Source organism: Isoptericola sp. NPDC056573 (genome assembly GCF_042793335.1).
Classification (GTDB): domain Bacteria; phylum Actinomycetota; class Actinomycetes; order Actinomycetales; family Cellulomonadaceae; genus Isoptericola.
In genome coordinates this window covers 1-111,273 of the sequence record NZ_JBHTUY010000001.1, presented here as the reverse complement: position 1 = coordinate 111,273, position 111,273 = coordinate 1, and the positions used below count along the sequence as shown (strand labels likewise).

Sequence of the window (111,273 nt, the reverse complement as noted above, 5' to 3'; positions counted from 1 at the left end):
TTCTCGTCCCACGCCCGCTCCAGCAGCTCCTCCGCGCTGACGACGCCGCCGTCGGCCGCGACCAGCACCTCCAGCACGGCGAACTGCTTGCGGGTGAGCGCGACGTAGCGCCCGTCGCGGTAGACCTCCCGGCGGAACGGGTCCACGCGCAGGCCCGCGAGCTCGCGCACCGGCGGCCGGCTGTGGGCCCGCCGCCGGTCGAGGGCGCGCAGCCGCAGCACGAGCTCCCGCATCGCGAACGGCTTGGTGAGGTAGTCGTCGGCCCCGAGCTCGAACCCGGTGGCCTTGTCGTCGAGACGGTCCGCGGCCGTGAGCATGAGGATCGGCAGCCCGCTCCCGGACGCGACGATGCTCGCGGCGACCTCGTCCCCCGACGGGCCGGGGATGTCACGGTCGAGCACGGCGACGTCGTAGGAGTTCACGCCCAGCAGCTCGAGGGCGGTGCCGCCGTCGCCGGCGACGTCCGCCGCGATGGCCTCCAGCCGCAGCCCGTCGCGGACGGCCTGGGCCAGGTACGGCTCGTCCTCGACGATCAGCACACGCATGCCTCGATGCTACGGAGCGGCACCTATCGTCCGCGTATCGAGCAGCGCATACGCCCGGGCAACACCGCCCCGGCTCGACTGGGGGCATGCTCCACCACCGACACGCCCTCGCGTCCCGCACCCCCGCCGCCCGGACGGCCCGCCGGACCCGCACCGCGCTCGCGCTCGCCGTCGTCGCCGCCGCGGCGGCCGGGCTCGCGGCCTGCCAGGCGTCGTCGCCCCCGCCCGCGACGACGTCGGTCGCGCCGGCGAAGGCTCCCGCCGACCGTCCGGACCGCGGGGCGCGGGACGGCGAGGCCGCCGGCCACGTCCCCGACGGCACCACCGTGTTCGACGACGCGCTCCCGGCCCTGGCGAACCTCGACCCCGCGCTGCTCGCCGCCCTGCAGGCGGCCGCGGCCGACGCCGAGCAGGACGGCGTCACGTTCTTCGTCAACAGCGCCTGGCGCTCGGCCGCCTACCAGGACCGGCTGCTGCGCGAGGCGGTCGCCCAGTACGGGTCCGCGGCCGAGGCGGCCCGCTGGGTGGCCTCGGCCGACACGTCGTCGCACGTCAGCGGCGACGCCGTCGACCTGCAGCAGTCGGGCGGCAGCCAGTGGGTGGCGGACCACGGCGCCGCCTACGGGCTGTGCCGGGTGTACGCGAACGAGCCGTGGCACGTCGAGCTGCGCCCGGACGCCGCCGCGCAGGGCTGCCCGGAGCCGTACGCCGACCCGTCGCAGGACCCGCGGCTGCAGCAGTGAGGCGGGGCCGGTGCCGACCGGCTCAGCCGGCGGCGACCACGAGCGCCGTGGCGATCGCCGCGACGCCCTCGCCCCGGCCGGTGAGCCCCAGGCCGTCGGTCGTGGTGGCGCTCAGGGAGACGGGCGCCCCGGCCGCGGCCGTGAGCGCCGCCTCGGCCTCGGCCCGGCGCGGGCCGACCTTGGGCCGGTTCCCGATCACCTGCACGGCGACGTTCCCGATCTCGAACCCCGCCGCCCGCACGCGCCGGGCCGCCTCGGCGAGCAGGGTGCTCCCCGCGGCCCCGGCCCACTCGGGCTCGCTGGTGCCGAAGTGGGTGCCGAGGTCGCCGATGCCCGCGGCGGAGAACAAGGCGTCGGCGGCGGCGTGCGCCGCCACGTCGGCGTCCGAGTGCCCGGCGAGCGGTCGCTCCCCCGGCCAGCGCAGGCCCCCCAGCCACAGCTCGCGGTCGGACCCCTCGGGGGCGTAGGCGTGCACGTCGACGCCGAGCCCGGTGCGCGGCAGCCCCGCGGGCGACGCGGTCACGACTCCTCCTCCAGCAGCAGCGCGGCCACCTGCAGGTCGCGCTCGGTGGTGATCTTCATGGCCGTCTCCTCGCCGGTGACGACGTAGGCGGTCTCGCCGAGCGCCTCGACCAGCCCCGCGTCGTCCGTCGCCGCCAGCCCCTCCGCCGTGGCCCGGGCCGCGCCCTGCGCGTGCGCGCGCGCCAGGAGCGCGCGGTCGAAGCCCTGCGGCGTCTGCACCGCGCGCAGCACCGCGCGGTCCGGGGTCTCGACGACCCGCTCGACGTCCGGCCCGCCCGCGGTCGACGCCGGGACGACGCGCTTCACCGTGTCGGTCACCGGCAGCCCCGGCACGACCGCGCCGTGGCCGGCACGCACCGCGTCGACGACCCGGCGCACCAGACGCGGCGGGGCGAGCGGGCGCGCGGCGTCGTGCACGAGGACCACGTCGTCGTCCGGGCCGGCGAGGGCGAGGCCCGCGGCGACGGACGCCTGCCGGGTGCCGCCGCCCTCGACCACGCGGACCGGCACGTCCACGTGCGGGTCCTGCGCGACGACGTCGCGCACCGCGGAGTCGAGGCCCGCGGGGCACGTGACGACCAGGGAGTCGACGACGCCCGAGGCGGCGAGGCGGCGGGCGGCGTGCACCACGAGGGGAAAGCCCGCCAGGTCGACCAGGGCCTTCGGCAGGTCCCGGCCGAGGCGGGTGCCGGACCCCGCGGCGGTGAGGATCGCGAGCGTCGTCACGGCGTCACGGTACCGGAACGACGACGGCGACCGGCGGCCGGAGCCGCAGGTCGCCGTCGTGCAGCGCTGGTGACGGGAGGCCTCAGGACGCGAGGACCTCGTCGATGATGGCGCCGGCCTTCTCCTCGTCGACGCCCTCCGCGAGCGCGACCTCGGACTCGAGGATCTGGCGAGCCTTCGCGAGCATGCGCTTCTCGCCCGCCGAGAGGCCACGGTCCGCGTCGCGGCGCGACAGGTCGCGCACGACCTCGCCGACCTTGATCACGTCGCCGGACGCGAGCTTCTCGAGGTTCGCCTTGTACCGGCGCGACCAGTTGGTCGGCTCCTCCGTGTAGGGCGCGCGCAGCACCTCGAAGACGCGGTCCAGCCCCTGCTGGTCGACCACGTCGCGCACGCCCACGAGGTCGACGTTCTCCGCCGGGACCTCGATCGTCAGGTCGCCCTGGGCAACCTTGAGCTTGAGGTACATCTTCTCCTCGCCACGGATCTTGCGCGTCTTGATCTCCTCGATCAGCGCGGCGCCGTGATGCGGGTAGACAACCGTCTCGCCTACTGTGAACGTCATCTGCAGATGTCCCCTTTCCCAGTCGACGAGTTTATCACGGGGAGGCTGACACTCCCCCGCCCCACGGCCTCTCCACAGCCCTGTGACGAACCCGTTTGCGCAGGTCAGAGGCCTGGAAGCGCAATCATGGACGCAGCGCGCGTCCGGCATCGTTAAGATGTCGGCGGGCCCCTGCAGGCCCGCCCCTCCCCGCCTGACGTGGGGGAACCCTGATGCCCCGCGCCCGCGCGGCCACCCGCGCCCGCGAGCCGACGCCTTCGAAGGAGAGCTCGTGTCCCGCTCCGCCCGCCCCGCACGCCTCGTCGCCGCCGCCAGCGTCATGGCGGGCGCCCTGCTGCTGGCCGCCTGCTCCCCCACGATCACCACCAAGCCGTACGCCCCGTCCGACGGCGTCCGCGTGAACCTCACCGACCAGGTGCGCGGCATCAACCTCATGGTCGTCTCCGAGGGCGAGGGTGAGCCCGGCGCCGTGCTCGGCGCGCTGGCGAACGGCTCGGCCGAGGACGTCGACTTCGTGCTCGCCGCCGAGGGCGCCGAGCCGATCTCGCTCACGGTGCCGGCCGGGCAGACCATCTACCTGAGCGCCGACCAGGTGAGCGACCAGGCCGTCGACGCCCAGCTCGGCACCGTGGCCACCCACCCGGGCGGCGACCTCGACGCGACGCTGTCCGGCGCCGGCACGGACGAGGACTTCTTCCTGCCGGTCATGGACGGCACGCTCCCCGAGTACGCGGCCTGGGTGCCGAACACCTCGGGCGTCTGACCCACCGCACAGGGCGGGCCGCGGCACGTGCTGCGGCCCGCCCTGCGTCGTCCCCGCCCACGGGCGAGGTCAGCGCGGGCCCGCCCCGTGCAGGAACTGGTCGACGGCGGCCTCGACGAGGCCGTCGCACCGCCGCGGGTCGACGACACCCCCGTTGACGAGCGCCGCGATCCCCTGGAGCGTCGCGAGCAGGACCGTCGACGTCAGGTCGAGGTCGCCCCCGGCGAGCAGCCCCTCGTCGCACCCCTGGGCGACGAGCGCGTGCAACCGCCCGAACGGTTCCGCCGCCGCGGCGAGGATCCGGTCGGCACCGGGGCCGTGCTTCCCCGCGTACATCACCTCGAGCAGCGAGGTGCTCTCGGTCGCGAACCGGGTGTAGGCCACGGCCGCGGCGCGCAGGCGCGGCTCGAACTCGTCGCCGGCGCCGTCCAGCGCCTCGCGCAGCACCCGGTCCAGGCGATCGAACCCGGACTCCGCGAGCGCGTCGAGGAGCGCCTGCCGGTCGGCGAAGTGCCGCCGGGGCGCCCCGTGGCTGACCCCGACCTCGCGCGCGAGGTCGCGCAGCGAGAGCCGGTCCGCCCCGTCCGCGCGCAGGCGGCGCTCCGCGGCGTCGAGCAGGGCGGCGCGGAGGCTGCCGTGGTGGTAGGGGCGTTCGGCGACGGGCTCGGGCACGCCCTGAGCCTAGCCGCGCCATGTTGCCGTTGACCACATGAGTAGCCACTGACTACTTTGTAGTCCATGCCTACTTTCACGCTCGCCCAGGTCCCCGCCCAGCCCGGCCGGACTGTCGTCGTCACGGGAGCCACCAGCGGCATCGGGCGCGTCACCGCGGAGGTGCTCGCCGCGCGCGGGGCGCGCGTGGTGCTCGCCGTCCGCGACGTCGACAGGGGCCGCGCCGCGGCCCGCGCGATGTCCGGCGAGGTCGTCGTCCGGCCGCTCGACCTCGCCGACCTCGCCTCCGTCCGGGCGTTCGCCGCGGACCTCGCCGAGCCCGTCGACGTGCTCGTCAACAACGCCGGGGTGATGGTGCCGCCGCTCTCGCGCACCGCCGACGGGTTCGAGCTGCAGCTCGGCACCAACCACCTGGGGCACTTCGCGCTCACGAACCTGCTGCTGCCCCGGGTGCGCGGGCGCGTCGTCACCGTCTCCTCGAACGCGCACCGGTTCGGCGCCATCGACTTCGACGACCTGAACTGGGATCGCCGCCGGTACCGCCCGATGGCGGCCTACGGGCAGTCGAAGCTCGCCAACCTGCTCTTCACGGCGGAGCTCCAACGACGCCTCACGGCGGCCGGGACCTCCGTGGTCGCCGTCGCCGCCCATCCCGGGATGGCCGCCACGCGGCTGCTGAGCGAGCGCCGCGGCGTCCGGCACCTGCTGCACCGCGTGTCGGTCCCCGTCGCGCAGAGCGCCGAGGACGGCGCCCTGCCCACCCTCTACGCGGCGGTCGCCGACGTGCCGGGCGACAGCTACGCGGGGCCGAGCGGCTTCCTCGAGGGGCGCGGTGCCCCGGCGCTCGTCGGCCGGTCGGCGCGAGCCAGGGACACCGCCGTCGCACACCGGCTGTGGGAGGTCTCGGAAGAGCTCACCGGCACGACGTTCCCCGCCGAGGTCGCCGCCCGGTGAGCGGGACGGTCACCCGAAGCGACCGGAGACGTAGTCCTCGGTGGCCTGCTCGGACGGGGTGGAGAAGATCGTCGACGTCTCGTTCATCTCGATGAGGCGGCCGGGCTTGCCCGTGCCGGCGATGTTGAAGAACGCCGTCCGGTCGCTGACCCGCGCCGCCTGCTGCATGTTGTGCGTCACGATGACGATCGTGTAGTCCTGCTTCAGCTCGCCGATGAGGTCCTCGATCGCGAGGGTCGAGATCGGGTCGAGCGCGGAGCACGGCTCGTCCATGAGCAGCACCTGCGGCTTCACCGCGATGGCGCGCGCGATGCACAGACGCTGCTGCTGCCCGCCGGACAGGCCGGAGCCCGGCCGGTCGAGGCGGTCCTTGACCTCGTTCCACAGGTTCGCGCCACGCAGCGAGCCCTCGACGAGCTCCTCCGCGGCCGCCTTGCCGATGCGGCGGTTGTTCAGCCGCACGCCCGCGAGCACGTTGTCGCGGATGGACATGGTCGGGAACGGGTTGGGGCGCTGGAAGACCATCCCCACGTTGCGACGCACGGCCACCGGGTCGATGTCGTCGCCGTACAGGTCGACGCCCTCCATCTCCACGGTGCCCTCCACGCGGGCGCCCGGGATCACCTCGTGCATCCGGTTGAGCGTGCGCAGGAACGTCGACTTGCCGCACCCGGAGGGGCCGATGAACGCCGTCACCGACTTCGGGTCGATCGTCATCGACACGTCCTGCACGGCGAGGAAGTCGCCGTAGTAGATGTTGAGGTCCTTCACGTCGATGCGCTGTGCCATCGTCTGTCTCTTTCTCTGGGCTGCGCGGTGGGCTGCGGCGGGCGGGGGCTGCGGGTCAGCGCAGCTTCGGGGAGAACCAGCGGTTCACCAGCCGGCCGATGAGGTTGAGGGCGAGCACCAGGACGATCAGCACGAGCGCCGCGCCCCACGCGTTCTGGATCGCGATGTCGGCCACGCAGGTCGCCGACTCCCCGCCCGGGCAGGTGGCCAGCCCCTGGCTGTACTGGCGGTAGGCGAACACCGGGAGCGTCATCATCCGGCCCTCGAAGGGGTCGAAGTTGATCGAGTCGGTGACGCCCACCGTGACGAGGAGCGGCGCCGTCTCGCCGATCACGCGGGCGACGGCGAGCAGGATGCCGGTGGTGAGGCCGGCCACCGAGGTGCGCAGCACGACCTTGACGATCGTCAGCCACTTGGGCACGCCCAGCGCGTACGACGCCTCGCGCAGCTCGTGCGGCACGAGCTTGAGCATCTCCTCGCAGGAGCGGACGACCACCGGGATCATCAGCACCGACAGCGCGACGGCGCCGATGATGCCCATCCGCACCCCCGGCCCGAGGATCAGGGTGAACAGCGAGACGGCGAAGAGGCCGGCCACGATCGACGGGATGCCCGTCATGACGTCGATGAAGAACGTCACCGCGCGGGCCAGCGCGCCCTTGCCGTACTCGACGAGGTAGATGGCGGTGAGCAGGCCGATCGGCACCGAGATCACCGTGGCGAGGGCCGTGATGATCAGCGTGCCGGCGATGGCGTGGTAGATGCCGCCGCTCGGGTCGCCGCCGAAGATGTTGCGCATCGACAGCGTCAGGAAGTCCATGCTGATGCGGCCGGCGCCGTTGCTCAGCACCGTCCAGATCAGCGACACGAGGGGTGCCATGGCCACGACGAACGCGCCCCAGATCAGCACCGTCATCGTGCGGTCCTTGCGGCGCCGGGCGCCGTCGGCGCCGGTCAGCGCGGCCCGCGTGCGCGCGGTGGCGTCGGCGGGGCCCGTGGGGCCGGCAGGGTCGATGGTGGCGGTGCTCATCCGTTGGCCCCCGAGAATTCCTTGCGGCGCGCCACGATCGCGCGCGCGGCCATGTTGACGGCCAGCGTGATGACGAACAGCACGAGGCCGGTGGCGATCAGCGTGTTCACCGCGAGCCCGCTCGCCTCCGGGAAGTCGAGCGCGATGTACGCGGCGATGGTCTGCTGCTGGGCGCTGTCGAGGATCTTGAACGAGTACAGGAACCCGGGCGACAGGATCATCAGGACCGCCATCGTCTCCCCGAGCGCGCGGCCCAGGCCGAGCATCGCGGCCGAGATCACGCCCGACCGGCCGAAGGGCAGCACCGCGGTGCGGACCATCTCCCAGCGGGTCGCGCCGAGCGCGAGCGCCGCCTCCTCGTGGAGCTTCGGCGTCTGCAGGAAGACCTCGCGGGCGACGGCGGTGATGATCGGCAGGATCATCACCGCGAGCACGACGGACACCGTCGCGAGCACCCGCGAGGTGGGCGAGACCGGGCCGGCGAAGAGCGGGAACCAGCCGAACCACGAGTTCAGCCACTCCCACACCGGCAGCGCGGCCGGGCCGAGCACGAAGATGCCCCAGAGGCCGTAGATCACCGAGGGGACGGCCGCCAGGAGGTCGACGAGGTAGCCGAGCAGCTGGGCCAGCCGCCGCGGCGCGTAGTGCGAGATGAACAGCGCGATCCCCATCGCGACCGGCGTCGCGATCGCGAGGGCGAGCGCCGCCGCGAGCAGCGTGCCGAACACGAGCGGTCCGACGTACTCGAGCAGCGACGTGTCCTCGGGGTAGCGCGGCACCGAGGCCGCCAGCTCGTCCGACCCGGCGGTCAGGGCCGGCCAGGCCTGCTGCAGCAGGAACACCGCGACGGCGGCCAGCACGGCCAGGATCAGGACGCCGGCGCCGACGGCGATCCAGCGGAAGACCCGGTTGAAGCCGCGGTCGGTGGTCCGCCCGCGTCGGCGCGGTCTGCCCGGCACCCGCTGCGGGGGCGGGCTGACGGTGGTGGTCACTCGTTCTCCTCGTTGCCTGTGCGGTGGTGACGGCCGCCGGCCGGGCTCGTCGAGGGACTGCTCGACGACCCGACCGGCGGCCTGCGGGCGGGGTCAGCCGGCCGTGATCGCCTCGATCGACGGCTGCACCGCGTCGCGGATGTCGGCCGACAGCGGCGCGGAGCCCGCGGCGTCGGCGGCCACCTGCTGGCCGTCCTCGCTCACGAGGTAGGACATGTAGCCCTTGACCAGGTCCGCCTGCGCCTGGTCGGCGTAGGTGCCGCAGGCCAGGAGGTAGGAGACCAGGACGACCGGGTAGGTGCCGGCGACGTCGCGCTTCAGCTCGATCGAGTACACGCCGTCCGCGGTGCCCTCGGCCCGCGGCGACTGCGCGACGACCTCGGCGGCCGCCTCGGCGCTGTACGGCACGAACTCGTCGCCCACGCCGACCGCCACGGTGCCCAGGTCGGAGATCTGGGAGGCGTCGGCGTAGGTGATGGTGCCCTCGCCGGACTGCGCGGCCGAGACCACGCCGGAGGTGCCCTGGGCCGACTCCTGGCCCTCGATCGGCCAGACGCCCTCGGGCTCGTGGTCCCAGGCGTCGGGGGCGGCCTCGTGCAGGTAGGCCTGGAAGTTCTCGGTGGTGCCCGAGTCGTCCGAGCGGTGCACCACGGTGATCGCGGTGTCCGGCAGCTCGGCGTCCGGGTTGTCGGCGGCGATCGCGTCGTCGTTCCAGGTCGCGATCTCACCCGAGAAGATCCCCGCGATGACCTCGGGCTTGAGGTTCAGCGAGTCGACGCCGTCGAGGTTGAACGCGATGGCGATCGGGCTGACGTAGCCGGGGAACTCGATGACGCCGCCCTCGCCGCACTGGGCCTCGGCCGCCTTCATCTCGTCCTCGTCCAGAGCGGCGTCGGAGCCCGCGAAGGCGTACGAGCCGTCGGTGAAGCCGGTGCGGCCGCCGCCGGAGCCGACGGGGTCGTAGTTGACGGTGACGTCAGGGTTGGCCGTCTGGAAGCCGGCGCGCCACGCCTCCTGGGCGGACTCCTGCGAGGAGGCACCGCCGCCGCTGAGCTCGCCCGAGAGGGACGAGCCGCCGTCCTGCGAACCACCGGTGGACTCCGCGCCGGGGGCGGCCGGGTCCGAGCCGCACGCGGCGAGGGTCAGGGCCAGCGCGCCGACCGCCACGGCGGATCCAGCACGGGAGAATCGGCTGAGCTTCACGTCTCGTTCCATCCTGTTCACACGGAGGGACACCGGCGAAGTACCGGCGTTCGTCGGGAACGCTAGGCACGCAAGGTGGCTCGGGACCCAGGAGCAGGTGAACGAGGGGTGAACAGTGCAGGGCGGCTGGTCACCAGCCGCCGAGATAGCACGAGTTCCGCCGAGGTAGCACGAGTTCCGCCGAGGTAGTTCGGGGCGGCCCGCAGAAGCGTGGGCCGCCCCGAACTACCTCGGCGATCTTCGTGCTACCTCGGCGATCTAGGCAGGCTCGTCCGCGAGCTTGTAGCCCAGGCCGCGGACGGTGAGCAGGAGCTGCGGGGCGCCCGGGTCGGCCTCGATCTTGGACCGGATCCGCTTCACGTGAACGTCGAGCGTCTTCGTGTCGCCCACGTAGTCCGCGCCCCAGACGCGGTCGATGAGCTGACCGCGGGTGAGCACCCGGCCGGCGTTGCGCAGCAGCAGCTCCAGCAGGTCGAACTCCTTGAGCGGCAGCGACACCGCGTCACCGCCCACGGTCACCGTGTGGCGCTCCACGTCCATCCGCACCGGGCCGACCTCGAGCACGGGCTCGCCGTCGTCGTCGTGCCCGTTCGACGACGCCTCGGGGGCCGCCGGGCCGCGCCGGCGCATCACCGCGCGCATGCGGGCCAGCAGCTCGCGGAAGGAGTACGGCTTGGTGACGTAGTCGTCGGCGCCGAGCTCGAGCCCCACGACCTTGTCGATCTCCGAGTCCTTGGCCGTGAGCATGATGACGGGCACGTCGCCGCGCTGCCGCAGCTCCCGGCACACCTCCGTGCCGGACAGGCCGGGCAGCATGAGGTCGAGCAGCACCAGGTCCGCGCCGCCGTCGTCGTAGGCGGCCAGCGCGTCGACCCCGTTCGAAGCCTCCACGACCTCGAACCCCTCGCGGGTGAGCTGATATGTCAGGGGGTCCCGATAGGACTCCTCGTCCTCGACCACCAGGATGCGCGTCACGCACCTACCTCCTCGTCCGTCGTGCCATGGGTGTGCTGGTTGTGCTGATGGGCGTGCTGATGGGCGTGCTGATGGAGGTGCTGCTCGGTCGCCTGACCGGCCTGACCGGGGACGTCCTCGGGGGCGTCCCGCGGGATCTCCTGGGGCACGTCGGCCGCGGGGATGCGCAGGGTGAACGTCGAGCCCTTGCCGGGCTCGGACCAGATCTGCACGTCGCCGCCGTGGTCGGCCGCCACGTGCTTGACGATGCTCAGGCCCAGCCCGGTGCCGCCCGTGTCGCGCGAGCGCGCCGGGTCGACGCGGTAGAAGCGCTCGAACACGCGGTCCTGCTCGTCGGCGGCGATCCCCACGCCCTGGTCGACGACGTCGATCTCGACCAGGCCGCGGCGCACGCGCACCCCCACGCCCACGCGGGTGTTCTCCGGGGAGTAGGCGACGGCGTTGTCGAGCAGGTTGCGCACCGCGGTGACGAGGAGGTTGTGGTCGCCGTACACGAGGACGTCGGACGAGCCGCCGACCGTGATCGCGATGTTCTTCGCCTGCGCGGTGGTGCGGGCGCGGTCCACCGCCTCGGCGACGACGTCGCGCACCGGGATCGTCGTGACCTCCTGCAGTGCGCCCGCGACCTGCAGGCGGGACAGCTCGATGATCTCGTGCACCAGGGCGGACAGGCGCTGCGCCTCCGCCTGCATCCGCTCGGCGAAGCGGCGCACCGCGACCGGGTCGTCCGCGGCGTCCTGCACCGTCTCGGCCAGCAGGGCGAGCGCCCCGACCGGCGTCTTGAGCTCGTGCGAGACGTTGACGACGAAGTCGCGGCGGATGGCCTCGACCCGGCGGGCCTCGGTGCGGTCCTCGGCGAGGACGAGCAGCTTGTCGGGGCCGACCGGCGCGACGCGGACCTGCAGCAGCACCGTGCCCGACCCGATCGGGCCGCGCGGCAGCTCCAGCTCCTTCTCGCGGATCACGCCGTCGCGGCGCACCTCGCGCACCAGGTCGACGATCGCCGGGTGCTGCAGGGCGTCGTTGCGCACCACGCCCAGCGCGTACGCCGGCGGCGACGCCCGCACGACGTCGTCCTCCTCGTCCAGGACCACCGCCGCCGAGCGCAGCACCGCGAGCACGCGGACGAGCCCCTCGTCGAGCTCGGCGGGGGCTGCCTCGGGCGACCGGCGCTGGGCATGCTCGGAGAACCGGAAGGCGAGGGTCGCGACCACGCCCACCACGACTCCGATGATGCCCGCGACGACCGCGGTCACACCCTGGATGATTCCGTCCACGTGGCAAGCGTAGGTCGCGGTGCCCCGGGAATCCGTCGCGGAGCGGAACTGCTCAGCGAGCCGTCGCCCACTGTTCACCTTCGACCCGCCCGGAGTTCACCTGGGCGCCCCCGGCGCGTCCACGGGGCGTGTCAGGCTCGCCGCAGACCTTTTACCCCGAGAGGACAGCGATGCGAGAGATCTTCGAGGCCGAGCTGCGCCAGGTCGGTGACGACCTCATCGAGATGAGCCGGCTCGTCGAGTCGGCCATCCGGCGCGCGGGCGACGCCCTGCTGGAGGCCGACCACCAGCTCGCGCAGGAGGTGATCGCCTCCGACCACGCGATCGACCGGCTCGAGAGCGAGCTCGACGAGCGCTGCGTGCACCTGCTGGCGCAGCAGCAGCCCGTCGCGACCGATCTCCGGGTCGTCATCTCGGCGCTACGCATCAGCGCCTCGCTCGAGCGCATGGGCGACCTCGCCCGGCACGTCGCCGAGATCGCCCGCGGACGGTACCCCGCCCAGGCCGTGCCCGAGCCCGCGCGCGAGACGTTCGTCAAGATGCACGGCGCGGCGGTGCACGTCGCCCAGCGCACGACGGCGCTGCTCGCCACGCGCGACGTCGCGCTCGCCGCCGAGGTGCAGCAGGACGACGACCTCCTCGACGCCCTGCACCAGGACACCTTCGCCGCGACGCTCGACCCCGAGTGGCCCGGCACCACGCAGCAGACGGTCGACGTCACGCTGCTCGGCCGCTACTACGAGCGGTTCGGCGACCACGGCGTCTCCGTCGCGCGTCGCATCACCTTCCTCGTCACCGGCAACTTCGACGACGAGCACGCGCGCGCCGACGCCTGAACCACCCGCGTGCCGCGAGGCAGTGCCGTTCCGGCCGGGGTACCGGACTACCTCGGCGGGATCGGTGCTACCTCGGCGAGGCCGCGGACCAGCGCGACGCGCCGTCGCGCATCCGTCAGGACGTCGACGGCGTCCACCCACTGCTCGACGGCGGCGGGCAGGCCGCGCACGGCATCCCCGGCGGCGCCTCCCAACAGCTCGGGGACGCCGCGCAGGCCGCGGGACGGGCGGTCGAAGAACGCCTCCGTCGCGGGGCCGTCGAGGGCCGGCAGCCCGACCTCGCGCTGGCGCTCGTGCAGCGCGTCGCACGCGGCGCCCAGCGCGGCGTCGCGCTCCTGCCACGTCGTGGCCGCGAGCGCCCGGTCCAGGTGCGGGCCCGCCGTCTGCGCCGACGGCGTGCCCGCGAACGCGGTGCCGAGCCACTTGGGATAGGGCGGCCACCGCCGCTCCAGCAGCAGGCCGAGCCGCAGGAGCGAGCCCGCCAGCCGGGCCGCGAGCACCCTCGAGCCGGCGTCGTCCCCCCGCACCCCGGTGCGTCCGACGAACGGCAGCTCCTGGCCGATCCGCGCCCACTCGGCGGCGAGCACGTGCAGCCACACGTCGTCGGGGTACCAGGCGAGCCGCGCCCGGATCGCGGTCAGCTCTCCGGGACCGTCGTGGAAGACGGCACCGGCGGTCACCTCCAGCACGCTCTGCCCGGTGAGCGCCAGCCAGCCCGCGGCGTCGAGGTCGGTCGTCGGGTCGAGGCCGAGCCGCGACGCCGCGAACCCGCGCGGGGTGGCGACCTCGACACGATGGCGCACCACCGGGTCCCAGGTCGTGGCGAACCGCACCGGCAGGCCCGCGTGCTCGGCCGGCAGCGCGGCCTCCAGGTGGGCGTCGACGGCCGCGACGTCCTCGTCGTCCGCGAGCAGCGTGAGCCGCAGCCCCCAGTCGTGGTCGCGCGACGTCTCGTCGTCGAGCCCGAGCACGTCGGACCCGCTGCCGAGCCGGCCCGCGGCGTACCGGAGGCCGGGCCGCCACGCCACCAGCAGGGGGCGGACGACGTCGTCGTGGAAGGCGCGGGCGAGGCCGGTGCCGGTGGTCGCGGTGGTCACCCGGCCATGCTGCCAGCGGGGACGACGAACCCCCGGGCCCTTGTCCGGGACCCGGGGGTTCGTCGTCAGCGGGCGAGCGTCACTTGCCCTGGTTCGCGACCGCCGCGATGGCGTCCTTCGCGGCTTCGGGGTCGAGGTACGTGCCGCCCGGGTTGGTCGGCTTCAGCGTCTCCTCGTCGAGCTCGTAGACCAGCGGGATGCCGGTGGGGATGTTGAGCCCGGCGATGGTCTGGTCGTCGACGCCGTCGAGGTGCTTGACGATCGCGCGCAGCGAGTTGCCGTGCGCGGCGACGAGGACGGTCTTGCCCGCCTTGAGGTCCGGCACGATCTCGCCGTCCCAGTACGGCAGGGCCCGGTCGAGCACCTGCTTGAGGGCCTCCGCGCGCGGGATGGGCTCGCCGGCGTAGCGCACGTCCGAGTCCTGGGAGAACTCCGAGCCGAGCTCGATCTCGGGCGGCGGCACGTCGTAGGAGCGGCGCCAGAGCATGAACTGCTCCTCGCCGTACTGGTCGCGCACCTGCTTCTTGTCCTTGCCCTGCAGGTCGCCGTAGTGGCGCTCGTTGAGGCGCCAGTTGCGCTTGACCGGGATCCAGTGGCGGTCGGCGGCGTCGAGGGCCAGGTTCGCCGTGTTGATGGCGCGGCGCAGCAGCGACGTGTGCACGACGTCGGGGGTGACGCCCGACTCCTTGAGCAGCTCGCCGCCGCGCGTCGCCTCCGCGGTGCCCTTCTCCGACAGCGGCACGTCCACCCAGCCGGTGAAGAGGTTCTTCGCGTTCCACTCGCTCTCGCCGTGGCGGAGCAGCACGAGGGTGTAGGTCATGGGGTCCATCCTGCCTGCTGGACGCCGGCGCCCGCACCGCGGGTCGGATCCCGGGACGCCGGCGTCCGCACCAGGCATGTCTCAGGAGTCGGCGCGCTCCAGCACGAAGACGGGGATCTGCCGGTCGGTCTTCGTCTGGTAGTCGGCGTAGTCGGGGTACGCGGCGACCGACCGCTCCCACCAGAGCTTCTTCTCGTCGCCGGTGACCTCGCGCGCGACGTACTCGTGCTTCTCCGGGCCGTCCTGCAGCTCGACCCGCGGGTTCGCCAGGACGTTGAAGTACCAGACCGGGTGCTTCGGGGCGCCGCCCAGCGACGCGACGACGGCGTACGCGCCCTCGTGCTCCACGCGCATCAGCGGCGCCTTGCGGAGCGCACCCGTCTTCGCGCCCACGGTCGTGAGGATGACGACGGGCATCCCGCGCATCGTCGTGCCCTTCGTGCCGCCCGAGCTCTCGTACTGCTCGACCTGGTTCGCGGCGCGCGCGGACGGGCTGGGGACGTACTCTCCGGTGATCGGCATGCCCCGTGCAATGCCGCGCCCGGGCGATCCATTCCCGGCCCGCCCGGGGCGGGCTACCGGGCCGCCCGTGCCCCGTGGACCTTCGCCGCCTGGGCGTACACGTCGAGCATCGCCGCGGCGGCGCGGTCCCAGCTGAACCGCTCGCTGGCGCGGCGGGCGCCGGCGGCCAGGCGGGCGCGGCGCTCGTCGTCGGCGAGGAGGTCGCCGAGCTCGCGCGCCCAGGTCCACGGGCTGTGGTCGGGCACGAGGACGCCGGACGACCCGTCCACCACGACCGTCTGGAGCCCGCCCACCGCTGCCGCGACGACGGGGGTGCCCGCCGCCTGCGCCTCGGCGGCGACCAGGCCGAACGACTCGTTGTGCGACGGCACCGCGACGACGTCCGCCGCGCGCAGGTAGTCGACCAGCTCCTCGCGCGGCACCGGCGGCCGCACGTCGAGGTGGTCGGAGACGCCGACCTGGTGGGCCAGCGCCTCGAGCTCGCGCACCGCCGTCGCCCGCCCGCTCGCCCCGCCCAGCACGACGAGCGTCGGCACCCTCGACCCGCCGCCGTCGCACCACGCCTCGGCGCGCGTCGCGTCGTCGGAGCTGGCGTGGTCGGCCAGCACGCCGAGCGCGCGGACCAGCACGTCCGGGCCCTTGAGGAGCTGGACGCGGCCGGCGAACAGCACGATCTTCCGGTCGGTCGGCAGGCCGAGCCGCTCGCGCAGGTCTCGTCGCACGTCGCAGGCGTCCTGGCCCGGGGCCGGGTCCAGCGGGCGGAAGACCTCGAGGTCGACGCCGGGCGCCACGACGTGCACGCGGTCCGGGTCGGCGCGGTACTCCTGCTCGAGGTCGCGGGCCTCCTCGCGGGTCGAGGCGACGAGCCCGTCGGCGGCCTCGACCACCTGCTCCTCCCCCACGATCCGGCCCACGGGCTCCGGCGTGTCCCCGGGGGCGAGCGCCGCGTTCTTCACGCGAGCCATGGTGTGCATGGTGTGCACGAGCGGGACGTCCCAGCGCTCGGCCGCCAGCCAGCCCACCTGCCCCGACAGCCAGTAGTGGCTGTGCACGACGTCGTACCAGTGCGGCGGGCGGTGCGCCTCGGCGCGCAGGACGCCGGCGGTGAAGGCGCAGAGCTGGCCGGGCAGGTCGTTCTTGTCCAGCCCCTCGTACGGGCCGGCGGCCACGTGCACGACGCGGATGCCCGGCTCCACGTCGACCCAGCGCGGCTGCGCGGACGCCGTCGCGCGCGTGAAGATCTCGATCTCCGCCCCCCGGCGGGCCAGGGCGCGGGCCAGCTCCATGACGTAGACGTTCATGCCGCCCGCGTCACCGGTGCCGGGCTGGTCGAGGGGCGAGGTGTGCACCGACAGCATCGCCACCCGCGGCCCGGGCCGCGCGCCGTCGCCGGGGGTGGTCATCAGGACTCCAGCACGCAGGCGGGAGGCGTCGGGAGCGCGTGCCGCGCCACCACCTCGCCCGCGCCCGTCGCAGGGTCGACCCGGACCGTCACGAGCTCGCTGCGGCCCTGCAGCGCGACGACGACCGTCTCGGCGGCCGACCCCGAGCCCTGGGGCGTGGACGACAGGACGGCGTGGTGGCGGGGCCAGGCCCCGTCGCCGAGCGGGACGTCGGCCAGGTGCTCCAGGACGGGCGTGCCGCCGTCCGTCCCCACCGCGAGGACGGCGAGCACGTCCGCGCCCCGGAGGCCGACGTGCAGGCGGGCGCCGTCGGCGCTCAGCGTGACGTGCGCGGGGAAGTCGCGGCCCGGCGCGGCGGCCGGGGAGACGGGGGTGGAGGTCGCGGGGGTCCACCCGTCGCCGTCGCGCACCAGCACGTGCGCGCGGGCGTCGAGCTCGCCGACGACGACGAGCGAGCTGTCCGGCAGCGGGACGAGGTGGCGCGGCCCGGTGCCGGGCGGCAGGACGGCGGCGACGTCGGCCGCGGCGGCCGCGTCCGCGCCCGCGGCCGGGTACCGCCGCACGACGTCGGCGCCGAGGTCGCACACCAGGACGTCCGCCCCGGCCTCCGCCACGAAGTGCGCGTGCGGGCCGGCCTGCCGCTCGACGACGGGCCCGCTGCCCACACCGGGGTGCGCGACGACGCCCTCGGCCGCGAGGTCGCCCGTCGCCGGGTCGACGTCCACCGAGGCGGCGACGCCGTCGCCGTAGTTGGCGACCCACACGGTGTCCCCGAGGGCGAGAACGTGGCACGGGTCGTCACCACCGGACGCGAGCGAGCCCGACGGCGCGAGCCGCGCGCCGTCGTCGCCGTCCTCCACGCGGAACGCCGTGACCGTGCCGGCCGGGGTCTCCCCCACCGCGTAGAGCGTGCGCCCGCTCGGGTGCAGCGCCAGGAACGAGGGCGACGTCGCGGCCACGGCCGGGACCGCCGACCGCACCGCGCCGTCCGTGTCCAGCGCGACCCGCCAGATGCTCTCCCCGCTGCCCGGCCCACCGCCCGGCTGCGGGTAGGTGCCGACCCAGAGCTGCGCCCGCGCGTCCCGTTCCGTCATGGCCTCAGCCTATGACCGCGCGCCGGCCGCCCCGGAACGCGGACGACCCCCGACCGGAGCCCGGTCGGGGGTCGTGCGTGTGCGGGGCGCGACCTTCAGTGCGCGTCCTCGTAGGCCGTGAGGACGGAGCTGGGGATGCGGCCGCGGTCGCTCACCTTGTGGCCGTTCTCGCGGGCCCACTCGCGGATCTTGGCGAGCTGCGCACGGTCGGTGCCGGTGCGACGGGCGGCGCTCCGCGTGCCGCCGCCCAGCCGCGTCGTGGTCTTGCGCCCGTGACCGATCCAGGTGGCGAACGCGTCCCGGAGCTCTGCCGCGTGCTTGGACGTGAGGTCGATCTCGTACGAGACCCCGTCGAGCGCGAAGGTGACGGTCTCGTCGGCGTCGCCCCCGTCGATATCGTCGATCAGGACGATCTGCTGCTTCTGAACCACGTGAATTCCCCTCGGTCACGATATGCGGTCAGAGTGAGAATGCCCCTCGCCTCACCGGATTGTCAATCCGAACGCGCCTCTTTGGAATCAGGAAACCGAAATCAGCGCGATTCCGTTTCCGCGGCAGCCGCGGCGGCGGCCTCTTCGGCATCCATCCTCTCGAGCGCAATCCGCTCGTTCCGGTCCGCGTGCAGGATCTTGCGCATCGCGAGCCAGAACAGCAGGCCCACGCCGACCGACGGGGCGAGCCCGCTCATGATCGCGAGAAAAGTGTCCACGAGTCGACTTTCGTTCAGGCCGTCGGCTTGACGAGCGGGAAAAGGATGGTCTCGCGGATTCCGAGACCGGTGAGCGCCATGAGGAGCCGGTCGACGCCCATGCCCATGCCGCCCGACGGCGGCATCGCGTGCTCCATGGCGGTGAGGAAGTCCTCGTCGAGCGCCATCGCCTCGTCGTCGCCCGCGGCGGCGAGGCGCGCCTGGTCCTCGAAGCGCTGCCGCTGCACGACCGGGTCCACGAGCTCGGAGTACCCCGTGGCCAGCTCGAAGCCGCGCACGTACAGGTCCCACTTCTCGACGACGCCGGGGATCGTGCGGTGCGCGCGCACCAGCGGCGACGTCTCGACCGGGAAGTCGCGCACGAACGTCGGCGCGTAGAGGTCGTCGCCCACGTGGTGCTCCCACAGCTCCTCGACGAGCTTGCCGTGGTTCGTCTTCTTCGGGTCCACCGAGATCTCGGCCTTCTCGGCGAGAGCCAGGAGATGGTCGACGGTCGTCCCGGGCGTGATCTCCTCGCCGATCGCCTCCGAGAGGGATCCGTACATCGTGATCTGCGCCCATTCGCCGCCGAGGTCGTACTCCTCGCCGTCCGGAAGGGTCACCGTCGTGGTGCCGAGAACGTCGAGAGCGGCCTTCTGCACGAGATCCTGGGTGAGTGCGCCGATCGTGTTGTAGTCGCCGTACGCCTCGTATGCCTCGAGCATCGCGAACTCCGGCGAGTGCGTCGAGTCCGCGCCCTCGTTACGGAAGTTACGGTTGATCTCGAAAACCTTCTCGATACCGCCGACGACCGCGCGCTTGAGGAAGAGCTCCGGCGCGATGCGCAGGAAGAGGTCGATGTCGTACGCGTTCATGTGCGTGCGGTACGGGCGGGCCGACGCGCCGGACGCGATGGTCTGGAGCATCGGCGTCTCGATCTCGAGGAACCCGCGGTCGTGGAAGTTGTCACGCATCGAGCGGACGACGCCGGCGCGGGTGCGGACCATCTCGCGGGCCGCCGGCCGCGCGATGAGGTCGACGTACCGCTGCCGGACCCGCGCCTCCTCCGACAGGTCCTTGTGCAGCACCGGCAGCGGCCGCAGTGCCTTGGCCGCCAGCGCCCAGGTGTCGGCGAACACGCTCAGCTCGCCGCGCCGGGAGGAGCCCACCCGGCCGTGCACGAACAGGTGGTCGCCCAGGTCGACGTCGGTCTTGAACGACGCCAGCGACTCCTCGCCGACCTCCTTGAGGCTGAGCATCGCCTGCAGGCGACGCCCCTCGCCGTCCTGCAGCGTGACGAAGCACAGCTTGCCCGTGTTGCGCAGGAACACGACGCGGCCGGCCACCCCCACGACGTCGTCGGTCTCCTGGCCCGCCTCCAGGTGCTCGTATCCGGCCCGCACCTCGGCGATCGAGTGGGTGACCGGCAGGCTCACCGGGTAGGGCTCCACGCCCTGCTCCAGCAGCCGGTCGCGCTTCTCCCGGCGCACGCGCATCTGCTCCGGGAGGTCGTCGGCGGGCACGGCGGGGTCAGGGTTCTGCGCGGAGGTCACCCGTCGATTCTACGGGCGACGCGCGTCACACCCGCCCGGCGGGGTCGGACGGGGTCAGGACGCCCCGGGCCGAGATCATGCGCGCAGGTCGAGCGCCAGGTCGAGGATCGGGGCGGAGTGCGTGAGCGCGCCGACGGACAGGTAGTCCACACCGGTGCCGGCGACCTCGCGGGCGCGGTCGAGGGTGAGGTTGCCTGTGGCCTCGAGCTCGACGTGCTCGGGCACCCCGTCGCGGCCCTGCCGCTCGCGCACCGCGACGACGGTCGCGGCGAGGACCGGCGTGGGCATGTTGTCGAGCAGCAGGAAGTCCGCGCCGGCGTCGAGCGCCTCCATCGCCTGGTCCGTGGTGTCGGCCTCGACCTGGACCAGCACGTCGGGGAAGGTGCGGCGGACGGCGTCGATCGCGCCGCGCACCGACCCCGCCGCGACGACGTGGTTGTCCTTGACCATCGCGACGTCGTGCAGGCCCATGCGCTTGTTGGTGCCGCCGCCCGCACGCACGGCGTACTTCTCCAGGGCGCGCAGGCCCGGCGTCGTCTTGCGCGTGTCGAGCACCTGGGCGCCGGTGCCGGCGAGCTCGCGCGACCAGGCCGCCGTGGCCGTCGCGACGCCCGACGCGCGGGACGCGAGGTTGAGCAGCGTCCGCTCCGCGACGAGCAGCACCTGCACGGGGCCCGCGAGCGACGCGAGCACCTGCCCCGGCGCGACGGCGTCGCCGTCCTGCGCGTGGAACGTCACGGCGGGGGCCGGGAGGCCGAGGCGGCCGGCGACCTGCCGCAGCACCTCCCCCACGACGACGAGCCCTGCGACCGTGCCCGCCGACCGGGCGACGAGGTCCGCGGTGCCCGTGGCCGACGTCGGCACCGTGGCCTGCGTCGTCACGTCGCGGCCCGGCGCGGCGCCGAGGTCCTCGTCCAGCGCGGCCCCGACGACACGGGCGACCCACGCGGCGTCCAGCCCCGGCTCGACGGCGGACGGCTGGTCGTGCACGGGCAGGTCAGGCTGGTTCGGGTCGGGGCGCACGTCGGTCACGCTGCGCAACGCTACCGCCCGCGAGGTCGCGCCCCACCCGCCGAGGTAGTTCGCGGACTACCTCGGCGGGACCCGAACTACCTCGGCAGGTTCCGGACTACCTCGCGGAGAAGGGGGCTACCTCGGCAGGTTCCGGACCACCTCGCGGAGGGTGCCGGCCTCGTCGAGGGCGAGCGTGACGCGCCGCCGCCAGGCCGGGTCGGGCGCGGGGAAGTCGGTCCGGAAGTGGCCGCCGCGCGACTCCTCGCGCACCCGGGCGGCGTGCACCAGCGCGCTGGCGACCTGGTGCACGGTGGTGGTCTCCCACTCGGCGACCTGCGGGTCGGCGACGACGTCGGCGGCCCGGTGGGCGTCGGTCCGGACCGCGGCCAGCACCTGTGCCGCGCGCTCCAGCGACTCCGCCGCCCGCACCGGCCCGGCGCCGTCCGACGTCGCCCGCTGCACGCGCGAGCGGGCCGCCGCCGCGACGAGCGCCGCCCCGCCGGGGCGTTCCTCCGGCTCGGGGGCCCGACGCGGCCCGCCGTCCTCGACCTGCCGCACGACGTCGCGCGCGGCGCGGTGCGCGAAGACCAGGCCCTCGAGCAGCGAGTTGGACGCGAGCCGGTTGGCGCCGTGCACGCCCGTGCACGCCACCTCCCCGACCGCGTACAGGCCGGGCACCGAGGAGCGGCCGCGCGGGTCGGTCACGACGCCGCCCGAGTGATAGTGCTGCGCGGGCGCCACCGGCACGGGCTCCTCGGTCCAGTCGATGCCCTGGTCCAGCAGGCGGGCCGTGATGGTCGGGAACCGGCGGCGCAGGAAGTCCGCCCCGAGGCGGCGGGCATCCAGCAGCACGTGGTCGGCGTTCGTCGCGGCCATCCGCCGCACGATGGCGTGCGCGACGACGTCCCGCGGCGCCAGCTCGGCCAGCTCGTGCTCGGCGGGCATGAAGCGGGACCCGTCGACGTCGAGCAGCAGCGCGCCCTCGCCGCGCACCGCCTCGCTGATGAGCGGCAGCTGCCCCTTGGCCCCCATGCCCTGCCACAGGACCGTCGGGTGGAACTGGACGAACTCCAGGTCGCCCACGGCGGCGCCCGCGCGCAGCGCCGCGGCGATGCCGTCCCCGGTCGCGCCGGGCGGGTTGGTCGACGAGCGGAACACCTGCCCGATGCCGCCCGTCGCGAGCACCACCACGGGCGCGAGCGCGGCCCCCACGCCGTCGCGGCTTCCGGCGCCGCGCACGTGCAGCGTGACCCCGGCGACGGACCGGCGCCCGTCCGGGCCCGGTGCGCCGGTGAGGACGTCGAGCACGAGCGCGTTCTCGAGCACCTCGATGCCCGGGTCGTCGCGCACCGCCTCGATCTGCGCGATCAGCGCGCGGGAGATCTCGGCGCCCGTCGCGTCGCCGCCGGCGTGCGCGATGCGGTCCGCGCGGTGCCCGCCCTCGCGGGTGAGGGCGATGCCGCCGTCCGGGCCGACGTCGAACGACGTGCCGCGCGCGACGAGCTCGCGCACCCGGTCCGGCCCCTCCGTGACGAGCACCCGGACGGCGTCCGGGTCGCTCAGGCCGCCCCCGGCGGCGAGCGTGTCCGTGAGGTGGGCGTCGGGGGTGTCGTCCGGGTGCAGCGCCGCGGCGATGCCGCCCTGCGCCCACACCGTGGAGCCGGACGACAGCGCGCCCTTGGTCACCAGCAGCACCCGCGGCACGCGCGAGCGCAGCTCCAGCGCCGCGGTCAGGCCGGCGATGCCGGTGCCGACGACGATCGCGTCGGCGGACGTGGTCCAGCCGGGGGCGGGGGCGGCGAGGGCGCGGGCGAGCCGCGGCCCGTTCACCGGGCGAGCGCCCTGGTCGGGATCCCGGCCGTGGCCCCGGCCCTCACCGGACGGCCGCGAACGGCACGCCGCTGGACTCCAGGCCGAAGCCGTCGGGCACCTGGCCCGGGTCGTCGTCGAGCTCGACGATCCGGTTCTCCGGGTCGACGAAGACGACCGCCGGCGAGTACGTGCGCGCGTCGGCGTCGGACAGCATCCCGTAGGCGATGACGATGACGGTGTCCCCGGGGTGCACCAGGTGCGCGGCCGCGCCGTTGATGCTCACCTGGCGTCCGCCGCGCTCGCCCGGGATGACGTAGGTCGTGAGGCGGGCGCCGTTGGTGACGTCCACCACGTCGACCTGCTGGCCCGGGTAGAGGTCGGCCGCGTCGAGGAGGTCGGCGTCGATGGTGATCGAGCCGACGTAGTGCAGGTCCGCCTGCGTCACCGTGGCGCGATGGATCTTGCCGATCATCATCGGCCGCTGCAGGGAGGCGGGGCGGTTCGCGTGCTCAGTCACTGGCGTTCTCCTGGGGGGTCCTCACCGGTAGCGGGGCCGCTGGCAGGGCTGCCGGCGAGGTCCACGGCCTGGTTGTCGATCAGTCGGGTGGCGCCCGTACGCGCCGCCACGAGGAGGAGGGCGGGGCCGCGGAAGTCCGCGGGCACCGGGTCCACGGTAGTCGGGTCGACGAGTGCGAGGTAATCCACCTCAACGCCCGCCGCCCCGTCCAGGATTCCCGAGGCCGCCTCGACGACCGCCTCCGGCCCGTCGCCGGCCGCGTCCGCGCCCGCCCGCAGCGCGCGCGACAGGGCCAGCGCCGAGGCGCGCTCGTCGTCCGACAGGTAGGCGTTGCGCGACGACAGCGCGAGCCCGTCGGCGTCGCGCACGATCGGCACGCCGAGCACCTCGACGTCCACGTCCAGGTCGCGCACCATGCGGCGCACGGCCAGCAGCTGCTGGGCGTCCTTCTCCCCGAACAGGGCGACGTCGGGGCGCGTCAGGTGCATGAGCTTGAGCACCACGGTGAGCACGCCGTCGAGGTGGCCGGGGCGCGACTCGCCCTCCAGCACCTCGCCGATCCGGCCCGCCGACACCCGCACGATGGGGTCGCCGTCGGGGTAGACGACGTCGGGCGTGGGCGCGAAGACGACGTCCGCGCCGACGCTCGCCAGCTTCGCGACGTCCCCGTCCAGGTCGCGCGGGTAGCGATCGAGGTCCTCCCCCGCCCCGAACTGGAGCGGGTTGACGAAGATCGTCACGATCACCTGGCCGGTGGGGCCGGCGGCCTCGCGGGCCTCGCGCACCAGCTGGAGGTGTCCCTCGTGCAGCGCCCCCATCGTCATGACGACGGCGCGGCGGTCCGTCGGTTCCGGCCCGGACAGCGTCCACGCCCCGAGCGTGTCGTGCAGGTCCGCCCGGGAGCTCACGACGGAGGGCGTGTGCGGGGTGGTGGTCATCGGGGCTCCTGCGGGTCGTCGGGATGGGACGCGGGCGGCGGCGCGAGGGCGTCGAGCAGCTCGCGGGCCGCACGGTCGTCGATGCGGTGGGCCGCGAGCGCGCGGCTCGTGGCACCGCGCGACAGCTCGGTGTACGACGCCGGCACGTCGGTGGCGCCGGTCCCGGCCGCCAGCGCCCGCAGGGCGTCGAGGTGCGTGCGCACCGTGCCGACGTCGCCGCGCGACACCGGACCGGTGAGGGCCGTGATCGCCCCCGGGCCGTCGGACACGTCCGCGGCGCGCGTCGCGCCGTCGAGCGCGGCGGACAGGAGCGGCGCGAGCGCCCGGCCCGGCTGCTCGACGCCGGCCGCCGCGAGCGCCTGGGCGGCCTGCGCCACCAGCACCACGAGGTGGTTCGCGCCGTGCGCGAGGGCCGCGTGGTAGAGCCCGCGGGCCTCCTCCGCGACGATCACCGGCTCCCCGCCGACCTCGACGACGAGCGCCTGCCCGATGGGTTGCACGGCCGCGGGCGCCGTGACGGCGAACGTGCAGCCCTCCAGCCGGTGCAGGTCGAGCGAGGTGCCCGTGAACGTCATCGCCGGGTGCAGCGCCACCGGGATGGCGCCGGCCTTCCGCGCCGGGTCGAGCACGGCCACGCCGTACCGGCCCGACGTGTGGACGACGAGCTGCCCGGGCTGCCACGCACCGAGCGCCGCCAGACCGCTCACGACCTCCGCGAGCGCGTCGTCGGGCACCGCGAGCAGCACCATCTCGGCGCGCTCCACGACGTCGGTCACCTCGAGGTGCGGCACGCCCGGCAGGAGCGTCGCGATCCGTTCCCGCGACTCCTCGCTGACGCCGCTCGCGCCGACCACCGTGTGGCCCGCCGCGCGCAGCGCGCTGCCCAGCACGGCGCCCACTCGGCCGGCACCGACGACGCCGACGCCGAGGCGGCCGGGCCGCGCGGACGGCGGTGACGGTGGTGCGGAGTCCGGGCGGTCGTCGTCGGGCGCGCTCACCTTTGTCCCTCCGTCTGCCCCTCCGTCTGCCCCTGCATCTGCCCCTGCATCTGCCCCTCCATCCAGCGCTCCGGCCCCGCGTGGGCGCGGGCGGCACGGGCGCGGGACGACTGCTCGCCGAGCAGCCGCGCCGCCTCGTCCTCGGCGAGGTGGTGGACGGCCGGGCTGATCGGGCCGGGCGTCGAGTGCAGCACGAACGACGCGAGACCGCGCCGCCGCTGCCAGGGTCCCTGCTCGATGCCGAGGGACTGGGTGCGCTCGTGCGGCACGACCTCGAGCGAGCGCACGAAGCGGCCCCCGCGCGCCAGCAGGGCGCGCCCCGTGACGGCGTAGCCGTTGCGGCGCCAGCTCCACGGGTCGAGCAGGCGGGCGCTCCGGGGGCTGGTGACGAACCAGCGGTCCGTGCGGGCGTCGCCGGTGAGGGCCTCGTCGAGCAGCGCCAGCGTGTCGTCGGGGTTCTCGACCTCGAGGTCGGGCAGCACGAGCCAGAGCGCCGTGAGCGCCTCCTCGCGGGGACCGACCGGCAGCAGCACGTGCTGCTGCTCGCCCTGCTGCTGCCCCTCGCCGCCGCCGTAGCCGGCCACGTTGACCTTGACGCGCCACCAGTCCGGCCCGCGCCACAGCGGGCCCTGCGTGAGCGACACCGCCTGCACGCGGCCCGGCGGGATCGTCTGCGCACGCGTCTCCAGCAGGCCGTGGCGCAGCCGGATGCCGTCCGGCGACAGCGCGGCCCGGAAGCCGAACTCGCCCGCGAACCGCTGGAAGATGTAGCCGCCGACGCCGAGGATCGCGGGCAGCGCGGAGAACAGGATGCTCACCTCGCGGGTGACGGCGACCGCCACCCCGACGCCGATCAGCACCAGGACGCCGATCCACACGCCCGGCATCCGCAGCAGCGACAGCAGCAGGCGCGTGGCCGGGACCTCGTACACCTGGCGCTCCGGCGCCTCGGGGGCGACGTCGTCCGGCCCGCCGCCCGACGGGTGGCCCGCCCCGGTGGGCCCGGCGTCGGCCAGGTCCGCGGGCGCCGCCGGGTCGCCGGACGCCGGGCCCGCCCCGGAGGGCTGCGCGCCCGGCACGTCGTCGCGGCGGGCGGCCTTCACCCCCGCCGCACGGGCGAGCAGGTCCGCGCGCAGACGCTGCGCGTCCGCCTCCTTGAGGAAGCCGATGGCCACGCCCGAGTCGGAGCCGCCCGCCACCTCCAGCCGCAGCTCCGCCAGCCCGAACAGCCGCGCGAGCAGCGGCTGGCGCACGTCGATCGCCTGGAGCCGGTCGAGGCGGGCGTGCCGCTGCTGGCGGAACAGGATGCCCTTGCGCAGCCGCACGGCGTCGTCGTCCACCGCGTACGCCGTCATGCGCCACGCCAGCGCCGCGTAGCCGAAGATGATCGCGACGAGCAGCACCAGCCCGAGGATCAGCGCCCACCAGAGGCTGCGGATCGAGTCGACCGCCTCGATCGCGTTCGAGACGTCGTCGAGCACCTGCTGGCCGCCGATGACGAGGATCGCCACCACCGCCGCCCAGCCCCGCACGAACGGCGTGACCGGGTGCACGCGGCGCCACTCCTGCTCCTGCCGGGCCGGCTCGGCGGTCGGCGCGCGGGTCGGCTCGCTCACAGGCCCGCCAGCCTGGCCTCGCCCCGCGCGGTGAGGCGGTCGCGCAGGCGCTCCGCCTCGTCGGGCACGAGGCCGGGGATGTCCGCGTCGGTGCTGGCCGACGCGGTGTGCAGCTGCACCTTCGCGATGCCGAGCTTGCGGTCCAGCGGGCCCGCCTCCACGTCCACGTACTGCATGCGCCCGTAGGGCACGACGACGAGGGTGCGGAACATGATGCCCTTGCGGATCAGCAGGTCGTCGTCGCGCTCCGCGTACCCGATCGCGCGGACCTGGCGCGGCACGAGCAGCACGGCCCACACCAGCAGCGCGGCCGGCACCCCGGCGAGCAGCCAGAACCACGGCGAGACGAGCAGGGCGAGCACCGCGCCCGCGACGATCGGCACGGCGAGGGTCACGGACGTCGAGATCAGGCGCGCCGGGACGAGCCGTGGCGACACGCGCTGCCACGTGACGCCCGGCGGGTCGAAGGGACCGGTCTGCCGCGTGGTCGACGGGTCCGCGCCCGCGGGGATGCTGGTCATGGGGTCCATCCTTCCATCCGCGCCACGGCCGGCCACATCGTCCGACCGGCCCTACCGCGCCGTCCCGCGTCCGACCTCCGGACGAGGCCCGGCCGTCACGGACGCCGACGGCGGGAGTCGGTCACGACGGCAGGGGGTCCGCGTGCTCCTCGGCGTCCCCGCCGTCGGAGTCGTCGGACGGCGGCAGCTGGCAGAACTTCTCCACGACCAGCCCCACCACGCACAGCACCACCGCGCACGCCGCGGCGATGCCGGCGGCGACAGCCTGGTCGCGGCGCGCCTCGATCTGCAGCTGCCCCAGCACGACGAGCACGCTCGCGACGTACCGCCCGGCGAGCAGCGCGCCGGTCAGCGCCCCCGCCTTGGCCAGCACGAACGTGCGGGCCGCGCGCAGCGGGTCGAGGTCCGGGCGGTCGCCCTTCTGGTACGCCCGCACCGCCCAGCCCATCCAGAAGATGACGCCCGCCAGCGCGAGCATCGCGACGTCCTCCACCCACGCGACCGTGGGCAGGTAGACGCCGCGCGACTCGAGCAGCCGGAGCAGCCCTGCGCCGCCGACCGCCACTGCGGCGGCGACGGCGGCGAGGAGGCGGACGGAGGTGCGGCGCATCTCAGCGGCCGTCCTCCCCGAACCGCTCCTGCGGGCCGTCGTGACCGGGCCGCTGGCCGGGGTACGCCTCCGGCAGCGGTGCGAACGGGTCCGGGAAGGCGGGCAGGTCGGTGGCGGGCGCGGGGGCCGGGGGCACCGGCTCGTGCCGCGGGACCGGCGGGGCGAACGACGACGCGGCGGGCGGCGCCGTCGGCCCGGACGGCCGCGCCGACGGGTCGGCGGGCGCAGGGAACGGGCTCGCCGGGGCCGGGGGCACCGGGGCGTGCGGAGGCTCCGGGGCATCGTCGCGGGGCTCCGCCGGGGTCGGCGCGGGCGACCCGACGGGCGCGAAGGGGCGCGGCACGATCGGCTGGTCGGGGTCGGGCCCGAACGGGTCGGGCACGACGGCGCGCGCGTCCGGCGCGGGCGGGTCCTCGCGGCGGGGCTCCGGCGCGGCCGGCGGCTCGACGACCGGGGGCTCGACGACGGGCGGCTCGGCCGCCGGGGGCACCGGCTGGTACGGCTCCGGGGCGTACTGCTCCGGGGCGTACTGCTCCGGGGCGTACTGCTCCGGCGCGTACGGCTCCGAGGTGTACTGCTCCGGCGCGTACTGCTCCACGACCGGGCTGCCGCCCGACGACGGCTCGACGGGCTGCGCGGGCGCGGCGTGCGGCGGCTCGGGCGCGTACGTCTCCGGGGTGTAGGCCTCCGGGGTGTAGGCCTCCGGGGTGTACGCCTCCGGGGTGTACGCCTCACCGGCGTAGGCCTCCGGCGCGTACGACGTCGGGGCGTCGTCGGCGGGCTGGTCGACGGGCTGGTCGACGGGCTGGTCGGCAGGCACCGCCGGTGCGGACTGCGGCACCGGGGTGGACGGCGCCGCGTCGGCGGCGACCGCCGAGACCTGGCCCGTGCTCTGGGTCGGCCCGGTCAGCCAGTCGAGCGCGAGCCAGCGGATGCCGGCCCGGTCGGGGGCGGTCACCGCGAGCTGGCCGACGGGGCCGCCGCCGGGCCCGCCGAGCAGCGCGTCCGGCGCGACCTCGGCCCACGGCACGAGCACGAAGGCCCGCTCCTTCGCGCGCGGGTGCGGCAGCTCGAGGTCGGGGGCGGTCACGACGAGCGAGCCGTACTGCACGATGTCGACATCGAGGGTGCGCGGCCCCCAGCGCTCCTCGCGGACGCGACCGTGCTGGGCCTCCACCTGCTGCGTGCTGCGCAGCAGGTCGCGCGGCGAGAGCGTGGTGCGCACGACGAGCACCGCGTTGAGGTAGTCCGGCTGCTCCGGCCCACCCACGGCGGCGGTGCGGGCGAGCGGCGAGACCTCCATCACCTGCACGCCGGGCAGGCGGTCCACGTCCGTCACGGCCTGGCGCAGCGTGACCTGCGCGTCCCCGAGGTTCGCCCCGAGCGCCAGCACGGCGTCGACCGGCTCGGCAGGGGTGGCGTCCAGTGGGTCCGCCGGCGGCGGCGCGGGCGCCTCGGCGGGCGCAGCGGGCTCGACCGGCAGCGCTGCGGCGACGGGGGCCGGCGGGACGGGCGCGTGCACCTCGGCGGGCTCGACCGGCGGCGCCGCGGCGACGGGCGGGACGGGCGCGCCGGCCGGCTCGGCCTCCAGGCCCGCGTCGACCACGGGCGGCCGCGCGCGGTCGCGGCGCACGACGATCGCGACGTCGTCGAACGGGACCGGGATCGGCGCCTGCGGCTTGTGCACGCGCACGTCGACGGCCTGCACGGCCTCGTGGTTCAGCACCACAGCGGCGATCCGCTCGGCGACGGTCTCCACGAGGTCGGCCGGGGAGCCCGCGAGGACGTCGTGCACGTCCTGGGCGACGTCCGCGTAGCTCACGGTCCGCCCGAGGTCGTCCGACGACGCGGCGGCGCGGGTGTCCAGGTGCAGCACGACGTCGGCGCTGAAGACCTGGCCGTCGGCGCGCTCGTGCGCGAGCACCCCGTGGTGCCCCGTCGCCGTGACGCCGGCGAGGCGGATCTGGTCGAGCGGCTGTCCGTCCGGTCCCGGTACGGCTGCGGCGAACGTCACGAGGTGCCCTCCTCATCAGCGGCGGTTCCTGCTCCGCCCACGGCGTGGGTGGGGTGTGCCGGTGCGGTCATCCCGGCATCTTTCACGTCGCGGGATGCCGACGTCCAGGCGTCCGCGACCCGGACGGCGTCGGCGCTGGCGCGCACGGCGTGCACGCGCACCGCCCACGCGCCGGCGGCGGCGGACAGCGCGGAGATCGCGGCGGTGGCGTCGTCGCGCTCGAGCGGCGGCGCGGGCTCGTCGTCGGGCAGGCCGCGCGTGCCCTCGAGCAGATGCCCCAGGAAGCGCTTGCGCGACGCGCCCACGAGCACCGGCCGGCCGAGGGAGCTCAGGGCGTCCAGGTGCGCGAGGATCGGCCAGTTCAGCACCCCGGCCTTCGAGAAACCGAGGCCCGGGTCGAGCACGAGCTGCTCCGGGTCCACGCCCACCGCGACCAGCCCGTCCATGCGGGCGGCGAGCTCGTCGCGCACCTCCGCGACGACGTCGTCGTACACCTCGAGGCTGTCCATGACGTCCGCGTGGCCGCGCCAGTGCATCGCGACGTACGCCACGCCCGTCTCCGCCACGACGTGCCCCATGCGCGGGTCCGCGTAGCTGCCCGAGACGTCGTTGACGATCCGGGCGCCCGCCGCGACCGCCGCCTCGGCCACGGACGCCCGCGTCGTGTCCACCGAGACGACGGCGCCCTGCGCCGCGAGCCGCTCGATGACGGGGACCACGCGGCGCAGCTCCTCCGCCTCGTCCACCCGGGCGGAGCCCGGCCGGGTGGACTCGCCGCCCACGTCCAGGATCTCCGCGCCCTCCGCCAGCAGGTCGAGGCCGTGCTGCACGCCGGCGTCGGCGTCGAACCACCGGCCACCGTCGGAGAACGAGTCGGGCGTGATGTTCACGACGCCCATGACCAGGCACCGGCCCACGCCGGACAGCTCCGGCAGCCCGGCGACCACCGCGTCGCGCGGGTGCGCCGTCATGCCCGGGTCACCGTCCCGTGATGAGGCTCATGGCCTCGGCCCGCGTGGTCGCGTTCTGCATGATGCCGCGCACCGCCGACGTGACGGTCCGCGAGCCCGGCTTGCGCACCCCCCGCATCGACATGCACAGGTGCTCGCACTCCACCACCACGAGCACGCCGCGCGGCTCGAGGATGCGCACCATCGCGTCCGCGACCTGCGTCGTCAGCCGCTCCTGCACCTGCGGGCGCCGGGCGAACACCTCGACGAGCCGCGCCAGCTTCGACAGGCCCGTGATCCGACCGTCCGTGTTCGGGATGTATCCGACGTGCGCGACGCCGTGGAAGGGCACCAGGTGGTGCTCGCAGGTCGAGTACACCTCGATGTCGCGCACCAGCACCATCTCCTCGTGCCCGAGGTCGAAGGTGGTGGTCAGCACGTCCTCGGGCTCCTGGCGCAGCCCCGCGAAGATCTCGCGGTAGGCGCGGGCCACGCGGGCCGGCGTGTCCCTGAGGCCCTCGCGGTCCGGGTCCTCGCCGACCGCGAGCAGCAGCTCGCGGACGGCGGCCTCGGCACGGTCGGAGTCGTACGGCGGCACGTCGACGGCAGCCCGCATGCCCAGGTCCGTCACCGGGTCGGTCACCGGTTGTCCCCCGCCGCCGGCGGCTCGCTGTCGGTGCCGACGCCCGGGCCGGCCTCCTGCAGGTCGCTCTCGTTGCCCACGATGGCGGCCTCGTCCTGCGGCACGACCTGCCCGTTGCCGTTGGACGTGGCGCGCTCGGCGTCCGTCATGATCGGGCCGCGCGTGTGCACGGTGCGCTGCTCGCTGGACAACCACACGTCGCGCGGCTCGCGCTTGACGACGGGGGCGAAGACCTCGGCGAGCTCCGCCTGGTTGAGCGTCTCCTTCTCCAGCAGGCGCAGCACGAGGTCGTCGAGCACGTCGCGGTACTGGGTGAGCACCTGCCACGCCTCGTCGTGCGCGGCCTCCACGAGCTTGCGCACCTCGTGGTCCACCGTGCCGGCGACGGCCTCGGAGTAGTCGCGCTGGTGGCCCATGTCACGGCCCAGGAACGGTTCCCCGGACCCGCTGCCGAGCTTGATGGCGCCGACCTTCTCGCTCATGCCGTACTCGGTGACCATCTTGCGCGCGGTCGCCGTCGCCTTCTCGATGTCGTTGCTCGCGCCCGTGGTCGGGTCGTGGAAGACGATCTCCTCGGCCACGCGGCCACCCATCGCGTACGCGAGCTGGTCGAGCAGCTCGTTGCGGGTGGTGGAGTACTTGTCCTCCATCGGCATCACCATCGTGTAGCCGAGGGCCCGACCGCGCGGCAGGATCGTCACCTTGGTGACGGGGTCCGTGTACCGCATCGCCGCCGCGACCAGGGCGTGACCGCCCTCGTGGTACGCGGTGATCTTCTGCTCCTTGACCTTCATCACGCGGGTGCGCTTCTGCGGGCCGGCGATGACGCGGTCGATCGCCTCGTCCAGCGCGCGGTCGTCGATGAGCTGCGCGCCGCTGCGGGCGGTGAGCAGCGCGGCCTCGTTGAGGACGTTCGCCAGGTCCGCACCCGTGAAGCCGGGCGTGCGGCGCGCGACGACGGCCAGGTCGATGCTCTCGACCATCGGCTTGCCCTGGGCGTGCACCTTGAGGATGTGCTCGCGGCCCTTGAGGTCCGGGGCCTCGACGGCCACCTGGCGGTCGAAGCGGCCCGGGCGCAGCAGGGCCGGGTCGAGGATGTCGGGCCGGTTGGTGGCGGCGATGAGGATGACGTTCGTCTTGACGTCGAAGCCGTCCATCTCGACGAGCATCTGGTTCAGGGTCTGCTCGCGCTCGTCGTGCCCGCCGCCCATGCCGGCGCCACGGTGGCGGCCGACCGCGTCGATCTCGTCGACGAAGATGATCGCGGGCGAGTTGTTCTTCGCCTGCTCGAACAGGTCGCGCACGCGGGAGGCGCCGACGCCGACGAACATCTCGACGAAGTCCGAGCCGGAGATCGAGTAGAACGGCACCCCCGCCTCGCCGGCGACGGCGCGCGCGAGGAGGGTCTTGCCGGTTCCCGGCGGGCCGTACAGCAGCACGCCCTTGGGGATCTTGGCGCCCACGGCCTGGAACTTCGCCGGGTCCTCGAGGAACTCCTTGATCTCGTGGAGCTCCTCGACGGCCTCGTCCACGCCCGCGACGTCGGCGAACGTCACCTGCGGCATGTCCTTGCTGATGAGCTTGGCCTTGGACTTGCCGAAGCCCATGACGCCGTTGCGCCCGCCGCCCTGCGCCCTCGACAGGATGAACCAGAACACGAGGCCGATGAGCAGGAACGGGATGAGGAACCCGAGGATCGAGCTCCAGAAGCTGGGCTGCGGGTTCTCGGAGTCGAAGCCCTTCGGCGGGTCCGCCTTCTCGACGGCCGTCGCGACGGTGTCGCCCTGTGGCTCGACGTAGAAGAACTCGACCTTCGTGCCGTGGTCCTGCTCGCTCTCGGTGCCCGCGCCGGTGACGTACTTCTCGCTCAGGTCCAGCTCGACGCGCTGCTCCCCGTCCACGACGAGGGCATGGTCGACCGTGTCGCCGGCGAGCAGCTCGAGCCCCTGGGAGGTCTCGATCCGCGACACCCGCTCGGTGTTGAACGCGCTGAAGGCCAGCGAGACGAGCAGCAGGCCGACCACGATCCAGATGATCGGGCCGCTCAGGATCTTCTTGATGTTCATCGGCGACGGGGACGGCTCCCCGCTTCCCTTCCGTCGGGCAACGTGTGGTTCACGACGCTACACGCCGAGTGTGGACGAACCGTGGGTGTTCGCCCAGGGCGCGACGGCGTCTCGTCGGCGGGGAGAGTCAGCTGTAGACGTGCGGCGCGAGCGTGCCGACGAACGGCAGGTTGCGGTACTTCTCGGCGTAGTCGAGGCCGTAGCCGACGACGAACTCGTTCGGGATGTCGAAACCGACGTAGCGCACGTCGACGTCCACCTTCGCGGCGTCGGGCTTGCGGAGCATGGTGGCGATCTCCACCGACGCCGGACCGCGGGAGCGCAGGTTAGCGACGAGCCAGGAGAGCGTGAGCCCCGAGTCGATGACGTCCTCGACGATGAGCACGTTGCGGCCGGTGAGGTCGGCGTCGAGGTCCTTGAGGATGCGCACGACGCCGGACGACTTGGTGCCCGACCCGTACGAGGACACGGCCATCCAGTCCATCTGCACCGGGTGGTGCAGGCGGCGCGCGAGGTCCGCCATGACCATGACGGCGCCCTTGAGGACGCCGACGAGCAGCAGGTCCTGGCCCGCGTAGTCCGCGTCGATCCGTGCGGCGATCTCGTCGAGCTTGCTGACGATCTGCTCCTCGGTGAGCAGGATGTTGGCGAGGTCGCCTTCGACGTCCGACTGGTCCACGGTCACTCCTCGAGGGGCGGGGTTGGGGCTGGGGGGTGCGCCGCCCCGGCGGGGTGCGGCTCGGCGGGGCGCAGGTAGAGCCTGCCACACGCGCGGAGCGCTCGGGCGTCGCCCGGCAGATGGACGGTTCCCTGCCCACGCCACGAGACGACGAGCGCGTCGAGGGCGTCCACGTGGCGCGCCGTCGTCGCGCCCGGCGGGCAGCCGACCGCCAGCGCCGCCGACCGCAGGGCACGACGCCGCAGCGCGGCGTGCGCCTCCGCGAGGGGACCGACGTCGAGCACCATCTCTGACGCAGCAGGTGGCACGGTCGCGGCGGAGAGCAGGTCGGCCGCCAGGGCGTCGAGCGCGTCGGCGTCGGCGCGCAGCTGGTCGGCGGTGCGCGCGAGGGACTCGACGACGCCCGGGCCGAGCGCGTCCTCCAGCACGGGCACGACGGCGGCCCGCACCCGCGTGCGGGCGGGCGCGTCGGCACCGGCTACGCCGTCCACGCCGTCGACGCCGTCCACGGGCAGCAGGTTCGTCGGGTCCGTCCAGAAGTCCACGCCGACGGCGGCGCACACCGCCTCGGTCTGCGCGCGGCGCAGGCCGAGGAACGGCCGGCGGTAGCGGCCGCGGCGGCGGGGCATCCCCGCCAGCGACCGCGCCCCGCTCCCCCGCGCCAGCCCGAGCAGCACGGACTCCGCCTGGTCGTCCTGCGTGTGGCCGAGCAGGACGGCGACGGCCCCCGCCTCCCGAGCCACGTCGTCGAGCGCGGCGTACCGGGCGGAGCGGGCGGCACCCTCCGGCCCCGTCGACCCGGGACCGGCGTCGACCCGGACGCTCCGCACGAGCACGGGGTCGAGGCCGAGCCCGCGGGCCCGCGCGGCGGCCGTGGCCGCCACGGCGGCCGAGCCCGGCTGCATCCCGTGGTCCACGACGACCGCCCCGACCCGCACCGCGAACCCCGGCGAGCGCACCGAGCGGCCCACGCGGGGCGCCTCGAGCGCGGCCGCGGCGGCGAGCGCGAGGCTGTCCGCGCCGCCCGAGCAGGCGACGAGCACCAGGTCGCCCGGTGTCAGCCGCCCGCTCCGTGCGAGGTCGCCCAGCTCGGCCCGCACGGCGGCGCGGGCCGCCGCGAGCGCCGGGTCGACGCGGGCCATGTCGTCGTCCGCCCGCCCTCAGCCGTGCACGCGGCGCACCCAGGCGCGCGGGTCGGCGATCTCGCGGGCGGAGGGCAGGTGCGCGGGCTCCGACCAGACGGCGTTGAGCCCGTCGCGGCCGACCCGCTCCTCGACGGCGCGCACGAACGCGGCGCCGTCGCGGTACTGCGCGAGCTTGGCGTCCATGCCGAGCACGCGCCGCAGCACGACGTCCAGCGCGGGCGCCCCCTCGCCGTCGCGCCGCTTCTCGAACCGGGCGCGGATGGTGCGCACGGAGCGCACGACGCGCGGCCCGACGGCGTCCATCATCACGTCGGCGTGCCCCTCGAGCAGGGCCATGACGGCGGTGATCTCCTCGAGCTCGCGGCGCTGCTCGGGCCCGAGGATCCCGTCGAGCGGCGTGACGAGCTCCCCGCGCACCGCGCGCAGCACGGTGCGTCCGACGACGGCGGCCTTCTCCCGCAGCGGGGCGCGCGCCATCGCGACCGAGCTGCGGGTGACGCCGCTCATCAGTTCGCCGACGCGCCCGACCAGGTGGTCGGCGAGCCACGGCGCGGCGGCGAACTGGAGGGCGTGGGTCTGCTCGTGCAGGCACACCCACAGCCGGAAGTCGCGCGGGCGCAGCCCGAGCGCGCGCTCGACCTGCAGCACGTTCGGGGCCACCAGCAGCAGCCGGCCTCCCCCGGGCGCGTGGCCGGCGCCGTACGGGTCGAACTGCCCGAGCACGCGGCCCGACAGCAGTGCGAGCAGGCCGCCGACCTCCGCCGCCCCGGCCAGCCTCGCGGCCGCCGACGTGGGCGGCATGTCCACCGCGACCGCCGCCATCACGGGGTCCGTCATGGCCCGCATCGACTGCGCGTTGGCGCGGGTCCAGCCCGCCCGGTCCACCACGTGCACGTCCCCGAGCACCCCGGCCGCCCGAGCCGTCAGGGGCGTCATGCGCGTGACCTCCAGCACGTGCCCGACGGCGTCCCCGGCCGCGGTGCGCAGACCGGCGACGAGCGCGTCCAGGTCGTCGCGGGGGGCCGTGGCGCCGGGGCGCGCGAGCCGCGCGGCGATCTGCGCCGCCGCCGTCCAGTCCAGCAGGGGCTCGGCGGCGGGGGCTGGCGTGGTCACGGGACCACGGTAACCATCGCCCGGCCTGCCGAGTGCGTCTACCGGCAGCCGCAGTCGGCGAGGTCGCCGGCGAAGTGGTCGAAGATGACCCGCGCGCCGTAGGAGCCGCCCGCGGGCACCCGGTCGGCGAGCGTGACGAACACGAGCATGCGGTCGTCGGCCGTGACGACGGTGCCGGCCAGGCCGGTGACCTTCGGCAGGCTCCCCGTCTTGCCGTTGACGTACCCGCGGCCCGGGTTCGACTTCGGGTACCGGTCGTGCAGGGTGCCGTTCAGCCCCGCGACGGCGAGGCCGTCGGCGACGTCGCGCAGCTCCGGGTGGTCGGGGTCGACGGCGAGGGTCAGGGTCGCGGCGAGCTGGCGCGGCGTCGCCCTCGAGCCGCGGCCGAGCCCGGACAGGTCCACGAGCGTCGCGCCATCCATGTCGACGCCGAGCTCCTCGACCTGCGCCGTCACGGCGCGGATCGCCGCGGTGCCGGTGCCGGGCTCGCCGGCGTCGATCGCGACGATCCGCCCCATGACCTCCGTGATCGTGTTGTCCGACCGGCGCAGCAGGTCGCCGACGACGTCGCGCAGCGGCGCCGACTCCACCCGGCCGACCTCGCGCGCCGACGACGACGCCTCCTCGCGGGAGACCTCGCCCCGCACGGTCACACCCCGCTTCTCCAGCGCCTTCGCGAACGTGCGGGCGGCCGCCAGCGCAGGGTCCTTCTGGCGCGGCGCGTACTCCTCGTCCGTGGTGCGCGCGACGTCGACGGCGAGCGCGGCGACCGGGGCGGTGTACCCGTCCTCGACGTCCGCGGCGGGCACGTCGGGCGGCACGGCCGGACCCGAGAACAGGCTGTCGTCGACGCCGAGGGTCACCGTGTCCTCACCCGCGTCCCGGACCTCCGCGGCCACCTGGTCCGCGAGGTCGCCGAGGCCCGCGCGCCCGTTCACCGCCTCGGGGTGGCCGGCGCCGGCGGCGAGCATCATGTCGCCGCCGCCCACCAGCACGAGGTGCGTCGCGTCGTCGAGCACCACCGTCGTCGGGAGGGTCGTGTCGCCGCCGGGACCGGCGAGCGTGGCCACGGCCGTGAAGAGCTTCTGCGTGGAGGCGGGGATCATCGCCCGGTCCGGTCCGGCCGCACCGAGCGTCTCGCCGGACGCCGCGTCGACGACGAGCGCGCCGACCCGCTTGCCCAGGCGGTCGTCCTCGGTCAGCCCGGTGACGAGCTTGCCGACGGCGGACGTCGCGGGCTCCGGCGCATCGGCCGGCAGGTCGGGCAGCGAACGCTCGGGCGTGGGACCCGTGGTGGCGCCGGGCGCCGTCGGGAAGGGGGCCGCCGGTGCGGGCGGCGGCGCGGTGGTGAGCATGCCGGGGACGACGTCGAGGGCGTCCGCCACGAGATAGCCGCCGAAGAGCACGACCACTGTCGTCACGGTGGCGCCGACGCTGGCCCGCCACCCCATGTCGTCCTCCCGCGCGCGTGAGCCGTCCGTGAGCTGTCCGTGAGCATCGTCACAACCCGGATCCCGTGGCGCGCTCCGTGCGTATCTTCCCACGTCCGTCCGCGGTTCGACGCCGCCGCACCGCACCCGGCGGGCGCGCGCGCCCATGGCACACTTTGACAGGGCGTCCGCACCGAGCATGCCCGCAGCGAGCATGTCCGAAGCATCTCCCCGAGCACGTCCCGAGCATGGAGGAACAGTGGAGTTCGACGTCACGATCGAGATCCCGAAGGGCCAGCGGAACAAGTACGAGGTCGACCACGAGACCGGTCGCATCCGCCTCGACCGCATGCTCTTCACCTCGACCCGCTACCCGGACGACTACGGGTTCATCGAGGGCACCCTCGGCGAGGACGGCGACCCGCTGGACGCGCTCGTGCTGCTGGAGGAGCCCACGTTCCCCGGCTGCCTGATCCGCTGCCGCGCGCTCGGCATGTTCCGCATGCGCGACGAGGCCGGCGGCGACGACAAGGTGCTCTGCGTGCCCCTCGGTGACCAGCGCGCCGCCTGGCGCCAGGACATCGACGACGTCTCCGACTTCCACCGCCTGGAGATCCAGCACTTCTTCGAGGTCTACAAGGACCTCGAGCCCGGCAAGTCCGTCGAGGGCGCCCACTGGGTGGGCCGTGCCGACGCCGAGGCCGAGATCGAGCGCTCGTTCCAGCGCGCCAAGGACACCGGCTACTACGACGGCCACTGAGCCGGAGCCCCGCACGACGACGGCGCCGCACCCCCGCCGGGGTGCGGCGCCGTCGTCGTCCCCCGGACCGCGCGGGGGACGTCTACCGTGAACCCATGCGTGCAGCCGTCATCCACGGGCCCCGCGACGTCCGCGTCGAGGACCGCCCGGACCCGAAGATCCTCACTCCCGGCGACGCGGTGGTCCGCGTCGTCGCCGCCTGCGTGTGCGGCTCCGACCTGTGGCCCTACCGCGGCGTCACGACCGTGAAGAGGCCGCGACCCATCGGTCACGAGCTGGTGGGCGTGGTCGAGGAGCTGGGCTCCGACGTCACGTCGGCGCAGGTCGGCGACTTCGTGGTCCTGCCGTTCACCATGAGCTGCGGCGAGTGCCAGTCCTGCCGGGCCGGCTTCCCGGCGGCCTGCGACGTCGTCACCGGGTTCGGCTCCACCGACCGCTGGGGGAACCCGGTCGACGGCGCCCAGGGCGAGCGCGTGCGCATCCCGCTCGCGCAGCACTCCCTGTTCCCCGTGGGGCGACCGGAGGCCGAGCTCGAGGCCGCGGGTCTCGTGCCGCACCTGCTCACCCTCGCCGACGTGATGTCGACCGGGTACCACGCGGCGTTCTCCGCGGGCGTCTCCGCGGGCGACACCGTCGTCGTGGTCGGCGACGGCGCCGTCGGGCTCTCCGGCGTGATCGGCGCCCGCCTCCTGGGCGCGGAGCGGGTGATCGCGATGAGCCGCCACGACGACCGGGCGGCCCTCGCCCGCGAGTTCGGCGCCACGGACGTCGTCGCCGAGCGCGGCGAGGAGGGCCTCGCCGCCGTGCGCGACCTGCTCGGCGGGGACCTCGCCGACGCCGCGCTCGAGTGCGTCGGCACCAAGCAGTCGATGGACACCGCGCTCGACGTCGTGCGCGGCGGCGGCCGGGTCGGCTTCGTCGGCGTCCCCAACGGCGGCCCGGAGCTGAGCGTGCGGCGCCTGTTCGACCGCAACGTCACCATCGGCGGCGGCATGGCGTCCGCGCGCCGCTACATGGAGACGCTGCTCCCCGAGGTCCTGTCCGGCGCGATCGTGCCCGGCAAGGTCTTCGACCTGGAGCTGCCGCTCGCCGACGTCGCCGAGGCGTACGCCGCGATGGACGAGCGCCGCGCCACCAAGGTGCTGGTCCGGCCGTAGCCCGCCGCGCCGTCGAGGGTCAACGCCAGACGGTCGTGACCGTCCGCGACGCCCCCGCCACGAGGTCGGGGTCGCGGGAGGTGTACGTGACCCGCACGTACATCTTTCCCCGCTCGGGGCCGTGGAACCGGACCAGCGCCGCGGAGGGCACCTTGGTCCGCTTCACGCCGTGGTGCGAGGAGCGCAGCGGCCCGCTGCCCGGGATCCAGCACTCCGACCACGGCCGTCCGGGCTGGCGGGTCTGCAGGCACAGGGCCCCGGTCTCCGCGAGGCCCGGGACGGAGACGCGAACCGTCGCGTGCACGGCCCCGCCGAGCGGCCGACCCGCGCGGAACCGCGTCCGGTCCATCGTCAGGCGGACGGTCGCGGGCGCCTTCCGGACCTGCTGGGTCCACGACCGCTTCGACGGGGCGTCGGTGGCGACGGCCGGCACGAACGTCGCGGTGAGGCTCCGACGCCCCGGCTCCACCTTCGTCGCCCCGACGGCGAGGGTGCCCCGGCCGTCGACGACCCGCGCGGACGCGACCTTGGTCCTGCCCGCCCACAGCTCGACCCGGCCGTCCGGGTCGGCGCCGGCGGCCGCGACGCGCACCGTCACCTTCCGGGACTTCGCGTAGGTCCAGGAGTCGCCCGTCGACGTGGTGACCTGTGTCGCCCGGCGGGGCAGGACGGTCACGGAGCGGGTGTGCACGGACCCGGCGAAGCTAAAGGGCGCCTGGTCGTCGCTCTGCGTGTAGCGCACGGTGAGCGTGCGCGTCCCCGTCGGGATCCTGTCCACGGCCACCTTCACCGCCGCGCGGCCGTCCGTGAGCGTCGCGCGCGCGACCTGCACGGCCGTGCCGCTCCGGGTGTACTCCACCGCCACCGTGCCCTGCGGCTTCCCTCCGTCGGGGGAGCTCACGCGGACAGGGACGGTCACCACCGCACCCTGTCGCACCGTGCCCGGCAGCGTGGCCTCGAGGGTCGTGGTCCTGGTGCGGACGTCCACAGGGAGCGCCCAGGTCGAGAGCAGCCTGCCGGTGTCGGACCGCTGATAGAGCCAGATCATCGAGCCTGGCTGCACCGCCCTCCCGCCGAGCGGGAGGTCGGCCGCCCCGTCCACGATCGGGGCGCTCTCCAGGCCGCCGAACGTCTCGATCGTCCCGGACCAGGCATCGGACGGCCCCGGCAGCGCGACGTGAAGCGTCGTGCGGTCGCCGTAGAACCACGAGGCCGGCGTCAGCATCGTGCCGGGGTCGAGCACCTCGACCTCGACCGAGGCGGACGAGAAGCAGCTGCAGGAACCTGGCTCCCCGTAGTCGGGGGCGTCGTAGTCCATGTGCCGCACCTCGACGACGTGGCGCCCCGGCGGCACGAGGCCCGACACGAAGTAGAGCGTCCCCGTGCCTGTCGGCGGCCGGACGGTGGGGGCCTGGAACCGCCCGTCGACGAACACCGCCAGCGGAGCGTTCGCCAGGGGGACGCCGTCGTGGGTCACCGTCGCCTCGAGCGGCACCCGTTGGCCCTGCCACCACTGCGCGCTCGCGACGGTGACCGTCATCTCGCTGCCCCCGGGGTCGGCGGTCGCGGGCGGCACAAGACCCCCTGCGACCAGGCCGAACGCCGCCAGCACCGTCATGAGGACCGACCCGGCCCGGCCGCGCTTCCCGCTCACGCACGCTCCCGCTCTCTGAGGACTGGCTGGACGATAGCGGCGGTCGTCCTGGGGGGAAACGGGTGACAGCGGGTGAAATCTGCGGAGCGACGGTCACGCCGGAACGCCGTGACCGCGGTGCTACGGGCGGCCGGCGTACGGCATGACCTCGTCCCAGCGGACGGGGGTCTCGCGGACGTCGATGCCGGGGCGCGGGGCCTCGACCATCATCCCGCCGCCGGCGTAGACCGCCACGTGCCGGATGGTCGACGGGTCGGACGTGTCGTTGGCGTAGAAGATGAGGTCGCCCGGGCGCATGCGGTCGTAGGAGACCTTGCCGACGGTGAGGTACTGCGACCGCGACGTGCGCGTGATCCACACGCCCGCGGCGTTCCACGCCCCCGAGGTCAGCCCCGAGCAGTCGTAGCCCGGGTCGCCGTCGCCGCCCCACTGGTACGGCGTCCCGATCTTCGAGCGTGCCCACGCGAGCGCCTCGCGGCCCTGCGCGGCGCTGCCCTGGCCGACGCCGCTGACCGGCGGCGGGTCGGGCTTCGGGTCGGGCCGCGGCGCCGGGTCCGGGTCCGGGGCGGGCTCGCGGGTGCGCGTCGGCTGCGGGGCGGGCTCGGCCTGCCGCTCGTCGTCGGCCCGCGCACCGTCGTCCGTGCCGCCCGACCGCGGTCGCTCGGGCTCCGGGTCGGCCTGCGCGTCGGGGGCGGCCGCCCGGTCCGCGGTCGTCTCGGACGTGCCCGACGAACCGCCCGAGGACGCGGCGTCCTCGGCCCGTTCCCGCGCGGCGGCCTCGCTCGCGGCGGCGGCCCGCTCCTGCCGGTCGGCCTCGCGCTGCCGCTCGAGCTCGACGCTGGTGCTGCGCAGGTCGGCGAGGCGCGCGAACAGGCGGTCGCGCTCGTCCTCGGCGGCGGCGGTGCGGGCGGTGAGGTCGGCGGCCGTGCGCCGCGCGGTGGCGAAGGCCGCCTCGGCCGCGGCGCTCGCGTCCTGCTGCGCGGCGCGGGCGGCCTGCCAGCGGGCGTCCGCGTTGCGCGCGGCGGACCGCACGTCCGCCTGCAGAGCCAGCGCGCCCGCGACCTTCCGGTCCACCGCGCGCTGCGCGGCCTCGCCCGACACCACGTCGCCGACGTCGCGCGCCCCGGCGACGACGTCGAGCGGGCCCAGGCCGTTCTCGTTCGCGCGCGCCGTGGTGCGGTACGCCTCGGCGAGCGTGCCCCGGGCGGCGTCCTCGGCCCGCTGGGCGCGGTCGACCCGCTCGCGCGCCTGGGCGGTCTCGCGCTTCGCGTCGGCGAGCGCCTCGCGGGCCTCCGCGTAGTCCTCGGCGGCGGTCTGGACGGCGGCCTCGGCACGCCCGAGCTCGGCCCGGATCGCGTCCAGCCGCGACTGCGCCCCGGCGACGTCGAGCGCGGCGGCGTCCGCCGCGGCGTGCGCGGCCGCGACGTCGTCGTCGGACGGCGGCTCCGCCCACGCGACGCCCCCGGTGACGACGGGCGCTCCGCCGAGGAGCGCAACGGCGACCCACGAGGTGACCCTGGCGGCACGACGGGTGCGCGGCATGTCCTGCTCCTCCCTCGGGACGCGCTGACCGGCGGATGTTCTCCGGGCAACCTCGCCCAGACTCGCCCCGGGCGACCGGGACCGCCACCCGAGGGAACGGTCGGGACGCGCCTGGCAAGGCGACACGCCGTCCATATTCTGGTCCCGAATAGCGAGACACGGGTGTCGCGCGCTACGCCGCCGGGCTACGGTCGTCCGCATGACCCGCCGAATGTGCCGCTGACCACCGCGCACGTTCGCCTGCCTGCGGCCGCTCGTCGACCCAGCCATCCGCTCCGCGTGCGCAGCCGACCGCCGCGGCCCGCCCCAGACGCGCAGGCCTCCTGGTTCCCGCCGCGGCCCGATCACCGCCGACCGAGCCCGAACAGCGCCCGACCCGAGCCACCCAGGAGCACGTCATGACCTCCAGCTGGACCTTCGAGACCCGCCAGATCCACGCCGGCCAGACCCCCGACCCCGTCACCGGGGCCCGCGCGCTGCCGATCTACCAGACCACGTCGTTCGAGTTCCCCAGCGCCGACGTCGCCGCCGACCGCTTCGCGCTCGCCGACCTCGGCCCCATCTACACCCGCATCGGCAACCCCACGCAGGAGGCCGTCGAGGCGCGCGTCGCCGACCTCGAGGGCGGCGTCGGCGCGCTGCTCGTCGCGTCCGGGCAGGCCGCCGAGACGCTCGCGATCCTCAACGTCGCGCAGGCCGGCGACCACCTCGTCGCCAGCCCGAGCCTGTACGGCGGCACCTACAACCTGCTGCGCCACACGCTGCCGAAGCTGGGCATCGAGACCACGTTCGTCGACGACCCGCACGACCCCGAGTCGTGGCGCGCGGCGGCCCGGCCGACCACCAAGGCGTTCTTCGCCGAGACGATCCCCAACCCCCGGGCGGACGTGCTGGACATCGCCGCCGTCTCGACCGTCGCCCACGAGGTGGGCGTGCCGCTCATCGTGGACAACACGATCGCCACCCCGTACCTGGTGCGCCCGATCGAGCACGGCGCCGACGTCGTCGTGCACTCGGCCACGAAGTACCTCGGCGGCCACGGCGCGGCCATCGGCGGCGTCATCGTCGACGGCGGCACCTTCGACTACGCCGCGCAGCCCGAGCGCTTCCCCGGCTTCAACCAGCCCGACGAGAGCTACCACGGCCTCGTCTACGCCCGCGACCTCGGCGTGGGATCCGCGCTCGGCGCCAACCTCGCCTTCGTGCTCAAGGCGCGCGTCCAGCTGCTGCGCGACCTCGGCCCCGCCGTGGCCCCGTTCAACGCCTTCCTGCTCGCCCAGGGCCTCGAGACCCTGTCGCTGCGGGTGGAGCGGCACGTGTCCAACGCGCAGCACGTGGCCGAGTGGCTCGAGGAGCGCGCCGACGTGCGCCTCGTGCACTACGCCGGGCTGCCGTCGTCGCCGTGGCACGACAACGCGCGACGGTACGCCCCGAAGGGCGCCGGCGCGGTCGTGGCGTTCGAGCTCGACGTCGCCGACCCGGAGCTGGCCGACGCCGCCGGCCGCGCCTTCGTCTCGGCGCTGCAGCTGCACTCGCACGTGGCGAACATCGGCGACGTGCGCTCGCTGGTCATCCACCCCGCGTCGACCACCCACTCGCAGCTCACCCCGGAGGCGCAGGCGCAGTCCGGCGTGACGCCGGCCCTGGTGCGGCTCGCCGTCGGCCTCGAGGGGGTCCAGGACATCCTCGCCGACCTCGAGCTCGGCTTCGCCGCGGCGGCGGACGTCGTCACGGGCGCGACCGACGGCGCGACGTCCGACGACGAGGCCGCCGCGTGACGGCGGTGCCCGGCCCGTCGGCGCGGTGCGGCGGCGGCGTCGCCGCCACCGTGCCGTCGGTGGGCGGGCGCCGCTCCGGCACCGCTCCGACCGTCCGCCCGATGACGTCCCGCCCGGCGACCGACTCGCGGGCGCAGGTCAAGCCGCCGGTGCCCGCCACCGGCGCGTGGCGCGAGGGCGACCCGGTGGCGGGGAGGAAGTTCGCCGACGTCGGAGCGGTCGAGCTCGAGGCGGGCGGCGTGCTGCCCGACGTGCGGGTGGCGTACGAGACGTGGGGCGAGCTGGACGCCGACGGCTCCAACGCCGTCCTCGTGCTGCACGCGCTCACCGGCGACGCGCACGTCACCGGCGACGCCGGACCCGGCCAGCCCACCGCGGGCTGGTGGGCCGACATGATCGGCCCCGGTGCGCCCATCGACACCGACCGCTGGTTCGTCGTCGCGCCCAACGTGCTGGGCGGCTGCCAGGGCACCACCGGCCCGGCGTCCACGGCCCCCGACGGCCGGCCGTGGGGCGGGCGCTTCCCCCGCATCACGACGCGCGACCAGGTCGCCGCGGAGATCGAGCTGGCCCGGCAGCTCGGCGTCGAGCGCTGGTCGCTGGTCGTCGGGGCGTCGATGGGCGGGCTGCGGGTGCTGGAGTGGGCGCTGCTCGGCCCCGAGGCCGGGATCGCGGTGGAGGGCGTCGCCGCCATCGCGACGACGGCGCAGACGTCGGGCGACCAGATCGCGTGGGCGCACCCGCAGCTCGGCGCGATCCGGGCCGACCCCCGCTGGCGGGGCGGCGACTACTACGACGCCGCCGACGGGGACGGGCCGGACACCGGCCTCGCCATCGCCCGGCAGATCGCGCACACCACCTACCGCACGGCGGCCGAGCTCGACGTGCGGTTCGGGCGGCTGCCGCAGGGCGGAGAGGACCCGCTCGAGGACGGGCGCTACGCCGTGCAGTCGTACCTCGACCACCACGGCGACAAGCTCGCGCGCCGGTTCGACGCCAACTCCTACCTGGTGCTCACCGAGTCGATGCTGAGCCACGACCTGGGGCGCGACCGCGGCGGCGTCGAGTCGGCGCTGTCGCAGATCACGTCGCGAGCGCTGGTCGTGGCGGTGGACTCCGACCGCTTGTTCCCGCCGGAGCAGGCGAGCCGCATCGCGGCGTGGCTGCCCGGGGCGGAGCCGCTGCGGATCGTCACGTCCGACTTCGGGCACGACGGCTTCCTCATCGAGTTCGACCAGCTCGGGCCCATCGTCGCCGACTTCCTGGCCGGCGCGAACATCGACGAGAGCGAGGCCGGCTGACCGGCGGCGCCCGGGGCGCGGCATGATCGAGGCATGAGCGACACCGTCACCCTGCCCGACGGACGCACCGTGCCGGCGCTGGGCCAGGGCACCTGGTACCTCGGCGAGACGCCGTCCCGCCGTGCCGACGAGCTGGCCGCGCTGCGCACCGGCCTCGACCTGGGGCTCACCCTGATCGACACCGCCGAGATGTACGGCGAGGGGGCGGCCGAGGAGCTGGTGGGCGAGGCCGTCGCCGGGCGTCGCGACGACGTCGTGCTGGTCAGCAAGGTCTATCCGTGGAACGCGGACGCGCGCGGCACCGTGGAGGCGTGCCGGGCCAGCCTGCGGCGGCTCGGCACCGACCGGCTCGACCTCTACCTGCTGCACTGGCGCGGCGGGGTACCCCTGGCCGAGACGGCGGCCGCGCTCGACGCGCTGGTCCGGGCGGGCGACGTGCTCGGCTGGGGCGTCAGCAACCTCGACGTCGACGACCTGCGCGAGCTCGACGGCGTCGCCGGCGGGCTGAGCAGCGCGTGCCAGACCGACCAGGTGCTCTACAACCTCTCCCGTCGCGGGCCGGAGCACGACCTGCTCCCGTTCCTCCGGGAGCGCGGCGTGGTGACCATGGCCTACTCGCCGGTGGAGCAGGGGCGCATCCTCGGGAACCCCGCGCTGCGGAAGGTCGCCCGGCGGCACGGCGCCACCCCGGCGCAGGTCGCGCTCGCGTGGGTGCTGGCGGGCGAGGGCGTCGTCGCGATCCCGCGGTCCGGGTCGGCCGCGCACGTGCGCGAGAACGCCGCGGCGCGCGACCTGCGCCTGGGCGCCGAGGACCTCGCCGAGCTCGACGCCGCCTTCCCGCCCCCGGACGGGCCCGTGCCGTTGGACATGCTCTGAGGGACCGGACGCCGGTGGCCGCGCGTGCGTCGGCGGCCGCGCCTAGCGTGGACGTGGCCGCCGACCCGCGCGGCCAGCCACACCGCAGTGCTGCTGGAGGCGCCCCATGGTCCGGCTCAACCCGTATCTCAGCTTCAGGAACCAGGCCGCCGAGGCCCTGGAGTTCTACCGGTCCGTGCTCGGCGGCGAGCTCGACGTCAGCCGGTTCGGCGACATGCCGGCGGACTCCGGCATGCCGATCGAGGACGCCGACAAGGACCTCGTGATGCACGGCCAGCTCGAGACGCCGTCCGGCCTCACCCTCATGGCCGCCGACACCGGCTCGATGATGCCGTACGTGGCGCCCACCAGCGGCGTCACGGTCGCGCTGACCGGCGGGCCGGAGGACTACGACTACGTCGCGAGCGCGTACGCGAAGCTGGCCGAGGGCGGCACCGACGCGATGCCGTTCGACAAGGCGCCGTGGGGCGACTTCTACGGCCAGGTGACCGACCGGTACGGCATCACCTGGATGTTCGACGTCGGCGCCCCCTGACGACGCGGCCCGGCGGCCTCTCCGATCACCCGACGAGCAGGCTCTCCCGCCGGGCGGCGAGCGCCGCGAGCTCGGCGTCGGCGGCGGCGCCCCGCTCGGCGAGACGCTGCCGCACCCCGTGGACGGCGCGGCCCGCGCCCGCGACCCGGTCGCGGGCCTCGGCGATCCGGTTCCGCACCGACCAGTCGGTGAAGATGTTGTCGAACCAGACGTCGAGCGTGCGGGTGAGGCCGTCGACGCCGACCCCGCCGACGCCCTGCTCGCCGAGGTCGCCCAGCTCGACGGTGAGGTGGCGCAGCGCCGCGTCCGCCTCGCGCAGCAGGCCCGCGGCGCGGTCCATCTTGTCGTGCTTGGCCATGCTCGCGAGCATGCCGCCGTCGAAGAACGTGTCGTAGGTGGACCAGCCGTCGGCGTCGCGCAGCTCGTCCGCCGCCGCGGCCAGCGCCCGCGCGGCCCGATCGGCGGCCACCTGGGCCTGACCGATCTCGACCTGCTGGGCACGCCATCCGCCCACCTGCTCGGCCACCGCGGCCAGCTCGGCCGCTCCCGGGCCGCCGGCACCGCGCACCCACGCCTCCTTCGCCGCGAGCGCGGCGTGCCACCGGGCCTGCACGTCGCCGAGGGCGGCCAGACCGGCGTCGACGACGCGCACCTCGCGCTCCGCGGCGTCCCGCCGTGCCTGCGCCGTCGCGGCGACGTACTCGGCCGCCTGCTGCTCGGCACGCTCGGCGTCGAGCCGTTGCGCGCGGTCGCCACGCAGCGCCGCCCACACGCGCACGAGGCTCAGAGACTCCAGCCGCGCGACGTCGGCCGTCTCGTCGGCGAGCGAGGCCCGCGCCTCCGCCAGGGCCTCCTCCGACACGGCGAGCTCCCGGCCCGCGACCTGGCGACGCGCCGACTGCTGCGCGTGCTCGACGACGGCGGCGCGCGCCGCGGCCAGCTCTTCCTCGACCCCACCGGTGGGCCCATCGATCGGCATGGCGGACAACCTAGGCCATCGCCCGTTCCGGCCTCCAGGTCCGCCCACCACCGGCGACCACCAGTAGGTTGGTGCGTATGCTCGCCGCCACCGTCGCCCGGTTCTCGCCCGACTCCCCCCTCGACGGCCTGGAGGTGGGCGAGCGACCCGAACCCGAGCCGCGGGAGAACTGGACCACGGTGCGTGTGCGTGCCGCCACGCTCAACCACCACGACCTGTGGTCCCTGCGCGGGGTGGGCCTGCGGGCCGAGCAGCTCCCGATGATCCTCGGCACCGACGCCGCGGGCACCGCCGCGGACGGCTCGCCGGTGCTCCTGCACGGCGTGATCGGCGCCGACGGGCACGGCGTCGGGCCGACCGAGCGCCGCACGCTGCTGTCGGAGCACTACCCCGGCACGCTGGCGGAGTACGTCGCGGTGCCGATCCACAACCTGGTGCCCCTCCCCGACGACCTGTCGTTCGAGGACGCCGCGTGCCTCCCCACGGCCTGGCTCACCGCCTACCGGATGCTGTTCGGCGCGGCCGGCCTCGCCCCCGGCGACCGGGTGCTGGTGCAGGGCGCGGGCGGCGGCGTCGCCTCCGCGGCGATCGTGCTCGGCGCCGCGGCCGGCCTGGAGGTGACGGTGACCTCGCGCTCCGCGGAGCGCCGGGAGCGCGCCCTGGAGCTGGGCGCCGCGCACGCCGTCGAGTCGGGCGCCCGCGTGCCGGCCCGCGTCGACGCGGTGATCGAGTCCGTCGGCCAGGCCACCTGGGCGCATTCCGTGCGCTCCGTGCGGCCGGGCGGCACGATCGTCGTCTGCGGCGCGACGTCCGGCGACGCCCCGCCCGCCGAGCTCACCCGCGTCTTCTTCAACGAGATCCGCGTGCAGGGCGTGACGATGGGCTCCCGGGACGACCTGGCCGCCCTCGTGCGGTTCGTCGCCCGCACCGGCGTGCGGCCCGTCATCGACTCCGTCGTGCCGCTCGCGCGCGTCGGCGAGGGCCTGGCCCGCCTCGCGGCCGGCGAGCAGACGGGCAAGATCGTCGTCCTGCCCTGACCCCCGCGGTGCGGTGAGCCGCCTCCGGGCTCAGGCGAAGCGGTGCCGGAAGGCGTCCAGGAGCGTCGGGCCCTCGGCGCCGAGGCGCCACACGCTCCACCCGTCGGCGGTGGGCGAGCCCGAGGCTGCGGACGCCGCGTGGTCCGGGTGCCAGTAGCGGGAACCGTCGGCGAGCTGGATGGCGCCGTCCCGGTGCAGCACGGCCTCGAAGTACTGTCGGCGGCGCGGACGCGACCACACGATCGTCGTCGGGTGCACCAGCGTGCCGGCCAGCGCGACGAGGTCGTGGTCCACCTCGTCGTCGCCCGCGGCGGGCGGCGGCGCCCACGGCCCGGGCGCCGCGAGCGGCTCCGGCGGGGGCGGGACGGGCGACGTCAGCGGGTCGTAGCCGTGGTCGTGCGGCGCGGGCGTCCAGCCCGGCTCCAACGGGTCGGACGGCGGCGTGCGCAGGCGCGGTGGCTCGAGCGGCGGCACCTGCAGGCGGGGGAGGTCGTCCTCGACGCCGGACCAGCGCGGCTCCGGCACCGGCAGGTCGAACGCGGGTGCCGCCACCTCCGCGAACGCCTGACCGAAGTCCCGGCGCCCGAGGTCCTCACGACCGAAGCCCTGACGGCCGAAGTCCTGACCGCCGAGGTCCTCACGACCGAGGCCCTGACCGCCGAGGTTCTGACCGCCGAAGTCCTGACCGCCGAAGTCCTGGCGCCCGTAGTCCGACACCGACCCGTCGAGCTCCGGTCGCGACGTGAAGCGGTCCGAGCGCGAGCGGCGACGCGGGGCGCCGCCGGGGAGCGGCGGCCGCTCGCGGGTGATGTCGAGGTCGTCGTCGAGGCCGGGTCCGCGGCCCGGCGCAGGCACCGGGCCCGGCGACGGCGGCGGGGGGACGGGGGCGTGCGGGGCCGGCACGGGAGCCGCCGGCACGGGCAGCGGGCCTCGCGGGAGGGCTGCCTCGGACGGGCCCTCCTCGGCCGACCGCGGGCGCGCGGCCCGGCGGCGGGTCCGCGACGGCGGGGCCGACTCCACCTTGTCCCGGGGTGCCTGGACCGTGGCGGGCATCTTCCCGCCCAGCGCGAGCCCGACGGCCACCCCCTCGGCGAAGGTCTCGGGGTCGACGCGGGCGGACGCCTCGTCCGTCCGCGCGGAGGCGTCGTCGTCGGGCGTGGCGACGGTGTCCCTCGACGCCGCCGGGGCGGCGGGCGCGGACAGGCTCGGGGCCGTCGGCGCGGACGCGGGGTGGATCACCAGCGGCGACACGTCCACGAAGCGACGCCCGTCCGCGCTGTGCACCACGCCCATCTTCAGCACCTCGACGGGCATCGTGGGCTGGCGCAGGAAGTCGACGGCGTTGAGGATCTCCTCGCTCGCCTCCTGGCAGATGACGATGAGCCGGGCGCTGCTGCGCCCCGGCTGCGAGCGGGTGATGGGCACGCTGTCGTAGAACGCCGCCACGTCCCGGTGGAACGCCGCCGGCCCGCCGTGGTACCGCTCGGCCAGGGCGCCGCGCGTCAGCCGGCCGGCGGCTCCGGCGTGGTCGAGCGCGCGGGTGAGGGCGGTGCGGTCGAGGTCGGCGACGAGCTCGACGACGACGGGCGAGCCGGTCGCGTCGAGGGCGAGCAGGTGCGGCTCGTCCGGGCCCACGCCCGGGCTCACCGGGAAGATCTGCTCGCCGAGCAGACCGTCGATGTGACTGTCCACCACCCGGTGGGCGGTGGTCCCGACGCCCTGGGAGCTTGCCGCGGGCGACCGGTCGGACTGGACGAGGAGGGGCCTCTGGGCATCGACCTCGAACAGGGGCATTGCACACCACTCCTGGATCGGAACCGACCCCGGCGGCCGGATCCCGGGGCAAGCCTAAGGCCCCCGCGACGTGGCGTGTACCACAGCGGGCTCTCAGGCGCGCGTCGGCGCGCCAGGTCGCCCGCGGCGAGGCCGGTCGGCGGCCGGCGGGCTAGGCGTGACCTGCGCCGCCGTCGTCGGCGAGCCGCTCCTCGACCCGGGCGACCTTCGCGTCCAGCTGCCCGGTGTACCCGGGCCGGATGTCCGCCTTGAGCACCAGCGACACCCGGTGCCCGCCCGCCCCGACGGCCTCCGTGGCGCGCTGGATCACCGGCATCACCTCGTCCCAGTCCCCCTCGATCTCGGTGAACATCGCGGTCGTCCGGGTGGGGAGCCCGGACTCACGGACGATGCGGACGGCGGCGGCGACGGCGTCCGCCACGGACTCGCCCGCGCCGAGCGGGGCGACGGAGAAAGCGAAGACGGCCATGCCCCCATCCTGCACGTCCACGACCGTCGGCGAGGACCGTAGGCTCGTCGGGTGAGCACACGCGTCACCCTTCTCGCCGGCGGGGTCGGCGGCGCCCGCCTGGCGCACGGCCTCGCCCTGGCCCTGCCCGACGACGGTGCCCCGACGCCGGACGGCGGCCTGACCGTCGTCGTGAACGTCGGCGACGACACCGAGCGGCACGGGCTGCTCGTCTCCCCCGACCTCGACACGGTCATGTACACGCTCGCCGGCCTGAACGACGAGACCCGCGGCTGGGGGCTGACCGACGAGACGTACACGACGCTCGACCAGCTCGCCCGGCTCGGCGAGGACACGTGGTTCACGCTGGGCGACCGTGACCTCGCGACGCACGTCGTGCGCACGGCCGCGCTGCGCGAGGGGCGGCCGCTGCACGCGGTGACGGCGCGGCTCGCTGCGGCGCTGGGCGTGCGGGCGCGGCTGCTGCCGGTGACCGACGACCGGCTGCGCACCCTCGTGGACACGCCGTCCGGGCGGGTCGCGTTCCAGGAGTACTTCGTGCGCCGGCAGCACGCCGACGCGGTGCTGGGCATCGAGCTCGACGGCGTCACCGCCGCGCGGCCCGCGCCCGGCGTGCTCGACGCGGTCGCGGGTGCGGACCTGCTCGTCGTCGCGCCGTCCAACCCGTTCCTGTCGGTGGAGCCGGTGCTGGCCGTGCCCGGGGTGCGCGACGCCGTCCTGGCCTCGCCCGCGCGCCGCGTGGCCGTGAGCCCGATCGTCGGCGGGCAGGCGATCAAGGGCCCCGCCGCGCAGATCCTGGAGACGCTGGGGCACGAGGTGTCCGCGCTGGGCGTGGCCCGGCTGTACGCCGACCTGGTGGACGTCATGGTCGTGGACGACGCCGACGCCGACCTCGCCGGCCCGATCCGCGAGCTGGGGGTCGAGGTGCTCGTCACCGACACGATCATGGGCGGCGCCGCCGGCCGCGAGCGCCTCGCCCGCGACCTGCTCGCCCTCGGATGAGCGCACCGGACGGCGCCGGCCCCGTCCGCACGATCGCGCTGGTGCCGCTGCGCGACGGCGTCTCGGGCAAGTCACGGCTGGCGTCCTCGCTCGACCCGGCCGCGCGACGCCGGCTCGTCGCGGCGCTGGCCCGGCACGTCGTCGCCGTCCTGCTGGCGGCGGACGGCGTCGACGGCGTGCTCGTCGTCACCGCCGACGTGCCGTTCGTCGTCGAGACCCTGGACCGGCTCCTCCACGGCGGCGGCCCGGCCGTCGAGGTGGTCCCGCAGCCGCCGGACCGGCCGGGCCTGAACGCGGCTCTCGACGTCGGGCGGGAGGCGGCGCTCGAGCGCCGCGCGGACCGGCTGCTCGTCGCGCACGCCGACCTGCCGCTGCTCACGACCGACGACGTCGCGGCCCTGCTCGCCGCGGGCGCGCCGGCTCCCGACGACGCACGGCGTGGTGACGCCGCCGTCGTCGCCACCGACCGGCACCTGGCGGGGACCAACCTGCTGGTGCTGCCCGCGGCGGCACCGTTCCGGTTCCGGTTCGGCGAGGCGTCGCGGGCGGCGCACGTCGCCGAGGCGGGGCGCGCGGGCCTGCGGCCGGTCGTCGTGCGCCGCCCGGGCACCGCCGTCGACCTCGACACGATCGACGACTGGGGCGAGCTGCCCCGCGCCGTCCGCGACCGGCTGCGGCGCGGGCTCGACCTGCCCCTCCCCTGACGCCCTCCCTGGCGTCCTCCCGGATGGCTCAGGGGTGCGTGTCGGTCGCGGCGATCACGGTGTCCAGGCGGGCGATCGCCGCGGTCAGGTCGTCCAGCCGCTCCCGGAGGCGCTCGCGCTGCTCCCGCAGCATCGCGCGCTGCTCGTGGTCGGTGTGCCCCGAGTCGACGCACGGCAGCAGCTGGGCGATGTTGCCGCTGGTCAGGCCCGCGGCGTAGAGCTGCTGGAAGAACCGGACCCGGTCGACGGCCGTCTCATCGAAGAGCCGGTGCCCCGCGGAGGTCCGCACGGTCGCCAGCAGCCCCTGCTCCTCGTAGTAGCGCAGGGCGCGCACGCTCACGCCGGCACGTTCCGCCACCTCACCGATTCTCAGCACACCGGCGCCAACGACGTGACCCGTGCGCGGATTCCGGCCGACCGCCGATCAGCGGGGGCCTGCCGGCGCCGTGGCCGCCTGCGGGTACAGCGCCTCGGCCGGCTCCCCGAGCCGGGACCTCCACTCGCGGGTCATCTCGTCACCGAGCACCTCGAAGGCACCCGCCTCGAAGCCGTCGAGCGCCTGGCGCACGATGTCGCGCGGCTCGGCGAGCGCCCAGTCGTCCTGCTCCCTGGCCCAGTCCGACATGTCCGTGTCCACGAGGGCCATGGCCAGCCCGGTGACCTGCGTGCCCTGGTCGGCCAGCTCGAGCCGCACACCGTTGGTCAGCTGCCACGCGGCGGCCTTCGCCGCCCCGTAGGTGTCGGCGAACCCGAACGCCCGGAACGAGCTCTGGGACAGCACGTCGAGGATCCCGCCGCCACCGTTCCTGCCGAGGATCGGCGCGAACGCGCGCACCATCCGCAGCGTGCCCCAGTAGTTGACCTCCATCTCCTGGCGGGCGCCCGACAGGTCCCCGCCGACGAACGGGGTCAGCGCCGCCACGCCCGCGTTGTTGACGAGGACCGTGACGTCCTGCGCCAGGGCGGCGGCCGCGGCCACCGAGTCGTCGTCCGTCACGTCCAGTCGGAGCGGCGTCGCGCCCGGGACGTCGACGGACGCGGGGTTCCTGGCCGCGGCGTAGACCTTCGCCGCTCCGCGCCGCAGCAGCTCTGTCACGAAGTGCCGGCCGATCCCCCGGTTGGCCCCGGTAACCAGGGCGGTCTGATTCTTGATCTCCATGCGCCGGACGCTAGGACCTGACGTCAGTGTCAGGGTCAAGGGCGTCGACCGCACCGTGCGCGTGCCCGGTCGTGTGGCGGGCGCCGACGGTCAGTCCGAGGCCGGCGGGGGTTGTGCCGGTTCGGTGTGCGACGCGAGTTTCACCCTTCGGCATCGGGTGCACCGGCGGTGCCGGGAGCCATGATCTGCGCATGAGGCTCCAGGGAGACGTCGTCCGCGACACCGGCCTTGAGCGCGAGGAGGCCACCCTCGTCGTCATGGCGGCTCTGGGGGTCATGACCGCGTCGGTGAGCGTGGCGATCCTCGGCCCCTGGGCACCGATCGTGGGCGCGGTCGTACTCGCGCTCGCACGCCTCGGAGCCGGGCGTCCAGCCGCCGCGGAGCGATCGAGGATGGTGCGAGCCGCTCTCACCGGAGCGCTCGTCGGATGGGCGGCGATGGCTGCTCTCATGGGTGCTGCGCTGATGGTCCCGACAGACGTCGACTGAAGCCACCGCACGCCGGCGGACCTCGATACCGGGCTCTCGGGGGCAGCCGTTGGCGGGTTGCTGACCCCGCTCAGGAGGTCGCGGTGGCGCATGGTTTGCCAGCACCCGAGCCGCCGCTGTGCGGCCTGGGATCCGAACCCGAGAAGTCGTGCTGAGCACTGAGCACGAACACGCGCCTGCCGGTCCGCGGGCTCTGCCGGTGGCAGTATGTCCGCGTATGAGGCGCTGGAGCTCACTGGCCACGGTCGCGATCGGTGCAGTCGTCCTGGCCGCGACGGCCGGTTGCGCGGGTGCCGATCCCGCGGCGTCGGCCTCTTGCGCTCCACCCGAGCTGTCGTGGTCCCAGCAGGCGGCCGCTCCGGGCGAGGTGGTGACGCTCCAGGGCACAGCCATGGTGGTGGGCTGCGACGACACCGACTCCGGGGAGCCGATACAGCCGATGCGCATCACGGCGGCACAGGTGTTCGTGGACGGCGAGGCACTCCCTGCGCCGGAGGTTGCCGACGAGGTGGTCGCCACGGACTCCGGCGACCTCCAGATGCAGGTCGCGGTGCCCGACGACGTCCCTGACGGCGCCGTGGTGACCGTCGAGATCACCGAGAGCGAAGGCGCCGTCGTCCGCTCCGACGAGCTCGCCGTCGCCGGCGACGACGCGTAGGCGTGCACCCGACCTGCGGACAGCCCCGATCACGGGGTGGTGGGACCCCCGCTCAGTTCCGCGCCCGGGCGCGGTCCATCCGGCATGAGCACCGAGTCGAGCATCGAGCTGATCGAGCAGTCCACGCTGCCGGGCACCGACTTCGAGGGTTACCTGCACGGGTCCACCGTGTCGGTGATGTTCGAGCGGTTCGACCGCGACGGCGTCGGCCCGCGCCTGCACCGCCACCCGTACACGGAGACGTTCATCCTGCGCTCTGGGCGCGCGCTGTTCCGGGTGGGGGACGACGAGGTGGTCGCCGTGGGCGGCCAGATCCTCGTCGCCCCCGCCGGGACGCCGCACAAGTTCACGGTGATCGGCCCCGAGGTGTACGAGGCCCTGCACGTGCACGCCAACGACCGGTTCGTCACCGAGTGGCTGGAGTGACCGGGCAGGGCCACGCCGGTCACACCGCGTCGAGACGGGCGCGCACGTCGTCGTCGAGGTCGAGCTCGGCCGCGCCGAGCAGCTCGTCGAGCTGCGCGACGCTGCTCGCGCCGACGACCGGCACGACGGGCACGTCCCCGCCCAGGAGCCAGGCGAGCACCACCTGGTTCGGGGTGGCGCCGATCTCGTCCGCGACCTCGCGCAGCACCCGCAGCCGCTCGTGCGTGGTCGGGTGGTCGAAGCCGTCCCACAGGGGCTTGTCGTCGCGCACCAGCGCGCCCTGCATCAGCGGCGAGTACGCGACGACCGCCAGCGGGTGCTCGGTCGCCGACGCCGCGCCCGCGTAGTCCAGCAGCTCGTACGACGCCCAGTTGTGCCGGCCGACGTCGGGCCGCGGGTACGGGTAGGTGAGCTGCTGCTGCACCAGTCCGTAGGGCGCGACGCCCTGACGCGACGCCTCCTCGCGCGCCTCGACGACACGGTGCAGCGCGACGTTCGAGATGCCGGCGATCCCGACGAGCCCCTCCGCCTGGAGCTTGCCGAACGCGCCCACCGTCTCCGCGAGCGGGGTGTCGTAGTCGTCGACGTGGCCGTAGTACGCGTCGATGTGGTCGATGCCGAGGTGCCGCAGGCTCTCGCGGGCCTCCCAGGCGATCGTCTCGGCGCCGAGGCCCTGGTAGTTCGTGGGCGCCACCTGCTGCAGCGGCAGGTTCGGGTCCTTCTTCGCGGCGCCGACCTTGGTGGCGATCCGCAGCTCGCCGCGGTTCCCCCGGGCGGCGAGCCAGCGGCCGAGGACGTCCTCGCTGTCGCGGCCGTGCCCTCCGCCCCAGCCGTTGTAGTTGTTGGCGGTGTCGAGGAAGGTGCCGCCGGCCTCCACATAGCGGTCGAGGATCGCGAAGGACGTCTCCTCGTCCGTCCGGGTGCCGAACCACATGGTGCCGAGGCACAGCGTGCTGACCTCGAAGGACGTGGTGCCGTCGCCGATCGTGCGGTAGCGCATGGGTGCTCCTGTCAGGGTGTGGGTCGTGGGGGGCCGGCGGACCGTCCGCCGGCCGACACCCATGACGCTACGAACGAATCGGCACGGGTGTACCGTCCAATTCCATGGCAATGGCCCAGACCAATCCTGTGCTCGCGTGGGACACCGTGCTCGACCTCGGGGACGACGACGCCCCGCTGGTCGCGCGCCTCGAGCGCGCCGTGCGGGACGCCGTGCACGCGGGCCGGGTCCCGGGAGGGGCGGCGCTGCCGCCGTCGCGCGCCCTCGCGGAGACCCTGGGCGTGTCGCGGTGGGTCGTGACGGAGGTGTACGGCCAGCTCGTCGCGGAGGGGTTCTGCGAGGCCCGCGTCGGGTCGGCCACGCGGATCGCGGCCGGGGCGGCCGCGCACGCCACGCCGAAGCACGCGACGGCGCACCCGACGTCGACCGACGCCGCCCCCGTGCGCCGTGCCCGCCTGGACCTCGCGCCCGGCGTCCCGGACCTGCGGCACGTGCCCCGGGCGGCCTGGCTGCGGGCGCTGCGCGACGCCCTGGCCGACACCCCCGACGCCGACCTCGGCGCCCCGCACCCCGCCGGCCACCCGGCCACCCGTGGCGCCGTCGTCGAGTACCTGGCGCGGGCCCGCTCCACCTGCGCCGGACCCGACGACGTCCTGGTGACGCACGGCGCCACCGACGGCATGACCCGCCTCGCCCGCGCGCTGCGCGCCGCCGGGCACCGCGCCGTCCTGGTCGAGGACCCGAGCTGGGGCCGGCTGCGCGACGTCACGCGCGGCGCCGGCCTGGTCCCCGTGCCGGTACCCGTCGACGACCGCGGGGTGGACGTCGACGCGCTCGCCGCGGCCGCCGCGCGGACCGGCGCCCGCGCCGCGCTGGTCGCGCCGGCGCACCAGTTCCCCACCGGCGTCGCCCTCGCGCCGGAGCGGCGCGACGCGCTCGTGTCGTGGGCGCGCGCCGTCGACGGCCTGGTGGTCGAGGACGACTACGACGCCGAGTTTCGCTACGACCGCCGGCCCGTCGCCGCGCTGCAGGGCCACGACCCGGGGCGCGTCGCACTGCTCGGGTCGCTCAGCAAGACGGTCTCCCCGGCGTTCGGCCTGGGCTGGCTGGTGCTGCCGCCGCGCTGGCGGGAGCGGCTGGGCGGCGACGCGGGCGGCCCCGCACCGTCGACCCTCGACCAGCTCGCGCTCGCCCGGTTCCTCACGGACGGCGGCTACGAGCGGCACCTGCGGGCCGCGCGCGGCCGGTTCCGCCGCCGCCGGGCGGCCCTGCTCGCCGCGCTCGACGCCGCGCTGCCCGGCCTGCCCGTGAGCGGCCTCGCGGCGGGCCTGCACGTCGTGCTCGGGCTGCCCGACGGCGTCCCCGCCGCCGCGGTCGTCCGCGCCGCCGCCGCGCGCGACGTCGGCGTCACCGACCTGCGCCGCTACCGCGTCTCGGCCGCGGACCCCGGCGCCGAGGCGCTCGTCGTCGGGTACGGCAACCTCGCCGACGCGCGGGTCGGCGAGGCGGTGGCCGGCCTCGCGGCGGCGATCCGCTCCGCGGCGGGCTGACGGGCCGTCACCACCGCCCGCGGTGCACGACGTCCTCCAGCGGCTTGCGGCGCCGGCGCGTCGGGGAGCCCTTGGCGGTCGCGCCCGCACCCGGGTCGGCCGGGTGGCCCACCGCGACGACGCCGGTCTGGACCCACGCGTCGGGGATGCCGAACGCCTCGCGGAACGCCGGCATCTCGCCCGCGCCGACGCCGAAGAAGCAGGCCCCGAGGCCCTCGTCGACCGCCGTCTGGAGCATGAGCAGCGACGCCATGCCCGCGTCGACGTGCCAGTACGGCACCGGCCAGCGCGCGTCGTCGCGGTCGGTCCAGCCCTTGTCCGCCTCGGCGTACCGGCCGAGGTACGCGTCCTTCGAGCACAGCGCGACGACGAGCACCGGGGCGGTGCGCATGCCCGCGAGCCACGTCGACATGTCGCGCTCGGAGTCCGCCGGGGTGGCCGCCGTCCAGAACCGCTCGCGGTCCTCCGGCTCCGTCAGGACGAGGAACGACCAGCCCTGCGAGAACCCCGCGCTGGGGGCGCGCACGGCGTTGCGCACCAGCCGGTCCACCGTCTCGGACGGCACGGGCTCGTCCGTGAACCGCCGCACCATCCGCCGTCTGCGCACCACGTCCTGGAACTCCACGGGCCCATCCTGCCCCTTGCCGAACAGGCGGGAGGTCAGAGGACGAGCTCGGGCTGCAGCTTGGTCACGGTCCACACGCGCTGCCTGCGGGCGGCGAGGGTCGTGAGAGCCAGCGCGACGACGAGCACGCCGAGCAGCACCATGACGTCGCGTGTGACGGTGGCGAGGTTGCCGCCGTAGAGCAGCTGGCGCAGGCCCTCGACGGCGTAGGTCATCGGCATGAACTGGTGCATCGCCTTGAGCGGCTGCGGGATGGTCTGCCAGGGGAACGTGCCGCCCGCGGTGACGAGCTGCACCAGCATCAGCACCAGCCCCAGGAACTGGCCCGCCGCGCCCAGCCAGACGTTCAGCGCCTGGAGGATCGCGACGAACGTGCCCGACACCAGCACGAGGAACAGCGCCGTGAACAGCCCGTAGGAGGGTTGGATGTCCAGCGCGAACTTCGTCACCGCGAACATCGCCGCCACCTGCACGACGCCGATCGCGGCGGGCGTCGCCCAGCCGCCCAGCGCCGTCGCGAGCCCCGACCTGCCCGCGGCGAGCGCCCGCGTGGACAGCGGCCGCACCAGCAGGAACAGCACGTACGCGCCGATCCACGTGGCCAGCGACAGGAAGAACGGTGCGAGCCCGGCGCCGTAGGTGCCCGCCGACGACAGGGCGTCGTTGCGCACCTCCAGGGGGTTGCCGATGGTCGACGCCGTGTCGTCGCGCGTCTGGTCGTCCAGGTCGGGGATCTGGCCGAGGCCCTCGGCGAGCCCGTCGCGCAGCTCGGCGATGCCGCTCTTCAGCTCCCCGGAGCCGTCCGCGAGCTTCGTGGTGCCGGAGGCGAGCTCGGCGGCACCGTCGGAGACCTGGCCCGTGCCGTCCGCGAGCCGGTGCACGCCGTCGACGAGCGCGGGCGTGGCGGCGGCGAGCTGCCCGGTGCCGTCGGCGAGCCGGTCCGCGCCGTCCGCCGCCGACGCGATGCCGGCGGTGAGCTGCGGCGTCGCGCCCGCGAGCGTGGCGGCGCCGTCGGCCACCTGCCGGGAGCCGTCGGCGAGCTGGTCGAGCTTCTCCGACGCGCCCTCGACCGTCGTCACCGCCGACCGGACGTCCTTGCGCTGGGCGTCGAGGGCGCCGTCGACGTCGGAGCGCGTGGCGTCGAGGCGGTCGAGCGCCTGGGTGCGCAGGTCGGCGCACTGCGCCGCGAGATCGCCGGCGTCGTCCGGCACCTGGGCGCAGAGGTCGGAGAGCTGCTGGTCCAGGTCCGCCCGGCCCTGGTCGAGGGCGTCCGCCGCGTCGGAGCGCGCGCCGTCGAGGGTCGGCAGCACCTGCCCCGCCGCCTCTGCGGCCTCCTGCCCGTACTGCGCGACCTGCGCGTTGCCGTCGGCGACCTGCGCCGCGCCGTCGGCGAGCTTCTTCGTCTGGGCGGGCAGGTCCGCCGTCTTGTCCTGCAGGGTCCCGAGGCCGGACGCGAGCTGCCCCGCGCCGTCGTCGAGCCGGCCCACCGCCGACGCCAGGGTGCCGACCTTGCCGTCCAGGGTGGCGGCACCGTCGGCCGCCTGCGCCGCGCCGTCGGCGAGGGTGTGCGCGCCGTCGTCCGCGTCCGCGAGCCCGTCGTCCAGCGTCGTCGCACCGGTGAGCAGCTTCTTCGCGCCGTCCACCGCGTCGGCGAGGTTCGTGTGGATCGACGCGAACCCGCGTAGGAACGTGTCCGCGGCCTCCGTGCCGACCTCCTCCGCGATGGAGTCGCGCACCTTGCCCACGATCGTGTCCGAGATGGTGCCCGCGAGGTAGTTGTTCGCGTCGTTCGTGATGAGCGTGAGGCTCGCCTGCTGCGGCTCGAACTCCCCCGCCGACGCCAGGTCCGCGGAGAACGTCGGGCCGATGATCAGCGCGGCGTCGTAGCGGCCGGAGCGCACGCCCGCCTCGGCGTCCGCCTGGGACGTCTCGACCCAGCCGAACCCGCCGTCCTCCAGCAGCTGGTCCGCCACGTCGCGGCCGAAGTCGCGCTCGGTCGTCTCGCCCGTCTCCGCGTCGGTCGTCGTGGTGCCCTCGTCCTGCACGACGACGGCGGCCGGCACGTTGTCGAGCTGCCCGTACGGGTCGTGGTTGGCGAACAGGTACAGGCCCGCGTACAGCGTGGGGATCAGCGCCATCGCGAGGATGGCGAGCTTTGGCAGGCGCCCGGCGGCGAGCCGCCGGAGCTCCGAGAGAGCGAGCCGGACCACGGTCATCGGGCCTCCTCCTGCGCGTCGTCGGCCGGCGTCGCGGCTAGGGTGTCGTGGATCGGGGTGTCCCCGGGGGGCGCACCGTCGAGCGGGTCGTCGAGCTCCTCCTCGGCGCGGGCGTCGGGATCGGGGGACGGCTCCAGCTCGTCCTCGACCTCGGCCTCGGCGGCGGGCTCGGGCTCCGTGGCGGGCTCAGGCTCGACGGCGGGCTCAGGCTCGACGGCGGGCTCAGGCTCGACGGCGGGCTCAGGCTCGACGGCGGGCTCGGCGTCCGGCCCGGCCACCGGGAGGACGGCGGTCGCGGCGGGCTCCTCGACGGGCGCGCCCGGCACCTCGCGCAGCACGACCCGTGGCGGCTCGTGCAGCGTGGCGCCGCGCGCGGGCGGCAGGTCGACGCCCAGGTCGCGGGCGGACGACCGCGTGCACTGCACGAGCACGCCGAGCCCGGACGCGGCGAGCGTGCGCGCCGTCTCCCACCAGCCGGACGGCTCGCCGCCGTGCCGGTCGGGCAGCGTCAGCACGACGAACCTGACGTCGGGGTTCTCGGTGGCGAGCGCCGCGAGCACGGCGGTGCGCACGACGCCGGGCAGCTGGTCCACCCGGCGCCCGCGGTCCTCCGTGAGGGCGCGCTCCTCGAGCCACCGCGACACGTCCCGCGGCAGCGACCGGCGACCGGCGAGGGCCAGGCCCTCGGCCACGACGTCGGCGAGGGACAGCGCGTCGTCGGGCTCGCTGATGCCGGGCACGTCGACGACGGCGGTGCGGGCACGCAGCGCGGACGGCGGCACGGCGGCGCCGTCGAGGCGCACGGTGCCGGACGACGGCACGAACCTCCCGGTCGCGACGAGCGCGAGGGCGGTGTGCCCGTGGCCGGGCTCGCCCGCGACGAGCAGGCACTCCCCCGTCGACCAGGCGAGATCCATGGCCTCCAGCATCGGGTCCCGACGCCCCTCGACCCGTACCCCGCTCAGCGTGATCTGCACCCTGCTCCCCGTCCCCCGACACACTGTTGACTTGCGATCAACAACTCTACGACCGGTGTTGACTGGCGGTCAATAACGTCGTACAACTGTGGCCATGACCTCTTCCGCCCCGCGCCCCCGCACGCGCCACGAGCCGTCGGACCGGCGCCGCCAGCTCCTCGAGGCGGCCGTCGCCGAGGCGGAGGCGGCGGGGCTGGACGTGCTGACGCCCGCGACCGCCGCCGCCCGCGCAGGGGCGTCCAAGGCGCTCGTCTTCCACTACTTCGGGTCCACGACGGCGTTGCGCCGCACGGTCGCGCTCGAGGCGGTGTCCGACCTGGAGCAGACGCTGCTGGCACCCGACGATCGTCCCCTCGCCGACCGTCCGGCGCACGCGATGACGCTGTTCCTGGGCTCGGTCACCGCGCACCGGCGCGTCTGGGAGGACATCTGGCGGGGCGCGCTCGCCGGCGACGACGCCACCGAGGACGCGCTGCAGCGCGTCCGCACCGCGCTCGTCGAGCGCATGACGACCACGGCCGGCGTCATCGGGTTCATGCCCAGCAACCGGCTCCAGCTCCTGGCCCGCGGCTGGGTGGCCCTGGTCGAGAACGTCACCGCCGCGTGGCTGGGCGGCAGCGGCATCGCGCGCGACGAGCTCGAGCGGCTGCTGCTCGAGTCGCTCGTCGTCCTCGTGCCGGAGCTCCCCGAGCCCGCGCGCGCCGGCGTCCTCGCGATCGTCCGCCGCTCCGCGAGGTAGTCCCGAATCTGCCGAGGTAGTTCGAAGCTCGGTGAGGTAGTCGGCTACCTCACGAGATCTCGAACTACCTCGGCAGATTCGGGACTACCTCGCGGGGTCGAGCCGCTCGGCGATGACCTCCACCAGCGCCTTGCCCTGCGTGCCCTCGAGCTGCACGGCCTGCGTGCGGCAGGAGAAGCCGTCGGCGACGAACTCGGTGCCCTCGGCGCGCTCGCGCAGCGCGGGCAGCAGCGCGTTCTCGGCGACGGCGACGGACACGTCGTAGTGGCCCTTCTGCATGCCGAAGTTGCCGGCCAGCCCGCAGCAGCCGGCGAGGACCTTGATGTCGGCGCCCGCGGCGCGCAGCAGCGCCTCGTCGGCGTCGAAACCCATCACCGAGTGCTGGTGGCAGTGCGGCTGCACGACCGCGGTGAGGTCGGACAGGTCGGGCATCTCCCAGCCGGCCCCGGCGGCCGGCGCGGTCTCCGGCGACGTGAGCAGCTCCGCCAGGGTGCGCGTGGCGTCGGCGACGGCCTGGGCGCGCGGGTCGTCGGGGAACAGGTCCAGCAGGTCCGAGCGCAGCACGGCGGTGCACGAGGGCTCCAGCCCGAGGATCGGGATGCCGTTCACCGCGTACGGCCCGAGCACGGACAGCAGCGACGACAGCCGACGGCGGGCGCCGTCGAGCTGACCGGTCGAGATCCAGGTCAGGCCGCAGCACGCCTGCTGGTCGGGCACGACGACGTCGTACCCGGCCGCGGTCAGCACCTTCACCGCGGCCTGCGGCACGGACGGCGCGAGCGCGTCGCTGAACGAGTCCGCCCAGAGCACGACCTTCGGGCGCGCGCCCGAAGGACGGTCGTGCGGGGTCTTGCCGGCACCCAGCCCGGGCACTCCGTGCGACGCCCAGCCCCGGCTCCACCAGGTCCGGAACGGGATCTCCGCGAACTGCGGCACCTGCCGTCGCGTGTCCATGCCGCCCGCCCACAGCACCGCCTTGGCGATCCACGGCACGCCGAGCACCTTGTTGACGAACCGCGGCATCCCGCCCGCGAGCCGCGCCCAGCGGGGCAGCCAGCCGAGGGCGTAGTGGTCGACGGGGCGCAGCTTCCCCTTGTAGGTACGGTGCAGCACCTCGGACTTGTACTGCGCCATGTCGACGCCCGCCGGGCAGTCGGACGAGCACGCCTTGCAGCTCAGGCAGAGGTCCAGGGACTCGCGCACCTCCGGCGCGGTGAGCCCGCCCACGAGGGTGCCGTTGACGGCCTCCTGCAGCACGCGCGCCCGCCCGCGGGTCACGTCCTTCTCGTCCTTCGTGGCCTGATAGCTGGGGCACATGAACCCGCCCGAGGCGTGGTTGTCGGCCCGGCACTTGCCCACGCCGACGCAGCGGTGCACGGCGGTCGTGAGGTCGCCGTGGTCGTGCGCGAACGAGAAGCCGGTGTGGCCCGCCCGCTTCGCGATGCCGTGCAGCGGACCCGAGCCCGCCATCCCCCGGTCCCCCACGGGCAGCGTCGAGAGCACCTGCTTCGCCGCGGGCCGGCGCAGGTCGGCGTCGACGGCCGCGGGCCGCACGACGACGCCCGGGTTGAGCAGGTCGTCGGGGTCGAACAGGGCCTTGAACCGCTCCATGAGCCGGATCGCCTCCGGCGTGTACATCAGCGGCAGCAGCTCGGAGCGGGCGCGGCCGTCGCCGTGCTCCCCCGACAGCGAGCCCCCGTGGTACGCCACCAGCCGCGCGGCGTCGGTCATGAACGTGCGCAGCACCGACCCCGACGTCTCCAGGGGGATGTCGATGCGCAGGTGCACGCAGCCGTCGCCGAAGTGCCCGTAGGGCAGCCCGTCGACGCCGTAGCGCTCCATGAGGTCCTCGAGGTCGCGCAGGTACGCGCCCAGCCGCTCGGGCGGGACGGCGGAGTCCTCCCAGCCCGGCCACGCCTGCTCGCCCGCGGGCGTGCGGCCGGCGAGCCCCGCGCCGTCGGCGCGGATCTGCCACATCTTGGTGGCGTCCGGCCCGGCGGGCAGCACCAGCGAGGACAGGGCCGACGACGACGTCACGACGGCCTCCGCCCGGGCGCTCGCCTCGTCCTGGCTCGCGCCGCCGACCTCGATCATCAGCCAGCCCGCGCCCTCGGGCAGGGCCGGCACGGAGGCCTCGCCCTTCGCCTTGCGCACGACGTCGACCAGGCGCGCGTCGAGCCCCTCGATCGCGAGCGGCTTGTGGCCGAGCAGGTGCGGGACGTCGTCGGCCGCCGCCGGCATGTCCGGGTAGCCGAGCACGACGAGCGTCGGCGCCGACGGCACGGGCACCATCCGCAGCGTGGCGCCGAGCACCGTCACCAGCGTGCCCTCGGTGCCCACCAGCGCCTTGGCGAGGTCGGAGCCGTTCTCCGGCAGCAGGTGCTCCAGCGAGTAGCCCGACACCTGGCGCCCGAACCGGCCGAACTGCGTGCGGATCAGCGCGAGGTTCTCGCGTACCAGCTCCGCCAGGCCCGGCACGGCGGCGAACGTCGCGTCGCCCCGGCCCGCGGTGAAGCGGCGCCCGCGCCCGTCGACGACGTCGAGCTCCACCACGTTGTCGGCCGTGCGGCCGTAGGCCACGGCGTGCGGGCCGCACGCGTTGTTGCCGATCATCCCGCCGAGCGTCGCGCGGTTCTGCGTGGACGGGTCCGGCCCGAACCGCAGGCCGTGGGCGGCGCCCGCGCGCTGCAGGCTCGACATCACGGTGCCGGGCTCGACGACGGCGGTCCCCGCCTCCGGGTCGACCGAGACCACCTGGTTCAGGTGCCGGGAGAAGTCGAGCACCGCGCCCGTGCCGACCGCGTTGCCGGCCACGGAGGTGCCGGCGCCCCGTGCCGTCACGGGAATCTTCAGCTCGCGCAGCACCTCCAGGCCGCGGACCACGTCGCGCGAGCTGCGCGGGAAGGCCACGACGTCGGGCACGACGCGGTAGTTCGAGGCGTCGGTGGAGTACTCCGCGCGCCGCCGGGTGGAGGAGTCGACGTCGCCCGCGATCACCGTCCGCAGCGCGGAGACGACGGCCGCACGGGCCTCGTCGGCCGCGCGCCTGGCCGCGCTCTCCGCCTCGTCACGGGTGGGCGCGAGGTCCACGTCACCGTCCGGGGTCGGGGTCGTCGGTGTCTGGGCTGGCACGCGCCGATTCTGCCATTCGTCCCCCGGGGGCGCCGCCGCGTCCACGGCACGGCACCCGATCGGTCCCGCCTTCGAGCAGGCGGTCCCCCGCGGGAACCGACGTCTTCCCGCGACGGACCGCTTGCTCGAAGGTCAGCCGCGGTCGGCCCTCTCCTGCGCGGCCCGCACGGCCTCAGCCTCCGCCTTGCGCGCCTCGCGCAGCGCCTTCTCCCGCTCGCGCACCTTCTTCTGCTCCTCGCGGAGCCGGCGCTCGACGTCCTTGCGCTTCGCCGCCGCCTTCTTGACCTTGGGGTCGGAGGCGTAGCGCTGCGCGACGGCGAGCGCCTCGGCGACGCCCTCGTCCTGCGGGACGCCGCCTGCCGGGGTCTCCGGGTCGGGCCCGCCGGCCGCCGCCCGCGCGGCCACGTACGCCGCGACGCCGTCGAGGGTGCGCTCGAGCCCCCATCCGACGTCCTCCTCGTCGTCGAACGTGCTCGTCCCGTACGCGGCGTAGGAGCCGCGCTCGACGATGGGGCGCAGGTACGGGAACCGGACCTCGTCGACGAGGGCGCGCAGCGTGTCCGCGAGCTCGGGGCCCACGGCCGCGGCCGCGTCGGTGCCGGCCGTGTTGGCCTGCCGGAGGTCGCGGTCGAGCAGCGCGGCATTCCGGGTGAAGCCGTTGAGCAGCAGGATGGTCGCGATCTTGTCGCCGTCGTCGAGCGGCGTCGAGCGCAGCGCGCGCAGGCCGGCGTCGAGGGCGCGCAGGCTCGCCGGGGTGATCGGCGCGCCGGTGACGGGGACGTCGAGGACCCAGGAGTGCCGGCGGAACAGCTCGAAGGTGAACAGGGCCCACTCGCGCAGCTCGGCCCGCCAGTCCGCCGGCTCGTGCGGCGGCGGGAACTCCAGGTCGAGCACGACCTCCTGCATGAGCAGCAGCAGGTCGTCCTTGCTGGTGACGTACCGGTACAGCGACATCGTGGTGAAGCCGAGGCTCTTGGCCACCCGCGCCATGGAGACGCCGGCGAGGCCCTCCGCGTCGGCGATCTCGACGGCGGCCTCGACGATGCGCTCGATGCTCAGCTCGCGGCGGGGCACGCGCTCCGGCCGCTCGGCCACGCCCCAGGCCAGCGCGAGACGCGGCGGCAGGTCAGGCAGCTCCGCACCCGGCAGGGCCGACTCGGGCAGGTCCGTCTCCGGCGTGTCCGTCATGCGCTCATCATCCCTGAACCTCCTCGCGACCGAGCCTGTCGGGACCGCACCGGGGCCTCGACAGGCTCGACCGACGACGACCGCTGGTCAGCGGGCGGTCCGACGGCGGTACAGGACGCCGCCGACGACGACGCTCGCGACCAGGAAGCCCACCAGCCACACGCACGCCGTGACGATCGTGCCGGCGTCGGGCGCCCCGGCGAGGAGGCCGCGCACCGACTCGATGATCGGGGTGAACGGCTGGTGCTCGGCGAAGCCGTGCAGCCAGTCCGGCATGGTGTCGACCGGCACGAAGCCCGAGCTGAGGTACGGCACGAAGAGGAAGATCATGCTCACGGACATGGACGCCTCGACGCTCAGGACCAGCCCGAACACGACGCAGAGCCAGGTGAACGTGACGACGGCGAGCACCGTGAACCCCACGAAACCGAGCCACTGGCCGAGGTCGGCGTCGGGCCGGAACCCGTACGCGAGCGACACCAGCAGCACCACGACCACGGAGGCGAGGTTGCGCACGACGCTCGCGATGACGTGCCCCCACAGGGCCGACGAGGAAAAGATGGGCAGCGTCTTGAAGCGGTCGATCGTGCCCGTGGTCATGTCCTGGGCGACGCCCGTGGCGGCCGTGGCCGAGTTCATGCCCAGGCACATGACGAGCACGCCGGGCACGACGTAGTCGATGTACTCGCCCCCGGTGCCGCCGGAGATGGCGCCGCCGAAGACGATCACGAACGCCGACATGATGAGCACGGGCAGCGCGAACGCGGTGATGAGCCCGTCGACCGAGCGCAGGGAGCGGCGCGCCTCGCGCCGGGTCATGGTGGCGACGTCGCGCAGGGGCGCGTGCACGGACGCCGGACGGACCGCGCCGTGCGCGGTGCGCGCGGGCGGGGCCAGGGTGGTGGTCATCGCAGGGCCTCCTCGGGGGCGGTCTGGTCGGTGGTGCGGGTCGTGCGGTCGGTGGCGGCGCTGCCGGTGAGCGCCAGGAAGACGTCGTCGAGGGTGGGCTTGACCACGCTCACGCCCGCGACGGCGAGGCCTCGGGACTCGGCCCGGTCGAGGACGTCGCGGATGGCCCGGACGGGCTCGGCGCTCGGGAACGTGAGCGCGAGCGCCCTGAGGTCCTCCTCCGCGGCGTCGAGGCCGGCGACGCCGAGCTCGCGCGCGGTGGCGAGGCTCGCGGCGTCGTCGAACGTCACGCGCACGTGGTCCCCCGCGACGAGGGCCTTGAGCTCCTCGGCCGTGCCGCGCGCGGCGATGGTGCCCTCGGCGAGGACGGCGATCGTGTCGGCCAGCCGGTCGGCCTCCTCGAGGTACTGGGTGGTGAGGAGGATGGTGGTGCCGTCGTCCGCGAGCCCGCGCACGACCTCCCACAGCTGGGAGCGCGACGCCGGGTCGAGGCCGGTGGTGGGCTCGTCGAGCACGAGCACCGCCGGGTCGGCGACGAGGCTGATCGCCAGGTCGAGCCGACGGCGCATGCCGCCCGAGTAGGTGCCGACCCGGCGACGGGCCGCTGCGGTCAGGTCGAAGCGCTCCAGGAGCTCGTGGGCGCGACGCCGCACGACGCGCTTCGGCAGGTGCGCGAGGTCGGCCATCATGACGAGGTTCTCCTCGCCCGTCTGGAACTCGTCGACGCTCGCGTACTGGCCGGTCAGCGCGATGCTGCGCCGCACCGCGGCGGGCTGCTTCACGACGTCGGCGCCCGCGATGGTCGCCGTGCCTCCGTCCGGCTGCACCAGCGTGGTGAGGATGTTGACGGTGGTCGTCTTGCCCGCGCCGTTCGGTCCGAGCAGCGCGAAGATCTCGCCGCGTCGGACGGTGAGGTCGACGCCGCGCAGGACGGCGGTGCGTCCGTAGGACTTGCGCAGCCCCCGCACCGCGATCATCGGGTCGTTCATGGCCGTTCCCCTCCGGTCGGTCTGTGTATGACGTACACGAGCGTACGGCATACACATCGTGTTGGCTATACACCCCGTGTGGCCGGTACACGCGAGCGCTGCACGCGCGCCGCGACGCCGCCGCGGCTACGGTCGGACCGTGCGCGTCGTCGTCGTGGGAGCAAGCGGGAACGTCGGGACCGCCGTGCTGGGCGCCCTGGCCCGCGAACCCGCCGTGACCTCGGTCGTCGGCGTCGCCCGGCGGGTGCCCCGTGCCGACGGCAGCAGCACGGTCGCCTACCCGCACTCCACCGCCGAGTGGGTCCGCGTCGACCTCACCGACACCGCCGACGCCGTCGTGCGCGGCCTCGACCAGGCCTTCCTCGGCGCCGACGCCGTCGTCCACCTCGCCTGGGCGCCGCCGTCCGCCCGCGACTCCGGGCAGGCCCGGCGCCTCAACCTCGACGGCTCGCGGGCCGTCGCCGACGCCGTCGTGCGCGGCGGCGTCCCGCACCTCGTGTTCGGCTCGACCTCCGGCGTCTACTCCCCCGGCCCTGACGACGGCGGCCTCGTGCGCGAGGACTGGCCGCGGCGCGGCGTACGCACGTCGTCCTACTCCGTGCAGAAGGCCGCCGTCGAGCGGATGCTCGACGACGTCGCCGTGCGGCACCCGCGGCTGGTCGTGACGCGGGTGCGGCCCGCGCTCATGCTGCAGCGCGAGGCGGGCGCCGAGCTCGGGCGCTACTTCTTGGGGCCGCTCGGCACCCGCGCGCTGCGGCTCGCCGCCAAGCGCGCCCCCGAGGGAGCGCTGCTGCCCGCGGTGCCCGCGCTCGCAGGCCTGCGCCTGCAGGTGATGCACGTCGACGACGCCGCCGACGCGTACCGCGCCGTCGTCGTCGGCCGCCACCCCGGGGCGTTCAACCTCGCCCCCGAGGGCTGGCTCACGTCGGCCGACCTCGCCGACACGCTCTCGGCGGGCCGCAGCGTCGAGGTCTCGCCCGACGTCGCGCGGACCGGACTGTCGGTCGCCTCCCGGCTGCGCCTCGCCCCCATCGACGTGGGCTGGTTCGACATGGCCCGTGCCGACGTCGTCCTGGACGCGACGCGCGCCCGCGAGCTGCTGCGCTGGGAACCCACCCACGACCCGCGCGACGTGCTGCGCGAGACCGTCGAGGGCGTCATCGCCGGCACGGGCGCCGGCTCACCGCCCCTGCTCGGCTGACTCCGCGGGCAGCGGCCCGCAGCCGGTGCCGCGGGCGCGCTCGGCGCACGCCAGCGCCGGGTCGATCGTGCGCACGACGACGTCGGCGGCCGCGCCGAGCGCCGCGAGCTGGTCCTCGCCGAGGGCGTCCACCACGAGGCGGCGCACCTCCCGGACGTGCCCCGGGGCGGCCGCCTCGAGCTTGCGCCAGCCCGCCTCCGTGAGCCGCGCCTCCATCCGCCGCCGCCCGTCCGAGCACGCGGTGCGCTCGACCAGGCCGGAACGCTCGAGGCGACCCACGGCGTGCGACAGGCGCGACAGCGAGCCGCGGGACAGTGCCGCGAGGTCGGACATGCCGAGGGTGCGGTCAGGAGCCTCCCCGAGGGCGGAGAGCACGTGGTACTCGAAGAGGTTGAGCCCCGCGTCGGCGCGCAGCTGCGCGTCGAGCGTGGCGGGCAGGGTCATGAGGAGCGCGGCTACCGACGACCAGCTCCGCTGCTGGTCCTCGTCGAGCCACACCGGGGCGTCGGTCGGTGCGGACGGCATACCCCATCCTAGGCCGACTTGAACGATCAACTCCGTCGCGGGTACGTTCGTGTTGAACGTTCAAGACGACGTCCTCCCGGACGCCCTCTCCCGCCCGTCGCCCGCCCGCCGGCGACCCCCGCACCGGAGGAACCACCTCATGACGCTTCTTCGCCTCGACGCCAGCATCCAGGGCGACCTGTCCGCGAGCTCGGCCCTCGCCGACGCCGTGGTCGCCGAGGTCACGGCCGCCCGCCCCGGCACCGCCGTCGTCTCCCGGCACCTGGGCCAGGACCCGCTGCCCGCGGACGCCTGGGCTCAGGCCACGTCGGGCGGGTTCGTCGCGGAGGCCGAGCGCACCCCACAGCAGCGTGCCGCCCTCGACCTCGCCGCGGCCCTGGCCGACGAGGTCCGCGCCGCCGACGCCCTCGTCCTCGCCCTGCCGCTGTACAACTACGGCGTCTCGCAGCACGCGAAGACCTGGATCGACCTCGTCACGACCGGCGCGGGCGCGGGCGTGCCCGTGCTCGAGGGCAAGCCCACCGTGCTCGTCACCACCCGTGGCGGCTCCTACGGCGAGGGCAGCCCCCGCGCCGGCTGGGACCACAACACCGACTACCTGCGGCGCATCCTCGCCGACCTCTGGCAGGCCGACCTCACCGTCGTCGAGCGCGAGTTCACGCTGGTGGGCGTCAACCCCGCCCTCGACCAGTTCACCGACCTCGCCGCCGTGATGGCCAAGCAGGCCGAGGAGGACGCCGTCGCGGCCGGTCGGGCGCTCGCCGCCCGCTGACGCCGAGGTAGTCCCGATCCCCGCGAGGGAGTTCCCCTCCACGCGAGGTAGTACGAGACTCCGCGAGGTGGTTCGAAGCACCGCGAGGTAGTACGACAGACGGCGAGGTAGTCCGCGCACGGACTACCTCGCCGTCGTGCGGACTACCTCGCCGTCGTGCGGACTACCTCGCGGTCAGCCCTCGAAGGTCACGTCCAGCGTGATCTCGCCGACGCCCGCCAGCGCCTTGGAGACCGGGCAGCCGGCCTTCGCGGCCTCGGCGGCGGCGCGGTACGCGTCGGCGTCGATCCCGGCGGCGGAGCCGACGACGGTCAGCGCGATCTTCGAGATCTCGAGGCCGCCGCCCGCGGCCGGGGTCAGGGTGACGTCGGCGGTCACGTCGGTCTTGCCCGGCGTGCCGCCGGCGTTCGCCACCTCGAGCGAGAACGCCATCGCGTAGCACGACGAGTGCGCGGCCGCGATGAGCTCCTCCGGGCTGGTGACACCCTCCGCGGCGTCCGCCGTCCGGCGGGGGAACGAGACGTCGAACGTCCCGACGCCCGAGCTGGCGAGCTCGACCCGGCCGGAGCCCTGCTGGATGTCGCCGTTCCAGGCGGTGCGTGCGGTGCGGGTGGACATAGGAGTTCTCCTTCGTGCTCCGGGACAGGTCACGACGACCGTAACCCGCACCCGCGCTCCGCGTCAGGGACCGCCCGCGTGGTGGCGGTCACGTCCGGGGCGGCGCCGCCGGGCGCGGCGCTCGACAGCGCTCAACGGGGCGCCGAGAAGTCCATCGCGTCGTCGGCGACGGCGACGACGGACCACGCGTTGCCGTCGGCGTCGGACAGCTCGTACGCGGGGACGAGGACGACGGACCCGTCGTCCTGCGTCTGCTGCGCCAGGCCGAGCCTGGCGTCCGTGATCTCGACGTCGGACACCGGCCAGTCGACCGGGTCGCCGGCCGCGGGGGGAGCCGGGGGCGCGGACGGCTCGGTCCCGTCCTCCTCGGTCTCGGCCCACATGGCCTCCTCGTCGGCGAACGCGACCGGCCAGGTGGAGCCGGAGAACCGCGGGTCGCCGAGCCGCTCCACCGCCTCGGCCGGGCTGATCACGGGGTACTCGCCGAGGTCGGCCGTCGTGGCGAGGAAGCCGTCGAGCCAGGCGATGCCCTCCTCCCCGACGGTCGCGCTCCACTGCGCCCCGGTGCGCGTGCCGTCCACCACCTGGGAGGCGGTGACCCACCGGCCGGGGTCGCCGTCGGTCTTCTCGCCCACCTCGATCTCGAACGCGTCGGGGTCGACGCCGAGGCTCCGCATGGCGTCGGTGAGTGCGTCGCGCGCCTCCCGGTCCCCGACGGACGACGTCGCCGGCTCGTCGCACGCGGGCTCGGTGTCCTCCCCGTCGTCTCCTCCGTCGCTGCGCGCGACGGCGTCCTCGCACCGCCACGGGTCGGCGCCGGGGTCGTTGTAGCCGAACGTCGCGCTACCGTCGGCGGACAGCCAGACGTGCGGTCCGCTGCCGTCCTGGGGGCCCACGGACCAGCCGTACTCCCACCGTGGCTTCCCCTCGACACCGAGCGCCTCCGCGAGCCGGGCGGCCCCCTCTCGGGTGGCGACGTCCGTCGCGTCGAGGGCGTAGGCCGACGCCGTGCCGCCCGCGGTGGACAGGCCGTCGCCGTGGAACAGCGCGCGACCGGACGAGTACCAGCTCGGCAGGGTGGCATCGCCTGCCGCGGCCGACGACGCCGCGCCGGACGCGCCGTCCCCCGCCGAGTCCTCCGCGGCACCCATCGCCGCTCCGCCGGCCGCGGCGTCGTCGCCGGCCGACCCGGCTCCCCGGCCGCCGCCGTTCAGCACGACCGGGGCGTCGGCGGCCTCGGAGGCGCCGGGCGCGGCAGCGCCGCCGAGGGCGTACCCGCCCACGCCCACCGCCACGAGCACCACGACGCCCGCGGCGGCCAGCCACGGCGTGCGGCGCCACCCACGGCGGGCGGCGAGCTCGTCGCCGTCGCGCTCCCCGTCGTCGGCGCCCCCCGCCCCCTCGGCCACGGTCGCGTCACCGTCCGCGGCCAGCCGGGTGTCGACCTTCGCCCGCAGCCCCGCACCCGCCGGCTCGACCCCTGCGGCCGGGTCCGCCGCCCGCAGGCGCGCGAAAGCCACGTCGTCACGGTCGTCACGGTCGTCACGGTCGTCGCGCGGCACGTCCGGAGTCGCGGACTCCCCCTGGGGTACGTCACCGCGCGTCTCGTCCCGGCCCTCGTCCCGGCTCATGCTGTCCTCCCGGCCCCACGGCCCACCGGTCCGGCGGGCGTCTCGCACCCCGTCTGTGTCGTCATCGCGCGCCGGCTTGCGCCGCGGCGTCGCCCTCGGCCGCACCGTCGCCGTCCTGGGTCTCGCCGTCCTGGGTCTCGGCGTCCCACGCGGCGCGCAGCCGCGCCCGGGCGCGGGACAGCGCGGCGTCGGCTCCCCCGCGCGAGACGCCGAGCACCTGCGCCAGCCCGTCGCCCCCGACGCCGTCCCACGCGACGAGGAGGAGCACCTGCCGGTCGCGCGGCGAGAGGCGGGCGAGGACCGCACGCACGCGGTCGTCGTCGACGGCGAGCGCCGCCGGGTCGACGTCGTCGGGCACCTCGGGCACGACGGCGACGGGCGTCGGCCGGGCCTTGCGCCGATGGTTGGCCAGCACGAAGCCGGCGGTGCGGTAGAGCCACGGGAGCTCCGCGCCGCGCGGCACGTCCGCCCGACGACGCCAGGCGGTGGCCAGCACGTCCGCGGCCAGGTCCTCCGCGTCCGCGCCGCCCGCGGGCAGGCGCCGCACGAGGTAGCGGTGCACCGCGCCCGCGTGCGCGGCGAAGAGGGCGTCGAACCACGCCGTGTCGTCGCCGTCGTCGCGGTCGCGGCGGTCGTCGCGGTCGTCGCCGTCGTCGACACGCGCCGTCTCGTCCGGCTCCACCGGGCCTCCTGCGGTCCTGGGCGCGCGAGGGCGCGCGCCACCCCTCGACGCGACTGTGTCGCCGTACCCCCTGGTCTTGCACCCGCGCGCGCCGACATCACCCGCAGATTCATCCCTCCGACCGCGCCGCGCGGACCTACGGTGCGGGGATGACCGTCGACACGGGCGCGGCGCCCGCCAGCACGGAGCCCACGGCGCCGACACCCCGCCGACGGCGCGCCGTGCGCTGGGTGCTGCTCGGCACGGTCGCGGCCCTGCTGGTCGTCGCCGTGTGCGCGGTGCTCCTGGTCCGCGACGCGCTCGCCGCGCGCGGTGCCCTCACCCGCGCCGCGGTGCAGGTGCCCGCGGTGGCGGAGGAGCTGCGCGCCGGGGCCCGGTCGGAGGCGGACGGCGACACCCCCGCGACGCTCGCCTCCTCCCCCGCCCTGGCGGAGCTGCGGGCGCAGACCACGATCGCGCGCGAGGCGACCGACGGCCCGCTGTGGTGGCTCGCCGCCCGGCTGCCCGTGGTCGGCCCGTCGGCGGGGGCAGCCGTCGACGTCGCCGTCGTGCTCGACGACGTGACCGACGAGGTGCTGCCCCCCTTGGCCGACCTGGCCGACGCCGTGGCCGCCACCGACCGCACCCCGGACGGCGGGCTCGACCTCGCGCCGCTGCAGGCGGCGGCGCCCGGGATGGCGACGGCGCGGGCGTCGGTCGACGCGTCGCGGGCGCGCCTCGACGCCGTCGACCCCGACGCCCTGCTGCCGCAGCTCGCCGACCCCGTGGCGACGCTGCGCGACCGGGTCGACGAGCTGGCCGGCGCCGTCGCGACCGGAGACCGCGCGGCCGCGCTCGGTCCGGCGATGCTCGGCGCGGACGGACCGCGCACGTACCTCCTGCTGGGCATGAGCACCGGCGAGCTGCGGCAGGGTGGCGGCATCCCGGGCGCGCTCGTCCTGCTGCGGGTGGACGACGGGCGCGTCGAGGTGGTGCGCCAGGTCGCGGCCTCTGCCGTCGGTCCGTTCCGCTCCCCCGTGCTCCCCCTGTCCGCCGACGACGACGAGGCGTACACGGCCCGGCTCGGCATGTTCGTGCAGGACGTCACGGCCACCCCCGACTTCCCGACGTCCGCCGCACTGGCCGCCGAGATGTGGGCGCGGGCCCAGGGCGAGCAGGTCGACGGCGTCCTGGCCACCGACCCGGTCGCGCTCTCCCAGCTGCTCGCCGAGACGGGCCCCGTGCGGGTGCCGGTGTCGGGTTCCGTCGCCACCGCGCTCGGCCGCGACACCGTGGAGCTGACGGCCGAGAACGCCGTCGACGTGCTGCTGCGGCGCGTCTACGACGTCCTCGACCCCGAGGCGGCCGACCAGTTCTTCGCGGAGGCGGCCGCCGCGGTGCTCGCGCGGTCCATGTCCGACGACGTCTCACCGGCGACGCTGCTCGCCGGCCTGCAGCGCGCGGCCGGGGAGCACCGGGTGCGGGTGTGGTCGGCCGACCCCGCCGAGGAGGCGCGGCTGGAGGGCACGCTGGTCGCCGGGTCGTACGCCGCCGCCCCGCGCGCCGCCGACGCCGTCGGCGTGTTCCTCACCGACCACGTGGCCGGAAAGATGTCGGCGTACCTGGACTCGTCGCTGCACGTCGTCGGCTCGGAGTGCACCGACGCCGGCCGGGTGGACACGCTCGAGCTGACGCTGGCCTCGACGGCCCCCGACGACGCCGCCGCGGTGCTGCCGTGGTACGTGGCCGGCGTTCCGGGCGGCACGCACCCGCCGGGCACCCTGAGCCTCGGCGTGACCGTGGCGGGGCCCCGCGACGGGGAGGCGCCGCGCGTCGAACGGGACGGGGCCGCGGTCGGCGGCGAGGCCCGCACCACGCACGGACGCCCCACCCAGTCCGTCACCGTGGTTCTCGCCCCGGGCGAGAGCGCCACGCTGCGGTTCGCCGTGCCGGGCGCACCGGCGGGCGGGGAGGGCGGCACGCCGCCCGGCCGCCTGGAGGTCTGGTCGACCCCGACGACGACGGCGGGCGGGCTGCTCGACGTCGAGGTGCCGACCTGCGGGTGAAGACGCGTCCTGCCTGCGGTTTCACCCGGGTGAGACGGGGTCGCCGGTCGAGGTGCGCGGCTAGCGTGAGGGCCCCAGGCAGCACCCAGGAGCACGGAGAGCATCGCCCCCGGAGGAGTCGAGATGGCCCACGCACGCACCGCCGTACGCGCCGCCGCCGGCCTGGCCCTGAGCGGCGCGATCGCGGTCGCCGCCGCACCGGCCCTCGCCGCCACGGTGCCCAGCCCGAGCAGCAGCCCGAGCAGCACCGACTACCCGCCGCCCGAGGAGCCGACGCTCACCGCGCAGATCTTCCAGCCGGAGTGCGACGGCGACGTGCCGTACCTCCGCTACGCCGTCACCGCCACGGGCACCGAGAACACCACCGTGACCATCACGTGGCTCAACCCGGGCGGCGACGACGTCGTGCAGGCCGACCTCCCGATGAGCGGCAGGGTCCTGTGGCCGGGCGCCGTGGTGGACTCGTCGGGCGCGCCGCTCGACTGGCCCGGCTGGCGCCTCGAGAACGGCGTCTGGGTGGAGGGCGACGAGTTCGACTGGGTGCGCCCGTCCGTGGACGTGAAGCTCGAGGTGAACCCCGAGCTCACCATGACCGCCGCCTACCCGCCGTCGTCCCCGAGCTGCGCGACCAACCCGCCCGGCACCGTGCCGCCCGACGAGCCGGGCGAACCCGGTGACCCGACGCCCGGCACGACCGTCCCCGCCGCCGTGCCCGCGGACGGGGCTCCCCCCGCGGCCGCACCGCCCGCGTCGGGCTTCCTGCCGCAGACGGGCGCGGGCGTCGCCGGGCTGGTCGCCGCGGCCGCGGCGCTCGTGGCCGCGGGCGGCCTCGCCGTCGGCCTCGCGCGCCGGCGTCGCACCGACCACTGACACGGCTGTGAGGCCGGGTCAGGCCGGCGTCACGACGCGGGCCGCAGCGCGACGACCGTGAGCTCGGCGCGCGAGCTCACGCCGACCTTCCGGAAGACGCGCCCCAGGTGCACCTCGACGGTGCGCACGGACACGCACAGCCGGTCGGCCACCTGCTTGTTCGCCAGGCCGTCCGCGACGAGGCGCGCGACGTCGAGCTCCCGCGCCGTGAGCACGTCCGCCCAGCGCGCCCACACGTCCGCGAGCCCGTCCCGGCCGCCCCGGCAGGTGCGCACCGCGCTCACCACGAGCGACGGCACGGTGGCCGGGCGCGGGTACCCGAGGTCGCGACAGACGGCGACGGCCGCGGGGACCGGGTCCGGGCCGACGGCACGCAGCCCGGCGGCGAGGGTGTCCGAGCCGACGGTGCGGCGCGCCACCTCGGCCGCGAGCCCGCCGACGACGTGCGACACCGGCAGGCGCGCCGCGGCGTCGTCGAGCACCCGGGCGGCCTGCTCGGCGTCGCCGCCGCGCAGGAGGACGAGCGCCTGCACCACCCGCAGGTGCGCCTCCGCCAGCGGTGAGAGCCCGTCCGCCCCTACCCAGGCGACGGTCTCCCGGTACGGCGCGGCGGTGACGACGGCCCGGGCCAGCACCTCGTCGGCCTCCCGGGGGTAGCGGTCGAGGCGGCCCAGCGCCTCGACCACGGCGGCCAGGGCGGCGCGGTCCGCCGGGGACACCGTGGCGCGCGCGACCGGCACGACGAGGCGCGCGAGCCGGACGCCCGGCGGGTCCTCGTCGTCGGGCGGCAGCGGCCCGGCCGCACCTGGGCCGGGGGACGGTGCCCCCGACCCGGTCCCGGGCCGGTCCAGGTGCCGGGCGTCGACCAGCGCGAGCACCGCGTCACGGGCTCGCTCGGCATCGTCCTGGACCGTCGCGACGCCGGTGCTCGCCACCCGCTCGAGCCATCCGGCGGCGTCGTGCAGGTGCCCCCCGAGCAGCGCGGCGCGCCCCGCGACGAGGAACGCCCTCGCCCGCACGTCGCCGGTGCCGTGGCTGGCCGCCTCCCGCGCGACCGCGTGCGCCGCGACCGCGCACCCCTGACCCAGCCGCTGCCGGGCGAGGCGAACCAGGCCGTCGGCCAGGGCCGGGTCGCCGGCGAGCGTGGCGAGCGCGGCGTGCCACCGCGCCGCCCCGGGCTCCCCCGCGCGCTCCAGCTCGGTCGCCAGCGCGGCGTGCACGGCCGTGCGCTCGGTGAGGTCGGCGTCCTCGTGCACGACGGCGCGCAGCCGCGGGTCCGCGACCCGGAACCGGCCGTCGGCGAGCTGGAGGTGCCCGGCCAGCGGCGGCGCGAGCAGTCGCTCGACGGAAGCGCCGGTCGCGCCGAGCAGGACGTCGACGCGGTCCAGGACGAGCACCCCGGCGGCCAGGAGCACGCGCCGGTCCTCGGGGTCGAGCGCGCCGGCGGTCCCGTCCAGGGCCGCCGCCCGCACCGCGGCCGTCACGGGGAGCGGGTCGGGCAGCGCGGCGACGCCGGCGAGCTGGTGGGGGGTGAGCAGCCCGAGCGTCTGGGCGAGGGCCTCGGGGTCGGCGCCCACGAGCTCCGAGACCCGTCGCACGACCTGCGGCGCGACCGGTCGCGCACGGACCCCCGGCGGGGACTGCCAGGGCGCGGCGCTGTCGCGGATCGAGGTCATCGTCGGCCTCCCGTCTCGTGCCGGGCCTCGGTGCTCGGCGGCACCACTCTGCCGCATCAGCCCGAAAATTGCGCGAAGACGCAGGTCAGCGATTTGTCAGGTCTCCACCAATATCGTCACGGGGCCGTCGTTCACGAGCTCGACGGACATGTCCGCCCCGAACCTCCCGGTGGCCACCTCGAGCCCCCGCGCCCGCAGGTCTGCCACGACCTCGTCCACCAGCGGCTCCGCCACCGGGCCGGGCGCGGCCGCGTTCCAGGTGGGCCGGCGACCCTTGCGCGCGTCCCCGTACAGCGTGAACTGGCTGACCACCAGCACCGGGGCGCCCGCGTCGGTCACCGAGCGCTCGTCGCGCAGGATGCGCAGCTCCGCGATCTTGCGGGCGACGGTCGCCACCTCGGCGGGGCCGTCGGCGTGCGTCACGCCGACGAGCGCGAGCAGGCCGGGCCGGTCGATCGCCCCCACCACCTCGCCGTCGACCGTGACGGACGCGCTCGACACGCGCTGCAGCACGGCCCTCATGCGACGTCCGCCGCGAAGGCCGGGCGCACCGCGCCGACCGGCGCCCCGCCACCCAGCACCGGCGTGACGCCGACGGCGTCCAGCGCGGCGGCGTCCGCGCCCGCGACGCCGGCCGCCCCCGCCGCGCGCATCGCCGCGGCGAGGATCGCCGGGCGGGGCCGGTCGCCGCCGTCGAGGATCTTGAACGCCACCGCCGACCCGTCGGGCAGGCCCGCCGCGCACACGCCGTCGGCGCCGATCTTGGCGATCGACCCGGGCACCGCGGTCATGACGAGCGTGTCCTCGCGGCCGCGGCCCGCCACCATCTCCGGGTGGCCGGCCATCGCGCGCGCGACGCGGCCGCCCTCGTCGGTGGTGCCGGCGGCGCCGGCGGACGCCAGCCGCCCGAACGACCGCGCCAGGCCGAGCACGGTGGTGGAGAACAGCGGCGCGCCGCAGCCGTCCACGGTGACGTGCGGGTCCGCGTCGCCCGTCAGCTCGACGACGGCGTCGCGCACCGCGCGCTGGAGCGGGTGGTCGAGGTCGAGGTAGGACGCGGTGTCCCAGCCGGCCGCGACGCAGGTCGCGAGCATCGCGGCGTGCTTGCCCGAGCAGTTCTGCGCGACCCGTTCCGGCCCGCGGCCGGACTCCTGCCAGGCGAGCGCCTCGGCGCGGCCGAGCGGCAGGTCGGGCGTGTTGCGCAGGGCGGACTCGTCCAGCCCCGCGCCGGCGAGGATCTCGCGGACCCCGGCCAGGTGCTCGGGGGCGCCGCTGTGGCTGGCGGCCCCGAGCGCCAGGAGCCGGCCGGGCAGGTCGAGGCCGGAGCGCAGCATGGCCACGGCCTGGAGCGGCTTCACCGACGAGCGCGGCCAGATCGTCGTCGTCGGGTCGCCCAGGGCGAGCCGGACCCCGCCGTCGGGCCCGAGCACCACGAGGTGCCCCAGGTGCACCGACTCCACGAGGTCGCCGCGCACCACCTCGGCCAGCGGGGCCGCGCCGCGCACCACGGGCGCGACGGGCGCGGGCGAGCCCGTCGTCGTCACCTCGCCCACGTCACCAGCCGCCCGTCGGGCCCTGCGGGCGACGCCCCCCGCCGGTGCCGTACGGCTGGATCCGCGGGCGCACGTCCACCCAGTAGATGATCGCGGGCGTCACGGCGATGACGTTGAAGAACGACCCGGCGGTCATGAGCATCGGCGGCAGCCCGAAGAGCCCGATGAGGGCCGCGATGCCGAGGATGATCAGCCAGATGTTCTTCTTCAGCTTCCCCTCGGACACGTAGGCGTTCGCGGGCCGGCGGGCGGCGTCGAGGAACGCGACGAGCTGCACGACGAACACCACGACCGCGAGCACGACGAGCAGGATGTACTGGAAGGATCCGAAGGCGGCGGAGATCACCCGCCGAGCCTACGGGAGCACGCGGAGCCTGCGGGAGCGCGCGGCGCCCGCGACGTGCTCGTCCCACGCGGCGACGACGCTGTCCTCGTGCGCGACGGCGAGCGCGCTGGCCACGTGCAGGGCGTCGGCGCCGCGCAGCGGCACGGGGCACGACGCGACCAGCTCGGCGGCGCGCTCGGAGACCTCGGGCGTCACCTCGAGGGTGTGCAGCCCGGCGCTCAGCTCGTCCCAGATCGCGGTGCCGCGACGGCGCGCGAGCGGGTCGAGCACCCCGGCCCGCTCCCCGGCCGCGAGCGCCGCCCGCACCTCGGCGTCGGCGATCCGCGACGAGACGACGACGTCGGCGCGGTTCCACAACGCGCTCGCGAGCGCCGAGCCGGGCTCGCGCACGCACAGCTTCACCAGCGCGCTCGCGTCGAAGTAGACGAGGGCCATCGTGCTCCGTTCTTCGTTCCGCGGGTCGGGCTGCCGAGACCGTCGTCAGCGGCGGATGCGCCGCACCAGGTCGGACATGCGCGACGCCGGCCGCGCGGCGGGGCGCGGGGCGGACCGGGCGGCCGCCGCGTCGTCGTCGGGCACCGCGTGCACCGGCCGCTCGGTGGCGGCGGGCATGAGCAGGCCGTCGCGCACCAGCCCGGCGACGAGGTCCGCCGTCTGCACCCCCGACAGGCGGGCGACCGGCACCCCCCGCTCGGTGATGACGACCTCCTCGCCCGCCCGCGCCTTCTCGATCCACGACTTGAGCTCGGCGCGCAGCGCGCTGACGGAGACCTCCATGACCGACGACCGTACCGTCCGCAGCCCGGTGCCGAACAGCAGCTCTGCCGAGGTGGTCCGAGAAGCGCCGAGGTAGTTCGTGACACAGTGTCACGAACTACCTCGGCAGGGTTCGGGCTACCTCGGCGCTTCCGGGGCCACCTCGGCGTCAGATGGCGCGGCGGTAGGCGCGGAACGCCGACGACGCGAGCGCGCCCAGCAGGGCGACGGCGGCGGCGAGCAGCCCCAGGTGCAGCCACACGGTGCCGGGGTCGGCGAAGCCCTGGAGGGCGTCGCGGGCCACGACGACCGCCCAGTCGAACGGGTTGTACCGCGCGGCCGTGGCGATCCAGTCCGGCGCGAGGGCCGGGTCCATCACCGCCGACGAGAGGAACATCAGCGGGATCGTGAGCAGCTGCGAGACGCCGATGAGCGCCTCCTGCTGCCGCGTGAGCAGCGCGACGGCGCCCGACAGCGCGGCGAACAGGCAGCTCAGCAGCGCCGCGGCGACCAGCATGACCAGGATGCCTGCCCCGCCGCCGGGGAACCGCGCCCCGCCGAGCCACGCGACGCCCACGACCACCAGCGCCTGCGCGCAGCCGAGCAGCGCGTACCAGGCCATCGAGGCGGCCAGCAGCGCGCCGCGGCTGGTCGGGGAGGCGAGGAAGCGATCCATCACGCCGCGGTCCATGTCCTGCACGAACGTCGTGCCCGCCCAGGCCGCGCCACCCATCGCCGTCATCATGACGACGCCGGGCGTGAGGTACTCGAGGTAGGTCACGTCCGCGCCGCCCGCGAAGCCGGGGATCTCGATGACGGACCGGAACAGCTGCCCGAACAGCAGCAGCCAGATCATCGGCTGCAGCAGGTTCATCACCATGAACACGGGGATGCGCACGCCCTGCCGGGCCTGCCGGCCGGTGAGGAGCGCGGCCTGCGTCAGGGCGCTCATGCCGCCACCTCCTCGACCCCGGCGCCCGCCGTCGAGCGGTGGGCCGCCTCCAGACTGCGGCCGGTGTGCCGCAGATAGACGTCGTCGAGCGTGGGCCGGGACAGCGCGGCCGCCCGCACGCCCAGGCCCGCGGCGTCGAGCGCCGCGAGCAGCGCCGGGAGCGCGGTGGCCCCCGCGTCGGCGCGCGCCCGCAGCGCGCGCCCGTCCGCGGCGACGTCGACGACGCCGGGCACGCGCGCGGCCACCGGTGCGGCCGCCGCCGCGGCGGCCTCGTCGTCGAGCTCGACGGTGACGCCGTCGCCGCGCAGCTCGTCCTTCAGCGCGTCGGGGGTGCCCGCGGTGACGACCCGGCCCGCGTCCACGATGACCACCTGGTCGGCGAGACGGTCGGCCTCGTCGAGGTAGTGCGTGGTGAGCAGGATCGTCATGCCGTCGCCGGCCGCCATGCGCTCGATCTCGGCCCACATCGCGGCGCGCGCCTCGGGGTCGAGGCCGGTGGTGGGCTCGTCGAGGAACAGCACCTGCGGCCGGTGCACCAGGCCGACGGCGACGTCGAGCTTGCGCGCCATCCCGCCGGACCAGGTCTTCACCAGGCGGTCGGCGGCGTGCGCGACGCCGAAGCGCTCGAGCAGCTCGTCCGCCCGCGCCCGGGAGTCGCGGGCGCCGAGCCCCTGCAGCCGCCCGGCGAGCACGAGGTTCTCGCGCCCGGTGCCCATCGGGTCGGTCACGGGGCGCTGCGCCACGTAGCCGATGGCGCGCCGGACGGCGGCCGGGTCGCGCACCACGTCGTGGCCCGCGACGCGGGCGGTGCCCGCGTCGGGCCGCGACAGCGTCGCGAGGATCTTCACGGTGGTGGACTTGCCGGCGCCGTTGGGGCCGAGCAGGCCGAGCACGCTGCCCGGCGCGGCGGACAGGTCGAGGCCGTCGAGCGCGCGCACAGGGCGTACGCCGCGACCGGAGCGGTAGGTCTTGGTCAGGCCGGCGACGTCGATGGCGACGTCGGGCGAGATCGGTCGTGCGGACATGTCTCCTCCTTGCTGGGTGGACCAGCGGTCGGAGGGTCCGGCGCACGCCCTAGGGTGGGAGTGCGTCTCGTGGTGCGGTCGTGCACCGGACCCGAGCCACCGGTCCCGGGCGATGGCAGTCGCCCGGGACCGTTCTTGTCACTGCTCGTGCTGCTCGCCCGTCGACCTGAAGAGCATCCGGGCGAGGACGAGCATCATCACCGCGAGGGCGACGACGAAGGTCAGCCAGGACCAGGCCCAGCCGACGGTGAGGCCGAGGACGACGAACACGACGAACGCCATCAGCCAGATGGCCACGGTGTAGACGCCGAACCGCGCCGCGGCGGCCGGGTCGTGCTCGAAGCGGTCGTAGTGGTGTCCGCCGGCGTGCGCCCGCGCGACGTCCCGCACCCACGCCTTCTTCCGGTTGGTCTGCGTGACGCCGAGCATCGTGAACAGGACGCCACCCACGACGAGGAACCCCGCCGCGACGACGTACGCCCACGCCTCGAACTCGCCGAGCAGGGTGAATCCGGCGAGGAGCAGGCCGAAGACGGCGAGGCCCGTGGCCAGGTAGTAGCCGCCGGCGCGTCGCGACGGCACCGGGTGGTTCGTCGTCGTCTCCTGCGAGAGGGACGACCCGACCACGAAGCCGGCGGCGCTGGACGCCGTGAGCAGGAGGGCTGCGACGGCGAGGCCCGGCAGGGCGAGGACGTCGAGGGCCGCCAGCACGCAGAGGGCGACGAGGGCCACGAGCACCAGCGACGCGAGCACGACGCCCAGCACGAACCGGGGCTTCGGGCGCACGCGCTGCTGCCGGGCGACGGCGAACGCCTCCTGGAGCAGGGTGCGAGGCGTGCCCCCGGTCTGGGCCGCGACGTCCGCCTGCGCGTCGGCGACGATCGCGCGGACGTCGCCGAGCTCGTCGAAGGCACGGCGGGCGGCGTCGTCGGGCGACGCTCCCTCGGCCTGCAGCTCGGCGGCCCGGGCCTCGAGGTTCGCCCGGATCTCCTCCTTGAGGTCCTGAACCTCGGGGGACGGCTCGACGCCCGCGAACGCGTCGTCGAGGAGGCGGTGGACGGTGGTCATCGGGAGGAGTCCTTGTCTGTGCTCGAGTCCGCGCGCGGGTCCGTGCGCAGGAGGGAGTCGATGACGTCGCGGGTGGCGACCCAGGCGGCGACGTTGCGCCGGTAGACGGCGCGGCCGGCGTCCGTGATCCGGTAGTACTTGCGGCGCCCGCCCTGGGACTCGTCGCCCCAGTAGGCCTCGACCAGGCCGTCCTTGGTGAGACGGCGGTACGTCGCGTAGAGCGTGGCCTCCTTGATCTCGTGCGCCCCGCCCGTGGCGTCGCGGATCGTCTTGTAGATCTCGAAGCCGTAGCGGTCCCCGCGACGCAGCGTCGCGAGCACGATCGTGTCGGTGTGGCCACGCAGCAGGTCGGCGGAGAACGCGTCGTCCGCCGTCGAAGGTTCAGCTCGCTGCATCACGACAAGTACTGTATCTCATCAACTACTCGACGACAACGGGTGCTGCACGTGCACCACATCGTGCCGAGACGGTTCGCCGCGCCCTCCGCCGAAGACCGTGCGAGCCTGCCAAGCGGGACACCTGCTCATCGCGCGGACGCCGTCGTCCGCCCGACAGGAAGGGCACGCGATGGCCGCCGCACCGAGCGCACCACCCGCCGAGCCGGAGGCCCTGCCGCAGCGCAGGGTGCTGGCCGTCTTCGGCGGGCTCATGCTCGCGATGCTGCTCGCGGCGCTCGACCAGACGATCGTCGCGACCGCGCTGCCCACGATCGTCTCCGACCTCGGCGGCGCGGAGCACCTGTCCTGGGTCGTGACGGCGTACATGCTCGCGAGCACGGCCACCACGGTGCTGTGGGGCAAGCTCGGCGACCTCTACGGGCGCAAGGCCCTGTTCATCGCCTGCATCGTCATCTTCCTCGTCGGGTCGGTCCTCTCCGGCACGTCCCAGACGATGGGCCAGCTCATCGCGTGGCGCGCCGTGCAGGGCGTGGGCGGCGGCGGGCTGATGGTGCTGTCGCAGGCGATCATCGGCGACGTCGTCCCCCCGCGGGAGCGGGGCAAGTACCAGGGCTTCTTCGGCGCCGTGTTCGGCGTCTCGTCCGTCGCCGGCCCGCTGCTCGGCGGCTTCTTCGTGGACAACCTCGACTGGCGCTGGGTCTTCTACATCAACATCCCCATCGGGATCGTCGCGCTGCTCGTCGTCGCGTCCGTGCTGCCGCACATCGAGGCCGGCAAGAAGCCCCGCATCGACTACGCCGGCATCATCCTGCTGGGCCTGATCTCCACGTCCGTCGTGCTGGTCACCAGCCTGGGCGGCACCACGTGGGAGTGGGCGTCCTGGCCGGTCTACGGGATGGTCGCGCTCGCCGTCGCGTCGCTGGTCGCGTTCGTCGTCGTCGAGCAGCGCGCCCCCGAGCCCGTGCTCCCCCTGCACCTGTTCCGCAGCAAGGTGTTCTCCGTGTCCGCGGTGGTCGGGTTCGTCGTCGGCTTCGCCATGTTCGGCGCGATCACCTACCTGCCGCTGTACCTGCAGACGGTCAAGGGGTCCACGCCCACCGAGTCCGGCCTCGAGATGACGCCGATGATGCTCGGCATGCTGCTCACGTCCATCGGGTCGGGACAGCTCATCTCCCGCACCGGGCGGTACAAGGTCTACCCGATCGTCGGCACCGCGATCACGGCGGGCGGGCTCTTCCTGCTCTCCCTCATGGGCCGCGACACCACCACGCTCCAGGCCGGGCTGAGCATGTTCGTCCTCGGCGCCGGGCTGGGCATGGTCACGCAGGTGCTCGTGATCGCCGTGCAGAACGCGGTCAGCTACAAGGACCTCGGCACCGCGACCTCCGGCGCCACGTACTTCCGCACCATCGGGTCGTCGGTCGGGGTCGCGGTCTTCGGCACGATCTTCGCGAACCGGCTCACCGACGCGCTCGTCACCGGTGTCCCGGCGACGGCGGAGGGCCCGTGCGGGCCCGGGGCGCTGGCCGCGTCCACCCAGAACCTCGCGCAGTGCCCGCCCGAGGTGCAGGACTGGTTCCTGGACGCGTACGCGGGCGCCCTGCACGTCGTCTTCCTGTGGGCGGTGCCGATCGCCGTGCTCGCCTTCGCTCTCACGTGGCTGCTGCCGGAGGTCGAGCTGCGCACCGCGACGCGCGGCGACGCCGCCACCACCGCCGGGCAGGCGGCGGGCGAGTCGTTCGCGCTCGGCTCCGCCCGGACGTCCCTCGACGAGCTGCGCCTCATCCTGTGGCGCCGCGTCGGCAAGCTGGACCCGCTCAAGGTGTACGAGACGATCGCGCGCGACGACGACCTCACCGCCGAGGAGGCGTGGATGGTCACGCGCGTCTCCCTCAAGCGGAAGCGGTCCGTGCAGCTCATGGCCGAGCGCACGGAGGTGTCGCCCGAGACGGTGCGGCGCATCGCCCGGGCGCTGGCGGCGCGCGGACTCGTCGAGGTGGACGGCGACGCCGTCCTCGCCACCCCCGACGGCGACGTCGTCGCCGAGTCGATCCGCGAGGCCGAGCGGCAGCGGCTGCGTCGGTACGTCGCCGAGTGGCCCGGCGGGGACGAGCCCGAGGTCGACCAGCTCGTGGAGCAGCTCACCCACCAGCTCCTCGCCGACGACACGGACGTCGTCGAGCACCGCTGACCGACCGCCCGCGGACCGTCACATCTCCGGGAGGGCGTCCCGGGCCTCCTCGGGCGGCAGGCCCGCCGCCTCGAGCAGGTCCACGACGGGCGAGCGCAGCAGCAGCACCAGGGACTGCACCTGCCAGTGCCCCTCGCCCACGGTGCGCGGGTCGACGTCGCGCGCGACGTCGAGCAGCGCGTCGCGCGCCTGGCCCAGGCCCGTGCCCGAGCCGAGGGCGGCGGCGAGCAGCCGCACGCCGTGCGCGAGGCGCACGACCAGGTCCGCGACCGGGTCGGCGGTCGGGTCGACCTCCGGCGGCGGGGGGAGCCCGCCCGCCAGCGGCGCCGCCGTCACCCGGTGGCTTCCCTCGTCCCCCAGCTGCCCCAGCGAGCGGAGCGTCGCCGGGGCGCGCCGGGCGAGCACGCGCACGCTGCGCATGGCCCGGTCGACCAGCACCGCCTGGCCGGTGAGGCGCGTGATCTCCGCCCGGAGCACGCGGTTGACGCTCACCCGGGCGATCTCGTCCGACTTGGTCGCGACGTCGTGCCACTCCTCGAGCGACTTCTCGGCGGCCCGACCGCGCACCAGCGCCGCGGCGAGCTCGTCGGGGTCGCCGTCGCGCAGGCCGAGCGCCACGGACTCCAGCGTGAGGGCCAGCTCGCGGGTCGCGCTCTGCGCCAGGTCGCGGATGCGCCGCCGCGGGTCGCCGGGCGTGAGGAGCGCGACGAGCAGCGCCACGCCGCCCCCGACCAGGGCATCCGTCCAGCGGCCGAACGCGCCGTTGGTCGCCACGGAGGCCGGCAGGCCCACGACGACGCCCGCCTGGACGCCCGCCTGGATGGTCACCAGCGGGCCGCGGTCGACGAACCGGGCGATGAGGGCCGAGATCCCCATCACCAGCGCGATCTGCCACCAGCCGGACCCGATGAGGTGGACCATGACGTCGCCCAGCGCGACGCCGAGCGCCACGCCTGCCGCGACCTCGGCCACCTTGCGCAGCTCGCGGTCGAAGCTGAACCCGAGGCACACCCACGCCGCGATGGCGGCGAAGAACGGCTGCGTGTGCCCCAGCACGACGGTCGCGATCCCGTACGCGACGCCCGCGGCCAGCGCCGCCTGGACGATGGGCCAGAACGCGACGCGCACCCGCGAGATGCCCTGCCGCAGCCGGATGCGCCGGGGCAGGGTCCGCAGGGCCGCGCGCGCGGCGGCGCCCGCGCGCCGCGACATGTCGCCCGCGGGACGGGCCGCCGGCTCGTCGCTCACGGGCGCCCGCTCACAGCAGGCCCCTCACAGCAGGCTCTGCGGGGCGTCGGGCCCGCGCGGGGTGAGGCCGCGCGTCAGCGGCCCGTGCGCCTCGGGCCGGTCGGCCGAGACGCCGTCGCCCGGCACCACGACCTCCTGCGCGGCCGCGACCTGCAGCTCCTGCCCGCCGACGTCGCCCACCACGGTGAGCTCGGCGTCCTCGGGGGCGGACCGCTTGATCACGGCGAGGGCGACCGGGCCGAGCTCGTGGTGCCGCGCCACCGTGGTCACGGTGCCGACGGCACGCCCCTCCGGCCCGCCCACGAAGACCTCCGCGCCCGCCTCGGGCACCACGTGCTGGGAGCCGTCCAGGTGCAGCAGCACCAGCCGCCGCGGCGGGCGGCCCAGATTGTGCACGCGTGCGATCGTCTCCTGACCGCGGTAGCAGCCCTTGTGCAGGTGGACGGCGGTGCGCAGCCAGTCGAGCTCGTGCGGCACGCTGCGGTGGTCGACCTCGTGCGCCAGCCGCGGGCGCCACGCCTCGACGCGCAGCGCCTCGGTGGCCCACGTTCCGGCCAGGCGCCATCCGGCGGCCTCACGCTCGGCGACGGCGGCCTCCAGGTCGGCGCGCGGCACGAGGACGAGCCGCCACGGACGGTCGAGGCCCGGGTGCTCCGTCTCGGGCGGGCCGTACCGGGTGCCGCCCTGGGCGACGCGCGGCCAGGTGTCCCACCAGGTCACGGGCTCGCCCTCGACGCCCTCGGCGGCGACCGGCTCCCCCAGCGCCGCGTACTCGGCGGAGAGGTCGTCGATCTCGACCCGCATCATGAACTTCATGCGCTCGAGCCAGGCGGCCAGCGGCGCGGCGTGGTCGCCCTCGGTGACCAGCCAGGTGGCCTCGCCGTCGTCGACGACGCCCGCGGCGTGCTCGACGTGGCCCTGCGGGGACAGCACGAACAGCTCGGTGGAGGTGCGCGGCGCGAGACCCTGCACGTCCTGCGACGTGATCGAGTGCAGCCACGACAGGCGGTCGGGGCCGGCGACGCGCACGACGCCCAGGTGGGACTGGTCGACCACGGCCCCGCCGCGGGCGAGCGCACGCTGCTCGGCGACCGGGTCCCCGTAGTGCCAGGCCACGCCCTCGTCGGCACCCGTGGCAGCCACGGCGCCCTGTCGGGCCAGGAGCGGCGAGTCCATCGGACGCCCTCTCAGTCGTTCTCGACGCGGTCGAGCTGGGCGGAGGCGTACGAGCCGAGCGGGTGCCCGAACGCGGCGAGCTCCTCGACCCACATCAGGCGCCCCTCGACCAGGCCGTACAGGCGCTTCGCCGCGGTGACCTCCGCGGCGGTCGAGGTGCGGGCCACGAAGTCCGTGGCGAGGTCGATGCGGCCGTTGCCCGCGACGCCGAGGAACAGGGCGAGCCGGCCCGACGCGTCGGTGACGAGCACCTCGAGCGCGTGCCGGTCGTCCTCCAGCCCCTCCGGGCGGTCGGTCGACACGCGCCAGTAGCCGGTCTCCGTCGACCAGACCGTGTCGGGCTCGTCGTCGCCCGGCGTGCCCTCGCCGTCGGCCGCCGCCGCGGAGCGCACGCGCAGCGTGGACTCGAAGCGCAGGTAGGGCCCGCCGTCGTGGTCGAAGACGAGGTCGTGCACGAACGGCGTCTCGTCGATGCCGGTGTACTCGATCACGCCCTCGCCCTGCCAGCGGCCCACGAGCCACGCGAGCGGGTAGACCTCGGGCGCGAGGCCCTCGGGGAAGGCGAAGGGCATCAGCGCTGGCCCTGGAACAGCTTGTAGACGACGTAGCCGGCGAACCAGAGGATCGTGACCGACACGACGACCAGCAGACCGGTGAACACTGCCTCGAGAGCGTGGATCGACATGCCGCGATCCTACCCAGCCGTCCCGGCATCGGTCAGCGTGAGTAAGGTCGCCGCCCATGAGCACCCCCACCGCTGCGACGCCCGCGCGCTCGCTCGTGATCAAGACCACGTCGGGGACGGACCGGCCGGAGGCCGCCAACCAGGCGCTCACCGTGGCGGCCGCGGCCGTCGCCGCCGGCGCGGAGGTGAGCCTGTGGCTCACCGGGGAGGCGGCGTGGTTCGCCGTCCCCGGCCGGGTCGCGGAGCTCTCGCTCGAGCACGCCGCGCCCGCCGGCGACCTGCTCGACGCCGTCCTCGCCGCCGGCACGGTCACCCTCTGCACGCAGTGCGCCGCCCGCCGCGGCCTCGGGCCCGACGACGTCCTGCCCGGCGTGCGCATCGCCGGGGCCGCCGTGTTCGCCGAGGAGGTGCTGCGCCCGGGCGCCCAGGCGCTCGTCTACTGACGCCGCGCACCCGGTGTGAGGCACACCACCCGGCCCCCGGACGCACTCCCGCCGGGCACCCCCCGTGCCGTAGATTGAACGTTGAAGCATCCAGTGACGCCCTGCCGTCGAGCCGGCCGGCGGGCGCACGTGCCCCAGAGGCCCGCCCCGCACGGCGCCGGCCGACGTCGCGACCACGGAGAACCATCCATGACCTCGTCCACCAGGACCTGGAACGACCTCGTCATCCCCGCCGCCGGCGACTACGTGCTCGACAAGGAGCACCGGCGGCTCGGCTTCCTCGCGATGCACATGATGGTGAGCCCGGTGCGCGGCGAGTTCTCGTCGGGGAGCGCGACCATCCGCGTGGCCGAGGACCCGTTGCAGTCGTCGGTGACCGCGACGCTGGATGCCGCGACCATCAGCACCCACCTGCCGGACCGCGACGCGCACCTGCGCAGCCCCGACTTCCTCGACGTGGAGAACTTCCCGACGATCGAGTTCCGCAGCACGGGCATCGAGTGGCGCACCGAGGTCGACCCGATCTTCTCGTGGGCCCGCCTCAAGGGCCGCACGCCGGGTCGCGCCGACACCGCCCCCAGCACGCTGAAGACGTCCGCGAAGTTCGTGCTCCACGGCAACCTGACGATCCGCGGCATCGCCCACCCCATCGCGCTCGACGCCGAGTTCGGCGGGGCTGGTCGGGACCCGTACGGCCGCGACATCTTCGGTTTCAGCGCGGCGGCCGACTTCGAGCGCGAGAAGTACGGGCTGGTGTGGAACGTCCCGCTCGAGGCCGGCGGCGTGCTCGTGAGCAAGAAGGTGCGCATCGAGCTGGCCGGCGAGGCGATCAACCTGGCGGGCGTGGTCGAGCGCCCGGCGTGACGCCCGCCCCGGGCCCGCCGCCGCGAGGCGGCGACCCTGCTCAGGCGACGACGAGCCGCCCCACGACGAACACCAGGATGCCGCTCACGGCGACCGGCGCCGTGACCGCGGCCAGCACCGCCCGGCGCCCCGTCAGCGCAGGCTGACGCTCGAACAGCAGGCGCAGCACCGCGACCACCAGGCCGGTCACGGCGCCCGCCACCAGGCCGCTCACCGGGTCGATCGCCGGCAGGAGCGTCGCCACCCCGCCCGCGGCGACGGCGCCCAGCGCCACCCCCACGAGCGAGCCCGCCCAGCCGCGCGCGACCGGCGTCGCCGACACCGCCGCGGCGACCGCGAGGCCGAGCGCGCTCACGACCACGAGCGCCGCGCCCGCCTCCGAGCGACCCGCGGCCACCCAGCCGGAGCAGCACACCGCGACCACGGCGCCGGTCACCGTGCCGCTCACGGACTCCACGAGCCGGGGCCGCCCGCCGCGGCGCAGCATCTCCGCGACGAACGCCAGCACCAGCGCCATCGCGAGCACCAGCGGCACGTTGCGCAGCACCGGCTCGCCCTGGGTGGCCCACGCCACGGCGACCGCGCCGAGCCCGGCGACCGCCACGACGACCGTCGTCCCGCCCGGGGCCGGCAGCCGCAGCAACGGGCCCCAGCCGGCCGCGAGGAGCAGCACGAGCCCCCCGGCCACCGCCGTCAGGGGCAGGATCCCGTAGTCGTCGAGGGCGGCGGCCGCCGCGACGACGGCGGAGAGGACGGCCGTCCAGACGGCGCGGGTGGTCACGGTCACGACGACGAGTGTCGCAGACGGCGGGCGGCGTCCCCGCCGTCCACGACCCGGGGCCACGAGCCGTGCCGCGACCGTGCCGCGACCCGTCCGCGACCCACCGCCGCCACGCCGCGGCCACGCCCGTCACAGTCCGGTCGCCGATCGGAAACGCGCCCGCAACACGGCTCGGGGCACACTGCGGGAACCGGTCACACGACCGGGACGGGTGCGGTGTGATCCACGCCGCACCGCGGTACGTTGGCGGACGCACCTGTCGGACGCTGTCGAACGGACCGTCCGACGACCGGGAGGAGGTGCCGGTGGCCGAGCTGCTGATCCTCACGCCCGCGTCCGGCGGGTCGGTCGAGGTGCTGCCCGCCCTGGGCCTGCTGAACCACCGGATCCGGGTGCTGCCCATGGAGCCGTCCGCCCTGGTGGACGCCCCGGACTCCGACGTCGTGCTGCTCGACGCGCGTCGTGACCTCGTCGCCGCCCGCACCACGTGCCGGCTCCTGCACGCCACCGGCCTCACCGTGCCGCTCGTGCTCGTGCTCACGGAGGGCGGGCTCACCGTCGTCACGCACGAGTGGGGTGCCGACGACCTGCTGCTCGAGGCCGCCTCGCCCGCCGAGGTGGAGGCGCGCCTGCGCCTCGTGATCGAGCGGTCCGAGCGCGGCCCCGTCGACGACGGCCCCCAGGAGATCGCCGCCGGCGACCTCGCGATCGACGCCGGCGGCTACACCGCGAGGCTGCGCGGCCGCCCCATCGACCTCACGTACAAGGAGTTCGAGCTCCTCAAGTACCTGGTGCAGCACCCGGGCCGCGTGTTCACGCGGGCGCAGCTGCTGCAGGAGGTCTGGGGCTACGACTACTACGGCGGCACCCGCACCGTGGACGTGCACGTGCGGCGCCTGCGCGCCAAGCTCGGCCCCGAGCACGAGCAGCTCATCGGCACCGTCCGCAACGTCGGCTACCGGTTCGACCCGCCCAAGGAACCCCGGCCGGTGGAGGGCGCCGACGCGGACGACGCCACGACGTCGGACGGCACGGGCGCGGCCGGGCGGGCGGCCCCCACCCGCTGAACCCGCGCGCCCGCACGGGCCCCGGCGCACCGCACCAGGTAGGTTCGACCGGTGACCGCGATGTCGGACTCCAGCGACTTCTCCAGCGCCCTGGTCGACGGACCCTGGCGGCACGAGCTCGTGCCCGCGAACGGCGCCCGCTTCCATGTCGCGCTCGCCGGGCCCGACCGGACGAACGGCGGCCGCAGCCCGCTCGTCGTGCTGCTGCACGGCTTCCCGCAGTTCTGGTGGGCGTGGCGGCACCAGATGGAGCAGCTCGCCGACGCCGGGTACCGGGTGGCGGCGATGGACCTGCGGGGCGTGGGCGCCTCCGACAAGCCCCCGTCCGGGTACGACGTCCCCACCGGCACGCAGGACGTGGCGGGCGTGGTGCGCTCCCTCGGCCACGACCGGGCCGTCGTCGTCGGGCACGGCACGGGTGGTGTCACCGCGTGGTCGATGGCGCGGCTGCAGCCCGCCGTGACCGCGGCCGTGGCCGCCGTCTCCGCGCCGCACCCGGCCCGCCTGCACGTCTCGGGCCGCCAGCTGCTCACCCCGCTGGCCCGCCGCCAGCTCGCCGCCTACCAGCTGCCCACGCTGCCCGAGCGCCGGCTCACCGACGGCGACCAGGTGGCACGCGTGCTGCGCGACGGCGCCGCGCGCCCCCTCGGCACCGACGCCTACGAGCTGTACCGCACCGTGATGCGGATCCCGTTCGCGGCGCACACCGTGATGGAGTCGCTGCGCTGGATGGTCCGCTCGACCCCGCGCCCCGACGGCCGCCGCTATCTCGCCGCGCTGCGCGAGCCCGTCGACGTCCCGGTGCTGCAGGTGCAGGGCGAGCTGGACGGCTTCGTCGACCCCCGCCACGCCCCCGTCGACGGCGCGGCGCTCGCCCGCGACTTCCGCTACGAGACCGTCGACGGCGCCGGGCACTTCCTGCCCGAGGAGGCCCCCGACGAGGTCGGCAAGCTGCTCGTCGACTGGCTCGAGCACGCCCTCGCCGCCCGCTGACACCCCGTCAGGGCCGGGTCAGCCCCGTGGCCCCGGCTTGACGAGCTTCGCCGCCGCGACCGGGTCCGTCTCCCCGATCCCGAACGACGGGCACCAGCGCGCCACCGGGCACGCCCCGCACGCCGGCCGCCGCGCGTGGCACCGCCGTCGCCCGTGCCACACGAGGTGATGGCTCAGCATCGTCCAGTCCTTCTTCGGGAACAGCGCCCCGACCTCGTGCTCGACCTTGACCGGGTCCTCCTGGTCCGTCCAGCCGAAGCGGCGCGCCAGGCGCCCGAAGTGCGTGTCCACCGTGATGCCAGGGACGCCGAACGCGTTGCCCAGCACCACGTTCGCCGTCTTGCGCCCCACCCCCGGCAACGTCACCAGGTCGTCCAGGCGGGCCGGGACCTCGCCGTCGAACCGCTCGACCAGCGCCTGCCCCAGCCCGATGATCGAGCGCGTCTTGGCGCGGAAGAAGCCGAGCGGCTTGAACAGCTCCTCCATCTCCGCCGGGTCCGCGCCCGCGTACGCGGCGGCGTCCGGATAACGGGCGAAGATCGCCGGCGTCGTCGCGTTGACCCGCACGTCCGTGGTCTGCGCCGACAGCACCGTCGCCACCAGCAGCTCCAGCGGCGTCGTGAAGTCCAGCTCCGCGCGCGCGTCCGGGTACGTCACCGCCAGCTCGCGGTCGATGCGGCGCGCGCGCCGCACCAGCGCGACCCGCGACTCGCCCGTGGGCGTCGCGTCGGACGGGAGGGCGGTCGAGGAGGCGGGCTTCGTCGGCACGGTCCGAGCGTAGCCATCCACTCCGACAGCCCGCCCGCGCCGGATCCGGTGGCGCCGTCTCGGGGCTCTCCCCGGGCTTCCCGGCGCTTCGTCGTGCCGCGATTTGGTGCGGTGAGGCAGACTGAGAACCGGAACACACCCTCTTGACAACCCCCGGACGACCGCACCCGACCCGGGACGGCCGCCCCCGAACCACGTGAGGAATCCTGTGGACGACACCGTCGTGCTCTCCGCCCCTCTCTTCGCGGACATGGAATCCGAGGAGACGAAGGCGCTCTTCGAGTCCATGGTCCCGGTCGAGCTGACCCGCGGGGACGTCCTCTTCCGCGAGGGCGAGCCCGGCGACCGGCTGTACGTCATCGCGCAGGGCAAGATCAAGCTCGGCCGGCGGTCGAGCGACGGCCGGGAGAACCTGCTGTCGATCCTCGGCCCCGGCGAGATGTTCGGCGAGCTGTCCCTGTTCGACCCGGGCCCCCGCACGGCGACCGCCTCGTCCGTCTCCGACGCGCTCGTCTACGAGCTGCGCCACCAGGCCCTCGTGCAGTGGATCGCCGCGCACCCCAGCGTCGCCACCACCCTGCTCGGCGCCCTGGCGCGCCGCCTGCGCCGCACCAACGAGACCCTGGCCGACCTGGTCTTCTCCGACGTCCCCGGCCGCGTCGCCAAGGCCCTCCTCGACCTGTCCGCCCGCTTCGGCGAGCCGAACGACGACGGCATCCGGGTCGCCCACGACCTCACGCAGGAGGAGCTCGCCCAGCTCGTCGGCGCCTCCCGCGAGACCGTCAACAAGGCCCTGGCGGACTTCGCGACGCGCGGATGGGTGCGTCGTGAGGGTCGCGCGGTCGTGCTGCTCGACATCGACCGTCTGGAGCGGCGGGCTCGCTAGCCTTGGGCCGCCTTGGTTGCGGCCGTCACCTTTCTCGCTGACGCAGGCGGGAGAGGCGTTCTTCGCCGGGTCGCGTTCACGGGCCCAGGGGGCCCTCCACTTCGGGACGTCTACGACCCGGCGAAGAACGCCTCTCCCGCCTGCTCTGCTGTCTGCTCACGGCATTGAAGCCCGACGGCGGCGCGAACCCCGCTACGGTGTCGCCGCCCCGCGGCCCGAGGTCGCGCGACGCCGCGTTCGGTCGGGGTGAGCGGCGCGCTCCCTCGTGGTGGGGGAATCTGCCGGTGCTGTACTCCAGCCGGGGAGCTGAGCCCCGAAGCCACCTGCCGCCGGGCACGACTCGGGGCCGCTCGTCGAACGGCGTACCGCGAGCATCGACGTCGAGCGCGTCATCCGAGGAAGCGGAGCGCGAGACGGTGCAGGAGCGGGTGGGGACGAGGTCCTTCGCCAGGTCGTAGACGTCCCGAAGTGGAGGGCCCCCTGGGGCCCGTGAACGCGACCTGGCGAAGGACCTCGTCCCCACCCGCGGCCGCAACCAAAAGGCAGCGACCGCAACAACAGCTCAGCCGGCGAGCTCGACGATCAGTTCGACCTCGACCGGGGAGTCGAGCGGCAGCACCGCCACCCCGACCGCGGAGCGCGCGTGCACGCCCGCGTCGCCGAAGATCTCGCCGAGCACGTTCGACGCGCCGTTGATGACGCCCGGCTGGCCGGTGAAGGACGGGTCGGAGGCGACGAAGCCCGTCACCTTGACGATCCGCGCGCCGTCGAGGGTGCCCACGAGGGAGCGGACGGCGGCGAGCCCGTTGAGGGCGCAGGTGCGCGCCAGGTCGGCGGCCTCCTCCGGGGAGACCCCCGCGCCGACCTTGCCCGTCAGCGGCAGGGCGCCGTCGACGAACGGCAGCTGGCCGGCCGTGTAGACGTAGCTGCCGGAGCGGACGGCGGGGACGTACGCCGCGACGGGCGCGGCGACGTCGGGCAGGGTGATGCCGAGCTCGGCGAGGCGGGCCTCGGGCGAGGCGCTCATCACTGCCCGCCGGAGGGGCGCTTGAGGTAGGCGACCAGGTTGGTGCTGTCGGGGCCGGGGACGACCTGGACGAGCTCCCACCCGTCGGCCCCCCATTGGTCGAGGATCGCCTTGGTGTTGTGGATCAGCAGGGGGATGGTCGCGTACTCCCACGTGGTAGCCATGCCGCGATCGTAACCAGCGACCGCTCCGACCGCTGTCGTCCCGCCGCTCCCACGACCGGTCCACACGATCTGCACAGCGGTACCGGCGTCGCGGCCGTGCTGCCTCGGGCACAGCCCGTACCCTGGTGGGCATGGCCAAATCCGACCCTCGCCGCATCACGCGCACGATGCCGGCGACCCAGCTCGTCGCCCTGCTGCTCGCGTTCGTCCTCGCGGCCGGGGTGGGCGGCGTCCTCGCCGCCGGGCTGGTCATCCCGATGGTGGCGGGCGCCAACGCCGCGGCCGACAGCACGGTCGCGATCTACGACGAGGTGCCGGCGGAGCTGGAGCCGCGGCCGATGTCGCAGCAGTCGCGCATCTACGCCGCGGACGGCAAGCTGCTCGCCACGTTCTACGCGCAGAACCGCATCGTGGTGCCGCTGGACGAGATCTCCGAGCCGATGCAGCACGCGGTGATCGCCATCGAGGACGAGCGCTTCTACGAGCACGGCGGCATCGACGTGCAGGGCATGACGCGCGCGCTGGCCAACAACGTGGCCGGCCACGCCACGCAGGGCGCGTCCACGCTGACGCAGCAGTACGTGAAGAACATGCTCATCGACCAGGCGCTGCAGGACGGCGACCAGTTCGGCGTCATCAAGGCGAGCGAGGACTCGATCTCGCGCAAGCTCACCGAGGCGAAGATGGCCATCTCCCTCGAGAAGACGATGTCGAAGGACGAGGTGCTGCAGGGCTACCTCAACGCCGCGCAGTTCGGTTCGCGCAGCATCTACGGCGTTGAGGCCGCGGCCCGCTACTACTTCGACAAGCACGCCTCCAAGCTGAGCGTCGTCGAGGCCGCGACCATCGCCGGCATCACGAAGTCGCCGAGCCGCTTCGACCCCACGGTGAACCCGAAGGAGGCGAAGGAGCGTCGCGACCTGGTGCTGCAGAACATGTGGAAGCTGGGCTACATCTCCACCGAGGAGCGCGACGAGGCGAAGGCGGCGTCGATCAAGAAGACGCTCGACGTCAACCCCACGGAGATCGGCTGCGCCGCCGCCGGTGACTCCGCGTTCTTCTGCGACTACGTCACCAAGGAGATCGTCACCAACCCGGTGTTCGGCGAGACGAAGTCCGAGCGTCAGCAGCTGCTGTACCGCGGCGGTCTCGAGATCCACACCACGCTGGACCCGAAGAAGCAGAAGGCGGCAGCGAAGGCGGTCAAGAACGCCGTCCCCGCCGGCGACTCGAGCGGTCTGCAGTCGGCGATCGCGTCCGTCGAGCCGGGCACGGGCAAGGTCCTCGCGATGGCCCAGAACATCCCCTACACGCCGTCCGAGGGCGGCAAGGGGACCACGCGCGTGAACTACGCGGCCGACCCGACGCACGGCGCCTCCGGTGGCTTCCAGGTGGGCTCGAACTTCAAGCCGTTCGTCCTCGCCGAGTGGCTCAAGGAGGGGCACACCCTGAGCGAGCGCGTGAACGCGACGAAGCAGGCGCGCTGGCCGCAGAACTTCCAGACGCCGTGCGTGGGCAACCTGGCCGCCGCCGAACCGTGGGCGCCGGCGAACTCCGAGGGCGTCGAGGTCGGGTACATCTCCGCGCTCGAGGCGACGTACGAGTCGGTCAACACCGCCTACGCGGCCATGGGGTACCAGCTCAACCTCTGCGACCTGCGCAGCACCGCCTGGGACATCGGCTTCCGCCCCACGCGCTCCGTCCAGGACGGCGGGCGGGTCGTGACCGACCCGAAGGAGTCGGACATCGACATCCAGGCGCCGATGATCATCGGTACCCAGGAGTCGACGCCGCTGTACCAGGCGGCCGCCTACGCGACGCTGGCCAGCGGCGGCACCTACTGCTCCCCGATCGCCATCACGAGCATCACCGGCCCGGGCGGCAAGGACTACGACGTCCCGGACGCGAAGTGCAAGAAGGACGCGCTCCCGGAGAACGTGGCCAACACCGTGGTGTTCGCGATGGAGAAGGTCTTCTCCGGCACGGGTACGGCCCGCCAGCTCGGCGGCCTCGCGGACGGCCGCCCGGTGGCCGGCAAGACCGGTACGTCGCAGCTGTCGGCGCAGACGTGGTTCACGGGCTTCACGCCCAACCTGTCCACGTCCGTGTGGGTCGGCAACGCCGACCGCCCCAACGAGGACCACACCAACGGCATGTGGGTGAACGGCAAGTGGGTCCGTGTCCTCTACGGCTCGACCGTGGCTGCTCCGGCGTGGAAGGAGTACATGGACCAGGCCGTCTCCGACCTGCCCGTCAAGGACTTCGGCGCCCCGGACCCGAAGATGGTGGGCGTCACGGCACCGCCCCCGTCGACGAACGACGACGGCGGCGGCTCGAACGACGACGGCGGCGACAAGGGCAAGGAGCCCAAGGGCGACGAGGGCAACGACCGCGGCGGCAACGGGAACGGGAACGGCAACGGCAACGGACGCGCCAACGCGGAGGCCGCCTGGGACGCCGTCCAGAACGGTGACTGGGAGTCGCTCGGCGACGCGTGGGGCGACAACTGACCCCCGGCTGGCAGGTCGCGGGCGGGCTCGTCGCCGCCGGCGTCGCGGGCCTCGGCTACGCACACCTGGAGACCAAGCTCTTCACGGTGCGTCGGGCCACGGTGCCGGTGCTGCCCCCGGGCGAGCCCGACCTGCGCGTGCTGCACGTGTCCGACCTGCACCTCACGCCGTCGCAGAGCCGCAAGATCGCCTGGGTGCAGTCGCTGGCGGAGTACGAGCCGCACCTGGTGGTGAACACGGGTGACAACCTGGCCCACCGCGACGCGCTCGGCCCCCTGCTGGAGGCGCTCACGCCGCTGCTCACGACCGCGCCCGGTGCCTTCGTCATGGGGTCGAACGACTACTACGCGCCGGTGCCGAAGAACCCGGCGCGGTACCTGCGGCGCGACACCCGCATCGTGCACACCCGCCCGGCCGAGCTGCCGTCCGACGAGCTGGCCGGCGCGATGGTCGCCGCCGGCTGGCGGGACCTCACCAACCGGCGCGACACGGTCGAGGCCGACGGCCGCCTGCTGTCCCTGGTGGGCGTGGACGACCCGCACCTGGACCGCGACGACTTCCCCCCGTCGTCGGCTCCGTCCGGCGCGGGGCCCGACGACGCGGTGCTGCACCTCGGCGTCACGCACGCCCCGTACCGGCGGGTGCTGGACCGGATGCACGCCGACGGTACGGACGTCGTCCTCGCCGGCCACACGCACGGCGGGCAGCTGCGTCTGCCGGGCGTCGGCGCGCTCGTCACCAACTGCGACATCGACCGGCGGCGGGCCAGCGGGCTGCACGGCTGGCCGGGTCCGCGGCCCGACGAGACCGGTGGCGCAGGCTCCGCGTGGCTGCACGTGTCGGCCGGCGCGGGCACCTCGCCGTACGCCCCGGTGCGCTTCGCGTGCCGCCCGGAGGCGACGTTGCTCACGTTCACCGCCCGGTAGCCGGATCTCGTTTTCGTCCAGGCCGGATCGTCGGCTATTCTGAGCAGGCTTCCGCACGAGGACGTAGGTCCTGGGGCGCGGGAGCAAGTCCTTCGGGGTGTGGCGCAGCTTGGTAGCGCGCTTCGTTCGGGACGAAGAGGTCGCAGGTTCAAATCCTGTCACCCCGACCAGCCGAGAGGCCCTCTGAACAGCGGAAACGCTGATCAGGGGGCCTCTTGCTCTGCCTGGAAGCCTGTGCCCGGTCGTGGGCGGCGAAGGACCGCGCCGACCACCGCGCACAGCGCGCCGGGGACGAAGAACAGGCCGACGGAGAACCCGCCGAGCAGGACATAGACCACGAGGCAGACCGCCGACACGATCGACAGCACGGTCCACGCCCGGCCGCGGGCCGCCAGCGGCAGCGCGGCGAGCAGGACCGGGGCGACCACCCCCGTGACGTACGACCACGCCCCGGCGGCGAGCATCGACGTCGCCGGCTCGCAGGTCTCCCACTCCGAGACGAGCTCGCCCGTCGACGAGTACGTCGCTCCCCCGGAACACACGGACTCGGACTGATAGATCGGCGCGGTGAGCAGGAAGACGGCGGCCGCGACGACCAGCCCGAGCGCGACGACCTGCCACACCCGCTTCGTGCTCCACCACCTGGTCCGGCTCACGGTCCCCTCGCGGCTCCGTCGACGAACCGCCAATGAACCATACACACGTATGACTGGCAACTGGTCTACCCTGACGGGCGTGACCCAGGACCGCGCCGAGGCCACCCGCAGGCGCCTGCTCGACGCCACCGTCGCCGCGCTGCGCGTCCACGGGACCGCCGGGCTGACCTCGCGGGAGATCACCCGCGCCGCCGGGGTGAACCTGCAGGCCATCACCTACCACTTCGGGTCCAAGGACGAGCTGGTCGCGCAGGCCCTGACCGGGCTCGTGACCGAGCGGATCGCGCCCGTGCGCGCGGCCCTCGACACCGACGGCGACCCGGCGGAGCGGCTGTTCGCCGCGCTCCGCACCATCGGCGGGACGTTCGCCGTGGCCCGCGACGACCTGGCCGCCTACGCGAGCGCGGTCGCGGCGTCGTCGTCCCACCCGGCCCTGGCCGGCGCGCTGCGCGACCTGCACGCGGAGCTCGTCGACTACCTCGCCACGCTCATGGCACAGATGCAGGACGACGGCTACATCCAGGCCTGGGTCCGGCCGCGCGCGATGGCCGAGGTGCTGATCTCCATCGGCGACGGCGTCGCCATGCAGGCCCACTACGGCGAGCCCGACGTCGACGGCGTGCTCGACCAGGTCGCGCTGCTCCTCCTGGCCGCCCGCGACCAGAGGTCGCGGGTCTGGCCGGCGGCCGCCAGGGCCCTCCTCAGGCAGGCACGGAAGGGATGACGATGCGTCGACGCGCTGTGGTCGCGGGCTGGAACGGGTTCATCGGGCACCGGCTGGTGGCCGACCTGTCGGAGCGCGGGTACGACGTCGTGCGCGTCGGTCGCACGGGCCCCGACGCGCGCTGGGACGACCCCGCCGCGCTGGCCCGCGCCGTCGACGGCGCCGACCTGGTGGTGAACCTGGCGGGCAAGAGCGTCGGCTGCCGGTACACCGAGGCGAACCGCGACGAGATCCTGCGCTCGCGCGTCGCCACCACGCGCGCGCTGCGCGCGTCGATCGAGGCGGCCGCGACACCGCCACGGCTGTGGCTCAACGCCAGCACCGCCACCATCTACCGGTACGCGACGGACCGCCCGCAGACCGAGTCCGACGGCGAGCTGGGCACGGGCTTCTCGGTGGACGTCGCCCGCAGCTGGGAGCGCGAGCTGTTCGCCGGCGACCTGCCCGGCACCCGGCGGGTCGCGCTGCGCATGGCGATCGTGCTCGGCGGGCCGGCGTCCGACCTGCTGGCCCGGATCGCCCGGCTCGGCGTGGGCGGTCCGCAGCACGACGGCTGGTGGTTCCAGCACCGCCGCTACCGCGGCATCGGCGACGAGCCGACGGGCGGCCCGGTGCCGATCCACCGTTCGGGCGGCCGGCAGCGGTTCTCCTGGATCCACGTCGACGACGTGCTCGCCGCGATCCGGTTCCTCGACGCCCACGACGAGCTCACCGGGCCGGTCAACCTGTCCGCGCCGCACCCGAGCGACAACCGCACCCTCATGGCCGAGCTGCGCCGCGCCGTCGGCATGCCGGTGGGGATCCCCACGCCGCGCTGGCTGCTCGAGCCCGCGCTGTGGGCGCTGCGCAACGAGTCCGAGCTGGTGCTCAAGAGCCGCTGGGTGCTGCCGGAGACGCTGAGCGCCGCCGGCTTCGACTTCCTCTGGCCCGACATGGGGCCCGCGATCGACGACGCCGTCGGGCGCCGCTGACGGAGCGGGCGGAGGGTCGCCAGCATCGCGTAACTGTGGCACCGTCGGCCTCGGCAGCCCTCTTCCCCGCTGGTCAGGAGTCCACCATGCCCGCGCCGTCCACCGCACCCGTCGTCGTCGTCGGAGGTGGCCTCGCCGCCGCCCGGGCCGTGGAGGCCGTCCGTGAGCAGGACCCCGACGTCCACCTCGTCGTCGTCACCTCCGAGGGGCACCGCCCCTACGAGCGCCCGCCGCTGTCGAAGGACTACCTGCGGGGGCAGGCGGAGCCCGACGTCATCTACCCGCTCAAGGCGGGCTGGTGGGACGACCACGCCATCGACCTGCGCACGCTCACGACCGTCGTCGACCTCGCCCCGGCCGACCACGAGGTGACGTTCGCCGACGGCTCCACGCTCGGCTACTCGAAGCTGCTGCTCGCGACCGGCTCGACGCCGCGCGCGCTCCAGGTGCCGGGCCGGAGCTTCATCGGCGTGCACACCCTGCGGACCGTCGACGACGCCGACCTGCTCGCCGGGCTCCTGCTGCCCGCGTCGCTCGAGGGCGAGGGCAAGGTCGTCGTCGTCGGGGACGGCTGGATCGGCACCGAGGTCGCCGCGTCCGCGCGGATGCTCGGCCTGGACGTGTGCCTCGTCGGGCAGCTGGAGCACCCGCTGGAGGCGCCGCTCGGCCCCGAGCTCGGCGCCCTGTACGGGAAGCTGCACGACGAGCGCGGCGTGCAGCGGCACCGCGGCGACGTGGTCGCGTTCACCGGCGAGTCCGGCCGGGTGAAGGGCGTCGAGCTCGCCGACGGCACCCACCTGGAGGCCGACCTCGTGGTGATGGGCGTGGGCGTGACCCCCAACGTGGGCATCGCGTCGGCCGCAGGGATCGAGCTGCGCTCGCGCGACCTCGGCGGCGGGATCGTCGTGGACGGCACCCTGCGCACCTCCGCCCCCGACGTCTACGCCGCGGGCGACATCGCCTCCGTCCCGTCGCCGCACTACGGCCGCCCGCTGCGCGTGGAGCACTGGGCCGTGGCGCAGGACACCGGCGCGCACGCCGGCCGCGCGATGCTCGGCGACGATGCCGTCTACGACGTCCTCCCCTACTTCTTCAGCGACCAGTACGACGTCGGGATGGAGTACAAGGGGTTCGTCGACCCGCGCGCCGGCGACACCGAGGTGGTGATCAGCGGCTCCACCGACGACCGCGAGCTCGTCGCGTTCTGGCTGCGCGACGGCGAGGTGCAGGCGGGCATGGCCGTCAACGTGTGGGACCGCATGGACGACGTCGAGGAGCTGATCCGCTCCCGCCGGCAGGTCCCCCGCGCCGAGCTGGAGGCGTTCACGGGCTGACCGGCGCCGGGCCGACGGCGGGGCGGCCGAGGGCGCGCACCCGCCACCCGGCGGCGGCCCAGCGGTCGGCGTCGAGCGCGTTGCGACCGTCCACGACGACCCGGCGGGCGGGCTCGAGGGAGGCCGGGTCGAGGTCGCGGAACTCCTGCCACTCGGTGAGGTGCAGCACGAGGTCGGCGCCGGTGACGGCGTCCTCGACGGTGTCCGCGTAGCCGAGGGTGGGGAACGTGCGGGCCGCGGTGGCGTTGGCGCGCGGGTCGTGCACGCGCACGTGCGCGCCCTGCAGCTGCAGCTGGGCGGCGACGTTGAGCGCGGGCGAGTCGCGCACGTCGTCGGTGCCGGGCTTGAACGCCGCCCCCAGGACGGCGACGCGCCGCCCGAGCACGCTGCCGCCGCACTCCGCGACCGCCAGCGCGACCGTGCGCGACCGGCGGCGCATGTTGATGGCGTCGACCTCGCGCAGGAACGTCAGCGCCTGGTCGACGCCGAGCTCGCCGGCCCGCGCCATGAGCGCACGGATGTCCTTGGGCAGGCAGCCGCCGCCGAACCCGAGCCCCGCCGACAGGAACTGGTGCCCGATCCGGGCGTCGTGCCCGATCGCGTCGGTGAGCGCGACGACGTCGCCGCCTGCCGCGTCGCACAGCTCGGCGATCGCGTTGGCGAACGAGATCTTCGTGGCGAGGAACGCGTTCGCGGCCACCTTGACCAGCTCGGACGTGGCGAGGTCGGTGACGAGGAGCGGCACACCCGTGTCGACCACCGGCGCGTACAGCTCGCGCAGGGCCTTCTCGTGCCGCGGGTCGGTGACGCCGACGACGATCCGGTCGGGGCGCAGCGTGTCCTCGACGGCGCGGCCCTCGCGCAGGAACTCCGGGTTCCACGCCACGCCCACCTCGACGCCCACGGGCGCGAGACCGTCGGCGAGGGCCTGCAGCCCGGCGGCCGTGCCCACGGGGACGGTGGACTTGCCGACGAGCAGCGCGTCGCCGCGCAGGTGCGGCACCAGCGCGGACACGGCGGCCTCGACGTGGCTCGTGTCGGCGGCCATCGAGTCCCGGCGCTGCGGCGTCCCGACGCACACGAAGTGCAGGTCGGCGAACGCGGCCGCCTCCGCCGGGTCGGTCGTGAACCGCAGCCGCCCGGTGGCGGTGTGCCGCTCGACGAGCTCCGCCAGCCCTGGCTCGTAGAACGGCAGCCGCCCGGCGGCCAGGTCGGCGACCTTCGCCGGGTCGGCGTCCAGTCCGAGCACGTCGTAGCCCAGCTCGGCCAGGCACGCGGCGTGCGTGGCGCCCAGGTAGCCCGTGCCGATCACGGTGACACGGGTGGGCTCCGGCGCGTCGTGCCCGGTGGTCGTGGTGGCGTGCGTCATCGGTCCTCCAGGGTGAGCAGGGCGGGCTCGGACGGCAGGGGCCGCTCGAGGTCGGTCAGGAGCGCGCCGGGCACGTCCCCGGGCGCCGGGCGGAACGCGTAGACCGCGGCGAGGCGCGCGCGGGCGGAGACGGCCCACGCGCGCAGCGCACCCGGGTCGGGGGTGGCGCCGTAGCCGTCCAGGACGGCGCGGGCGGTGCGGGCGGCGCGCGCGGGCGAGCACACGCCCTGGTGGGCCCGCAGCTCGAGGTGCACGAGCAGGTTGGCCAGGTCGAGCATCGGGTGCGCGACGACGGCGAGGTCCAGGTCGAGCAGGCCCACGCGCACGCCCTTGCCCGGCCCGGCGTCGTCGTCGACGTGCACGAGCAGCTGCTTGTCGTGCAGGTCGCGGTGCGTGAGCACGGGCCGAGCCGCGGGGGCGGCGTCGAGCACCGCCCGCACCCGTCGGACGACGGCGTCCGCGTCCGCCGGCGTCGTCGCGCCGTGGGCGGCGGCCAGCCCCCACCAGTGGGCGACGACCGTGAGCTCGGCGTCGACGTCGTGCCCCGCGAGGCCGTGCGGCGACGCGTCCTGGAACCGTCGCAGCCCGCACCCGACGGCGCGCCCCGCCCCGTCGAGCACGCCGCCCGGCGTGCCCGGGTCGCGCAGCAGCTCGTGGAGCGTGCGCCCGGGCAGCGCTGCGGCGGTGACGAACCCGTCGCCGCGGTCCAGGACCTCCGGGGTGGCGAACGCCGCCGGGGGCACGGCGACGTCGGCGGGCTCGCGGCCGGGGCGCGTGACCTTCGTGTACGTGCCGGACGGGTCGCGGACCACGCCGCGTCGGCCGGAGCGGTGCGCGACGAGCGTCGCCCCGCCGCGGACGCGGGCGGCCAGGCCGGGCAGGCGCGGGTCCACGCCGTCGGGCTGGAGCGCGAGGGCACCGCCCGCGACCGGCACGGGTCCGCGCGCTGCCGCGGGGCCCCCGTCGGTGCGTGCCCCCGCCCCGCGGCCGGGCGCGGTGGCCGGCCCGGCGTCCCAGCGCCCGGCCAGGACGGCGCCGTCACGGTCGGTGCCGACGACGAGCAGCCGCTCCGCCGAGCGCGGGAGCACCGCCCGCAGGGCGTGCCCCTGCGCCGCGAGCGCGCCGGCCAGCGCCGCGGCGACGGGCGCCGTGCGGATCCGCACGGCGTCGGCGGCCGGGGTGTCCGGCCGGGCGGACGATCCCCGCGACCACCCGGTCGTGATCGCGGCGCCCAGCGCGCCGCCGCGGCCGTCCTCGAGGTCGTCCGCGAGCGCCCGCAGCGCGGCGGACGTCGCCGCCCAGCGGTCCTCCAACCGCCGGAACGGCTCGGTGGCGCGACGTCGCAGGTGCTCGGCGACGGCGGCGCGCAGCTCCGGCTCCCGGACCGGACCCGCACCCGCCGCGACGTAGCCGTCGAGGACCGCGACGAGCCGCGCCGCCGCGGCGTCGGCGTGCGCCCGCACGAGCGCGGCGGCGAGGGAGCCGAGGTCCTCGGCCGGCCGCCCCCAGCGGGCGGCGTCGGCGTCGACCAGCCACAGCTCGCCGGCCGGCGAGCGCACCAGCTGGTCGAGGGACAGGTCGCCGTGCAGCGGGACGGCACCGTCCGGGCGCGGGGGCAGGCCGGCTCCGGCGGGTCGCGCGCCGTGCAGCGCCGCGGCGAGCGCGCCGACGTCGCGGAGCGCGCCGTCGTCCAGCGTGCGGGACGCGTCGAGCCGGTCGAGCGACCGGCCCGGCACCCAGTCGGTGACGACGACGCCCCGGTCGGCGTCGACGGAGCGGAGCCGCGGCACCCGCGGCGCGCCGGCAGCGCCCGCCGCCGCGGCCAGCAGCCCGTACCCCTGGGCCGCGGGGACGACGGCGGCGGGCCGCACCAGCCGGACCAGCGCCTCGCCGCGCGGGCCGTCGGCGTGCACCACCGCCCGGCGCTCGGGGTTGTGGCGCAGCAGCCGACACGTGGCAGGCCACCCCACGGCGTCGGCCGCGACCGCCGCGACGTCGCGCGCCGCGGGGAGCTGCCGGTCCGCGGACCAGTCGGTGACGACCAGCCCGGCGGACCGGTCGAGCAGCAGCACCTCGTCCGGCCGGCGCGGGTCGAGACCCTTGTCGAGCTTGCCGCGCGACCCGTCGGCGTACGCACGCACCAGGACGTCGCGCGAGCCCTCGGCGCCCGTCCACCGGCACGCCAGCACGACGCTGGTGCCCGGCTTGTACCGCAAGTACGGCCGCGAGACCGTCCCCGGCGCTCCCGAGACGGCGGTGAGGCGCGCCGTCAGGCGGTCGAGGTCGAGGACATCGCCGAGCGCGGGGATCGCGGGGTCGGCGGCGGCGACCTCCCGCACGGTCGCGGGGCGGGCGCGGTCGAGCGTCAGGTCAGGCGCCACGGGACGCCACCTCCTCCGGGGTGCGCGGCGCGGGCGCCGCCGGCAGGTCGGGGCCGTCGCCGAGGACGTCGGCGGGCGGGCCGGACGCCACGACGCGGCCGCCGTCGAGCCGCACCACGCGCTCGCAGTCTCGCGCGGCGTCCAGGTCGTGCGTGATGACGAACGTGGTGCGGCCCCGCGTCAGGCGGCCGAGCGCGTCGACGACCTCGTGCTCGGTCTGCTCGTCCAGCCCGGTGAGGGCCTCGTCGAGCACCACGACCGGGGCGTCGAGCATCGCCGCGCGGGCGATGGCGAGGCGCTGGCGCTGCCCGCCGGACAGCGTGCCGCCCCGCTCCCCCACGACCGTCTCGTAGCCGTCCGGCAGCGCGAGGACGAAGTCGTGCGCGCCCGCCACGCGCGCGGCGCGCTCCACCTGCTCGTCGGTGGCGTCGGGCACGGCCGCGGTGATGTTCTCGCGGACGGTGCCGTGGAACAGGACGCTCTCCTGGAGCACGACGGCGACCGAGCGCCGCACGCTGTCGAGCGTGAGGTTGCGCAGGTCGTGGCCGTCGATCCGGACCACGCCCGCGTCGGGGTCGCGCAGGCGGGAGATCAGCGAGACCAGGCTCGACTTCCCGGCCCCCGACGCGCCCACGACCGCGACCCGCTCCCCCGGCCGCACGGCCAGGTCCAGCCCCCGCAGCACCGGGTGGCCGGGCACGTAGGAGAACCACACGCCCTCGAACCGCACGTCGCCCAGCGCCCGCCCGATCGGCCGCGCCCAGCTCGCGTCGGCCACCTCGGGCCGGCTCTCGAGCACCTCGACGACGCGCTCCCCCGACGCCCCGGCCTGCGCGATGCGGCCGGTGTACTTCGCGATGTCGCGCATCGGCTTGAACGCCGCCTTGAGGTAGGTGAGGAACACGGTCAGCTCGCCCGGCGTCAGCGCGCCGTCGAGCACCCGCTGCGCGCCGACGAACAGCACGACGGCGGTCGCGACGCCCACGAGGACGTCGGTGGAGCGCTCCAGCCCGGCCGACAGCCGCTTGGCGCGCACGCCCTCGCGCAGCGACGAGGAGTTGGAGCGGGCGAATCGCCCGCCCATCCGGTCCTCGAGCGCGTACGCCTGCACGACCTTGACCGCGCCCAGCGTCTCCGTGGCGAGCGACGCGAGCTGGCCCTCCGCCTTGCGCTGGTCGCGCGAGACCTTCCGGATGGTGCGGGACAGGCGCGAGCTGGTGAGCAGGAAGACGGGCAGCACCACCACCATCACGAGCGCCAGCAGCGGGTCGAGCACCGCGACCACCACGACCATGCCGACGAGCGTCACGACGTTGCCGACCATCGGCAGCATCGCCGTCACCGACACCTCCTTGAGGCGGGTGACGTCGCTGGTCAGGCGCGTGACGAGGTCGCCCGTCGTCGACCCGTCGTGGAACCGCAGGGACAGCCGCTGCAGGTGCGCGAACACGTCGGCGCGCACCCCCGTGAGCACGCGGTTGCCCGCCAGGGAGAAGCAGACGGTCGACGCGTACGCCGCGCCGGCGCGCAGCAGCACGATCACGAGCAGCGACCCCGCCGCGAGCAGGATCAGCGCGGGCAGGTTCGCCGGCTCCGGCCCCGCCGCCGTCGAGCCCGTGGCCGCGACGATGCCGTCCACCACGTACTTCAGCGGCCACGGCTCCAGCAGCCGCATCCCCACCTCGGCGAGCATCGCCAGGCCGCCCAGCACGAACAGCCGGCGCTCCGGGCGCACGTGGTGGCGCAGGTGCGGCCAGAAGCGACGGAACGAGCGGCCAGCCTCACGCATCGAGCGCGGCGCGTACCGGTGCGTGGCGCCGACGCCGGCGGTGGTGTCAGCCACGGCGGGCCCCCGCGTGCTCGGGCAGGCGCACCCCGGCGAACCCGAGGGCCCGCCGCACGACGACGGACCAGTCGTGCCGCTCCACGGCGACCTCCCGCGCGCGTGCGCCGAGCGCGGCGCGGCGGTCGTCGTCGCGCGCGAGGGCGACGAGCGCGTCGGCCAGCGCGACGGCGTCGCCGGGCGGGACGAGCACGCCGGCCGCCCCGTGCTCCAATGCCTCGGACAGCTCCCCGACCGCGCTCGCGACGACGGGCAGCCCGGCGGCCAGGTACTCGTAGACCTTGAGCGGCGAGAAGTAGAAGCCGTCGAGCGGCGGGTACGGCGCCACGGCGACGTCGGCCCGGAGCAGCAGCGGGGGGACGTCCGACGGCGGCACCGCCCCCGCGTGCTCCACCGCGTCCCCCACCCCGAGGGCGTCCGCCCGGGCAAGGACGGCCTCACGCTCGGGGCCGTCGCCGACGAGCAGCAGCCTCGCCTCGGAGACTCTGCTCCGGACACCGGCGAACGCGTCGATCAGCACGTCGAGCCCGTGCCAGGGCTTGAGGGTGCCGACGAAGAGGACGGTGAACTGGGCCGCGCCCTGCCGCATTCTTCGCGCGGACGCGTTCACGGGCGCCAGGGCGCCCTCCACTTCGGGAGGGATACGTCCGCGCGAAGAATGCGGCAGGG

The 111,273-nt window shown here is 75.2% G+C and carries 109 protein-coding genes and 1 tRNA gene (1 of these 110 only partly in view); 34 read left to right on the top strand and 76 right to left on the bottom strand.

Annotation, left to right across the window (positions count from 1 at the left end; translation table 11 throughout):
* Positions 1–545: the 5' portion of a response regulator transcription factor gene (locus ACFQ8E_RS00550; RefSeq protein WP_430548614.1), read on the bottom strand. 163 nt of this gene lie to the left of the window's left edge; the window shows 545 of its 708 coding nt (coding positions 1–545); it begins with the start codon at positions 543–545; its stop codon lies beyond the left edge, outside the window.
* An 86-nt stretch (positions 546–631) separates the two neighbouring features.
* On the opposite strand from ACFQ8E_RS00550, the gene ACFQ8E_RS00545 reads away from it, so the two are divergent.
* On the top strand, positions 632–1,288 hold the full coding sequence (locus tag ACFQ8E_RS00545) for a D-alanyl-D-alanine carboxypeptidase family protein (RefSeq protein WP_430548613.1): 657 nt from the start codon (positions 632–634) through the stop codon (positions 1,286–1,288).
* Between the two features lie 22 nt (positions 1,289–1,310).
* Here the strand turns inward: ACFQ8E_RS00545 and ispF are convergent, their stop codons facing one another.
* From ispF to ACFQ8E_RS00530, 3 genes are all read right to left on the bottom strand, one after another.
* A complete protein-coding gene (gene ispF, locus ACFQ8E_RS00540; protein WP_430548612.1) occupies positions 1,311–1,811 on the bottom strand; it encodes a 2-C-methyl-D-erythritol 2,4-cyclodiphosphate synthase in 501 nt (166 codons plus the stop codon).
* On the bottom strand, positions 1,808–2,536 hold the full coding sequence (ispD, locus tag ACFQ8E_RS00535) for a 2-C-methyl-D-erythritol 4-phosphate cytidylyltransferase (RefSeq protein ID WP_430548611.1): 729 nt from the start codon (positions 2,534–2,536) through the stop codon (positions 1,808–1,810). The genes ispF and ispD overlap by 4 nt, the downstream gene beginning before the upstream one ends.
* A gap of 82 nt (positions 2,537–2,618) precedes the next feature.
* Entirely contained in the window at positions 2,619–3,101 is a 483-nt protein-coding gene (locus tag ACFQ8E_RS00530; protein WP_079570762.1) for a CarD family transcriptional regulator, read from the bottom strand.
* A 271-nt stretch (positions 3,102–3,372) separates the two neighbouring features.
* Between ACFQ8E_RS00530 and ACFQ8E_RS00525 the strand changes: the two genes are divergently transcribed.
* Positions 3,373–3,864, top strand: a complete 492-nt coding sequence (locus ACFQ8E_RS00525; RefSeq protein ID WP_430548610.1) for a hypothetical protein — start codon at positions 3,373–3,375, stop codon at positions 3,862–3,864.
* A gap of 69 nt (positions 3,865–3,933) precedes the next feature.
* Here the strand turns inward: ACFQ8E_RS00525 and ACFQ8E_RS00520 are convergent, their stop codons facing one another.
* Positions 3,934–4,536, bottom strand: coding sequence for a TetR/AcrR family transcriptional regulator (locus ACFQ8E_RS00520; protein ID WP_430548609.1), 603 nt, complete (start codon positions 4,534–4,536; stop codon positions 3,934–3,936).
* 66 nt (positions 4,537–4,602) lie between these two features.
* Between ACFQ8E_RS00520 and ACFQ8E_RS00515 the strand changes: the two genes are divergently transcribed.
* Positions 4,603–5,490, top strand: a complete 888-nt coding sequence (locus tag ACFQ8E_RS00515) for an oxidoreductase (protein WP_430548608.1) — start codon at positions 4,603–4,605, stop codon at positions 5,488–5,490.
* Positions 5,491–5,499: 9 nt separating this feature from the next.
* Here ACFQ8E_RS00515 and pstB read toward each other — a convergent pair whose 3' ends face one another.
* The 6 genes from pstB to ACFQ8E_RS00485 all read right to left on the bottom strand — a co-directional run bounded on the left by pstB (position 5,500) and on the right by ACFQ8E_RS00485 (position 11,756).
* Positions 5,500–6,279: a phosphate ABC transporter ATP-binding protein PstB gene (gene pstB / locus ACFQ8E_RS00510; protein WP_430548607.1), complete on the bottom strand. Its 780-nt coding sequence runs from the start codon at positions 6,277–6,279 to the stop codon at positions 5,500–5,502.
* Between the two features lie 55 nt (positions 6,280–6,334).
* Entirely contained in the window at positions 6,335–7,309 is a 975-nt protein-coding gene (gene pstA, locus ACFQ8E_RS00505; protein WP_430548606.1) for a phosphate ABC transporter permease PstA, read from the bottom strand.
* Positions 7,306–8,301 (bottom strand): phosphate ABC transporter permease subunit PstC, encoded by a 996-nt coding sequence (gene pstC, locus ACFQ8E_RS00500; protein WP_430548605.1) that lies wholly within the window; start codon positions 8,299–8,301, stop codon positions 7,306–7,308. Before pstC ends, pstA begins: the two co-directional genes overlap by 4 nt.
* A gap of 93 nt (positions 8,302–8,394) precedes the next feature.
* On the bottom strand, positions 8,395–9,504 hold the full coding sequence (locus ACFQ8E_RS00495) for a phosphate ABC transporter substrate-binding protein PstS (RefSeq protein WP_430548604.1): 1,110 nt from the start codon (positions 9,502–9,504) through the stop codon (positions 8,395–8,397).
* Positions 9,505–9,762: 258 nt separating this feature from the next.
* Entirely contained in the window at positions 9,763–10,479 is a 717-nt protein-coding gene (locus tag ACFQ8E_RS00490; RefSeq protein ID WP_430548603.1) for a response regulator, read from the bottom strand.
* Positions 10,476–11,756 (bottom strand): sensor histidine kinase, encoded by a 1,281-nt coding sequence (locus ACFQ8E_RS00485; RefSeq protein WP_430548602.1) that lies wholly within the window; start codon positions 11,754–11,756, stop codon positions 10,476–10,478. Before ACFQ8E_RS00485 ends, ACFQ8E_RS00490 begins: the two co-directional genes overlap by 4 nt.
* 170 nt (positions 11,757–11,926) lie before the next feature.
* Between ACFQ8E_RS00485 and phoU the strand changes: the two genes are divergently transcribed.
* Positions 11,927–12,592 (top strand): phosphate signaling complex protein PhoU, encoded by a 666-nt coding sequence (phoU, locus tag ACFQ8E_RS00480; RefSeq protein WP_430548601.1) that lies wholly within the window; start codon positions 11,927–11,929, stop codon positions 12,590–12,592.
* A gap of 47 nt (positions 12,593–12,639) precedes the next feature.
* Here phoU and ACFQ8E_RS00475 read toward each other — a convergent pair whose 3' ends face one another.
* From ACFQ8E_RS00475 to dacB, 24 genes are all read right to left on the bottom strand, one after another.
* Positions 12,640–13,689 carry a DUF4037 domain-containing protein gene (locus ACFQ8E_RS00475; protein WP_430548600.1) on the bottom strand — a complete coding sequence of 350 codons (1,050 nt, stop codon included), beginning with the start codon at positions 13,687–13,689 and terminating at the stop codon, positions 12,640–12,642.
* Between the two features lie 79 nt (positions 13,690–13,768).
* Positions 13,769–14,509, bottom strand: a complete 741-nt coding sequence (locus ACFQ8E_RS00470) for a phosphoglyceromutase (protein WP_430548599.1) — start codon at positions 14,507–14,509, stop codon at positions 13,769–13,771.
* A gap of 81 nt (positions 14,510–14,590) precedes the next feature.
* Complete coding sequence (locus tag ACFQ8E_RS00465) at positions 14,591–15,031, bottom strand: nitroreductase family deazaflavin-dependent oxidoreductase (RefSeq protein WP_430548598.1); 441 nt, start codon at positions 15,029–15,031, stop codon at positions 14,591–14,593.
* Between the two features lie 53 nt (positions 15,032–15,084).
* Positions 15,085–16,434 (bottom strand): D-inositol-3-phosphate glycosyltransferase, encoded by a 1,350-nt coding sequence (gene mshA / locus ACFQ8E_RS00460; RefSeq protein ID WP_430548597.1) that lies wholly within the window; start codon positions 16,432–16,434, stop codon positions 15,085–15,087.
* Positions 16,434–17,528 carry a lactonase family protein gene (locus ACFQ8E_RS00455; protein ID WP_430548596.1) on the bottom strand — a complete coding sequence of 365 codons (1,095 nt, stop codon included), beginning with the start codon at positions 17,526–17,528 and terminating at the stop codon, positions 16,434–16,436. The genes mshA and ACFQ8E_RS00455 overlap by 1 nt, the downstream gene beginning before the upstream one ends.
* Before the next feature lie 95 nt (positions 17,529–17,623).
* Positions 17,624–17,959 carry an Lsr2 family protein gene (locus tag ACFQ8E_RS00450; RefSeq protein ID WP_430548595.1) on the bottom strand — a complete coding sequence of 112 codons (336 nt, stop codon included), beginning with the start codon at positions 17,957–17,959 and terminating at the stop codon, positions 17,624–17,626.
* Between the two features lie 101 nt (positions 17,960–18,060).
* Positions 18,061–18,237: a hypothetical protein gene (locus ACFQ8E_RS00445; RefSeq protein WP_430548594.1), complete on the bottom strand. Its 177-nt coding sequence runs from the start codon at positions 18,235–18,237 to the stop codon at positions 18,061–18,063.
* A 14-nt stretch (positions 18,238–18,251) separates the two neighbouring features.
* Complete coding sequence (lysS, locus tag ACFQ8E_RS00440) at positions 18,252–19,712, bottom strand: lysine--tRNA ligase (protein WP_430549027.1); 1,461 nt, start codon at positions 19,710–19,712, stop codon at positions 18,252–18,254.
* A gap of 132 nt (positions 19,713–19,844) precedes the next feature.
* Complete coding sequence (nadC, locus tag ACFQ8E_RS00435) at positions 19,845–20,792, bottom strand: carboxylating nicotinate-nucleotide diphosphorylase (RefSeq protein WP_430549026.1); 948 nt, start codon at positions 20,790–20,792, stop codon at positions 19,845–19,847.
* 126 nt (positions 20,793–20,918) lie between these two features.
* Positions 20,919–22,613 carry an L-aspartate oxidase gene (locus tag ACFQ8E_RS00430; RefSeq protein ID WP_430548593.1) on the bottom strand — a complete coding sequence of 565 codons (1,695 nt, stop codon included), beginning with the start codon at positions 22,611–22,613 and terminating at the stop codon, positions 20,919–20,921.
* Positions 22,614–22,656: 43 nt separating this feature from the next.
* Positions 22,657–23,070 (bottom strand): aspartate 1-decarboxylase, encoded by a 414-nt coding sequence (gene panD / locus ACFQ8E_RS00425; RefSeq protein WP_429766833.1) that lies wholly within the window; start codon positions 23,068–23,070, stop codon positions 22,657–22,659.
* A 38-nt stretch (positions 23,071–23,108) separates the two neighbouring features.
* Complete coding sequence (panC, locus tag ACFQ8E_RS00420; RefSeq protein WP_430548592.1) at positions 23,109–24,050, bottom strand: pantoate--beta-alanine ligase; 942 nt, start codon at positions 24,048–24,050, stop codon at positions 23,109–23,111.
* Entirely contained in the window at positions 24,047–25,048 is a 1,002-nt protein-coding gene (locus ACFQ8E_RS00415) for a Rossmann-like and DUF2520 domain-containing protein (protein ID WP_430548591.1), read from the bottom strand. The genes panC and ACFQ8E_RS00415 overlap by 4 nt, the downstream gene beginning before the upstream one ends.
* Positions 25,045–26,664 carry a PH domain-containing protein gene (locus tag ACFQ8E_RS00410; protein ID WP_430548590.1) on the bottom strand — a complete coding sequence of 540 codons (1,620 nt, stop codon included), beginning with the start codon at positions 26,662–26,664 and terminating at the stop codon, positions 25,045–25,047. Before ACFQ8E_RS00410 ends, ACFQ8E_RS00415 begins: the two co-directional genes overlap by 4 nt.
* Entirely contained in the window at positions 26,661–27,185 is a 525-nt protein-coding gene (locus ACFQ8E_RS00405; RefSeq protein ID WP_430548589.1) for a PH domain-containing protein, read from the bottom strand. Before ACFQ8E_RS00405 ends, ACFQ8E_RS00410 begins: the two co-directional genes overlap by 4 nt.
* 121 nt (positions 27,186–27,306) lie before the next feature.
* Complete coding sequence (locus ACFQ8E_RS00400) at positions 27,307–27,795, bottom strand: DUF3180 domain-containing protein (RefSeq protein WP_430548588.1); 489 nt, start codon at positions 27,793–27,795, stop codon at positions 27,307–27,309.
* Between the two features lies 1 nt (position 27,796).
* On the bottom strand, positions 27,797–29,809 hold the full coding sequence (gene folK / locus ACFQ8E_RS00395) for a 2-amino-4-hydroxy-6-hydroxymethyldihydropteridine diphosphokinase (RefSeq protein WP_430548587.1): 2,013 nt from the start codon (positions 29,807–29,809) through the stop codon (positions 27,797–27,799).
* Positions 29,806–30,780: a dihydropteroate synthase gene (folP, locus tag ACFQ8E_RS00390; protein WP_430548586.1), complete on the bottom strand. Its 975-nt coding sequence runs from the start codon at positions 30,778–30,780 to the stop codon at positions 29,806–29,808. Before folP ends, folK begins: the two co-directional genes overlap by 4 nt.
* 7 nt (positions 30,781–30,787) lie before the next feature.
* The gene (gene folE, locus ACFQ8E_RS00385; protein ID WP_430549025.1) at positions 30,788–31,375 is read right to left on the bottom strand and encodes a GTP cyclohydrolase I FolE; all 588 of its coding nucleotides are present in this window, start codon (positions 31,373–31,375) and stop codon (positions 30,788–30,790) included.
* Between the two features lie 23 nt (positions 31,376–31,398).
* Positions 31,399–33,468, bottom strand: a complete 2,070-nt coding sequence (ftsH, locus tag ACFQ8E_RS00380) for an ATP-dependent zinc metalloprotease FtsH (protein ID WP_430548585.1) — start codon at positions 33,466–33,468, stop codon at positions 31,399–31,401.
* Between the two features lie 127 nt (positions 33,469–33,595).
* Positions 33,596–34,147: a hypoxanthine phosphoribosyltransferase gene (gene hpt, locus ACFQ8E_RS00375; protein ID WP_430548584.1), complete on the bottom strand. Its 552-nt coding sequence runs from the start codon at positions 34,145–34,147 to the stop codon at positions 33,596–33,598.
* 2 nt (positions 34,148–34,149) lie between these two features.
* The gene (gene tilS / locus ACFQ8E_RS00370; RefSeq protein WP_430548583.1) at positions 34,150–35,289 is read right to left on the bottom strand and encodes a tRNA lysidine(34) synthetase TilS; all 1,140 of its coding nucleotides are present in this window, start codon (positions 35,287–35,289) and stop codon (positions 34,150–34,152) included.
* Positions 35,290–35,307: 18 nt separating this feature from the next.
* Entirely contained in the window at positions 35,308–36,405 is a 1,098-nt protein-coding gene (locus ACFQ8E_RS00365; RefSeq protein WP_430548582.1) for a zinc-dependent metalloprotease, read from the bottom strand.
* A 38-nt stretch (positions 36,406–36,443) separates the two neighbouring features.
* A complete protein-coding gene (gene dacB, locus ACFQ8E_RS00360; protein ID WP_430548581.1) occupies positions 36,444–37,826 on the bottom strand; it encodes a D-alanyl-D-alanine carboxypeptidase/D-alanyl-D-alanine-endopeptidase in 1,383 nt (460 codons plus the stop codon).
* 268 nt (positions 37,827–38,094) lie between these two features.
* Here dacB and ACFQ8E_RS00355 point away from each other — a divergent pair, with 268 nt between their 5' ends.
* Both ACFQ8E_RS00355 and ACFQ8E_RS00350 read left to right on the top strand, forming a co-directional pair.
* Entirely contained in the window at positions 38,095–38,595 is a 501-nt protein-coding gene (locus ACFQ8E_RS00355; protein WP_416344998.1) for an inorganic diphosphatase, read from the top strand.
* A 95-nt stretch (positions 38,596–38,690) separates the two neighbouring features.
* Positions 38,691–39,752: a zinc-binding dehydrogenase gene (locus tag ACFQ8E_RS00350; RefSeq protein WP_430548580.1), complete on the top strand. Its 1,062-nt coding sequence runs from the start codon at positions 38,691–38,693 to the stop codon at positions 39,750–39,752.
* A 19-nt stretch (positions 39,753–39,771) separates the two neighbouring features.
* Here the strand turns inward: ACFQ8E_RS00350 and ACFQ8E_RS00345 are convergent, their stop codons facing one another.
* Entirely contained in the window at positions 39,772–41,406 is a 1,635-nt protein-coding gene (locus ACFQ8E_RS00345) for a hypothetical protein (RefSeq protein WP_430548579.1), read from the bottom strand.
* Positions 41,407–41,526: 120 nt separating this feature from the next.
* A complete protein-coding gene (locus tag ACFQ8E_RS00340; RefSeq protein WP_430548578.1) occupies positions 41,527–42,948 on the bottom strand; it encodes an NlpC/P60 family protein in 1,422 nt (473 codons plus the stop codon).
* A 323-nt stretch (positions 42,949–43,271) separates the two neighbouring features.
* On the opposite strand from ACFQ8E_RS00340, the gene ACFQ8E_RS00335 reads away from it, so the two are divergent.
* The 4 genes from ACFQ8E_RS00335 (at position 43,272) to ACFQ8E_RS00320 (ending at position 47,438) form a co-directional block, all read left to right on the top strand.
* Positions 43,272–44,726: a bifunctional o-acetylhomoserine/o-acetylserine sulfhydrylase gene (locus ACFQ8E_RS00335; protein ID WP_430549024.1), complete on the top strand. Its 1,455-nt coding sequence runs from the start codon at positions 43,272–43,274 to the stop codon at positions 44,724–44,726.
* A gap of 101 nt (positions 44,727–44,827) precedes the next feature.
* On the top strand, positions 44,828–46,027 hold the full coding sequence (locus ACFQ8E_RS00330) for a homoserine O-acetyltransferase (protein WP_430549023.1): 1,200 nt from the start codon (positions 44,828–44,830) through the stop codon (positions 46,025–46,027).
* Positions 46,028–46,060: 33 nt separating this feature from the next.
* Positions 46,061–46,903 (top strand): aldo/keto reductase, encoded by an 843-nt coding sequence (locus ACFQ8E_RS00325; RefSeq protein WP_430548577.1) that lies wholly within the window; start codon positions 46,061–46,063, stop codon positions 46,901–46,903.
* A gap of 106 nt (positions 46,904–47,009) precedes the next feature.
* On the top strand, positions 47,010–47,438 hold the full coding sequence (locus tag ACFQ8E_RS00320; protein WP_430548576.1) for a VOC family protein: 429 nt from the start codon (positions 47,010–47,012) through the stop codon (positions 47,436–47,438).
* A 25-nt stretch (positions 47,439–47,463) separates the two neighbouring features.
* On the opposite strand, the gene ACFQ8E_RS00315 is transcribed toward ACFQ8E_RS00320, so the two are convergent.
* Complete coding sequence (locus tag ACFQ8E_RS00315; RefSeq protein WP_430548575.1) at positions 47,464–48,417, bottom strand: hypothetical protein; 954 nt, start codon at positions 48,415–48,417, stop codon at positions 47,464–47,466.
* Positions 48,418–48,494: 77 nt separating this feature from the next.
* On the opposite strand from ACFQ8E_RS00315, the gene ACFQ8E_RS00310 reads away from it, so the two are divergent.
* Complete coding sequence (locus ACFQ8E_RS00310) at positions 48,495–49,454, top strand: zinc-binding dehydrogenase (RefSeq protein ID WP_430548574.1); 960 nt, start codon at positions 48,495–48,497, stop codon at positions 49,452–49,454.
* Between the two features lie 30 nt (positions 49,455–49,484).
* Here ACFQ8E_RS00310 and ACFQ8E_RS00305 read toward each other — a convergent pair whose 3' ends face one another.
* Together ACFQ8E_RS00305 and ACFQ8E_RS00300 are read right to left on the bottom strand one after the other, a co-directional pair.
* Positions 49,485–51,248, bottom strand: coding sequence for a hypothetical protein (locus ACFQ8E_RS00305; RefSeq protein WP_430548573.1), 1,764 nt, complete (start codon positions 51,246–51,248; stop codon positions 49,485–49,487).
* Positions 51,249–51,399: 151 nt separating this feature from the next.
* Entirely contained in the window at positions 51,400–51,717 is a 318-nt protein-coding gene (locus tag ACFQ8E_RS00300) for an MTH1187 family thiamine-binding protein (protein ID WP_430548572.1), read from the bottom strand.
* A 51-nt stretch (positions 51,718–51,768) separates the two neighbouring features.
* Between ACFQ8E_RS00300 and cofD the strand changes: the two genes are divergently transcribed.
* Both cofD and cofC read left to right on the top strand, forming a co-directional pair.
* On the top strand, positions 51,769–52,719 hold the full coding sequence (gene cofD, locus ACFQ8E_RS00295; protein ID WP_430548571.1) for a 2-phospho-L-lactate transferase: 951 nt from the start codon (positions 51,769–51,771) through the stop codon (positions 52,717–52,719).
* Positions 52,716–53,423 (top strand): 2-phospho-L-lactate guanylyltransferase, encoded by a 708-nt coding sequence (cofC, locus tag ACFQ8E_RS00290; RefSeq protein WP_430548570.1) that lies wholly within the window; start codon positions 52,716–52,718, stop codon positions 53,421–53,423. The genes cofD and cofC overlap by 4 nt, the downstream gene beginning before the upstream one ends.
* Before the next feature lie 28 nt (positions 53,424–53,451).
* On the opposite strand, the gene ACFQ8E_RS00285 is transcribed toward cofC, so the two are convergent.
* Positions 53,452–53,781, bottom strand: coding sequence for a MerR family transcriptional regulator (locus tag ACFQ8E_RS00285; RefSeq protein WP_430548569.1), 330 nt, complete (start codon positions 53,779–53,781; stop codon positions 53,452–53,454).
* Between the two features lie 66 nt (positions 53,782–53,847).
* The gene (locus ACFQ8E_RS00280) at positions 53,848–54,582 is read right to left on the bottom strand and encodes an SDR family oxidoreductase (RefSeq protein ID WP_430548568.1); all 735 of its coding nucleotides are present in this window, start codon (positions 54,580–54,582) and stop codon (positions 53,848–53,850) included.
* A gap of 191 nt (positions 54,583–54,773) precedes the next feature.
* Here ACFQ8E_RS00280 and ACFQ8E_RS00275 point away from each other — a divergent pair, with 191 nt between their 5' ends.
* From ACFQ8E_RS00275 to ACFQ8E_RS00265, 3 genes are all read left to right on the top strand, one after another.
* Positions 54,774–55,070 carry a hypothetical protein gene (locus tag ACFQ8E_RS00275; protein WP_430548567.1) on the top strand — a complete coding sequence of 99 codons (297 nt, stop codon included), beginning with the start codon at positions 54,774–54,776 and terminating at the stop codon, positions 55,068–55,070.
* Positions 55,071–55,218: 148 nt separating this feature from the next.
* On the top strand, positions 55,219–55,728 hold the full coding sequence (locus tag ACFQ8E_RS00270) for a hypothetical protein (RefSeq protein WP_430548566.1): 510 nt from the start codon (positions 55,219–55,221) through the stop codon (positions 55,726–55,728).
* A gap of 84 nt (positions 55,729–55,812) precedes the next feature.
* Entirely contained in the window at positions 55,813–56,154 is a 342-nt protein-coding gene (locus ACFQ8E_RS00265; protein ID WP_430548565.1) for a cupin domain-containing protein, read from the top strand.
* Positions 56,155–56,173: 19 nt separating this feature from the next.
* On the opposite strand, the gene ACFQ8E_RS00260 is transcribed toward ACFQ8E_RS00265, so the two are convergent.
* Complete coding sequence (locus tag ACFQ8E_RS00260) at positions 56,174–57,154, bottom strand: aldo/keto reductase (RefSeq protein WP_430548564.1); 981 nt, start codon at positions 57,152–57,154, stop codon at positions 56,174–56,176.
* Between the two features lie 104 nt (positions 57,155–57,258).
* Here ACFQ8E_RS00260 and ACFQ8E_RS00255 point away from each other — a divergent pair, with 104 nt between their 5' ends.
* Positions 57,259–58,704, top strand: a complete 1,446-nt coding sequence (locus tag ACFQ8E_RS00255; protein WP_430548563.1) for a PLP-dependent aminotransferase family protein — start codon at positions 57,259–57,261, stop codon at positions 58,702–58,704.
* 7 nt (positions 58,705–58,711) lie between these two features.
* Here ACFQ8E_RS00255 and ACFQ8E_RS00250 read toward each other — a convergent pair whose 3' ends face one another.
* The 3 genes from ACFQ8E_RS00250 to ACFQ8E_RS00240 are packed head-to-tail and all read right to left on the bottom strand — an operon-like array spanning position 58,712 to position 62,522.
* Positions 58,712–59,329 carry a nitroreductase family protein gene (locus ACFQ8E_RS00250; RefSeq protein WP_430548562.1) on the bottom strand — a complete coding sequence of 206 codons (618 nt, stop codon included), beginning with the start codon at positions 59,327–59,329 and terminating at the stop codon, positions 58,712–58,714.
* A 35-nt stretch (positions 59,330–59,364) separates the two neighbouring features.
* On the bottom strand, positions 59,365–61,545 hold the full coding sequence (locus ACFQ8E_RS00245) for a YhgE/Pip family protein (protein WP_430548561.1): 2,181 nt from the start codon (positions 61,543–61,545) through the stop codon (positions 59,365–59,367).
* Positions 61,542–62,522: a hypothetical protein gene (locus ACFQ8E_RS00240; RefSeq protein WP_430548560.1), complete on the bottom strand. Its 981-nt coding sequence runs from the start codon at positions 62,520–62,522 to the stop codon at positions 61,542–61,544. The genes ACFQ8E_RS00245 and ACFQ8E_RS00240 overlap by 4 nt, the downstream gene beginning before the upstream one ends.
* 94 nt (positions 62,523–62,616) lie before the next feature.
* On the opposite strand from ACFQ8E_RS00240, the gene ACFQ8E_RS00235 reads away from it, so the two are divergent.
* On the top strand, positions 62,617–63,261 hold the full coding sequence (locus tag ACFQ8E_RS00235; protein ID WP_430548559.1) for a TetR family transcriptional regulator: 645 nt from the start codon (positions 62,617–62,619) through the stop codon (positions 63,259–63,261).
* An 84-nt stretch (positions 63,262–63,345) separates the two neighbouring features.
* Here ACFQ8E_RS00235 and ACFQ8E_RS00230 read toward each other — a convergent pair whose 3' ends face one another.
* The 4 genes from ACFQ8E_RS00230 to ACFQ8E_RS00215 all read right to left on the bottom strand — a co-directional run bounded on the left by ACFQ8E_RS00230 (position 63,346) and on the right by ACFQ8E_RS00215 (position 69,479).
* Positions 63,346–66,393: an FAD-binding and (Fe-S)-binding domain-containing protein gene (locus ACFQ8E_RS00230; protein ID WP_430548558.1), complete on the bottom strand. Its 3,048-nt coding sequence runs from the start codon at positions 66,391–66,393 to the stop codon at positions 63,346–63,348.
* Positions 66,394–66,525: 132 nt separating this feature from the next.
* The gene (locus ACFQ8E_RS00225) at positions 66,526–67,581 is read right to left on the bottom strand and encodes a TetR/AcrR family transcriptional regulator (RefSeq protein WP_430548557.1); all 1,056 of its coding nucleotides are present in this window, start codon (positions 67,579–67,581) and stop codon (positions 66,526–66,528) included.
* 87 nt (positions 67,582–67,668) lie between these two features.
* On the bottom strand, positions 67,669–68,490 hold the full coding sequence (locus tag ACFQ8E_RS00220; RefSeq protein WP_430548556.1) for an ABC transporter permease: 822 nt from the start codon (positions 68,488–68,490) through the stop codon (positions 67,669–67,671).
* Positions 68,487–69,479 (bottom strand): ATP-binding cassette domain-containing protein, encoded by a 993-nt coding sequence (locus ACFQ8E_RS00215; RefSeq protein WP_430548555.1) that lies wholly within the window; start codon positions 69,477–69,479, stop codon positions 68,487–68,489. Before ACFQ8E_RS00215 ends, ACFQ8E_RS00220 begins: the two co-directional genes overlap by 4 nt.
* 139 nt (positions 69,480–69,618) lie before the next feature.
* Here ACFQ8E_RS00215 and ACFQ8E_RS00210 point away from each other — a divergent pair, with 139 nt between their 5' ends.
* Positions 69,619–70,680 (top strand): NAD-dependent epimerase/dehydratase family protein, encoded by a 1,062-nt coding sequence (locus ACFQ8E_RS00210; protein ID WP_430548554.1) that lies wholly within the window; start codon positions 69,619–69,621, stop codon positions 70,678–70,680.
* On the opposite strand, the gene ACFQ8E_RS00205 is transcribed toward ACFQ8E_RS00210, so the two are convergent.
* On the bottom strand, positions 70,660–71,205 hold the full coding sequence (locus ACFQ8E_RS00205) for a MarR family winged helix-turn-helix transcriptional regulator (protein WP_430548553.1): 546 nt from the start codon (positions 71,203–71,205) through the stop codon (positions 70,660–70,662). The two genes, ACFQ8E_RS00210 and ACFQ8E_RS00205, sit on opposite strands and share 21 nt — an antisense overlap.
* Before the next feature lie 139 nt (positions 71,206–71,344).
* Here ACFQ8E_RS00205 and ACFQ8E_RS00200 point away from each other — a divergent pair, with 139 nt between their 5' ends.
* Positions 71,345–71,977, top strand: a complete 633-nt coding sequence (locus ACFQ8E_RS00200; protein WP_430548552.1) for an FMN-dependent NADH-azoreductase — start codon at positions 71,345–71,347, stop codon at positions 71,975–71,977.
* A gap of 174 nt (positions 71,978–72,151) precedes the next feature.
* On the opposite strand, the gene ACFQ8E_RS00195 is transcribed toward ACFQ8E_RS00200, so the two are convergent.
* The 3 genes from ACFQ8E_RS00195 to ACFQ8E_RS00185 all read right to left on the bottom strand — a co-directional run bounded on the left by ACFQ8E_RS00195 (position 72,152) and on the right by ACFQ8E_RS00185 (position 74,908).
* Positions 72,152–72,595, bottom strand: a complete 444-nt coding sequence (locus ACFQ8E_RS00195) for an OsmC family peroxiredoxin (protein WP_430548551.1) — start codon at positions 72,593–72,595, stop codon at positions 72,152–72,154.
* A gap of 131 nt (positions 72,596–72,726) precedes the next feature.
* A complete protein-coding gene (locus ACFQ8E_RS00190) occupies positions 72,727–74,226 on the bottom strand; it encodes a hypothetical protein (RefSeq protein ID WP_430548550.1) in 1,500 nt (499 codons plus the stop codon).
* 61 nt (positions 74,227–74,287) lie between these two features.
* Positions 74,288–74,908, bottom strand: a complete 621-nt coding sequence (locus ACFQ8E_RS00185) for an RNA polymerase sigma factor (protein WP_430548549.1) — start codon at positions 74,906–74,908, stop codon at positions 74,288–74,290.
* Between the two features lie 149 nt (positions 74,909–75,057).
* Between ACFQ8E_RS00185 and ACFQ8E_RS00180 the strand changes: the two genes are divergently transcribed.
* Together ACFQ8E_RS00180 and ACFQ8E_RS00175 are read left to right on the top strand one after the other, a co-directional pair.
* Positions 75,058–76,953, top strand: coding sequence for a DUF4012 domain-containing protein (locus ACFQ8E_RS00180; RefSeq protein WP_430548548.1), 1,896 nt, complete (start codon positions 75,058–75,060; stop codon positions 76,951–76,953).
* 123 nt (positions 76,954–77,076) lie between these two features.
* Complete coding sequence (locus ACFQ8E_RS00175) at positions 77,077–77,823, top strand: LPXTG cell wall anchor domain-containing protein (protein WP_430548547.1); 747 nt, start codon at positions 77,077–77,079, stop codon at positions 77,821–77,823.
* 29 nt (positions 77,824–77,852) lie between these two features.
* Here the strand turns inward: ACFQ8E_RS00175 and ACFQ8E_RS00170 are convergent, their stop codons facing one another.
* The 10 genes from ACFQ8E_RS00170 to ACFQ8E_RS00125 form a co-directional block, all read right to left on the bottom strand.
* Positions 77,853–79,499, bottom strand: coding sequence for a LuxR C-terminal-related transcriptional regulator (locus tag ACFQ8E_RS00170; RefSeq protein ID WP_430548546.1), 1,647 nt, complete (start codon positions 79,497–79,499; stop codon positions 77,853–77,855).
* 96 nt (positions 79,500–79,595) lie between these two features.
* A complete protein-coding gene (dtd, locus tag ACFQ8E_RS00165) occupies positions 79,596–80,021 on the bottom strand; it encodes a D-aminoacyl-tRNA deacylase (RefSeq protein WP_430548545.1) in 426 nt (141 codons plus the stop codon).
* Positions 80,018–81,043 (bottom strand): asparaginase, encoded by a 1,026-nt coding sequence (locus ACFQ8E_RS00160; RefSeq protein ID WP_430548544.1) that lies wholly within the window; start codon positions 81,041–81,043, stop codon positions 80,018–80,020. Before ACFQ8E_RS00160 ends, dtd begins: the two co-directional genes overlap by 4 nt.
* A gap of 10 nt (positions 81,044–81,053) precedes the next feature.
* Positions 81,054–81,398 (bottom strand): DUF2516 family protein, encoded by a 345-nt coding sequence (locus tag ACFQ8E_RS00155; protein WP_429733949.1) that lies wholly within the window; start codon positions 81,396–81,398, stop codon positions 81,054–81,056.
* Positions 81,399–81,407: 9 nt separating this feature from the next.
* Positions 81,408–81,833, bottom strand: coding sequence for a type II toxin-antitoxin system VapC family toxin (locus ACFQ8E_RS00150; protein WP_430548543.1), 426 nt, complete (start codon positions 81,831–81,833; stop codon positions 81,408–81,410).
* 45 nt (positions 81,834–81,878) lie between these two features.
* Positions 81,879–82,175 (bottom strand): type II toxin-antitoxin system Phd/YefM family antitoxin, encoded by a 297-nt coding sequence (locus ACFQ8E_RS00145; protein WP_430548542.1) that lies wholly within the window; start codon positions 82,173–82,175, stop codon positions 81,879–81,881.
* Between the two features lie 148 nt (positions 82,176–82,323).
* Positions 82,324–83,106, bottom strand: a complete 783-nt coding sequence (locus ACFQ8E_RS00140; RefSeq protein WP_430548541.1) for an ABC transporter permease — start codon at positions 83,104–83,106, stop codon at positions 82,324–82,326.
* Positions 83,103–84,131, bottom strand: a complete 1,029-nt coding sequence (locus tag ACFQ8E_RS00135) for an ABC transporter ATP-binding protein (protein ID WP_430548540.1) — start codon at positions 84,129–84,131, stop codon at positions 83,103–83,105. The genes ACFQ8E_RS00140 and ACFQ8E_RS00135 overlap by 4 nt, the downstream gene beginning before the upstream one ends.
* A 138-nt stretch (positions 84,132–84,269) precedes the next feature.
* Entirely contained in the window at positions 84,270–85,199 is a 930-nt protein-coding gene (locus ACFQ8E_RS00130; RefSeq protein WP_430548539.1) for a permease prefix domain 1-containing protein, read from the bottom strand.
* Entirely contained in the window at positions 85,196–85,594 is a 399-nt protein-coding gene (locus ACFQ8E_RS00125; RefSeq protein WP_430549022.1) for a PadR family transcriptional regulator, read from the bottom strand. The genes ACFQ8E_RS00130 and ACFQ8E_RS00125 overlap by 4 nt, the downstream gene beginning before the upstream one ends.
* 172 nt (positions 85,595–85,766) lie before the next feature.
* On the opposite strand from ACFQ8E_RS00125, the gene ACFQ8E_RS00120 reads away from it, so the two are divergent.
* Positions 85,767–87,788 (top strand): MDR family MFS transporter, encoded by a 2,022-nt coding sequence (locus ACFQ8E_RS00120; RefSeq protein WP_430548538.1) that lies wholly within the window; start codon positions 85,767–85,769, stop codon positions 87,786–87,788.
* An 18-nt stretch (positions 87,789–87,806) separates the two neighbouring features.
* On the opposite strand, the gene ACFQ8E_RS00115 is transcribed toward ACFQ8E_RS00120, so the two are convergent.
* From ACFQ8E_RS00115 to ACFQ8E_RS00105, 3 genes are read right to left on the bottom strand one after another with little or no spacing between them, the layout of a single operon-like run.
* The gene (locus ACFQ8E_RS00115; RefSeq protein ID WP_430548537.1) at positions 87,807–89,036 is read right to left on the bottom strand and encodes an aromatic acid exporter family protein; all 1,230 of its coding nucleotides are present in this window, start codon (positions 89,034–89,036) and stop codon (positions 87,807–87,809) included.
* A 24-nt stretch (positions 89,037–89,060) separates the two neighbouring features.
* A complete protein-coding gene (locus ACFQ8E_RS00110) occupies positions 89,061–90,212 on the bottom strand; it encodes a YgfZ/GcvT domain-containing protein (protein ID WP_430548536.1) in 1,152 nt (383 codons plus the stop codon).
* A gap of 11 nt (positions 90,213–90,223) precedes the next feature.
* Positions 90,224–90,784, bottom strand: a complete 561-nt coding sequence (locus ACFQ8E_RS00105) for an FABP family protein (protein WP_430548535.1) — start codon at positions 90,782–90,784, stop codon at positions 90,224–90,226.
* Between the two features lie 169 nt (positions 90,785–90,953).
* On the opposite strand from ACFQ8E_RS00105, the gene ACFQ8E_RS00100 reads away from it, so the two are divergent.
* Positions 90,954–91,340, top strand: coding sequence for a DsrE family protein (locus ACFQ8E_RS00100; protein WP_430548534.1), 387 nt, complete (start codon positions 90,954–90,956; stop codon positions 91,338–91,340).
* A 189-nt stretch (positions 91,341–91,529) separates the two neighbouring features.
* The gene (locus ACFQ8E_RS00095; protein ID WP_430548533.1) at positions 91,530–92,204 is read left to right on the top strand and encodes a YceI family protein; all 675 of its coding nucleotides are present in this window, start codon (positions 91,530–91,532) and stop codon (positions 92,202–92,204) included.
* 40 nt (positions 92,205–92,244) lie between these two features.
* Here the strand turns inward: ACFQ8E_RS00095 and ACFQ8E_RS00090 are convergent, their stop codons facing one another.
* Positions 92,245–92,991 carry a hypothetical protein gene (locus tag ACFQ8E_RS00090; RefSeq protein WP_430548532.1) on the bottom strand — a complete coding sequence of 249 codons (747 nt, stop codon included), beginning with the start codon at positions 92,989–92,991 and terminating at the stop codon, positions 92,245–92,247.
* Between the two features lie 299 nt (positions 92,992–93,290).
* On the opposite strand from ACFQ8E_RS00090, the gene ACFQ8E_RS00085 reads away from it, so the two are divergent.
* On the top strand, positions 93,291–94,052 hold the full coding sequence (locus ACFQ8E_RS00085) for a winged-helix domain-containing protein (protein WP_430548531.1): 762 nt from the start codon (positions 93,291–93,293) through the stop codon (positions 94,050–94,052).
* A 60-nt stretch (positions 94,053–94,112) separates the two neighbouring features.
* Positions 94,113–95,045: an alpha/beta fold hydrolase gene (locus tag ACFQ8E_RS00080; RefSeq protein ID WP_430549021.1), complete on the top strand. Its 933-nt coding sequence runs from the start codon at positions 94,113–94,115 to the stop codon at positions 95,043–95,045.
* Between the two features lie 18 nt (positions 95,046–95,063).
* Here the strand turns inward: ACFQ8E_RS00080 and nth are convergent, their stop codons facing one another.
* Positions 95,064–95,813, bottom strand: a complete 750-nt coding sequence (gene nth, locus ACFQ8E_RS00075; RefSeq protein ID WP_430548530.1) for an endonuclease III — start codon at positions 95,811–95,813, stop codon at positions 95,064–95,066.
* Between the two features lie 208 nt (positions 95,814–96,021).
* On the opposite strand from nth, the gene ACFQ8E_RS00070 reads away from it, so the two are divergent.
* Positions 96,022–96,699: a Crp/Fnr family transcriptional regulator gene (locus ACFQ8E_RS00070; protein ID WP_416345052.1), complete on the top strand. Its 678-nt coding sequence runs from the start codon at positions 96,022–96,024 to the stop codon at positions 96,697–96,699.
* A gap of 562 nt (positions 96,700–97,261) precedes the next feature.
* On the opposite strand, the gene ACFQ8E_RS00065 is transcribed toward ACFQ8E_RS00070, so the two are convergent.
* Both ACFQ8E_RS00065 and ACFQ8E_RS00060 read right to left on the bottom strand, forming a co-directional pair.
* Complete coding sequence (locus ACFQ8E_RS00065; RefSeq protein ID WP_430548529.1) at positions 97,262–97,726, bottom strand: RidA family protein; 465 nt, start codon at positions 97,724–97,726, stop codon at positions 97,262–97,264.
* On the bottom strand, positions 97,726–97,890 hold the full coding sequence (locus ACFQ8E_RS00060) for a DUF4177 domain-containing protein (protein ID WP_139820690.1): 165 nt from the start codon (positions 97,888–97,890) through the stop codon (positions 97,726–97,728). The genes ACFQ8E_RS00065 and ACFQ8E_RS00060 overlap by 1 nt, the downstream gene beginning before the upstream one ends.
* Positions 97,891–98,021: 131 nt before the next feature.
* Between ACFQ8E_RS00060 and ACFQ8E_RS00055 the strand changes: the two genes are divergently transcribed.
* The 3 genes from ACFQ8E_RS00055 (at position 98,022) to ACFQ8E_RS00045 (ending at position 101,496) form a co-directional block, all read left to right on the top strand.
* Positions 98,022–100,400 carry a transglycosylase domain-containing protein gene (locus tag ACFQ8E_RS00055; RefSeq protein WP_430548528.1) on the top strand — a complete coding sequence of 793 codons (2,379 nt, stop codon included), beginning with the start codon at positions 98,022–98,024 and terminating at the stop codon, positions 100,398–100,400.
* On the top strand, positions 100,385–101,326 hold the full coding sequence (locus ACFQ8E_RS00050; RefSeq protein WP_430548527.1) for a metallophosphoesterase: 942 nt from the start codon (positions 100,385–100,387) through the stop codon (positions 101,324–101,326). The genes ACFQ8E_RS00055 and ACFQ8E_RS00050 overlap by 16 nt, the downstream gene beginning before the upstream one ends.
* A gap of 93 nt (positions 101,327–101,419) precedes the next feature.
* Positions 101,420–101,496, top strand: a tRNA-Pro gene (locus tag ACFQ8E_RS00045).
* Positions 101,497–101,529: 33 nt separating this feature from the next.
* On the opposite strand, the gene ACFQ8E_RS00040 is transcribed toward ACFQ8E_RS00045, so the two are convergent.
* Positions 101,530–101,982: a hypothetical protein gene (locus ACFQ8E_RS00040; protein ID WP_430548526.1), complete on the bottom strand. Its 453-nt coding sequence runs from the start codon at positions 101,980–101,982 to the stop codon at positions 101,530–101,532.
* 79 nt (positions 101,983–102,061) lie between these two features.
* Between ACFQ8E_RS00040 and ACFQ8E_RS00035 the strand changes: the two genes are divergently transcribed.
* The 3 genes from ACFQ8E_RS00035 (at position 102,062) to ACFQ8E_RS00025 (ending at position 105,011) form a co-directional block, all read left to right on the top strand.
* Complete coding sequence (locus tag ACFQ8E_RS00035; protein WP_430548525.1) at positions 102,062–102,706, top strand: TetR/AcrR family transcriptional regulator; 645 nt, start codon at positions 102,062–102,064, stop codon at positions 102,704–102,706.
* Positions 102,707–102,708: 2 nt separating this feature from the next.
* Positions 102,709–103,677, top strand: coding sequence for an epimerase (locus ACFQ8E_RS00030; protein ID WP_430548524.1), 969 nt, complete (start codon positions 102,709–102,711; stop codon positions 103,675–103,677).
* Between the two features lie 86 nt (positions 103,678–103,763).
* On the top strand, positions 103,764–105,011 hold the full coding sequence (locus tag ACFQ8E_RS00025) for an NAD(P)/FAD-dependent oxidoreductase (protein ID WP_430548523.1): 1,248 nt from the start codon (positions 103,764–103,766) through the stop codon (positions 105,009–105,011).
* On the opposite strand, the gene ACFQ8E_RS00020 is transcribed toward ACFQ8E_RS00025, so the two are convergent.
* The 4 genes from ACFQ8E_RS00020 to ACFQ8E_RS00005 all read right to left on the bottom strand — a co-directional run.
* Entirely contained in the window at positions 105,001–106,380 is a 1,380-nt protein-coding gene (locus ACFQ8E_RS00020) for a UDP-glucose dehydrogenase family protein (RefSeq protein ID WP_430548522.1), read from the bottom strand. The two genes, ACFQ8E_RS00025 and ACFQ8E_RS00020, sit on opposite strands and share 11 nt — an antisense overlap.
* Positions 106,377–108,761 carry a phosphotransferase gene (locus ACFQ8E_RS00015; RefSeq protein ID WP_430548521.1) on the bottom strand — a complete coding sequence of 795 codons (2,385 nt, stop codon included), beginning with the start codon at positions 108,759–108,761 and terminating at the stop codon, positions 106,377–106,379. Before ACFQ8E_RS00015 ends, ACFQ8E_RS00020 begins: the two co-directional genes overlap by 4 nt.
* Positions 108,751–110,604 (bottom strand): ABC transporter ATP-binding protein, encoded by a 1,854-nt coding sequence (locus ACFQ8E_RS00010; RefSeq protein ID WP_430548520.1) that lies wholly within the window; start codon positions 110,602–110,604, stop codon positions 108,751–108,753. The genes ACFQ8E_RS00015 and ACFQ8E_RS00010 overlap by 11 nt, the downstream gene beginning before the upstream one ends.
* The coding region (locus ACFQ8E_RS00005; RefSeq protein WP_430548519.1) for a glycosyltransferase at positions 110,597–111,273 on the bottom strand (677 nt) is incomplete at its 5' end. The genes ACFQ8E_RS00010 and ACFQ8E_RS00005, both read right to left, overlap by 8 nt.

Coding starts and splice junctions, on each gene's coding strand:
- ACFQ8E_RS00545 (WP_430548613.1), top strand. CDS start 632: ATGCTCCACCACCGACACGCCCTCGCGTCCCGCACCCCCGCCGCCCGG.
- ACFQ8E_RS00530 (WP_079570762.1), bottom strand. CDS start 3,101: ATGACGTTCACAGTAGGCGAGACGGTTGTCTACCCGCATCACGGCGCC.
- ACFQ8E_RS00515 (WP_430548608.1), top strand. CDS start 4,603: ATGCCTACTTTCACGCTCGCCCAGGTCCCCGCCCAGCCCGGCCGGACT.
- pstB (WP_430548607.1), bottom strand. CDS start 6,279: ATGGCACAGCGCATCGACGTGAAGGACCTCAACATCTACTACGGCGAC.
- pstA (WP_430548606.1), bottom strand. CDS start 7,309: ATGAGCACCGCCACCATCGACCCTGCCGGCCCCACGGGCCCCGCCGAC.
- phoU (WP_430548601.1), top strand. CDS start 11,927: ATGCGAGAGATCTTCGAGGCCGAGCTGCGCCAGGTCGGTGACGACCTC.
- ACFQ8E_RS00470 (WP_430548599.1), bottom strand. CDS start 14,509: ATGACCTACACCCTCGTGCTGCTCCGCCACGGCGAGAGCGAGTGGAAC.
- ACFQ8E_RS00465 (WP_430548598.1), bottom strand. CDS start 15,031: ATGCCGATCACCGGAGAGTACGTCCCCAGCCCGTCCGCGCGCGCCGCG.
- mshA (WP_430548597.1), bottom strand. CDS start 16,434: ATGACCACCCCCGGCGACGGCGCGCGGCCCGGGCCGCGGGTGGCGATG.
- ACFQ8E_RS00455 (WP_430548596.1), bottom strand. CDS start 17,528: ATGACGGAACGGGACGCGCGGGCGCAGCTCTGGGTCGGCACCTACCCG.
- lysS (WP_430549027.1), bottom strand. CDS start 19,712: ATGCGCGTGCGCCGGGAGAAGCGCGACCGGCTGCTGGAGCAGGGCGTG.
- panD (WP_429766833.1), bottom strand. CDS start 23,070: ATGATGATCGGCAAGATCCATCGCGCCACGGTGACGCAGGCGGACCTG.
- panC (WP_430548592.1), bottom strand. CDS start 24,050: ATGACCACCACCCCGCACACGCCCTCCGTCGTGAGCTCCCGGGCGGAC.
- ACFQ8E_RS00405 (WP_430548589.1), bottom strand. CDS start 27,185: ATGACCAGCATCCCCGCGGGCGCGGACCCGTCGACCACGCGGCAGACC.
- ACFQ8E_RS00400 (WP_430548588.1), bottom strand. CDS start 27,795: ATGCGCCGCACCTCCGTCCGCCTCCTCGCCGCCGTCGCCGCCGCAGTG.
- folP (WP_430548586.1), bottom strand. CDS start 30,780: ATGACGGCGCACCCGCGCGACGCGGTGGTCGCCGGGCTGCCGGAGCTG.
- folE (WP_430549025.1), bottom strand. CDS start 31,375: ATGCGGGCTGCCGTCGACGTGCCGCCGTACGACTCCGACCGTGCCGAG.
- ftsH (WP_430548585.1), bottom strand. CDS start 33,468: ATGAACATCAAGAAGATCCTGAGCGGCCCGATCATCTGGATCGTGGTC.
- tilS (WP_430548583.1), bottom strand. CDS start 35,289: ATGGCCCGCGTCGACCCGGCGCTCGCGGCGGCCCGCGCCGCCGTGCGG.
- ACFQ8E_RS00350 (WP_430548580.1), top strand. CDS start 38,691: ATGCGTGCAGCCGTCATCCACGGGCCCCGCGACGTCCGCGTCGAGGAC.
- ACFQ8E_RS00340 (WP_430548578.1), bottom strand. CDS start 42,948: ATGCCGCGCACCCGTCGTGCCGCCAGGGTCACCTCGTGGGTCGCCGTT.
- ACFQ8E_RS00330 (WP_430549023.1), top strand. CDS start 44,828: ATGACGTCCCGCCCGGCGACCGACTCGCGGGCGCAGGTCAAGCCGCCG.
- ACFQ8E_RS00325 (WP_430548577.1), top strand. CDS start 46,061: ATGAGCGACACCGTCACCCTGCCCGACGGACGCACCGTGCCGGCGCTG.
- ACFQ8E_RS00320 (WP_430548576.1), top strand. CDS start 47,010: ATGGTCCGGCTCAACCCGTATCTCAGCTTCAGGAACCAGGCCGCCGAG.
- ACFQ8E_RS00315 (WP_430548575.1), bottom strand. CDS start 48,417: ATGCCGATCGATGGGCCCACCGGTGGGGTCGAGGAAGAGCTGGCCGCG.
- ACFQ8E_RS00310 (WP_430548574.1), top strand. CDS start 48,495: ATGCTCGCCGCCACCGTCGCCCGGTTCTCGCCCGACTCCCCCCTCGAC.
- ACFQ8E_RS00305 (WP_430548573.1), bottom strand. CDS start 51,248: ATGCCCCTGTTCGAGGTCGATGCCCAGAGGCCCCTCCTCGTCCAGTCC.
- ACFQ8E_RS00300 (WP_430548572.1), bottom strand. CDS start 51,717: ATGGCCGTCTTCGCTTTCTCCGTCGCCCCGCTCGGCGCGGGCGAGTCC.
- cofC (WP_430548570.1), top strand. CDS start 52,716: ATGAGCGCACCGGACGGCGCCGGCCCCGTCCGCACGATCGCGCTGGTG.
- ACFQ8E_RS00280 (WP_430548568.1), bottom strand. CDS start 54,582: ATGGAGATCAAGAATCAGACCGCCCTGGTTACCGGGGCCAACCGGGGG.
- ACFQ8E_RS00275 (WP_430548567.1), top strand. CDS start 54,774: ATGAGGCTCCAGGGAGACGTCGTCCGCGACACCGGCCTTGAGCGCGAG.
- ACFQ8E_RS00265 (WP_430548565.1), top strand. CDS start 55,813: ATGAGCACCGAGTCGAGCATCGAGCTGATCGAGCAGTCCACGCTGCCG.
- ACFQ8E_RS00260 (WP_430548564.1), bottom strand. CDS start 57,154: ATGCGCTACCGCACGATCGGCGACGGCACCACGTCCTTCGAGGTCAGC.
- ACFQ8E_RS00255 (WP_430548563.1), top strand. CDS start 57,259: ATGGCAATGGCCCAGACCAATCCTGTGCTCGCGTGGGACACCGTGCTC.
- ACFQ8E_RS00245 (WP_430548561.1), bottom strand. CDS start 61,545: ATGACCGTGGTCCGGCTCGCTCTCTCGGAGCTCCGGCGGCTCGCCGCC.
- ACFQ8E_RS00235 (WP_430548559.1), top strand. CDS start 62,617: ATGACCTCTTCCGCCCCGCGCCCCCGCACGCGCCACGAGCCGTCGGAC.
- ACFQ8E_RS00225 (WP_430548557.1), bottom strand. CDS start 67,581: ATGACGGACACGCCGGAGACGGACCTGCCCGAGTCGGCCCTGCCGGGT.
- ACFQ8E_RS00220 (WP_430548556.1), bottom strand. CDS start 68,490: ATGACCACCACCCTGGCCCCGCCCGCGCGCACCGCGCACGGCGCGGTC.
- ACFQ8E_RS00215 (WP_430548555.1), bottom strand. CDS start 69,479: ATGAACGACCCGATGATCGCGGTGCGGGGGCTGCGCAAGTCCTACGGA.
- ACFQ8E_RS00205 (WP_430548553.1), bottom strand. CDS start 71,205: ATGCCGTCCGCACCGACCGACGCCCCGGTGTGGCTCGACGAGGACCAG.
- ACFQ8E_RS00200 (WP_430548552.1), top strand. CDS start 71,345: ATGACGCTTCTTCGCCTCGACGCCAGCATCCAGGGCGACCTGTCCGCG.
- ACFQ8E_RS00195 (WP_430548551.1), bottom strand. CDS start 72,595: ATGTCCACCCGCACCGCACGCACCGCCTGGAACGGCGACATCCAGCAG.
- ACFQ8E_RS00190 (WP_430548550.1), bottom strand. CDS start 74,226: ATGAGCCGGGACGAGGGCCGGGACGAGACGCGCGGTGACGTACCCCAG.
- ACFQ8E_RS00180 (WP_430548548.1), top strand. CDS start 75,058: ATGACCGTCGACACGGGCGCGGCGCCCGCCAGCACGGAGCCCACGGCG.
- ACFQ8E_RS00175 (WP_430548547.1), top strand. CDS start 77,077: ATGGCCCACGCACGCACCGCCGTACGCGCCGCCGCCGGCCTGGCCCTG.
- ACFQ8E_RS00170 (WP_430548546.1), bottom strand. CDS start 79,499: ATGACCTCGATCCGCGACAGCGCCGCGCCCTGGCAGTCCCCGCCGGGG.
- dtd (WP_430548545.1), bottom strand. CDS start 80,021: ATGAGGGCCGTGCTGCAGCGCGTGTCGAGCGCGTCCGTCACGGTCGAC.
- ACFQ8E_RS00150 (WP_430548543.1), bottom strand. CDS start 81,833: ATGGCCCTCGTCTACTTCGACGCGAGCGCGCTGGTGAAGCTGTGCGTG.
- ACFQ8E_RS00145 (WP_430548542.1), bottom strand. CDS start 82,175: ATGGAGGTCTCCGTCAGCGCGCTGCGCGCCGAGCTCAAGTCGTGGATC.
- ACFQ8E_RS00140 (WP_430548541.1), bottom strand. CDS start 83,106: ATGAGCGCCCTGACGCAGGCCGCGCTCCTCACCGGCCGGCAGGCCCGG.
- ACFQ8E_RS00135 (WP_430548540.1), bottom strand. CDS start 84,131: ATGTCCGCACGACCGATCTCGCCCGACGTCGCCATCGACGTCGCCGGC.
- ACFQ8E_RS00130 (WP_430548539.1), bottom strand. CDS start 85,199: ATGACCACCGTCCACCGCCTCCTCGACGACGCGTTCGCGGGCGTCGAG.
- ACFQ8E_RS00125 (WP_430549022.1), bottom strand. CDS start 85,594: ATGCAGCGAGCTGAACCTTCGACGGCGGACGACGCGTTCTCCGCCGAC.
- ACFQ8E_RS00120 (WP_430548538.1), top strand. CDS start 85,767: ATGGCCGCCGCACCGAGCGCACCACCCGCCGAGCCGGAGGCCCTGCCG.
- ACFQ8E_RS00110 (WP_430548536.1), bottom strand. CDS start 90,212: ATGGACTCGCCGCTCCTGGCCCGACAGGGCGCCGTGGCTGCCACGGGT.
- ACFQ8E_RS00105 (WP_430548535.1), bottom strand. CDS start 90,784: ATGCCCTTCGCCTTCCCCGAGGGCCTCGCGCCCGAGGTCTACCCGCTC.
- ACFQ8E_RS00100 (WP_430548534.1), top strand. CDS start 90,954: ATGAGCACCCCCACCGCTGCGACGCCCGCGCGCTCGCTCGTGATCAAG.
- ACFQ8E_RS00095 (WP_430548533.1), top strand. CDS start 91,530: ATGACCTCGTCCACCAGGACCTGGAACGACCTCGTCATCCCCGCCGCC.
- ACFQ8E_RS00080 (WP_430549021.1), top strand. CDS start 94,113: ATGTCGGACTCCAGCGACTTCTCCAGCGCCCTGGTCGACGGACCCTGG.
- ACFQ8E_RS00065 (WP_430548529.1), bottom strand. CDS start 97,726: ATGAGCGCCTCGCCCGAGGCCCGCCTCGCCGAGCTCGGCATCACCCTG.
- ACFQ8E_RS00060 (WP_139820690.1), bottom strand. CDS start 97,890: ATGGCTACCACGTGGGAGTACGCGACCATCCCCCTGCTGATCCACAAC.
- ACFQ8E_RS00055 (WP_430548528.1), top strand. CDS start 98,022: ATGGCCAAATCCGACCCTCGCCGCATCACGCGCACGATGCCGGCGACC.
- ACFQ8E_RS00030 (WP_430548524.1), top strand. CDS start 102,709: ATGCGTCGACGCGCTGTGGTCGCGGGCTGGAACGGGTTCATCGGGCAC.
- ACFQ8E_RS00025 (WP_430548523.1), top strand. CDS start 103,764: ATGCCCGCGCCGTCCACCGCACCCGTCGTCGTCGTCGGAGGTGGCCTC.
- ACFQ8E_RS00020 (WP_430548522.1), bottom strand. CDS start 106,380: ATGACGCACGCCACCACGACCACCGGGCACGACGCGCCGGAGCCCACC.